Annotated in this window: 108 protein-coding genes; 28 read left to right on the top strand and 80 right to left on the bottom strand. The window is 43.8% G+C overall.

Annotation, left to right across the window (positions count from 1 at the left end):
• Positions 1-175 precede the first annotated feature (175 nt).
• Positions 176-1,216 carry an ArsR/SmtB family transcription factor gene (locus JNG37_RS07885; protein ID WP_158457000.1) on the bottom strand — a complete coding sequence of 347 codons (1,041 nt, stop codon included), beginning with the start codon at positions 1,214-1,216 and terminating at the stop codon, positions 176-178.
• Between the two features lie 10 nt (positions 1,217-1,226).
• Positions 1,227-2,495 carry an MFS transporter gene (locus JNG37_RS07880; RefSeq protein WP_158457002.1) on the bottom strand — a complete coding sequence of 423 codons (1,269 nt, stop codon included), beginning with the start codon at positions 2,493-2,495 and terminating at the stop codon, positions 1,227-1,229.
• Positions 2,496-2,779: 284 nt separating this feature from the next.
• On the opposite strand from JNG37_RS07880, the gene JNG37_RS07875 reads away from it, so the two are divergent.
• Positions 2,780-4,267, top strand: coding sequence for a DUF1846 domain-containing protein (locus JNG37_RS07875; protein WP_158457004.1), 1,488 nt, complete (start codon positions 2,780-2,782; stop codon positions 4,265-4,267).
• A gap of 82 nt (positions 4,268-4,349) precedes the next feature.
• Here JNG37_RS07875 and ptsP read toward each other — a convergent pair whose 3' ends face one another.
• Together ptsP and JNG37_RS07865 are read right to left on the bottom strand one after the other, a co-directional pair.
• The gene (gene ptsP, locus JNG37_RS07870) at positions 4,350-6,083 is read right to left on the bottom strand and encodes a phosphoenolpyruvate--protein phosphotransferase (protein WP_158457006.1); all 1,734 of its coding nucleotides are present in this window, start codon (positions 6,081-6,083) and stop codon (positions 4,350-4,352) included.
• Between the two features lie 4 nt (positions 6,084-6,087).
• Positions 6,088-6,351 carry a phosphocarrier protein HPr gene (locus tag JNG37_RS07865; protein ID WP_018378296.1) on the bottom strand — a complete coding sequence of 88 codons (264 nt, stop codon included), beginning with the start codon at positions 6,349-6,351 and terminating at the stop codon, positions 6,088-6,090.
• Positions 6,352-6,969: 618 nt separating this feature from the next.
• Here JNG37_RS07865 and nrdH point away from each other — a divergent pair.
• The 3 genes from nrdH (at position 6,970) to nrdF (ending at position 11,105) form a co-directional block, all read left to right on the top strand.
• Complete coding sequence (nrdH, locus tag JNG37_RS07860) at positions 6,970-7,188, top strand: glutaredoxin-like protein NrdH (RefSeq protein WP_158457008.1); 219 nt, start codon at positions 6,970-6,972, stop codon at positions 7,186-7,188.
• Between the two features lie 69 nt (positions 7,189-7,257).
• Positions 7,258-9,417, top strand: coding sequence for a class 1b ribonucleoside-diphosphate reductase subunit alpha (gene nrdE, locus JNG37_RS07855; protein ID WP_158457010.1), 2,160 nt, complete (start codon positions 7,258-7,260; stop codon positions 9,415-9,417).
• 728 nt (positions 9,418-10,145) lie between these two features.
• The gene (gene nrdF, locus JNG37_RS07850; RefSeq protein ID WP_004299066.1) at positions 10,146-11,105 is read left to right on the top strand and encodes a class 1b ribonucleoside-diphosphate reductase subunit beta; all 960 of its coding nucleotides are present in this window, start codon (positions 10,146-10,148) and stop codon (positions 11,103-11,105) included.
• Between the two features lie 111 nt (positions 11,106-11,216).
• On the opposite strand, the gene JNG37_RS07845 is transcribed toward nrdF, so the two are convergent.
• From JNG37_RS07845 to JNG37_RS07780, 14 genes are all read right to left on the bottom strand, one after another.
• On the bottom strand, positions 11,217-11,975 hold the full coding sequence (locus JNG37_RS07845) for a DUF3169 family protein (protein ID WP_158457012.1): 759 nt from the start codon (positions 11,973-11,975) through the stop codon (positions 11,217-11,219).
• A 54-nt stretch (positions 11,976-12,029) separates the two neighbouring features.
• A complete protein-coding gene (locus tag JNG37_RS07840) occupies positions 12,030-12,248 on the bottom strand; it encodes a helix-turn-helix transcriptional regulator (RefSeq protein ID WP_158457014.1) in 219 nt (72 codons plus the stop codon).
• Between the two features lie 12 nt (positions 12,249-12,260).
• Positions 12,261-12,827, bottom strand: a complete 567-nt coding sequence (locus tag JNG37_RS07835; RefSeq protein WP_158457016.1) for a DUF3267 domain-containing protein — start codon at positions 12,825-12,827, stop codon at positions 12,261-12,263.
• Between the two features lie 4 nt (positions 12,828-12,831).
• The gene (locus JNG37_RS07830; RefSeq protein ID WP_158457018.1) at positions 12,832-13,029 is read right to left on the bottom strand and encodes a hypothetical protein; all 198 of its coding nucleotides are present in this window, start codon (positions 13,027-13,029) and stop codon (positions 12,832-12,834) included.
• Positions 13,013-13,237: a hypothetical protein gene (locus tag JNG37_RS07825; protein ID WP_158457020.1), complete on the bottom strand. Its 225-nt coding sequence runs from the start codon at positions 13,235-13,237 to the stop codon at positions 13,013-13,015. Before JNG37_RS07825 ends, JNG37_RS07830 begins: the two co-directional genes overlap by 17 nt.
• A 36-nt stretch (positions 13,238-13,273) precedes the next feature.
• Positions 13,274-13,462, bottom strand: a complete 189-nt coding sequence (locus tag JNG37_RS07820) for a hypothetical protein (protein WP_158457022.1) — start codon at positions 13,460-13,462, stop codon at positions 13,274-13,276.
• Between the two features lie 191 nt (positions 13,463-13,653).
• On the bottom strand, positions 13,654-16,272 hold the full coding sequence (alaS, locus tag JNG37_RS07815) for an alanine--tRNA ligase (protein ID WP_158457024.1): 2,619 nt from the start codon (positions 16,270-16,272) through the stop codon (positions 13,654-13,656).
• Positions 16,273-16,661: 389 nt separating this feature from the next.
• Positions 16,662-17,147 carry an LURP-one-related/scramblase family protein gene (locus JNG37_RS07810; protein ID WP_158457026.1) on the bottom strand — a complete coding sequence of 162 codons (486 nt, stop codon included), beginning with the start codon at positions 17,145-17,147 and terminating at the stop codon, positions 16,662-16,664.
• A gap of 193 nt (positions 17,148-17,340) precedes the next feature.
• On the bottom strand, positions 17,341-18,330 hold the full coding sequence (gene prsA, locus JNG37_RS07805; protein WP_158457028.1) for a peptidylprolyl isomerase PrsA: 990 nt from the start codon (positions 18,328-18,330) through the stop codon (positions 17,341-17,343).
• A 60-nt stretch (positions 18,331-18,390) separates the two neighbouring features.
• Positions 18,391-19,110 (bottom strand): O-methyltransferase, encoded by a 720-nt coding sequence (locus tag JNG37_RS07800; RefSeq protein ID WP_158457030.1) that lies wholly within the window; start codon positions 19,108-19,110, stop codon positions 18,391-18,393.
• 76 nt (positions 19,111-19,186) lie between these two features.
• Positions 19,187-19,729: a DUF6630 family protein gene (locus JNG37_RS07795; RefSeq protein WP_158457032.1), complete on the bottom strand. Its 543-nt coding sequence runs from the start codon at positions 19,727-19,729 to the stop codon at positions 19,187-19,189.
• A gap of 49 nt (positions 19,730-19,778) precedes the next feature.
• Positions 19,779-20,255 carry a hypothetical protein gene (locus JNG37_RS07790; protein WP_158457034.1) on the bottom strand — a complete coding sequence of 159 codons (477 nt, stop codon included), beginning with the start codon at positions 20,253-20,255 and terminating at the stop codon, positions 19,779-19,781.
• A gap of 1 nt (position 20,256) precedes the next feature.
• On the bottom strand, positions 20,257-22,059 hold the full coding sequence (gene pepF / locus JNG37_RS07785; protein WP_158457038.1) for an oligoendopeptidase F: 1,803 nt from the start codon (positions 22,057-22,059) through the stop codon (positions 20,257-20,259).
• 74 nt (positions 22,060-22,133) lie between these two features.
• Positions 22,134-23,075, bottom strand: coding sequence for a competence protein CoiA (locus JNG37_RS07780; RefSeq protein WP_158457040.1), 942 nt, complete (start codon positions 23,073-23,075; stop codon positions 22,134-22,136).
• Positions 23,076-23,134: 59 nt separating this feature from the next.
• Here JNG37_RS07780 and JNG37_RS07775 point away from each other — a divergent pair, with 59 nt between their 5' ends.
• Both JNG37_RS07775 and JNG37_RS07770 read left to right on the top strand, forming a co-directional pair.
• Positions 23,135-23,509, top strand: coding sequence for a GNAT family N-acetyltransferase (locus JNG37_RS07775; protein WP_158457042.1), 375 nt, complete (start codon positions 23,135-23,137; stop codon positions 23,507-23,509).
• Positions 23,510-23,524: 15 nt separating this feature from the next.
• Positions 23,525-23,701, top strand: coding sequence for a GNAT family N-acetyltransferase (locus JNG37_RS07770; protein ID WP_158457044.1), 177 nt, complete (start codon positions 23,525-23,527; stop codon positions 23,699-23,701).
• 30 nt (positions 23,702-23,731) lie between these two features.
• On the opposite strand, the gene metG is transcribed toward JNG37_RS07770, so the two are convergent.
• Positions 23,732-25,798, bottom strand: coding sequence for a methionine--tRNA ligase (gene metG / locus JNG37_RS07765; RefSeq protein ID WP_261979907.1), 2,067 nt, complete (start codon positions 25,796-25,798; stop codon positions 23,732-23,734).
• A 91-nt stretch (positions 25,799-25,889) separates the two neighbouring features.
• Between metG and JNG37_RS07760 the strand changes: the two genes are divergently transcribed.
• Complete coding sequence (locus JNG37_RS07760) at positions 25,890-26,483, top strand: DUF1361 domain-containing protein (RefSeq protein WP_158457048.1); 594 nt, start codon at positions 25,890-25,892, stop codon at positions 26,481-26,483.
• A gap of 164 nt (positions 26,484-26,647) precedes the next feature.
• The gene (locus JNG37_RS07755; RefSeq protein WP_158457050.1) at positions 26,648-27,253 is read left to right on the top strand and encodes a DUF1361 domain-containing protein; all 606 of its coding nucleotides are present in this window, start codon (positions 26,648-26,650) and stop codon (positions 27,251-27,253) included.
• 15 nt (positions 27,254-27,268) lie between these two features.
• Here the strand turns inward: JNG37_RS07755 and JNG37_RS07750 are convergent, their stop codons facing one another.
• Entirely contained in the window at positions 27,269-27,901 is a 633-nt protein-coding gene (locus JNG37_RS07750) for a DUF3885 domain-containing protein (protein WP_158457052.1), read from the bottom strand.
• Positions 27,902-28,012: 111 nt separating this feature from the next.
• Here JNG37_RS07750 and JNG37_RS07745 point away from each other — a divergent pair, with 111 nt between their 5' ends.
• Entirely contained in the window at positions 28,013-28,885 is an 873-nt protein-coding gene (locus tag JNG37_RS07745) for a CPBP family intramembrane glutamic endopeptidase (protein WP_158457054.1), read from the top strand.
• A 17-nt stretch (positions 28,886-28,902) separates the two neighbouring features.
• Here the strand turns inward: JNG37_RS07745 and JNG37_RS07740 are convergent, their stop codons facing one another.
• The 3 genes from JNG37_RS07740 to JNG37_RS07730 all read right to left on the bottom strand — a co-directional run bounded on the left by JNG37_RS07740 (position 28,903) and on the right by JNG37_RS07730 (position 33,367).
• Positions 28,903-29,784: a DUF975 family protein gene (locus JNG37_RS07740; RefSeq protein ID WP_158457056.1), complete on the bottom strand. Its 882-nt coding sequence runs from the start codon at positions 29,782-29,784 to the stop codon at positions 28,903-28,905.
• A gap of 114 nt (positions 29,785-29,898) precedes the next feature.
• Positions 29,899-31,296 carry an amino acid permease gene (locus tag JNG37_RS07735; protein WP_158457058.1) on the bottom strand — a complete coding sequence of 466 codons (1,398 nt, stop codon included), beginning with the start codon at positions 31,294-31,296 and terminating at the stop codon, positions 29,899-29,901.
• 415 nt (positions 31,297-31,711) lie between these two features.
• A complete protein-coding gene (locus tag JNG37_RS07730) occupies positions 31,712-33,367 on the bottom strand; it encodes a hypothetical protein (RefSeq protein ID WP_158457060.1) in 1,656 nt (551 codons plus the stop codon).
• Positions 33,368-33,524: 157 nt separating this feature from the next.
• Between JNG37_RS07730 and JNG37_RS07725 the strand changes: the two genes are divergently transcribed.
• Together JNG37_RS07725 and JNG37_RS07720 are read left to right on the top strand one after the other, a co-directional pair.
• Complete coding sequence (locus tag JNG37_RS07725) at positions 33,525-34,355, top strand: exodeoxyribonuclease III (protein ID WP_158457062.1); 831 nt, start codon at positions 33,525-33,527, stop codon at positions 34,353-34,355.
• Between the two features lie 98 nt (positions 34,356-34,453).
• On the top strand, positions 34,454-35,350 hold the full coding sequence (locus tag JNG37_RS07720) for a cation transporter (protein WP_158457064.1): 897 nt from the start codon (positions 34,454-34,456) through the stop codon (positions 35,348-35,350).
• Between the two features lie 15 nt (positions 35,351-35,365).
• Here JNG37_RS07720 and JNG37_RS07715 read toward each other — a convergent pair whose 3' ends face one another.
• The 9 genes from JNG37_RS07715 to tmk form a co-directional block, all read right to left on the bottom strand.
• Complete coding sequence (locus tag JNG37_RS07715; protein WP_158457066.1) at positions 35,366-35,719, bottom strand: arsenate reductase family protein; 354 nt, start codon at positions 35,717-35,719, stop codon at positions 35,366-35,368.
• On the bottom strand, positions 35,716-36,210 hold the full coding sequence (locus tag JNG37_RS07710) for a methylated-DNA--[protein]-cysteine S-methyltransferase (RefSeq protein WP_158457068.1): 495 nt from the start codon (positions 36,208-36,210) through the stop codon (positions 35,716-35,718). Before JNG37_RS07710 ends, JNG37_RS07715 begins: the two co-directional genes overlap by 4 nt.
• Positions 36,211-36,212: 2 nt before the next feature.
• Positions 36,213-37,394 carry a 3-phosphoglycerate dehydrogenase family protein gene (locus tag JNG37_RS07705; protein WP_158457070.1) on the bottom strand — a complete coding sequence of 394 codons (1,182 nt, stop codon included), beginning with the start codon at positions 37,392-37,394 and terminating at the stop codon, positions 36,213-36,215.
• Between the two features lie 46 nt (positions 37,395-37,440).
• On the bottom strand, positions 37,441-37,998 hold the full coding sequence (locus JNG37_RS07700) for a GNAT family N-acetyltransferase (RefSeq protein WP_158457072.1): 558 nt from the start codon (positions 37,996-37,998) through the stop codon (positions 37,441-37,443).
• Positions 37,998-39,089, bottom strand: coding sequence for a 3-phosphoserine/phosphohydroxythreonine transaminase (gene serC, locus JNG37_RS07695; protein WP_158457074.1), 1,092 nt, complete (start codon positions 39,087-39,089; stop codon positions 37,998-38,000). Before serC ends, JNG37_RS07700 begins: the two co-directional genes overlap by 1 nt.
• A 109-nt stretch (positions 39,090-39,198) precedes the next feature.
• On the bottom strand, positions 39,199-40,062 hold the full coding sequence (gene rsmI / locus JNG37_RS07690; RefSeq protein ID WP_158457076.1) for a 16S rRNA (cytidine(1402)-2'-O)-methyltransferase: 864 nt from the start codon (positions 40,060-40,062) through the stop codon (positions 39,199-39,201).
• 1 nt (position 40,063) lies between these two features.
• Positions 40,064-40,381, bottom strand: coding sequence for a DNA replication initiation control protein YabA (gene yabA / locus JNG37_RS07685; protein ID WP_158457078.1), 318 nt, complete (start codon positions 40,379-40,381; stop codon positions 40,064-40,066).
• An 11-nt stretch (positions 40,382-40,392) separates the two neighbouring features.
• On the bottom strand, positions 40,393-41,286 hold the full coding sequence (locus JNG37_RS07680) for a DNA polymerase III subunit delta' (RefSeq protein WP_158457080.1): 894 nt from the start codon (positions 41,284-41,286) through the stop codon (positions 40,393-40,395).
• 1 nt (position 41,287) lies between these two features.
• On the bottom strand, positions 41,288-41,920 hold the full coding sequence (gene tmk / locus JNG37_RS07675; RefSeq protein WP_158457082.1) for a dTMP kinase: 633 nt from the start codon (positions 41,918-41,920) through the stop codon (positions 41,288-41,290).
• 139 nt (positions 41,921-42,059) lie between these two features.
• Here tmk and JNG37_RS07670 point away from each other — a divergent pair, with 139 nt between their 5' ends.
• A complete protein-coding gene (locus tag JNG37_RS07670) occupies positions 42,060-42,941 on the top strand; it encodes a YitT family protein (protein ID WP_238336299.1) in 882 nt (293 codons plus the stop codon).
• A 26-nt stretch (positions 42,942-42,967) separates the two neighbouring features.
• On the opposite strand, the gene JNG37_RS07665 is transcribed toward JNG37_RS07670, so the two are convergent.
• The 18 genes from JNG37_RS07665 to JNG37_RS07580 form a co-directional block, all read right to left on the bottom strand.
• Positions 42,968-44,236, bottom strand: coding sequence for a toxic anion resistance protein (locus JNG37_RS07665; protein WP_158457084.1), 1,269 nt, complete (start codon positions 44,234-44,236; stop codon positions 42,968-42,970).
• Positions 44,223-45,059 carry a hypothetical protein gene (locus tag JNG37_RS07660; protein WP_158457086.1) on the bottom strand — a complete coding sequence of 279 codons (837 nt, stop codon included), beginning with the start codon at positions 45,057-45,059 and terminating at the stop codon, positions 44,223-44,225. The genes JNG37_RS07665 and JNG37_RS07660 overlap by 14 nt, the downstream gene beginning before the upstream one ends.
• Positions 45,060-45,183: 124 nt before the next feature.
• Positions 45,184-45,840 (bottom strand): CBS domain-containing protein, encoded by a 657-nt coding sequence (locus tag JNG37_RS07655; protein WP_158457088.1) that lies wholly within the window; start codon positions 45,838-45,840, stop codon positions 45,184-45,186.
• 129 nt (positions 45,841-45,969) lie between these two features.
• Positions 45,970-46,335, bottom strand: a complete 366-nt coding sequence (locus JNG37_RS07650; RefSeq protein ID WP_158457090.1) for a VOC family protein — start codon at positions 46,333-46,335, stop codon at positions 45,970-45,972.
• 528 nt (positions 46,336-46,863) lie between these two features.
• Complete coding sequence (locus JNG37_RS07645; protein ID WP_158457092.1) at positions 46,864-47,574, bottom strand: ABC transporter ATP-binding protein; 711 nt, start codon at positions 47,572-47,574, stop codon at positions 46,864-46,866.
• The gene (locus JNG37_RS07640; RefSeq protein ID WP_158457094.1) at positions 47,574-48,338 is read right to left on the bottom strand and encodes an ABC transporter ATP-binding protein; all 765 of its coding nucleotides are present in this window, start codon (positions 48,336-48,338) and stop codon (positions 47,574-47,576) included. Before JNG37_RS07640 ends, JNG37_RS07645 begins: the two co-directional genes overlap by 1 nt.
• On the bottom strand, positions 48,338-49,288 hold the full coding sequence (locus tag JNG37_RS07635; RefSeq protein WP_158457096.1) for a branched-chain amino acid ABC transporter permease: 951 nt from the start codon (positions 49,286-49,288) through the stop codon (positions 48,338-48,340). The genes JNG37_RS07640 and JNG37_RS07635 overlap by 1 nt, the downstream gene beginning before the upstream one ends.
• Before the next feature lie 2 nt (positions 49,289-49,290).
• A complete protein-coding gene (locus JNG37_RS07630; protein ID WP_158457098.1) occupies positions 49,291-50,178 on the bottom strand; it encodes a branched-chain amino acid ABC transporter permease in 888 nt (295 codons plus the stop codon).
• 148 nt (positions 50,179-50,326) lie between these two features.
• Positions 50,327-51,499, bottom strand: a complete 1,173-nt coding sequence (locus tag JNG37_RS07625; protein WP_158457100.1) for an ABC transporter substrate-binding protein — start codon at positions 51,497-51,499, stop codon at positions 50,327-50,329.
• An 89-nt stretch (positions 51,500-51,588) separates the two neighbouring features.
• A complete protein-coding gene (locus JNG37_RS07620; RefSeq protein ID WP_158457102.1) occupies positions 51,589-51,861 on the bottom strand; it encodes a DUF2129 domain-containing protein in 273 nt (90 codons plus the stop codon).
• Between the two features lie 85 nt (positions 51,862-51,946).
• Positions 51,947-52,534, bottom strand: coding sequence for an ATP-dependent Clp protease proteolytic subunit (locus tag JNG37_RS07615; protein WP_158457104.1), 588 nt, complete (start codon positions 52,532-52,534; stop codon positions 51,947-51,949).
• Positions 52,535-52,671: 137 nt separating this feature from the next.
• Positions 52,672-53,301, bottom strand: coding sequence for a uracil phosphoribosyltransferase (gene upp, locus JNG37_RS07610; protein WP_158457206.1), 630 nt, complete (start codon positions 53,299-53,301; stop codon positions 52,672-52,674).
• Between the two features lie 78 nt (positions 53,302-53,379).
• Complete coding sequence (locus tag JNG37_RS07605) at positions 53,380-54,987, bottom strand: glycoside hydrolase family 13 protein (RefSeq protein WP_158457106.1); 1,608 nt, start codon at positions 54,985-54,987, stop codon at positions 53,380-53,382.
• A 61-nt stretch (positions 54,988-55,048) separates the two neighbouring features.
• Complete coding sequence (gtfA, locus tag JNG37_RS07600) at positions 55,049-56,497, bottom strand: sucrose phosphorylase (protein ID WP_158457108.1); 1,449 nt, start codon at positions 56,495-56,497, stop codon at positions 55,049-55,051.
• A 75-nt stretch (positions 56,498-56,572) separates the two neighbouring features.
• Entirely contained in the window at positions 56,573-57,403 is an 831-nt protein-coding gene (locus JNG37_RS07595; protein ID WP_158457110.1) for a carbohydrate ABC transporter permease, read from the bottom strand.
• 12 nt (positions 57,404-57,415) lie between these two features.
• The gene (locus JNG37_RS07590; protein ID WP_158457112.1) at positions 57,416-58,288 is read right to left on the bottom strand and encodes a carbohydrate ABC transporter permease; all 873 of its coding nucleotides are present in this window, start codon (positions 58,286-58,288) and stop codon (positions 57,416-57,418) included.
• 153 nt (positions 58,289-58,441) lie between these two features.
• A complete protein-coding gene (locus JNG37_RS07585; RefSeq protein ID WP_158457114.1) occupies positions 58,442-59,674 on the bottom strand; it encodes an extracellular solute-binding protein in 1,233 nt (410 codons plus the stop codon).
• 12 nt (positions 59,675-59,686) lie between these two features.
• Positions 59,687-61,855 carry an alpha-galactosidase gene (locus JNG37_RS07580; protein WP_158457116.1) on the bottom strand — a complete coding sequence of 723 codons (2,169 nt, stop codon included), beginning with the start codon at positions 61,853-61,855 and terminating at the stop codon, positions 59,687-59,689.
• A gap of 109 nt (positions 61,856-61,964) precedes the next feature.
• On the opposite strand from JNG37_RS07580, the gene JNG37_RS07575 reads away from it, so the two are divergent.
• On the top strand, positions 61,965-62,801 hold the full coding sequence (locus tag JNG37_RS07575; RefSeq protein WP_158457118.1) for an AraC family transcriptional regulator: 837 nt from the start codon (positions 61,965-61,967) through the stop codon (positions 62,799-62,801).
• 158 nt (positions 62,802-62,959) lie between these two features.
• Here JNG37_RS07575 and JNG37_RS07570 read toward each other — a convergent pair whose 3' ends face one another.
• Positions 62,960-64,117, bottom strand: a complete 1,158-nt coding sequence (locus JNG37_RS07570; protein ID WP_158457120.1) for a MalY/PatB family protein — start codon at positions 64,115-64,117, stop codon at positions 62,960-62,962.
• Positions 64,107-65,210 carry a cystathionine gamma-synthase gene (locus JNG37_RS07565; protein WP_158457122.1) on the bottom strand — a complete coding sequence of 368 codons (1,104 nt, stop codon included), beginning with the start codon at positions 65,208-65,210 and terminating at the stop codon, positions 64,107-64,109. Before JNG37_RS07565 ends, JNG37_RS07570 begins: the two co-directional genes overlap by 11 nt.
• A 192-nt stretch (positions 65,211-65,402) precedes the next feature.
• Between JNG37_RS07565 and JNG37_RS07560 the strand changes: the two genes are divergently transcribed.
• From JNG37_RS07560 to JNG37_RS07525, 8 genes are all read left to right on the top strand, one after another.
• Positions 65,403-65,684 (top strand): hypothetical protein, encoded by a 282-nt coding sequence (locus tag JNG37_RS07560; RefSeq protein WP_158457125.1) that lies wholly within the window; start codon positions 65,403-65,405, stop codon positions 65,682-65,684.
• Between the two features lie 132 nt (positions 65,685-65,816).
• Complete coding sequence (locus JNG37_RS09920) at positions 65,817-65,963, top strand: hypothetical protein (RefSeq protein WP_238336298.1); 147 nt, start codon at positions 65,817-65,819, stop codon at positions 65,961-65,963.
• 9 nt (positions 65,964-65,972) lie between these two features.
• Positions 65,973-66,224, top strand: coding sequence for a hypothetical protein (locus tag JNG37_RS07550; RefSeq protein WP_158457129.1), 252 nt, complete (start codon positions 65,973-65,975; stop codon positions 66,222-66,224).
• An 81-nt stretch (positions 66,225-66,305) separates the two neighbouring features.
• Positions 66,306-67,751, top strand: a complete 1,446-nt coding sequence (locus JNG37_RS07545) for a UDP-N-acetylmuramoyl-L-alanyl-D-glutamate--L-lysine ligase (protein ID WP_158457131.1) — start codon at positions 66,306-66,308, stop codon at positions 67,749-67,751.
• Between the two features lie 125 nt (positions 67,752-67,876).
• Positions 67,877-68,674, top strand: coding sequence for an ABC transporter ATP-binding protein (locus tag JNG37_RS07540; protein ID WP_158457133.1), 798 nt, complete (start codon positions 67,877-67,879; stop codon positions 68,672-68,674).
• 1 nt (position 68,675) lies between these two features.
• Positions 68,676-69,596 carry an ABC transporter substrate-binding protein gene (locus JNG37_RS07535; RefSeq protein ID WP_158457135.1) on the top strand — a complete coding sequence of 307 codons (921 nt, stop codon included), beginning with the start codon at positions 68,676-68,678 and terminating at the stop codon, positions 69,594-69,596.
• Between the two features lies 1 nt (position 69,597).
• On the top strand, positions 69,598-70,611 hold the full coding sequence (locus JNG37_RS07530) for a FecCD family ABC transporter permease (RefSeq protein ID WP_158457137.1): 1,014 nt from the start codon (positions 69,598-69,600) through the stop codon (positions 70,609-70,611).
• On the top strand, positions 70,608-71,597 hold the full coding sequence (locus JNG37_RS07525) for a FecCD family ABC transporter permease (protein ID WP_158457139.1): 990 nt from the start codon (positions 70,608-70,610) through the stop codon (positions 71,595-71,597). The genes JNG37_RS07530 and JNG37_RS07525 overlap by 4 nt, the downstream gene beginning before the upstream one ends.
• Before the next feature lie 3 nt (positions 71,598-71,600).
• On the opposite strand, the gene JNG37_RS07520 is transcribed toward JNG37_RS07525, so the two are convergent.
• Entirely contained in the window at positions 71,601-72,086 is a 486-nt protein-coding gene (locus JNG37_RS07520; protein ID WP_158457141.1) for a glutathione peroxidase, read from the bottom strand.
• Positions 72,087-72,091: 5 nt separating this feature from the next.
• Complete coding sequence (locus tag JNG37_RS07515; RefSeq protein WP_158457143.1) at positions 72,092-72,811, bottom strand: pseudouridine synthase; 720 nt, start codon at positions 72,809-72,811, stop codon at positions 72,092-72,094.
• A gap of 138 nt (positions 72,812-72,949) precedes the next feature.
• Here JNG37_RS07515 and JNG37_RS07510 point away from each other — a divergent pair, with 138 nt between their 5' ends.
• Complete coding sequence (locus tag JNG37_RS07510; RefSeq protein WP_158457145.1) at positions 72,950-73,912, top strand: glutathione S-transferase family protein; 963 nt, start codon at positions 72,950-72,952, stop codon at positions 73,910-73,912.
• 247 nt (positions 73,913-74,159) lie between these two features.
• Here JNG37_RS07510 and JNG37_RS07505 read toward each other — a convergent pair whose 3' ends face one another.
• Positions 74,160-74,867, bottom strand: a complete 708-nt coding sequence (locus JNG37_RS07505) for a glucosamine-6-phosphate deaminase (RefSeq protein ID WP_158457147.1) — start codon at positions 74,865-74,867, stop codon at positions 74,160-74,162.
• Positions 74,868-74,967: 100 nt separating this feature from the next.
• Between JNG37_RS07505 and JNG37_RS07500 the strand changes: the two genes are divergently transcribed.
• The gene (locus JNG37_RS07500; RefSeq protein WP_187321634.1) at positions 74,968-75,141 is read left to right on the top strand and encodes a hypothetical protein; all 174 of its coding nucleotides are present in this window, start codon (positions 74,968-74,970) and stop codon (positions 75,139-75,141) included.
• Between the two features lie 9 nt (positions 75,142-75,150).
• The gene (gene queA, locus JNG37_RS07495; RefSeq protein ID WP_158457149.1) at positions 75,151-76,179 is read left to right on the top strand and encodes a tRNA preQ1(34) S-adenosylmethionine ribosyltransferase-isomerase QueA; all 1,029 of its coding nucleotides are present in this window, start codon (positions 75,151-75,153) and stop codon (positions 76,177-76,179) included.
• 229 nt (positions 76,180-76,408) lie between these two features.
• Here queA and JNG37_RS07490 read toward each other — a convergent pair whose 3' ends face one another.
• Positions 76,409-77,524: an aminotransferase gene (locus JNG37_RS07490; protein ID WP_158457151.1), complete on the bottom strand. Its 1,116-nt coding sequence runs from the start codon at positions 77,522-77,524 to the stop codon at positions 76,409-76,411.
• Between the two features lie 174 nt (positions 77,525-77,698).
• Between JNG37_RS07490 and JNG37_RS07485 the strand changes: the two genes are divergently transcribed.
• Entirely contained in the window at positions 77,699-82,930 is a 5,232-nt protein-coding gene (locus JNG37_RS07485) for a glycoside hydrolase domain-containing protein (protein WP_158457153.1), read from the top strand.
• Between the two features lie 294 nt (positions 82,931-83,224).
• Here the strand turns inward: JNG37_RS07485 and sodA are convergent, their stop codons facing one another.
• From sodA to JNG37_RS07415, 14 genes are all read right to left on the bottom strand, one after another.
• The gene (sodA, locus tag JNG37_RS07480) at positions 83,225-83,836 is read right to left on the bottom strand and encodes a superoxide dismutase SodA (RefSeq protein WP_158457155.1); all 612 of its coding nucleotides are present in this window, start codon (positions 83,834-83,836) and stop codon (positions 83,225-83,227) included.
• Between the two features lie 77 nt (positions 83,837-83,913).
• Positions 83,914-84,951 carry a DNA polymerase III subunit delta gene (holA, locus tag JNG37_RS07475; protein ID WP_158457157.1) on the bottom strand — a complete coding sequence of 346 codons (1,038 nt, stop codon included), beginning with the start codon at positions 84,949-84,951 and terminating at the stop codon, positions 83,914-83,916.
• Between the two features lie 73 nt (positions 84,952-85,024).
• Entirely contained in the window at positions 85,025-85,957 is a 933-nt protein-coding gene (locus JNG37_RS07470) for an MBL fold metallo-hydrolase (RefSeq protein WP_158457159.1), read from the bottom strand.
• A gap of 20 nt (positions 85,958-85,977) precedes the next feature.
• Positions 85,978-87,093 (bottom strand): acyl-CoA dehydrogenase, encoded by a 1,116-nt coding sequence (locus JNG37_RS07465; protein WP_238336297.1) that lies wholly within the window; start codon positions 87,091-87,093, stop codon positions 85,978-85,980.
• Positions 87,077-88,006, bottom strand: a complete 930-nt coding sequence (locus JNG37_RS07460; RefSeq protein WP_158457208.1) for a LysR family transcriptional regulator — start codon at positions 88,004-88,006, stop codon at positions 87,077-87,079. Before JNG37_RS07460 ends, JNG37_RS07465 begins: the two co-directional genes overlap by 17 nt.
• 328 nt (positions 88,007-88,334) lie before the next feature.
• A complete protein-coding gene (locus tag JNG37_RS07455; RefSeq protein WP_158457163.1) occupies positions 88,335-88,988 on the bottom strand; it encodes a 3-oxoacid CoA-transferase subunit B in 654 nt (217 codons plus the stop codon).
• 4 nt (positions 88,989-88,992) lie between these two features.
• Positions 88,993-89,715 (bottom strand): CoA transferase subunit A, encoded by a 723-nt coding sequence (locus tag JNG37_RS07450; protein ID WP_158457165.1) that lies wholly within the window; start codon positions 89,713-89,715, stop codon positions 88,993-88,995.
• A 22-nt stretch (positions 89,716-89,737) separates the two neighbouring features.
• Positions 89,738-90,517 (bottom strand): enoyl-CoA hydratase/isomerase family protein, encoded by a 780-nt coding sequence (locus JNG37_RS07445; protein ID WP_158457167.1) that lies wholly within the window; start codon positions 90,515-90,517, stop codon positions 89,738-89,740.
• Positions 90,518-90,753: 236 nt separating this feature from the next.
• Positions 90,754-91,944, bottom strand: coding sequence for an L-lactate MFS transporter (locus tag JNG37_RS07440; RefSeq protein ID WP_158457169.1), 1,191 nt, complete (start codon positions 91,942-91,944; stop codon positions 90,754-90,756).
• Positions 91,945-91,966: 22 nt separating this feature from the next.
• Positions 91,967-93,145 carry an acetyl-CoA C-acetyltransferase gene (locus JNG37_RS07435; RefSeq protein WP_158457171.1) on the bottom strand — a complete coding sequence of 393 codons (1,179 nt, stop codon included), beginning with the start codon at positions 93,143-93,145 and terminating at the stop codon, positions 91,967-91,969.
• Between the two features lie 15 nt (positions 93,146-93,160).
• On the bottom strand, positions 93,161-94,009 hold the full coding sequence (locus JNG37_RS07430; RefSeq protein WP_158457173.1) for a 3-hydroxybutyryl-CoA dehydrogenase: 849 nt from the start codon (positions 94,007-94,009) through the stop codon (positions 93,161-93,163).
• Between the two features lie 164 nt (positions 94,010-94,173).
• Positions 94,174-95,379 carry an acyl-CoA dehydrogenase FadE gene (gene fadE, locus JNG37_RS07425; RefSeq protein WP_158457175.1) on the bottom strand — a complete coding sequence of 402 codons (1,206 nt, stop codon included), beginning with the start codon at positions 95,377-95,379 and terminating at the stop codon, positions 94,174-94,176.
• Between the two features lie 262 nt (positions 95,380-95,641).
• On the bottom strand, positions 95,642-96,571 hold the full coding sequence (locus JNG37_RS07420; RefSeq protein WP_158457177.1) for a nitronate monooxygenase: 930 nt from the start codon (positions 96,569-96,571) through the stop codon (positions 95,642-95,644).
• 113 nt (positions 96,572-96,684) lie between these two features.
• Positions 96,685-97,086 carry a MaoC family dehydratase gene (locus tag JNG37_RS07415; RefSeq protein WP_158457179.1) on the bottom strand — a complete coding sequence of 134 codons (402 nt, stop codon included), beginning with the start codon at positions 97,084-97,086 and terminating at the stop codon, positions 96,685-96,687.
• Positions 97,087-97,156: 70 nt separating this feature from the next.
• On the opposite strand from JNG37_RS07415, the gene JNG37_RS07410 reads away from it, so the two are divergent.
• The gene (locus JNG37_RS07410) at positions 97,157-98,077 is read left to right on the top strand and encodes an alpha/beta fold hydrolase (protein WP_187321636.1); all 921 of its coding nucleotides are present in this window, start codon (positions 97,157-97,159) and stop codon (positions 98,075-98,077) included.
• Between the two features lie 80 nt (positions 98,078-98,157).
• Here the strand turns inward: JNG37_RS07410 and phaC are convergent, their stop codons facing one another.
• The 7 genes from phaC to JNG37_RS07375 all read right to left on the bottom strand — a co-directional run bounded on the left by phaC (position 98,158) and on the right by JNG37_RS07375 (position 110,856).
• Positions 98,158-99,228: a class III poly(R)-hydroxyalkanoic acid synthase subunit PhaC gene (phaC, locus tag JNG37_RS07405; RefSeq protein ID WP_158457182.1), complete on the bottom strand. Its 1,071-nt coding sequence runs from the start codon at positions 99,226-99,228 to the stop codon at positions 98,158-98,160.
• Between the two features lie 24 nt (positions 99,229-99,252).
• The gene (locus tag JNG37_RS07400; protein WP_158457184.1) at positions 99,253-100,545 is read right to left on the bottom strand and encodes a poly(R)-hydroxyalkanoic acid synthase subunit PhaE; all 1,293 of its coding nucleotides are present in this window, start codon (positions 100,543-100,545) and stop codon (positions 99,253-99,255) included.
• A gap of 274 nt (positions 100,546-100,819) precedes the next feature.
• The gene (locus JNG37_RS07395; RefSeq protein ID WP_202848246.1) at positions 100,820-106,330 is read right to left on the bottom strand and encodes a ZmpA/ZmpB/ZmpC family metallo-endopeptidase; all 5,511 of its coding nucleotides are present in this window, start codon (positions 106,328-106,330) and stop codon (positions 100,820-100,822) included.
• Between the two features lie 157 nt (positions 106,331-106,487).
• A complete protein-coding gene (locus tag JNG37_RS07390) occupies positions 106,488-107,117 on the bottom strand; it encodes a Maf family protein (protein ID WP_158457190.1) in 630 nt (209 codons plus the stop codon).
• 53 nt (positions 107,118-107,170) lie between these two features.
• The gene (locus tag JNG37_RS07385) at positions 107,171-109,408 is read right to left on the bottom strand and encodes a DNA internalization-related competence protein ComEC/Rec2 (RefSeq protein WP_158457192.1); all 2,238 of its coding nucleotides are present in this window, start codon (positions 109,406-109,408) and stop codon (positions 107,171-107,173) included.
• Positions 109,392-110,048 carry a helix-hairpin-helix domain-containing protein gene (locus JNG37_RS07380; protein WP_158457194.1) on the bottom strand — a complete coding sequence of 219 codons (657 nt, stop codon included), beginning with the start codon at positions 110,046-110,048 and terminating at the stop codon, positions 109,392-109,394. The genes JNG37_RS07385 and JNG37_RS07380 overlap by 17 nt, the downstream gene beginning before the upstream one ends.
• 64 nt (positions 110,049-110,112) lie before the next feature.
• On the bottom strand, positions 110,113-110,856 hold the full coding sequence (locus JNG37_RS07375; RefSeq protein WP_158457210.1) for a lysophospholipid acyltransferase family protein: 744 nt from the start codon (positions 110,854-110,856) through the stop codon (positions 110,113-110,115).
• A gap of 93 nt (positions 110,857-110,949) precedes the next feature.
• Here JNG37_RS07375 and JNG37_RS07370 point away from each other — a divergent pair, with 93 nt between their 5' ends.
• Both JNG37_RS07370 and JNG37_RS07365 read left to right on the top strand, forming a co-directional pair.
• Complete coding sequence (locus tag JNG37_RS07370) at positions 110,950-111,699, top strand: tRNA1(Val) (adenine(37)-N6)-methyltransferase (RefSeq protein WP_158457196.1); 750 nt, start codon at positions 110,950-110,952, stop codon at positions 111,697-111,699.
• Positions 111,689-111,961, top strand: a complete 273-nt coding sequence (locus tag JNG37_RS07365) for a GIY-YIG nuclease family protein (RefSeq protein ID WP_158457212.1) — start codon at positions 111,689-111,691, stop codon at positions 111,959-111,961. The genes JNG37_RS07370 and JNG37_RS07365 overlap by 11 nt, the downstream gene beginning before the upstream one ends.
• A 15-nt stretch (positions 111,962-111,976) precedes the next feature.
• Here JNG37_RS07365 and JNG37_RS07360 read toward each other — a convergent pair whose 3' ends face one another.
• From JNG37_RS07360 to JNG37_RS07350, 3 genes are all read right to left on the bottom strand, one after another.
• Positions 111,977-112,588, bottom strand: a complete 612-nt coding sequence (locus JNG37_RS07360; protein ID WP_158457198.1) for an FMN-dependent NADH-azoreductase — start codon at positions 112,586-112,588, stop codon at positions 111,977-111,979.
• 118 nt (positions 112,589-112,706) lie between these two features.
• Positions 112,707-113,117 (bottom strand): GNAT family N-acetyltransferase, encoded by a 411-nt coding sequence (locus JNG37_RS07355; RefSeq protein WP_158457200.1) that lies wholly within the window; start codon positions 113,115-113,117, stop codon positions 112,707-112,709.
• 472 nt (positions 113,118-113,589) lie between these two features.
• Positions 113,590-115,343: MucBP domain-containing protein (locus JNG37_RS07350; RefSeq protein WP_202848245.1), on the bottom strand; the 1,754-nt coding region annotated here is incomplete at its 5' end.

Raw genomic sequence — 115,343 nt, 5'->3', positions numbered from 1 at the left:
AGCTCCAACAGTCTGGGAATAGACTGTTGGAGGTCGGAAATTAGACGAACTTGGTTCGTGACCGTAAGATGCGGATAGAACTGAGTTCATCAAATCAAGTCAACAACGTCTGATTTTGATTTTCGAAGAGTATAAGCACAAAAGAACCTTGTAAGACTTAACTTACAAGGCTTTTTTACAAATCAAAATCCTCTTTCAACTTGTCAATCACCTGTTGGAGCAGGTCGCGATTAACACTGTATTTGACATTCTTGTCTTTGGCATTAAAGAGAAGCAGGTCGCCGTTAATCAGCTTTTGGGTGTGGAAGGATACCGCTGCCCCTGTAATAGCCAGACGTTCTGCAATATCCTTGCTCTTGGCATGGGGCTTGGTCAGCTCCACCAAGACCTGATAACGCGTGCTATCGCTGATGACTTTAAGAGCCGTTGTCAAATCATCTAGGTCCAACTCGTCATTTGACAACAAAATCTGGTCAATCCGACAGGATGCCAGCAAAGCAACCTTCATAGTGTCAAACTGTTCGTTCCCATAATAAGCAAACCAAAAGCACCATGGACTGAGCACGAAGAATGGGGCGTTTTCCACACCCAGAGTATCCAGGCTGGTCATGGCTAATTGCTTGGACTCTCGATAGAGTTTTTCAATGTCAAACTCTTGTGCAAAGGCTTCACGCTCCGCCCTTGCCTCTTCAAAATAGGACTGGTAGATTGGAAGCATCTTGTCCAAGAGAGCGACAGACCGCTCAACAGTTTCCAAAGGATTGCGGATAGCCAGTGACCAATACCATTTATCAGCTGGCTTTTTACCCGTATTCTCCAAGAGCTCCATGAGGCTGAGTTCCTTCTCTCGATGTCCGTCATTTTCAGACGCCAACATGGTCCGCATAGCCTCTTCGACTTCATCTTGGGACAGCTTTAAAATCAACTGACAAGCTTCTTCAACCGTCTTAGGATCCTGTCCTTGATCCAAGAGGTAGAAATACAAGGTGTGCAAGATTGTAAAGATATGGCCCCAAACAAAGACCTCATTGACTTCCTGACGATAATCCGCCAGCTTTTCCTCTATTTCATCTCGAATTTCCAAAGCATCTTTGAGAATTTCTCTTTCTTTCTGTGACAAATCCGCCTCAAACGGCTCCTCACGTTCCGTGACAATTAAAGGAATAAAGAATTTTTCGACAATCTCGCTTCTATAATCTCGGTAATCTAATTTCATAGTTTTCTTTCTAAGTATTCACTAATGACTTTTCAGGTTTAGATCCTGTAAGAACAGTATAGCCCAAGAGTCCCACAGAAAGCAAGAGGAAGATAAGGGAGATGCTTGTAGCAGACAAAAGTGTCACCATCAGAGCTACCAAGGCTTGACCTGCAAGCATCCCAATATTAAATATGGTCCCCATTCCTGCATTGATTGTCGCCAATTTATCCTCTGGTAGTTCATTCATTATCAGGGCATACAATTTTGGATTGATAATACCAGCCGTCATGGTATTGAGTAAGATAACTACCATTACAATATAGATATTATGAAAGTAAAATCCGACAAACAGCATGACCGACAAACCTGTACAAAATTTGAGCAGGTTGGACAAGCTGATATGTTTGAAGAAAGCCATGCCTAAACTAGAGCCAAGGATGTAACCAACAGAAAAGAGATTAAAGACCAAGGCAAGAGTTATGCCAGAATTGACAATCATGAAGCCTGAAAACTCCTTCATAGCCACGATAACCAAGGGAGGTACGGCACTGCCAACCGTATTGATACCCGCAATGGTCAGAATAGAAGTCTTTAGTACAGGGATATTTTGAATGGCTTGATAAGATTCTTTGAGGCTCTGACCGATTCCTTTGATAAGTCCTGCTTCTTTTTCGGTTTGTTCAACTTCTTGGATAGGATTTTCTTTCAGCAATTTAGCAAAAGCTGGACGCAAACCTGCCATAATCGCAAGGCTGACCAAGAAAGTCCCAGCATTGAAAAAGGCAAGATGCTGGTAAGACATATAACCGATGAGAATGGCACCGCTGGATCGAAAGACAATCATCAAGATACCGCCCACGGTGTTCTTAAAAGCCATGGCTGTTTCACGGTCTTCTGCCTCCAAGACCCGCAGGCTAAGTGGCATATAAAGCCCGTTTTCATACTGACCAGCCAAGTCAGACAGGAAATTCACCATACAAACGACTGCTACAATCCAGAGTGCTGGTGTAAATCCCATTAGTAAACCAACAAGTGCATATAAACCGAAACGTACAACTAAGGTAGCTAGAATGGTATCCAATTTGTTTTTTGTCCGATCAGCCCAGATTCCCATAAAAAGTCCCGACAAGATTGGCAGAGTTTCAGAAACCGTAATCATAGCCAGAGCAAACTTGGTATCTGGTAGAAACAGGACATAGTTCATAAGAGCTAGATAGTAAAGCGTGTCTCCAAAGTTGGAAATTACATCTGCCAGGTAGCTTGATATGAACAATTTATTGTTGAACAGCTTTTTCATAAACATCTCCTTAAATAAAAATTAAATATTTACTTAATAATATTTTATACTTTATTTTAATTATGTCAATACTTAATTCCATAAAAGTTAAATATTTTTTAAACACTTATTTAATTTTGTTCTATCTGACTTTTTCTTGACAAGATTAGCACAGTTTGTTATAGTATTGTTCGGGCACCTCTTTTGAGAGGGCGGAGAAAAGGCTCCCTAGTTTTAGGGAGCTATTTTTGTTTTTTTCAGACAAGCTTGGACCCAATTTAATGATTATATGGAGGAATTTTTGTATGAAGCAGATTGCATTTGATTCAAATAAGTATTTGAACCTACAACGTGATCATATTTTAGAGCGTATTGCCCAGTTTGAAGGCAAGCTCTATATGGAATTTGGCGGAAAAATGTTGGAAGATTTCCACGCAGCCCGTGTTTTACCAGGCTATGAACCAGATAATAAAATCAAACTCCTCCAAGAGTTGAAAGACCAAGTAGAAATTGTCATCGCCATCAATGCCAGCAATATCGAACATTCTAAGGCACGTGGCGACTTGGGTATCTCTTATGACCAAGAAGTCTTCCGTTTGATTGATACTTTCAATGATATTGATATTTATGTTGGTTCTGTCGTCATTACCCAATACCGCAACCAACCAGCCGCAGATGCCTTCCGCAAGCAATTGGAAAAACATGGTATCAAGTCCTATCTCCACTACCCAATCAAGGGTTATCCTTCTGATATCGACCACATCATCTCACCAGAAGGTATGGGCAAGAACGATTATATCGAAACTAGTCGCAATCTCGTCGTTGTCACCGCACCTGGACCTGGTTCAGGTAAATTAGCGACTTGTATCTCCCAACTTTACCACGACCAACTGCACGGCGTAACATCAGGCTATGCTAAGTTTGAAACCTTCCCAGTGTGGAACTTACCACTCCACCATCCCGTTAACTTGGCCTATGAAGCAGCAACTGCCGACCTTGACGACCTCAACATGATTGACCCCTTCCACCTGCAAACCTACGGCAAAACCGCGGTCAACTACAACCGTGACATCGAAGTCTTCCCTGTCCTCAACCGTACCTTTGAACGTATTTTGAACAAATCACCATACGCCTCACCTACGGACATGGGCGTCAACATGGTGGGCTACTCCATCGTAGACGAAGAGGCTGCTATCGAAGCATCTAAGCAAGAAATCATCCGTCGCTACTACCAAACCTTGGTTGATTTCAAGGCAGAGCGGGTTAGCGAGCAAGCAGTTAAAAAGATTGAACTCCTCATGAATGAAGTCGGTGTGACACCAGCAGATCGTAAGGTCGTTATCGCTGCACGCGAAAAAGCAGAGCTGACAACTAGCCCTGCCCTAGCTATTCAGTTGCCAAATGGAGAGATGGTAACAGGTAAGACATCCGACCTCCTCAAACCAACTGCAACTGTTCTTCTCAATGCTATCAAGCAAATCGCTAACATCGATGATGAAACACTTCTTATCGAACCAAACTACATCCGCCCAATTCAAGAATTGAAGGCAGATTATCTGGATAAGACAAATACACGACTCGATGCAAGTGAGATTCTTAACGCCCTTGCCATCACGGCACAAGATAGCCCTCTTGCTGCACGTGCCATGAAAGAATTGGGGCAATTAAATGGTAGCGAAGCCCATTCGACTGTTATCCTATCCGATGAAGATAAGAGCGTCCTCCGTAAATTAGGCATCAATCTTACCTTTGACCCTATCTACCAACACAACAAGTTTTATCAGAAAAACTAAGCACTCAAGAAGACTTGCTCCGACAAGTCTTTTTGTGAACAGTAAAAAAAGCAAGGATTCAATCCCTGCTTTTTTTCAATGATTAGTCGAAATCAACATACTCTTTTTGAAGTTCAAGAACTTCTTCTGCCGTAGCACATTCTGTCAAGGCACGGTGAGCATATTCTTCCATCTTAGCTGTATCAAGCGTCTTCATGAGGCTACGTGTACGAAGTACAGATGTTGCACTCATAGAGAACTCATCCAAGCCCATACCTACAAGAAGTGGAACAGCTTGTTGATCACCAGCCATCTCACCACACATACCAGCCCATTTGCCTTCTGCGTGTGCAGCCTTGATAACGTTGTTGATCAAGCGAAGAATTGATGGGTTATATGGTTGGTAGAGGTATGAAACTTGTTCGTTCATACGGTCTGCTGCCATAGTGTACTGGATAAGGTCGTTTGTACCAATTGAGAAGAAGTCAACTTCTTTAGCGAATTGGTCTGCAATCATTGCTGCTGCAGGGATTTCAATCATGATACCAACTTGGATATCATCTGCAACTGCTACACCTTCAGCCAACAAGTTTGCTTTTTCTTCTTCAAGGATTGCTTTTGCTGCACGGAATTCAGTCAACAAGGCAACCATTGGGAACATGATGCGAAGTTTACCATGTACAGATGAACGAAGAAGGGCACGCAACTGAGTACGGAACATTTGGTTACCAGTCTCAGAGATAGAGATACGAAGGGCACGGAAACCAAGGAATGGGTTCATTTCGTGTGGAAGATCGAAGTAAGGAAGCTCCTTATCACCACCGATATCCATTGTACGAACCACAACAGGCTTGCCGTTCATACCTTCAAGAACAGCCTTGTAAGCTTCGTATTGCTCATCTTCAGTTGGGAAGTCTTGTGAGTCCATGTACAAGAACTCTGTACGGTAAAGACCAACAGCTTCTGCACCGTTATCATTTACACCTTCAACGTCTTTTGGTGTACCGATGTTTGCTGCCAATTCAAAGTGTTTGCCGTCAGCTGTAACTGTTTGAGCATCTTTCAAAAGAGCCCATTCAGCTTTTTGTTTAGCATAGGCTTCACCAGCTGCCTTAAATTCTGCAATCACTTCTTCAGAAGGGTTGATGACTACATCACCAGTAATACCGTTAACAGCGAGGACATCGCCATCTTTAACGATTTCAGTAATGTTATTTGTACCCAAAACAGCAGCAATTTCAAGTGTACGAGCCATGATAGCTGAGTGGCTTGTACGTCCGCCGATGTTGGTTACAAAGGCTTTTACAAACTGTTTGTTCAACTGTGCCGTATCTGAAGGTGTCAAGTCATGCGCAATAACGATTGACTCTTCGTTGATAGCAGATGGGTTTGGAAGGCGAACACCAAGAAGGTTAGCCAAGACACGCTTGGTTACGTCGCGAATGTCTGCCGCACGCTCTTGCATGTATGGGTTGTCATCCATACCTTCAAAGATAGCGATAAACATATCCGTTACTTCTTTCAAACCAGTTTCTGCATTTGTTTTCTTGGCACGGATTGTTTCTTTGATCTGACCAACCATTTCTGGGTCAGCAAGAACCATCAAATGCGCATCAAATACAGCTGCGGCTTCTTCACCAAGGCTTGCTACTGCGTTCTCACGAATAAGAGAAAGCTCGTTTTGTGATGCTTCAAGAGCTGCATCCAAACGAGCTTCTTCTGCATTTGTATCTTCAACTGTAACAGTTTCAAATGACAAATCTGGCTGAACGAGTAGATATGCCTTAGCAACGGCAACACCGTCAGATGCTGCAATTCCTTTAAGCATTTCTGTCATATTCTTATGCCAATCCTTCTTTGTCCATTGTTTCAGTGATTGCTGCGATTGCGTCGTCAGCATCAGCACCTTCAGCAGTGATTGTTACGTCAGCACCTTGGCCAACACCAAGACTCATAACACCCATGATAGACTTAAGGTTTACAGACTTGTCTTTGTAGTTCAAAGTGATGTCTGAAGCGAATTTGCTAGCTGTTTGAACAAGCAAAGTTGCTGGACGAGCGTGAATACCAGTTTCTGCCACAATGTGGAAATCTTTTGAAGCCATATTTGGATTCTCCTTTATTTTATCAAAAATTGTAGGTTACCGAATGATAACCCTTACAAGGAGCATTATACCACTTTTTGAAATCATTTTCAAGATTTTTTTGTCCACTTTCAGATTTTCAACTGATAAAAATTGGGAAAAGTTAATCAAGAAACTCAATCGCTTCAATTAAATAATCTACAAATTCGGATGTGGTTTTTGCCTTCACCTGAGAAGGTTGAGCCAGGTCAATCGTAATGACTTTACTAGAAAATGCACATTCAAGCGCCTGCACAATTTCATCTGCTGCTTCTTTCCAACCGATACTAGAGTTTCAGGAAATCGAATCTTCTCAACTCCCATTTAAGACAATTGTTGATAAAAAGTCGTTTTTCATACCCTACTCCTTTCAGTTTTTCATACTCTAAAAGATAGACAGGCTTGTTTTTGACCATTTTCCCCTCTGCTGAGCGTTTTCTTCCTTGTTTTACACAATATCTTGTATAAGAAAATGTTTGTGAACACAATATTTAGTTATACATTCAAGCTTAGACCTTGACTTTAAACACAAAATCTTGTATCCTAGACTGGTAACAAAATTGGGATTTTTTATTTCCCCAAGAACAAAGGAGAACGTGAATGGTCACTATCTATTCAAAAAATGATTGTGTACAATGCAAAATGAGCAAGAAATTTCTTGACCAACACAATGTAGCCTATACTGAAATCAACCTAGATGAGCAACCAGAATACATCGAACATGTGAAAAGCCTTGGTTTTTCATCTGCTCCTGTCATCGAAACAGAAACAGAAAGTTTTTCAGGTTTCCAACCTACAAAATTAAAAGCATTGGTCTAAGCCTATGTTGATTGGAAGAGGCTTGTTAGCCCTACTTCCTTTTTCATTTTTATAGAAAAGAGATTGTATATGAGTTTGAAAGAATTAGGCGATGTGTCCTACTTCCGTTTGAATAACGAAATCAACCGTCCTGTCAATGGGCAAATCCCTCTCCATAAGGACCAAGAAGCTGTTAAGGCCTTCTTCAAAGAAAATGTTATCCCAAATACCAAGCAATTTGATTCTATCTTGGACAAGATTGCCTTCTTATTAGAAGAAAACTATCTTGAGAAAGAATTTTTGGACCAATACAGTCCAGAATTTATCATCAAAATTAATCAATTCTTGAAAGACCAAAATTTCCGCTTCAAGTCTTTCATGGCTGCCTACAAGTTCTACAATCAGTATGCCCTCAAAACAAACGACGGTGCCTACTATTTGGAGAGCATGGAAGACCGTGTTCTCTTCAACGCCTTGTATTTTGCAGAAGGAAATGAAGAGTTGGCCTTGAACTTGGCTAACGAAATGATCCATTTGCGTTACCAGCCAGCTACTCCTTCTTTCTTGAATGCTGGACGTGCTCGTCGTGGTGAGTTGGTATCGTGTTTCCTCATCCAAGTCACAGACGATATGAACTCGATCGGACGTTCCATCAACTCTGCTCTGCAATTATCCCGTATCGGTGGTGGGGTTGGTATCTCTCTCAGCAACTTGCGTGAGGCAGGTGCTCCAATCAAGGGCTACGAGGGAGCTGCTTCTGGTGTCGTTCCAGTTATGAAACTTTTCGAAGACAGCTTCTCTTACTCTAACCAACTTGGGCAACGTCAAGGGGCTGGGGTAGTGTATCTGGATGTTTTCCACCCAGACATTATCGCCTTCCTTTCAACTAAGAAGGAAAATGCTGACGAGAAAGTGCGTGTGAAGACCTTGTCACTTGGAATCACTGTTCCTGATAAGTTCTATGAGTTGGCACGTAAAAATGAAGACATGTACCTCTTCAGCCCTTACTCTGTTGAGTTGGAATACGGTATGCCTTACAGCTACCTTGATATTACTGAAAAATACGACGAGTTGGTAGCAAACCCACGCATTCGTAAGACAAAAATCAAGGCACGTGATTTAGAAACAGAAATTTCTAAACTCCAACAAGAGTCTGGTTACCCTTATGTCATCAACATCGACACTGCCAACCGCAGCAATCCTGTTGACGGCAAGATTATCATGTCTAACCTCTGTTCAGAAATTCTTCAAGTTCAGACACCGAGTGTTATCAACGACAAGCAAGAATTTTTAACAATGGGTACAGATGTGTCATGTAACCTGGGCTCAACCAACATTGTCAACCTCATGAAGTCACCTGACTTTGGACTTTCTGTCCGTACCATGACACGTGCCCTTACTTACGTAACTGACCATTCGCACATTTCGGCTGTACCGTCTATCGAGGCTGGAAATGAACGTGCTCATTCTATCGGACTCGGTGCTATGGGACTTCACTCTTACCTGGCACAAAATTTGATCGATTACGGATCAAAAACAGCTGTGGAATTTACCAACATCTACTTCATGCTCCTCAACTACTGGACCTTGGTAGAATCAAATAATATTGCTCGCGAACGCAAGACAACCTTCCATAATTTTGACAAATCAAAATACGCAGACGGTACTTATTTCAATAAGTATGTGACTGGGGATTACCAACCACAATCTGACCGTGTCAAAGAACTCTTTGAAGGTATTTTCATTCCAAGCGGACAAGATTGGGCTGACCTCCGTGAGAAAGTCATGGCAGATGGTCTTTACCACCAAAACCGACTTGCTGTTGCTCCAAACGGATCAATCAGCTACATCAACGACGTTTCTGCTTCAATTCACCCAATCACACAACGGATTGAGGAACGCCAAGAGAAGAAAATCGGAAAAATCTACTATCCAGCTTCAGGTTTGACAACTGAGACCATTCCATTCTACAAGTCTGCCTACGATATGGATATGCGTAAGGTTATCGATGTCTATGCTGCTGCAACTGAGCACGTCGACCAAGGTTTGTCACTCACTCTTTTCCTTCGCAGCGAGCTTCCAAAAGAACTCTATGAATGGAAAAAAGAGAACAAACAAACAACGCGTGACCTCTCTATCCTTCGTAACTACGCCTTCAACAAAGGTATCAAGTCTATCTACTACATCCGTACCTTTACCGATGACGGCGAAGAAGTCGGCGCAAACCAATGTGAATCTTGTGTGATCTAACGTAGCAAGATTAGCTGTTGGTAAACCAACTAGCTAATCTACGCTAACCGCTATCGGCGGATTAGCTAGCTACCTCACTAACTCCGAAACTGAAGAAATATCGTCTTCAGTTTCTGCGTGTCGTAAGATGTGAGGGCGTTTCAACAGTCTGGGAGACTGTTGAAAGTTGGAAATGAGAAAATAGGAAATACCGCAGAGATGGCTTGCATCTCGTAGGGATTTATCTTTTTTGCCAAGTCCTTAGCCCGAACTCGATTTCGACGTAGCAAGATTAGCTGTTGGCAAACCAACTAGCTAATCTACGCCAACCGCTATAAGCGGATTGGCTAGCTACCTCACTAACTCCGAAACTGAAGAAATATCGTCTTCAGTTTCTACACGTCGCAATACACTAATACCAAAGCATCTAATGAATGAACGGTACTGACTATATGGTCAGTACCTAAGTGGCTTACTACCTCGAAAAGTCGTTAAGTTCGAGCGACTTTTCTCAGGTCGTAACTTGCAAGGGATTAGCTGTTGATAAATCAACTACCTAATCTACGCTAACCGCTATGAGCGGATTAGCTAGCTACCTTACTAACTCCGAAACTGAAGAAATATCGTCTTCAGTTTCTACGTGTCGTAAGACACTAATGCTAAAGCATCTAAAGAACGTCCTTGGGGCGTTTTTTAGCAAAAAATATGATACAATAGTGTAGATATTTCTAGAAAAGAAAGAGAGAAATATGGAAACCTACTACAAAGCCATAAACTGGAACGCCATTGAGGATGTGATCGACAAGTCAACTTGGGAAAAATTGACCGAGCAATTCTGGCTCGATACACGTATCCCATTATCAAACGACTTGGATGACTGGCGTAAACTGACTGCTGAAGAAAAAGACCTGGTTGGTAAGGTCTTCGGTGGCTTGACCCTCTTGGATACCCTTCAATCTGAAACAGGTGTCCAAGCTCTTCGCAACGATATTCGTACACCGCATGAAGAAGCTGTTTACAACAACATTCAATTCATGGAGTCTGTTCACGCTAAGTCTTACTCTTCTATCTTCTCAACCTTGAACACCAAGTCTGAGATTGAAGACATCTTTGAATGGACCAACAGCAACGAATACTTGCAACGCAAGGCAAAGATTATCAACGAAATCTACGAAACAGGTACACCGCTTGAAAAGAAAGTAGCCAGCGTTTTCCTAGAAACCTTCCTCTTCTACTCTGGTTTCTTCACGCCACTCTACTACCTTGGTAACAACAAGCTGGCCAACGTTGCAGAAATCATCAAGCTGATTATCCGTGACGAGTCTGTGCACGGTACCTACATCGGTTACAAGTTCCAACTTGGTTTCAATGAATTGTCCGAGGAAGAACAGGACAAACTCCGCGACTGGATGTACGACCTGCTCTACCAACTCTATGAAAACGAAGAGGGCTATACACGCTCCCTCTATGATGCAGTTGGATGGACTGAGGAAGTCTTGACTTTCCTTCGTTACAACGCCAACAAGGCCCTCATGAACTTGGGTCAGGATCCACTCTTCCCAGATTCAGCAGATGATGTCAACCCAATCATCATGAACGGTATCTCAACCGGTACATCTAACCACGACTTCTTCTCCCAAGTCGGTAACGGCTATCTTCTTGGTGAAGTGGAAGCTATGCAGGACGATGATTACCTTTACGGTTTGTAATCAAAAAAAGCACATTAAAAGTTTCACTCATTAGAGCGAAACTTTTTTATTTCTTTTAGAAAAGCTAGCGCATTTCTTCTGACTTGGACCTGATGAGTCCATTTGAGCCTGTTAACGGTAATAAGCTTGAACCGACTTAACCTGTAGCAAATTGATATAAATATGCACAATGGCCACCACTAAATACCCCAAGACTTGAGCCTGACCGGTCGCTGCACTAACCGCAAATACCAATACATAGAGCAGAGGCAAGATACGAAAATTCAAATTAAAAACAATTTGATGACTGTTTACATAGTAGGCCTGTCTTTCTCCCTCATCCAGCGAGTTAAGGTAATCCACCATATCCTCATCCGTTGCAAACAAAGATAGCTTGTAATGACGAACCATATTATTCAATTTAACAAAAATAAACTGCAGACCAATCATGACAAGAAACATGCCAATTTCAAAAAATGAAAAGAAAAAACTCAAGCCCTCCTTGTCACTATGGATATCATTTCCAAGTAAGAGACAGACAACAGCTAAACTCGCCAAAATATTGACAAGTACAGACAAATAACCTAATTGCCGATGCGAAAGATTGTACAACCGTTCATACTCCTCCTCATTATCTTCTGAACAAGCTTGAAAGGCTTTCTGAGAAGCTAGAAAGCGATAAACCACATAAGCTGCTGCAATAAGCAGAGCCACTTCAACACAGCGTAAGGCAGTGAGCAGATTGTCCATGGTCAGGAAAGCTGGCAACTGTTCAAATTCTCTAATCGCTCTAAAAATTCCCGCAAATGCACCAATTAAGATTCCACTAATAAAATGAACACTATTTCTACGAATCCTTGCCTTTTTCTTATCTGACTGATTTGATACCATATTACTTCTCCTTTACTGCTACTAAAAAACTAGGTGAGACACAACAAAATCTTGTCATGATTCTTCCCCTCCCACTAATTGAAAAACTGATTCAAGCGGTTCATTAAAAATTTGTGCAATCCGCATAGCGATGACCACCGAGGGTGTGTATTCGCCCCGCTCAATCAAGCTAATGGTCTGCCGTGATACCTCTGCTAACTTTGCTAGCTCTGTCTGATTGAGACCATCTCTGGCTCGCAATTCCTTGAGCCGATTTTTTAAGACATATTCCATGAGTTTTCCTTTCTAGGCTTGGTATATAATCAAGCCTGTTTCTGTGTCTTCGACAGCTATATTTTCCTTGGCAAACTTAACCAATAAAAGATAACTATAGTAGAAATCCCCCGCACAAGATGCAGCGTGCATGGTTGCCAGCATGAAGTAAAGAGTACTATTCATCATCCCCAAACCTGCTAACATTGTCAATCCCAAACTAATCACAACAAAGGGAGCCAGGCTGATTACTAACATTTGCATCCGATTGTAGAGCGAACCTGGACTGGTCGCATAAGCCATCCCTGATCTCCATTTAAACCCGTATTTGACAGGATTTTCAGGACAAAAAACTTTGAAGAAGATGCCGTGGATAGCCTCATGTACAACTATTAAAAGAATATAGATAGGGAAAAGCAACCATACCTTAGATACAGCCAGTTCCGAGTATTGCGAACCATTAGCTATCAACCAACTGCCTATCATTCCAAATACGAAGGCAAATGGAAAGATGAGTGCCACAGCAAGAATATTCAAACCCCAGACAAATTTCTTATTTTCCATGATATTAACTTCAAATAATTTCATTTTCGCTTCCATGTTTCTACTCCTTAGATTTATTTTTATAAAATAGCAGAGCTGTCACCAATGTCGCCAGCAATGGAGGAAATAGATAACTTATCCCAGTTAAACTCATCTCAAAGCCTAGCCAATATAAAACTTTAAACACCAGAATATTGATCAAAAATAAGCTTAGGAAAAGTACCAACACTTTCATTCCGTTTTTAATTGTCTGACTCATTTTTCTTCTCCTTTTTGCTGCTGAGAGAGATTTCCAAAATCCATATAGACCACATCATCATCAACAAGAGCGTCATGTCCATCTCCTGACCAAATACAATGGTTTGAAGCAAACTATAAATCAAATATAGTGCAACTAGAACCTGCACTCCTCGCACAACGCTTGTTCCTGTAATCAACATTCCTTTTTTATTGCTATTGTTTTTCATAACTTTCCACCACTTACTTTCGACAAATTTTTCCTTTTACTCTTTTCTGCCAGCTAGTTTCTTCAAGCGCTCATCTGTCACTGCGATGGTGCAAATAGCAAGAACGACATGGGTTTTATCCAACTGCTGCCATTTCATAATGTCAGCCAGCAAGACAAAAACTAGATAGATGGTAGCGATAAGTTGTACAAAACGTGTAATGTCAATTTGATTTATCTTTTTCATATTTATTTCCTACTTTCTGTTTATTTACCCGATGAATTCGTTTTCATCTCTTTGTCTTGATATCATTGTAACACTTCCTTTTCTTTTTGACAAGCATCTTTGTCAAAAAGTTTATGAAGCTTGTCAAATTGACTAGAATAACGCGCAAAAAACTCTTCTATCCAATGGATAAAAGAGTTTTTCAGTATAGATTACAAGTTGTCAGCTACGCTGTTCAAGAGTGTTTGGATTGCAGAGACATCGCTACCACCTGCCATGGCCATATCTGGCTTACCACCACCACGACCTGCAACGATTGGAGCAAGGACTTTGATGAGGTTTCCTGCATGGACATCGCTTGATTTGCTAGCTACAAGGACATTAACCTTGTCACCGATTGCAGCAACTAGCACCAAGACATCTGAGTAGTCTTTTTGCTTCCAGTTATCTGCAAAGGTACGAAGGGCACCTGCATCAGAAACTTGGACTTGGCTGGCAATGTAGCGAATGCCGTTAGCATCTTTGACATCTTTGAAGACATCACCAGCAGCGGCAGCCGCCGCTTTTTCTTTCAGAGCTGCATTTTCTTTTTGCAGGTCACGAACTTGCTGAGCAAGACTTTCAACCTTGTTTGGTACTTCCTTGATCTGTGGTGACTTGATGGTTGCTGCCACTTCTTTGAGGGCATCTTCTTGGTCACGATAGGCAAGGAAGGCTTCACGGCCTGTTACCGCAATGATACGGCGAGTACCTGAACCGATACCTTCTTCTTTCAAAATCTTAAAGATACCGATTTCAGCGGTGTTACCAACGTGGGTACCACCACAGAGTTCAACAGAATAATCACCAATTGTCACCACACGGACTTCTTTACCGTATTTTTCACCGAAGAGGGCCATGGCACCCATTTCCTTAGCTGTGTCAATATCAGTTTCAACCGTCACAACTGGAATGGCATTCCAAATTTGTTCATTGACTTCTTCTTCAATACGACGAAGTTCTTCCGCAGTAACTGCCTCAAAGTGCGTAAAGTCAAAGCGGAGGAAGTCTTGCTCATTCAAAGAACCAGCCTGCGTTGCGTGCTCACCGATAATATTGTGAAGAGCTGCATGGAGCAAGTGAGTTGCTGTGTGGTTCTTCTCAACACCCTTACGGCGTTTTGTTTCGATTTCAAGTGTGTAGGTTTGACCAACTGAAATGCTTGCAGTCAATTCAACCGTGTGCAATGGTTGACCATTTGGTGCTTTCTGCACATCGATGACAGTCGCAACAATATCTCCAGCAGCATTTTTCACAAAACCATGGTCTGCAACCTGACCACCCATTTCTGCATAGAATGGTGTTTGGTCAAAGACAAGGAGGGCTTGACCTTCTGAAACTGCTTCTGTACGCGCATTATCAGCCACAATGACAGATAAGCTTGCCTCAAGAGCTGTTTGACCATAAACAAAGGTCGACTCTTCTGTGATAGCAGCCAGGGTTTCATTTTGCATGCCCATTGAACCACCTTTGACAACTGAAGCACGGGCACGGTCTTGTTGCTCTTTCATAGCCGCTTCAAAGCCAGCAATGTCAAGGGTCATACCACGGTGCTCAGCCAATTCTTCTGTCAATTCTACTTGGAAACCATAGGTATCATAGAGTTTGAAAATGTCACGACCATCAATCTCAGACTTACCTTCTGCTGCCAATTTGTCCATCAATTGCTCAGCAAATTGTGAACCTGTATGGATAGTACGAGCAAATGACTCTTCTTCGCTCTTAACAATCTTCTCAATGAAGGCACGTTTTTCAAGTACTTCTGGATAGTAGCTTTCCATGATATTGCCAACTGTCTCCACCAATTTGTACAAGAATGGCTCCGTAATGCCCAAACGTTGACCATGCATAGAAGCACGACGAAGGAGACGACGAAGAACATAACCACGGCCCTCATTCCCAGGAAGGGCACCGTCACCGATAGCGAATGACAAAGCACGGATATGGTCTGCGATAACCTTGAAGCTCATGTTGTCGCCATCTTGGTCATAGGTCTTACCAGAAATCTTTTCTACTTCACGAATGATTGGCAAGAAAAGGTCGGTTTCAAAGTTAGTCTTAGCCCCTTGGAAAATAGCCGCCAAACGCTCCAAACCTGCGCCCGTATCGATGTTTTTATTTGGCAATTCCTTGTACTCAGAACGTGGTACCGCTGGATCAGCATTGAATTGTGACAGAACGATATTCCAAATCTCAATGTAACGGTCATTTTCAATATCTTCTTCCAAGAGACGGATACCAATGTTTTCAGGGTCAAAGTCAGTACCACGGTCGAAGAAAATCTCCGTATCTGGACCAGAAGGACCTGCACCAATTTCCCAGAAGTTATCTTCAAGCGGAATCAAGTGGCTTGGCTCAACACCAAGAGCAATCCAACGATTGTATGAATCCACATCATCTGGATAGTAAGTCATGTAGAGCTTGTCTTTTGGAAAGGCAAACCATTCTGGGCTTGTCAAGAGCTCAAAGCCCCACTCAATCGCTTCATCACGGAAATAATCACCGATAGAGAAGTTACCAAGCATTTCAAACATAGTGTGGTGGCGGGCTGTCTTACCAACGTTTTCAATATCGTTGGTACGGATAGATTTTTGAGCGTTTGTAATCCGTGGGTTATCTGGAATGACAGAGCCATCGAAGTATTTCTTAAGGGTTGCCACACCAGAGTTGATCCACAAAAGAGTTGGATCATTTACTGGGACAAGATTTGCTGAAGGCTCAACAGAGTGACCCTTTGATTTCCAGAAATCCAACCACATTTGACGAATTTGAGCAGAAGATAAATTTTTCATAAACTAAGATACCAAGAGCGTTAAGAAAGCGAGAAGAAAATAGGAGACCACCGCTGTGCGCCAGCGCACTAGGCGGTCTATCTTTTTCTCGACGCTTTTAGCTCGGGTTCAATTTAACGAAACTGTTAAATTGAACATTTCCTTTCATATTTGATAATTTAGGGGAAAGTCCGTAGACCGAGTTCAACTAAGATACTAAGGGCGTTAAGCGGACACCGTCAAAATAGGAAACCTGACGAAGATGCTTGCGTCTAGGAAGGGTTTCTCTTTTTGACAAAGTCCGTAGCCCGAGTTCATTTCAGAATAAACTCGATGCCCTTTCCTGTCATAAGTGATAGTTAGGCGGATTCAATTTAACGAAACAGTTAAACTGAACAATTATTTTAAGATTAAGTTGATGCATCTTCCATCATTTCGACGTAGTCAATTGCGACCACCAAGGAAATGACCAAATCTGCATAGGAATCCTCCAATACAGTAACAGAGTAATGAGAAGTTAAATGAAAGAGTTCTTTGGAAATTTCAGCTACGAGCATACCATCTGGCCTTTTCAAGCGAAAATCCAAATCCCAGATATTTCCGTCTAGGATTAAACCTAGATTTTCCACAGTATAGCGATCCTTGAAAAAGGTAAATTCCTTTTGCAAGTAGAAAGAATGACCATCTGCCATATCAATGGTAAACTGGGGCAGGAAGGTCAAAAACTTCTTAGTAATCTGACAAACTTCCCCACCTCTGGAATTGGTCACGATAAATCGTTTTGGAATTTCGAGAAAAGATCCCTCCACTTGATAAGCAAGATTCCCAAAACTATCACGAATATCAAATTTTTCACCACCAAAGGTAAAGCGCTGTTTCACTTGAAATTGCTTCATGATAACCTCCAAAAAAAATAACAAGAAACCAAACGAAGGGCGAAAAACCGCGGTACCACCTTCATTCAATGACTTGTCATTCTCATTTCATAACCTGTATTCAATTGTAGAAATTAAGTAGCAAGAAGGAAGTCTGTCTTGGCTCGCAACAACCGCCAAGTTTCTGAAATCAGAGTATTCCTTCCAATCTTAATTATTCACCTGAAGAACTTGATTCTGTCGTGCTAGAGGCTTCTGTTGAAGAGCTAGACTCTGAAATTGAAGAACTTTCAGTAGTGGATGTGATGTATTGTGAAAGAACGTTTTGGAAGGCTGCATCTTTCACTTTCACGTTTGCATCTTGAAGGGCTTGCGAAACAACACCTGCGATGAAGGTTGAATTAGCCTGTTTTTCTTTCAAAATAACTTCTTTCAAGATGTCTTTGTAATCTTCCCTGTTTGAAGATTTTTCTGTTTTGGTATTCAATTTCACAACATAGTAAGATGTTGTATAGGTTGTCATATCAACAACTGTTACAACTGATGCTCCCACTTGTCCTTCATCCAAGGCAAAGATTGCTGTTTGGACTTCCGTTGGAATATCTGTTGAGGTTGAGTCGAAGGTAACAGTTCCACCATCTTCTTTAGTGGTTGAATCCGTTGAGTTATCTTTTGCCAATTGGGCAAAATCAGCACCATCTTTTTGTGCTTCAGCCAAAATCTCTTTAGCTTTTGTTTCATCATCTAATTTAATGATTTGGGCAGTCACTTCTGGTGTATAAGCTTCATAAGCAGCTTGGTAGTTTTCATCTGTCAATTCTTTTTCTGCGGCTTGTTTTACTGCATACTCAACCAATTTGTTGGTACGGATTTGCTGCTTGTAAGTTTCAGCTGTCAAACCTGCAGATGTCAAGGCTGCTTCAAATGAATCACCGTATTGTGAAGCCATTGTGTCATAAGCTTCATTGACTTCTGCATCTGTGACTTTATCGCCATATTTTTCTTCAAAAACTTCTGTAATAACCATAGACAAGAGAACTTGTTGAGCAGAAGAGTTTGTCTTCACTTGTTCATAGAACTCAGAAACAGTAATCGTTTGACCCTTCATGGTCACGATATCAGTATCCGTTGAACTTGAGCAAGCTGCAAGAGTCACTGTTGCCAACAAGGTAACAGCTCCTGCAATGAGTTTTTTTGTCTTCATGTATGTGTTACTCCTTTTTTCTTTAACTCAATTATTATATCACAAAACCTTAAAATTTGCTTAATTTTCATCAGTCAAGAGGTCAACTTCTTCCACATTTTTACGGATTAAGAGCAAACCATCGCTGATGGAGACTAGGCTGGCTGTCAAATCAGGGTGTTGCAAGGTTGCATCAAACAACTTATGCAGGCCACGATAGATAGTTCGCTGCCCCCGTCTCACTTCTTCAATTGGCAAGGCAACATCTCCACCTTGGAAGATATCATCAATCACAACCATGCCACCTTTTTTCAGTTTTTTCAGAACATCTGGCAAAAAGACGATGTACTTAGATTTGGCAGAATCCATAAATACAAAATCATAAGAGCTATCATGCAAGCCGGGCAAGATATCCTGCGCCTCACCTTCCAAAAGTTGAATCTGTTTTCGCTCATCGAACTGGGCAAAATTGCGCTTGGCCAAGCCAATCATCTCCTCGTTGCGATCAATGGTCGTAATCCGAGCTTCAGGGCAATTTTCAGCCATTAGTAAGGCAGAAAAACCAATCGCTGTCCCAATTTCCAAGATATCCTTGGGCTGGATAGACTGCAAGAGTAGACGGAAAAAAGCAACAGTCTCATGCGGAATCACAGGGATGTTTTCTTCTTGAGCAAATTCCGCTAGTTCCTTCAAAAATCCGATATTTGGCGCCTGTTTTGTACGCATAAAATCCACAATTTCTTCCTTAACAACTGGACGGCGCATATTGTGGTTTGCATTTTTTGAATAAGTTTCAACCATAATCCTCAGTATAGCACAGGAACAGCATAGGGTCAAGGAAGATAAGGAAAAACCACCTCCCATAGGAGGCGGTTACTTAACCCGCAATTTGAATACTAAATCCAAGTCGTTCTGCCAAATAGCTGAGCTTCTGCATTTGATCTAGCTTACTAAGGAAGAAATAATTCTTCTCATCATTGAGATAGATGGCACCTACTACCGCATCTTGTAAAAGCAAAATGTGATTGATATTGGAAATCCACTTCAACTGACTATCTCTCGTGTCCAACTGGAAGAGCTTAGACCAGAGAGTGATTCCTGAACGCTGCATAAAAGGAACTTTGTCAAAACCTTGAATGAAGCTAGACAAGAACTCAGTCTGACCTGTCACAACAATATAGTTGCGTTGAATGAGCAGATAGACCAAAATATACCATAGATTGTTTTTTTCTGAGTCCGTAAATTTCTCCAACAAATCTTGGAAGAACTCAGGCGCAATCAAGGTTTCCAGATGGTCCAATAAGGCTTCTGGATCTTGTGCAAAAACAATTTCTTTGAGTTGACGGTAAACAATCTCGTCACCTTCTGATAGAATATCCGCAATCTCAAAGATATCTTGGAGAGATTCTTCTGTAAACATGCAAACTCCTTTCATTATTTATTTTGTCGCTGTCTCGACATTGCTTTTCTTAATAAAACTGTACATCATCCGCAAATTCCCAAGTGACATGAGGGGCTTGCTCTTGGATGAAATGATAGACATCATTGAAGTCAAATTCTGCTAATTTACCCACAGGCATACTGATTAAAAATTGACGATTCGCTCCATAAAAGAGTAAATCTTTTTTCAAGATGACATACTGCAGCCCCTCGCTCTGACGAACCACATATTGAATGGAAACAATATCTTCCCAACTAAAGTTAGAACTTGGCCCAAACATGGTCGGACGTAGTTCGAAACCCTGTTCTCCAATCACAAGGGCTGGTGCTTGTCTTCTGATAAAAATCCCCCAGCCAGTAAAAACAAGAGCTGATATCAATAAAACTAGAGCCATTAGGAACCGATTCTCCCCAGTCTTGGAGTGAGTCAGTAAACCCAGGGCAATCACAAATAAACAAGCTGCCGTCGCAAATGGAATCAGACTAGAGCGGTTATAGGAAATCATCTTATAGGTGCACACCTTTCTCAACAAGAGCTTCCAACTCTGTCAGGCGGGCTTCAAAGACCTTGAAGGCATCGTTGAGATAGTCTTCCTTGGTCATATCCACGCCAGCTTTTGCAATGACATTGAGTGGATAATCAGAGCTACCAGCCTTGAGGTAGTTGAGATAGTTTTCCTTGTCCTCTGGGCTACCATTGACAATCTTGTCTGCCAAAGCAGACGCTGCCGCAAAGCCCGTTGAATATTGGTAAACATAGAAATTGTAATAGAAATGTGGAATACGAGCCCACTCGTACTGAATCAGTGGATTTTCTTCCGCAGACAAGCCGTAGTACTTCTCGTTGAGCTCACCGTAGAGCTGGTTGAGGAAGTCCGCTGTCAAGACCTGACCTTCTTGGTCTGCTTTATAAATAGCCTGCTCAAACTCTGCAAACTGGGTTTGACGGAAGACAGTGCCACGGAAACCGTCTAGGTAGTGGTTGAGAATAGCAAAGCGGGTCTTGTCGTCTTCGACTTCGGCCAAGAGCTTCTCTGTCAAGAGATTTTCGTTGGTGGTCGAAGCAATCTCCGCCAAGAAAATCGAATAGTGACCATAGACATAAGGCTGATTCTGACGAGTCAACATAGAATGGAGCGAATGCCCTGTTTCATGAATCAGGGTATACATATTGTCCAAGTTGTCCTGCCAGTTGAGAAGCATGAAGGCATTGGTGTCGTAAGCACCACCTGAATAGGCTCCTGAACGCTTGCCTTCGTTGACATGGACATCAATCCAGCGGTTTTCAAAGGCTTCTTTGACAATGGCCGCATACTCATCACCAAAGATATCCAATGTATCGGCACAGGTAGCCAAGGCCTCTTCATAGGTGACTTTTGTATCTGTGCTCGAAAGCGGTGTGTACATATCGTACATCTTGAGATCATCGATTCCCAAGAGTTTCTTACGCAAATTGATGTAGCGGTGCAAGAGCGGGAGGTGCTTGTTGACTGCTGACACTAATGTATCGTAAACGGACTCTGGAATGAAGTTGGCAGAAAGGGCTGCATGGCGGGCAGAGTCGTACTTCCGCAAACGAGCTTTCAGGTTATTGACCTTAACGTTAGACTGGAGGGTCTTGGCGTAGGTATGCTGGAACTGCTCGTAGGTTTCGTAGAGTGCCTCATAGGCCTCTTGACGCACTTCACGGTTTTTGGACTCCATGAAGGAGATGTAGTTGCCGTGAGAGAGAGGCACCAACTTGCCGTCCTCATCTGCGATTTCTGGGAAACGCAGGCTGGCATTGTCCAAAACAGAGAAAGTTTCAGACGGGGCATCGAAAATCTCGCTGGTCGCCGCAAGAACTTCTTCTACTTCCTGTGACAAGATATGATCCTTGGCTGCCAAGAGTTTTTCAAATTGGTGGCTGTACTGACTCAGAGCTGGCTCTTCTGCCTTGAAGGCTTCCAGTTGCTCCTCGGTAATGGCCATAAATTCTGGCTCATAGAAGGCGAAGGCTTGTGAAAAGGCTGAATAAAGGGCCAAAGCCTTGGCTTGAAACTCCTGATACTTGCCTTCACGAGTGTCCTGGTCGTTCTTCATGGACGCATAGACATAGAGCTTTTCAATGCGACGCATGAGGCCAAGTTGGGTTTCACTAATTTCCAAGAGGCTCTTAGCAGAGTCGAGCAAATGCCCTGCAAACTCCTTTGTCTTTTCTGTTTCTACTTGGAGTTCAGCCAACTCAGCTTCCCAAGCCTCATCTGTTGGGAAAATAGTGGCCAAATCCCACTGGTATTTTTCTTCGATTTCATGACGTTGTTGTGACATAAATAAAATCCTCCGTTCCCATTATTTTACCACAAAAAAGCCCCGCTTTCCATTGGAAAGTGAGGGCTTACATACTAGTTTTTCCAATAAACCGCTGGTGGATAAACCGTTTGTATCCGCTTGTCCTTGACTCCTGCATAATACTGGTCAAAGGCTGGGTAGAGGGAGCTTAAGTCTTGGCGGACTTGGGCAAAGCCAATAGCAGAGCGGGGCAGGCGGATTTGGGGATAGAAGTCAGCCAAGGACTGACTGAGTAAGTTTTTCCCTTGCTGGTAGGCCTCCGCCTGCAAGTTCATCCACTTGGGCACGCGATAATAGAGCTGTTTGGCGACATAGTCCAGCAAGCCCTGATCACTCGAACAAGTAAAATAGGACAAAGCTTGCTTAGCAAATGGTGATCGCAGAATGGCTAATAAGTCTCCCTGACCAAATGGAAAGACCTTGGTTAACTTGTGAACCTTACCATACCAGTCCTCGTGAATCAGGTAGTGCAATCGTAGCTCCTGCTTTTCAACATCCAGTTCCCACAGGTGAAAGCCCATATTCATACTAAAATACAGAAATTGCTTGTGGAGATTGGTCAACCGTTCTCCAAGCCAAAGATCCTTACCTAATAGCCACAGAACAACCATACCTGCCTTCTGATAAGCCTTGGTCCGCTCTTGCAAGCGTGAGATGGACAAGCGTGAGCATTGCACTTCCAAGGCTAGATTTCGATTGACAAGGAGGTCTGCAACTTGCTGAATCTGAGGTAGAGGGACCTCAAGTTTCACTGCCTCGTGCTTCCTCAGCCACTCATAAAGGATGGTTTTTAATTCCAGATGCTGGGCGGACTCATTCTCGGACCAGAAATCGCAATCCCGCAAGGTTTGGTGGGCAAAGTGCGAACGCAGAATTTTTCCAGACCGGTAACGGACCTTGCCAGAGCAGGCTGGGCAGAAATACTCCTCTTTTTTCACCTCTGGTTTTTCCAAGAGATTAATCATTTGTCCCTTTTGATCGATGGCTACTAACATAAACTCTCCTTTCTTATCTATTCGGAGTTTGTGGTAGAATGATGGAAAGGAGATGGAACATGACTAAAAAAATTGCCAAATGGGAAAAGGACGGCTTTGTCTTGCAGTCCTTTCAAGCGGGCCTTGCGGAGAAGTATTATGAGGACTGTTTTTCCAAACCTTCTGCCGAAATTGATTACCTGACGGGGAGTTCGGGAACTTATGGAAAAGAAGATGTAGTCAGCTACTACAATCGGATTGTCGCTGACCCTGACCGGTTTGATTTTATGCTGATTGCACCTAACGGGACTTTTATCGGTGAAGCTGTCATCAATGAACTGGATAGGGAGAACAGGTCTGCTAACTTTCGGATTGTCATCTTTAACGAGGATTATCTGGGACAAGGTCTGGACTCTTGGGCAGTTGAGAAAACCAGAGACTTTGCTTTTAAGTAGGTCGGCCTGCATCGCTTGGAACTGGAAGTTTTTTCCTTCAATCCGCGTGCCAAGCGTGCCTATGAAAAAGCTGGCTTTCGTTTGGAAGGCATCAAGCGTGACAGCCAGAAGACAGCAGACGGTTATGCCGATACCCTCATTATGTCCATTCTAGAAGAGGAATGGAAAGCAATCAAAAAACCAGCCGACTAGGGCTGGTTTTTGTGTCTTTTCTAAGCAATTTTACCCAATCTGACTGCCGTTTGGCACAGATGGATCGACTGTTAAGAGTGTCAAGTTGCCGTCGTGTTCGGCTGAGAGGATCATGCCCTGGCTGAGCAAGCCCATCATCTTACGTGGCTTGAGGTTGGCAACGATTTGGACTTTCTTGCCGACCAACTCCTGCTCATTTGGATAGTACTTGGCGATACCCGACAGGATTTGGCGGTCCTGACCGTCACCTGCGTCCAGACGGAACTTGAGTAGCTTGTCAGAGCCCTCTACTTTGGATACTTCTTTGACCTCGGCCACACGGATTTCCACCTTGTCGAAGTCCTCAAACTTGATCGCAGCTTTCTCGTTTTTCAGCTCCACGTCAGCTGGGTTCCATTCTTTTTCTTCCTCTTGGGAAATAGCAGAGCTGCCACCCATTTGGGCTTGGATATAGGCGATTTCCTCTTCCATATCAAGACGTGGGAAGATAGGTGTACCTTTTGCGACCACTGTCAAACCAGCTGGAAGACCTGCAAAGTCAAGGTTTTCAAGGTCAAATGCTGTTCCCAAACCAAGCTGTTCCATAATAGCATTTGACGTCATCATCATAAATGGTTGAATCAGATGAGCCACCACACGAAGACCTGCTGTCAAGTGTGCCATAACCGCTGCCAACTTGTCACGGTCAGCTTCTTCTTTTGCCAAGACCCACGGTGCTGTTTCATCGATGTACTTGTTGGTACGGGAGATGATATTCCAGACCGCTTCCAAGGCACGTGGATAGTCAACAGCTTCCATATACTTGTGGTAGCTTGCCAAGTTATCAGCTACTACTGCCGCCAAGTCCGCATCAAAATCAGTCACGTTGGCAACCAAGGTTGGTACCTGACCACCGAAATACTTGTTAATCATCGCAACCGTACGGTTGAGCAAGTTTCCAAGGTCGTTGGCCAGTTCATAGTTGATACGGCCAACGTAGTCTTCTGGTGTAAAGGTTCCGTCAGAGCCGACTGGCAGACTACGCATGAGGTAGTAACGGAGTGGATCCAGGCCGAAACGCTCGACCAACATTTCTGGATAGACCACATTGCCCTTAGACTTGGACATCTTGCCGTCTTTCATGACAAACCAGCCATGAGCGACCAAGCGGTCTGGCAACTTCATATCCAACATCATAAGCATGATTGGCCAGTAAATGGAGTGGAAGCGAAGAATGTCCTTACCAACCATATGGTAAACTGTGCCATTCCAGAACTTGTCGTAGTTGGCTCTTTCTTCCTGACCATAGCCCAAGGCCGTCGCATAGTTGAGCAGGGCATCAATCCAAACATAGACAACGTGTTTTGGATTGGACGGTACAGGCACGCCCCAGGTAAATGAGGTACGCGATACTGCCAAATCTTCCAAGCCTGGCTCGATGAAGTTTTTCATAATTTCATTGAGGCGGCCGTCTGGCTGGATAAAGTCTGGATGAGCATTGAAAAACTCAACCAATTTATCTTGATACTTGCTGAGGCGGAGGAAGTAAGACTCTTCTGATACCCAGGCAACCTCGTGACCGCTCGGAGCGATACCGCCTGTTACCTTACCATTTTCATCACGGAATACCTCTGCCAATTGGCTTTCAGTGAAGAATTCTTCATCTGATACAGAGTACCAACCAGAATACTCTCCCAAGTAAATGTCGTCCTGCGCCAGCAATTTTTCAAAAACAGCCGCCACCACTTCCTCGTGGTAATCATCAGTCGTGCGGATAAACTTGTCGTAAGAGATATCCAACAAGTTCCAGAGCTCCTTGACCCCAACCGCCATGCCGTCAACGTAGGCTTGCGGTGTCAAACCAGCCTCTTTTGCCTTCTCCTCAATCTTCTGCCCGTGCTCATCAAGCCCTGTCAGATAGAAAACCTCGTGGCCCATGAGCCGCTTGTAGCGAGCCAAGACATCGCAGGCAATGGTCGTATAGGCCGATCCGATGTGGAGCTTGCCAGACGGATAATAAATCGGTGTGGTAATGTAAAACGGTGTTTTTGTCATGTTTTTTCCTTTCAAATTCAGAGCAAATGAAACCCTGTTATTGACAATACCCCATTTTATCATATTTTTGTGTAAAAACAAAGCGACTTCCCGTCCACAATCCTTCTAATATATGATATACTAGAAGAAGTTATGAAAAAGAATGGGGTTATCTATGTTTTCACCTAAAAATCTACTCATCCATCTATTTTTTGCTATCATTGCAGGAGGGATGTTCCTATATGGGGCTGGCAATACTGCCTTGATTTGGAATATGGTCTGGGCCTTGCTAGCCTTGGACTTTGCGATTTTGGTGCGTCAGAACAACCACACCGCAAGCAAGCTTTTGATTACGCCTTTTTGGCTCTTCTTTTATCCTAATACCTTTTATATCTTGACGGAGATTGTGAATTTACAGTTTTCAAGCAATGCTCTCTGGGAGCAATCTAGCTTAATTCTCTTCATGCTCTATGTTCCAGCTATTCTATTTGGTATAATGGCTGGGGTAGAAAGTGTCGAATTGATTTTTAAGGGGTATGGCATTCAATTTTACGGCCTTCGACTCTTATTCATCAGTCTCCTATCTCTGTTTTCAAGCTATGCAATCTACATTGGTCGTTATGCTAATCTGCATAGTTGGGACATTTTTACACGACCACTCGTATTTCTTAATGGCTTAACTTCAGCTATCAACTGGTCATCCTTTCCTTTTATCCTGGGCTTCACACTCATGCAAATCATGGTCTTGGTCTTTGCAGTTGATGAATAAGACAGAAAAACAGTATGTAATCGCTTGTTACATGCTGTTTTCTTTTTGGGTCAATTTTTACAGGTCCTTTTCTATCCAATGACAAACTAACAAATCTGTGACAGCCTCCCATTTTTCCCTTGGGATATGCTATACTAGACACAGATTACTGAAAGAGGTTTCCTATGTTTTCACAATTTTACACTAAAAAAACGCTATTTATTCATCTCTTCTTTCTTATTATTGCAGCTGGGTTGCAACGCTATGGGGTTACCGCTCCTGATTTGACCTGGAACATGTTTTTGGCCCTAGTTGCTCTCGACCTGGCTTTTCTCGTTCAAGGAATCAAACAGCCCTTTATAAAAATCGGGATTGGCTTACTCTGGCTCTTCTTCTACCCCAATACATTTTATATGGTAACAGATATCGTCCACATGCATTTTGCCAGCACCGCCCTTTGGCAACGAGAAAACATGATTCTCTTTATGCTCTATGTCCCAAGTATCTTCTTTGGAGTAATGGCTGGCGTGGAAAGTTTACGGCTAATTTTCGACGGATTTTCAATTAAGTCCTACTGGTTTCGACTGACAATCATTTGCGGTCTATCCCTGTTATCAAGCTTTGCCATTCATATCGGACGCTATGCCCGTCTCAATTCCTGGGACATCTTTACCCGACCAAGCCTAGTCATCAACGAACTACTGGAAGTCATTTCTTGGGAGGCCCTTCCCTTCATCCTCGGCTTTACCTTCCTACAAATCATGGTTCTGTTTTTCGTCGAAAAAGAATAAAAACAAGGACACCAACTATCTGGTGTCCTTGTTTTTCTGTACCTGTACTCTCCTCTCCATCTCCTCCATATCATAGTCAAACAAGAGGTCACGACAGTCAGTAAAGAGCTGGTGTCGTTTATCGTTATCAAGGATGGCAATATCTACTCCCCTATCGTCATAGCAATGGTAGATGATTTTATCCTGGCTTGACAAAAAGTGGACTGAGGCTGAAAGGTAGTGAAAACCATCATGGTCGGCTCGGATAATCTCCCTCAGCAAAGCTTTCAAATCTTGACCGGTAACAGGGAAAAGATAGCGTTCAAAGACCAGCATTTCTCCCGTCCAATCCTCCACTTCTATCCGCTCAGGCACTGGACATTTGTCAAAGTTGTATTTCGATGTAAAATGCCAGAGGTAAGTATCGCCATCTCTTTCTTCCTCATGAAGTAGGGAGAGAACTAGATAATCGTATTCTGAAACTGCCTGCTCCATCAATTCAACCGCACGCGCATAAGCTCGGTCCAGATAAACTTTCTTAGGAAGAGTTTCAGCCTCCTCCGCAGGTCCAATTTCAAATCGAAGCGCCAGAGGTGTGCCATAAAAAAATGGACCCACTAATGGCTTGTTTTGTAACTGAAACTCCTTGAGCCAATCCTTTAGTTGCATAGACATTCTCCCACTCTATTTTTGTATCATTCTACCATACTCATTTCGGTTTGGTCTAGTTTTCCTTTAGAAAATATGATAAACTAGTATAAAACTGTACTGGGAGGTTTCATGAAAACTGCATTTATTTCAGAAAAGGCTAAGTCAGCCTTTAATTTAAATTTTTTCCTCTCTCCTGTGGTCGGTCTCTTCTTGACCGTCGGTGCGGAAATGATCGGCTATTTTACCTTGATGCCCTTTCTATTCGCCTTTGAGGATAATGCATTTATAACACTTTGTTTTGAATTATTTGCCTTTGCCTTTATCAGTTTAGCTGTCATTCTGTGGGCAAGAAAGGTAGAAATCAGCCCCTGGCTTGGAATCGGTCTGACCAAAGCGAGTGCCGTCAAGGATTTTCTTCTGGGATGGGGCTTGGGAGCAGCTATGTTGATTAGCTGTGTGGCCTTGATGTGGGTCTGTGGCGCCATTGAATTTGTGAGCTTCCATTTTTCACCACTATTTTTGGGGCAATTTTTGATTCTAACCTTAGCTTGGTCTATCCAAGGGACAACGGAAGAATTGCTAACCAGAGGTTGGATGTTTTCATCTCTAGCAGCTCGCTACAATCTACCAGTTGGTATCCTCATTTCATCACTCTTTTTCACCGCACTCCACTTGGGAAATGACGCTATCTCCCTCATCCCGCTCTTGGATCTGACACTCTTTGCTATCCTCGCCTGCCTGGTCATGCTAAAGACAGGAACTGTCTGGCTGATTGGTGGCTTACATGCAGCTTGGAACTGTTTCCAAGGCAATGTCTTTGCCTTTCCAGTTAGTGGTTCAGAGGCAGGGCAAGCCTTTATCCAAGTTCGCACTATGGGACCGGAGTGGCTATCCGGTGGAGGCTTCGGGGTCGAAGGTTCCGTCATCAGCCTCTTGGTCCAATCCCTAATTATCTGCTGGTTAACCTACGATTTATTTTTAAAGAAAAAGAAGCCTGCTTAACAGGCTTTTTTTGAGCATTATTTTGTTGCAGTCAGAAAAAATGTTTGATACAAATCAGCAGACTGGCTTTTGCGATCTTCATAGAAAAGGGCTTGACAAGTCCAATAATAGGGCATTACATAAATCGCTAAGAGACCGAATGTCAATAGTATACCAACCCACCAGAAGAAGAAAGAAAAATCCAAAAGAAAGAGTCTCATGCGATTCCCTTTCATCAACTGCCAACTTTGTTTCATCAGTTTGAAGGGATTTTGAAATACACCAGCTTCTAACTGATCATGCAACAAGAAGTACATTGGCTTTAGGCTCAAGTCAACATAGAGAGATAAGAGTAGGCCAAAGACCATCAGACCAAGACTGATGAGACCGACGCTAGTTGTAACTAATGGACTAAAATCGGGCAAAACCCCGTAGGACAGAAAATAGAGATTTGGTGTTAGAATTAGACCGAGTCCCGTGACTAAGCCGACAATCAAAGGAAGGGAAGCTAGATAGAGAATAAACTCCTTCACCATGGTCGCTAAGACAATCGGTACAAAACGTGGTCCAAAGAGAATGCGGAAACTCTCCTTATAAGAAAGCTGACGCGTCACTTCACGAACTCGTTGCAAAACTTGAAACAGGGCAACTAGGAAGAGCAATTCAACAAGGAATTGAAACAAAAAAGTATATTCAATCCCAAAATCAAGCGTCACATGCTGGAAATGAGTGCCGTCATTGTAAATAGGAATCTGCTGATAAAAATAACGAAATTTACTCACCAAAAAGATGGAATTGAGCAAATGATTGACTAGTTCAACTAGTAAACCCAGCAAAACTGGAACTAAAAAGATTCCAACCAGACCATCTGTACTTGACCAAATTGCTCGAGCACGCTCACGAATCGATTGATTTGTCATAGACTTTCCTCCTCTCAATCAGACCTATCTTTTCTATCTTTATTATAGTCAATCCAAGATTTTTTTGCAAGACAATATAGGCAAAAAAATCCCTGTATAGAACAGGGATTTAACTTATTTCAAATGATTGAGTTCTGAATGCTTGTAGCCGTAAAAGAAATAAATACCTGTTCCGATGAGCAAGGCTAGGAAGAATGCTAGCCAAGTTGCTAGTCCATATTGAAACATAAAGGACAAGCAAATCAAGATAGAGATGATTGGCAAAATCGGAACCAATGGAGTAGAGAATTGTCCTTCTTTTGCCGGTCCTTCTTTCTGTCTCAATCGAATAATCCCTGCAGCTAAGAGAATCAGATAAGCCAGGGTGCAGATATTCAGGAAGGAAGCGATGGTTGCAAGAGGAAAAACTCCTGCACAGATTGCGGCAAAAATGCCAACTAAGATGGTTGCATTTTTTGGCACCTTGCTCTTTGTAGTCAATTGACTGAGAGATTTCGGCAAGAGACCATCGCGGCTAATGGAGTAAACCATTCGCGAGAGAGCGTAGGTCATCGAAATACACACTGTAATGAGAGTCAAAATCGCAACAATAGAGACATAAGATGCTGCCCAACCCATACCCACTTGTCGCAGCGCAAAGGCAACCGCATCCGCTACATTCAACTGACTGTAATGAACCATCCCAGTTAGGACCAGGGTCACTAGGATATAAAGGATGGTGACAATGGACAGGGAAATGACAATTCCCTTTGGAACATTTTTTTCAGGCTGCTTTACTTCATCGATCGCCATAGAGATGGACTCAAAACCTAAGAAAGCAAAAAACATTAGCGAGGCACCAGCCATAATTCCCGCCTCACCACCATAGATAGCACCAAAGCCATAGGGGGCAAAATTGGACCAATTCGCTGGTTGAAGATGAAAGATTCCAACGAGCAAAAAGAGCGCCAAGGCAGAAAATTTCAGAATAACCAGGGCAGAATTGAAACGAAGAGCTGCCTTAGAATTTAAGAGAACTACCCCCACTACAAAACCAAGTACCAAGACAGGTAGGATATCGATATAGGTCCCTGCTTGAGGATTAAAAGTGCCATTCAAGGCAGTAGGTAAGGTAACCCCCATATTGGCTAAGAGCCCCTTCAAGTAGGCCCCCCAACCAGAGGCAACACTCGAAACAGCTGTTAAAAATTCCATGATGGTCAACCAGCCCGCTAACCAAGCAGGAAATTCCCCAAAAATGGAATACAAGTACCCATAGGCCCCCCCATTTGCTGGGATGCGAGAGGCATACTCAGCATAAAACAATGCTGTCAAACCAACTGAAACCGCTGCGATCAAGATAGAGACGACCAAGGCAGGGCCTGCATATTCTGCAGCTGCCAACCCCGTTACAGTAAAAATTCCCGTTCCAACCATGGAGCCAATTCCAAGGAGAATCAGGTCAACCAATCTCAAGTGACGGTGCATGGCTGTCTTTGATTTTCTCAAAGATTTCTTTCGAAATAGATTCATGTAATCTCCTTTACACAATTTTTTCAAACTGAATCATTATACCATGAAATAAGCATCTTGGCACGAAAAAATGAGAGTGGGAAAGAACTCGACTAAGTCAAAAAAGAGTTCCCCTCACTTCCAAACATGTAGTTCGGGCTAAAATAGCCCAGTGGACTATTTTACTCCCACCCCCGCATAGCTCCAACGGTCAGCGTAGTGACTGTTGGAGGTTGGAAATGAAGCGAACTCAGTTCGCAACAGTCGTAATGGCCAGAATCGGAGTGCAAAACACGAATTGCTGAGATTTGCTTCGCAAATCTTATCTCCAACCTTTAACAGTCCACTGGACTGTTAAACCCAATCAACCACTGCGCTGAGATGTTGACACGAACTCTGAGAAGTGGTCCTGGGCATTTTGCCCAGCCTCATTGGATTATTTTGTTTCAAGAGTGAATTGATTGAGGTAGTTATTTTTAGCCAATTGACCGGTGAATTGATCGCCAACTTTCATAAATGGTAGCTGGTCTGTCGCATCTTCACTTGCTTTTACTTTATAAATCGTTCCCTGAGATTGTAGGTAATAAACAGTTGTTCCCCCAATCATCTGACTTCCTAAGGCTTCGATAGTTCCTTCAATCACTTGAATATCCTGACTTACAGTCGAACCATCACTAGAGATACCTGCCAGACTGGAAGCATCTGAACCAGACACCTGTGAAATCAAGCTCGCCAAATCGTTATTGACTGTTACTTGCTGGTAATCTTCTGCATCGACCAGAGCATAGGTTTTAACCAGCCCTGCATCATCTTTCAAGGAAACCAGGTAATAGGCTTTGTCAGAGAATTTTACCAGACTAGGTGCAGTTGCCTGATAGCCTTTTTCCTGCACCTCTCCTTCTGCTGATTCTTGGGCTGCAGTTTCTGTTGCAGACGCTAGCTTGTAGTTGGTGATTTGGCGGGTCCGCATATTGACAAGAATAAAGCCTAGGTTAGAAGAATCAGCTGTTGCGGAGGTAATCCCTGTGTAAAGATAAATATCCGACCCAATCGTAATATAGTTGTAGCTGTCCGTCGTATTTTTCACGCCAGTTTGACTGAAAATAGTGTTCCAAAAGCCATTCTGATAGGTATAGTGATCATCCACACGACTGATCACATTTGTGGCAGAATACACTCGGTCCACCCATTCTGGGATGTCTGCAAGATCATAGCGCTTGCTTTCACCTGTCACAGCATCCAAGACAACTGCTCCGACTGGATCATTCGAAGATAGTCCAAACTGTGGCTGATAGATAGTCGCAATGTAATAAGGGTTTCCTTCATCATCTACTTCAAAGGATGGTTTGCCAAAAATGGTCGTTGGGTACTGGAAGCGGAGGTGGCGCATGGTGTCATTCATCAGGTACTCTGAATCGGAGTAATGCATGGCCTTGCTGAGTTTTGCCAACTCTGCCTTACCTGTCGTTTGATTTACCTTAACATAGTATTCAATCCCATCTTGATGATTGCTAATCCACTTCCAAATACTCTTGTACTCAAGCGGTGAAACCCGATAGGGCTGCTGGCCAATGGTAATCTGACGGTAATCATCTGAAATGCCAAACTGAGAAACCTTATCAATAGTCCCTAAATAGGTATCACCGATTTTCTCTGCAGAAGCCCGATCCAAAAGGGCTAGTTTTGAAATATCCGTTTCTGGAAAATCTTCCTTAAAATCCGCATCCTGGACCGTCACCACATTGGCATAATCTTTGGCACGAAAAATCCGTGAATTTGCAAACCCTATCACCATCAAGGCAAGAATAATGAAAATCCAAGCCCGACCTAACCAAACCAAATGGGCAGGCAAAGACTTATTCAACTCATAGGTTTCTACTTGCCGATTTCTACCAGACAATTTACTGGCCTTTTGGACCAATCCCTGTGGACTGGAAAAGAGCAAAATCAACCAAGCAAAGCCCAGAGATTGCAATAGGAAAATCCAAAAACCTAGACTGTAAATACTAAGAGCTGGCAATTGGAACCAATAATAGACAAGCATTTCCAAAACGAGTGCCAGCCAGGCAAAGCCACTAACTATTCTTTTCATCCTAACCTCCGTAAACAAAGATTTACTTGCTACTATTGTATCATACTTTTAATACTGTAACACAAAAAATGAAAAGATTTTTTCCAGTTCCTAGATTCGCTTGGTCAAGGTATTTTTGGTATAATAAAACACGATAAAACTAGAAAAAGGAACCCATATGAAACTCATTTCTTGGAACATTGATTCCCTCAACGCTGCGCTAACTGCAGAATCCCCACGCGCCCTCCTATCCCGCGCCGTGATTGACACGCTAGTTGCGGAAGATGCCGACATTATCGCCATTCAAGAAACCAAACTCTCTGACAAGGGACCAACCAAGAAGCACTTGGAAATCCTCGAAGGCTACTTCCCAGGATACGCCAATACCTGGCGTTCATCCGTTGAACCTGCACGCAAGGGCTATGCAGGAACCCTCTTCCTTTATAAAAATCACCTTACACCAACTATCAGCTTCCCAGAAATTGGTGCCCCGACCACTATGGATTCTGAGGGACGCATCATCACGCTGGAGTTTGACGACTTCTATGTTACCCAGGTTTATACGCCAAATGCTGGAGATGGCTTGAAGCGATTGGCCGACCGCCAAATCTGGGACGTTCAGTATGCCGAATACCTATCACAGCTTGACAGCCAAAAGCCGGTCTTAGCCACAGGTGACTATAACGTTGCCCATAAGGAAATCGACCTTGCAAACCCAGCCAGCAACCGCCAGTCACCAGGATTTACAGATGAAGAGCGTGAAGGCTTTACAAATTTGCTAGCCAAAGGCTTCACAGATACCTTCCGCCACTTGCATGGGGATGTCCTCAATGCTTATACTTGGTGGGCACAACGCAGCCGCACCAGCAAAATCAACAACACAGGCTGGAGAATCGACTACTGGTTGGTTAGCGACCGTATCGCTGACAAGGTGACAAAATCAGCTATGATTGACTCCGGTGCTCGCCAAGACCATACACCGATTGTCATGGAAATTGATTTACCATAGAAGAGGGAATACCCTCTTTTTCTTTCGGACAATATTTTTGAAATCGTTTCCAAAATATAGTATACTAAATTTAGTGAACTAGTTAAGGAGGAGATGAAATGGATCCAAAAAAAATTGAAGCGCGCTCTTTAACCATCTCTGCCCTAGTCAATGGACTCAGTGGTTTGGCAGGTCTCGCAGTCTACATCATGACCGATTTAAACGCTCTTCTCTTGGACAGTGTCTTCTCCCTAATTGCTTTTGTGTCATCTGTTGTTGCCGTCTATATTTCAAAAAATAGCCACCGGAGAACAACAACATTTCCACAAGGCCTTCACTTTCTAGAACCGCTCTATGCCATTATGAAGTCCTTGGCCACCCTACTCTTGCTTGTTTTTGCCGTTTTGGAAACAGCAGCGACAGCCTTTGCCTATTTTGTACATGGCATTGGGCACCAGATGACAACGGGGCCTGTTATCCCATACACCAGTATCATGCTTTTTGTTTGCTTCGGTCTGTATGGCTACAATCGCTATATGAATCAAAAAATCGGCAATATCTCAACCATCATTGCAGCTGAGGCCAAAGGCAACTTGATTGACGGCTTGATTTCAGCCGCCATTGGTATCGCTTTTCTATTTCTTGCCTTTATCCCTGCAGACAGTCCCTTGCAGTTCCTACATTTTACAGGAGATTTCTTTGTAACGGTTGCTCTTGCAGTTATTTCCTTCAAAGACCCGCTCCAGCTGTTGATATCAGCCTTTATGGAACTGGCTCACGGTACCATTCAGGCACCTGATTTGAGGGACAATATCTACGATATTCTCACGCCTTATTTGGAAGAAGAGGAGGACTTGGATATTCTCATCTACAAACAAGGTATGCAGCTCAAGGTCAAAATTCACCTTCACAAGGTCAGTCCTAGTAGCTTTGCGGAACTGCGTGCCAACAAGCAAAATATGCTCTACCAGCTGCGTAAAGACTATGAATACATCTCCATTGAATACGCCTTTTAAGAAAAAATCTCGGCCTTATAAGCCGAGATTTTCATATTTTGTACGATAGCCAATCTGCAATATTTTTCCATCTTGAATCAAGAGAGGACGTTTAATCAACATACCATCATTAGCTAATAAGTCTAATGCTTGATCCACCGTTAAGCTGTCAAATTTATCTTTCAGACCAAGTTCACGGTAACTATTTCCTGAAGTATTGAAATACTTTTTCAGGTCTAAACCTGTTGCTTCCATCCAGGATTTGAGCTGGTCAGCACTTGGAGGAGTTGCCTTGATATCAATAGCTTCAAATTCCAAGCCCAAACTGTTCAGCTCTGCTTTTGCTGCTCGACAGGTCGAACACTTGGGATATTCATAGTATAAAATCATTGTTTCACCTCAAAGTATAGATTTTCGTGTTGCAAGAGCCAGATTTTTTTATCCAGTCCTCCCGCATAGCCTGTCAACTGCCCTTTTTGATTGATAACACGGTGGCAGGGAACGATGACAGAATAGGGATTTCGTCCAACTGCTCCACCGACTGCCTGCCCTGAACAGACTCCCAGTTGCTGGGCAAGTTGTCCATAGCTAGTCGTCTGGCCATGAGGAATTTCTTTCAATAATGTCCAGACTTTTTCCTGAAATTCCGTTCCAATAGCTTCAAGCGTCAGGCTAGAAAAATCCACATCTTGACCTGAAAAATAAGCATCCAGCAAGAGACTGGTCTGATCTAAAATAGGATGTGAGCCTAGAACTGGTTCTTCAGCTAGTCCTCGTTCAAAATACTTCTGGTCCTCAAACCAGGCACCTCGCAAGCCCCTATCACTAGCAACAAGAGACATAGGACCAAGTGGACTTTGATAGATCGTTTTTAAGTACATACTTAGTTTTTATTTTTAATGACGCGGACCTTGACAATGGCTTCCGTTGCTTCAAAGTTGGCAACCAACTGGTCGATTTTTGTCTTGTCTGCTTCATCCAAATCCAACAAGGTATAGGCATAGTCACCCTTTGACTTGTTGATAATATTGTCAATGTTGATGCCTAATTCAGACACGGCTGTGGTGATTTTTGCCACCATGTTTGGAATGTTTTTGTTGATAAGGGTAATCCGATAGGGAGCATCCAAGAACTGTTTGACATTTGGGAAATTGACTGAGTTGATGATTTCACCAGTCTCCATAAAACGCCGAATGGTCTGACCAGCCGCAATAGCACAGTTGAGCTCTGCTTCTTCTGTTGAACCACCAACGTGTGGGAAGACAATAATGTGGTCCTTATTAAGCACTTCTTCTGTTCCAAAGTCAGTAATGTAATTCTTGATAACTCCTGCTTCAATGGCTTCAAACAAGTCGGCATTATTGACCAGCTCACCACGAGCGAAGTTAATCAAAGTCGTCCCTTTTTTCATTTGACCAAAACTAGCTGCATTAAACAAGTCGCGCGTCTTGTCTGTCAAAGGAACATGGACTGTGATATAGTCAGCATTGGTAAAGATTTCTTTCAAATCATCTACCCGTTTAACGTGACTTGAGATACTCCATGCTGTTTCAATCGACACATACGGATCGTAACCAAGCACATTCATACCCAGACGGCGAGCGTCGTTGGCAATACGGGCACCAATAGCACCAAGTCCAATCACACCAAGAGTTTTACCAGAAATTTCTGTCCCTGCAAACTGCTTCTTACCAGCTTCGACTTGTTTTGGTACATCATCTCCTGACAATGTATTTGTCCAAGCTGTCGCTCCGATATAGTCGCGGGCAGACAAAAGGATAGAGGCAAGCACCGCTTCTTTTACAGCATTAGCATTGGCTCCTGGAGTATTGAAAACAACAATTCCCTTTTCAGTCGCTTCCTCAATAGGAATATTGTTGGTCCCTGCTCCTGCACGGGCAATGGCTTTCAGATTTTCTGGAAAATCAAAACCATGCAAGTTTTCAGAACGAATGATAAAGGCATCTGGATTAGCCGCATGGTCACCGTCAATCTGGAAACGATTGCCCAATTCCTTCAAACCAACCTGGTTAATATTGTTAAAAGTTCGTACACTAAATACCATTTTTCTTACCTAAAAAGGCGGAAGAGCTACCGCCTGACTTTCTTTATTAATTATTTCCCAAGAGCCAACGATCATCTTCATCAATCTCCTGATAGAGACTGCGCTCGCTCTTGTGCTTGATTTTTTGGTAGGCTAGGCGTTCTCCGTCCAAGGGAACTTTTCCACAATAGACAAAGCCTAGCTTTTCCAGAATGTGCTGCATGGGCAGGTTTTTCTCATGGGTATCACAGCGGAAATCTGGGCCCTTTTGCCCTTCGATAATCCCTTGCAGGAAGGTCTGAACAACACCTTTACCCTGAAACTCCTTGGCTACTGCCACACGGTGAATAGTCGTGTAAAGGGGATTGTTATGCTGCCACTTGCCCTCATAAATGGCTTCATAAGCAGCCTCTGTCCCACGAAAGACAGCCGCATAAACCGCAACCTTACCATCCACCAGACCAACATAGCCCTTGCCTGTTAAAATATCATCAAAAATCGTATCTTGATTAGGGTAAATTCCTTGCCACTGGCTACTGCCAGAAGCTGCTAGAAAGGCCTTGGCCTGATCAATAATCTGACTAATAACTGCTACTTCATTGGGATGAGCAAGACGGATTTCCATTAAACATTCTCCGCTTCAAATTTCTTCATAAAGTCAATCAAATCAACCACACCTTGGCGAGGAAAGGCATTGTAAAGTGATGCCCGCATTCCACCAACAGAACGGTGGCCCTTGATGTTCTTAAAGCCTGCTGCTGTCGCTTCTTTGACAAATTTAGCATCCAATTCCTCGCTTGGTGACACGAATGGAATGTTGGCTACTGAACGCTCTTCTTTTTTACGGACAGGGTTGCTGTAAAAAGCTGACGCGTCAATATAGTCGTAGAGCAGACCTGCTTTTTCACGGTTGATTTTCTCCATTTCGTCCACACCACCGATTTCCTTGACCCACTCAAAGACAAGTTTGGAAATGTAGATAGAGTAAGCTGGCGGCGTATTATAGAGCGATTCATTTTCTGCTTGAATGCGGTAATCCAACATGCTTGAAAGCATTGGTTGCTCGTTGAGGAAATCCTCTCGGATAATGACAACTGTCACACCCGCTGGACCAATATTCTTCTGTGCACCGGCATAAATCATGGCAAAGTCTTCTACATTGTAACGAGCTGCTAAGATGTTTGAAGACATATCACCAATAACTGGAACACCATTGGTATCTGGAATATCATAGACAGCTGTACCTTCAATAGTATTGTTGGTTGTCAAGTGAACATAGGCTGCACTTGGATCAATGTCATTTTTATCAAAGGTCGGCAATTCTGCATAGGTGATATCTTCTGTTGAGCCCAACAAGATTGGCTCAAAATCAATGGTCTTAGATAGTTTCACAGCCTCTGTATAGGCTTTTTTTCCCCAAGAGCCACCAGCTAGATAGTAGGCTTTCTTTCCTTGAGCAAAGTTGAGCGGAATCATGGTGAATTCCAATGATGCTCCACCTTGCAGGAAAATTACCTTGTAGTTGTCAGGAATAGCCATGAGTTCACGCAGGGTCGCTTCAGCACCTTTTATAATATCATCAAAATCTTTGGAGCGATGGGACATCTCCAAAACACTCATTCCCGAACCATTGTAGTCCAAGAATTCAGCTTGAGCGCGTTCAAGCACTGGTTTTGGCAATACTGCAGGACCTGCAGAAAAGTTGTAGATTGTCATAAAATCCCTCCAAAAATGTAATGTGTTTATTATATCACAAGAATTCAGAAAATTCCATAAAGTTACCTTAATTCTCAGAAAAGATACGGAAAAAGCAAAAGACTAGGCCTTAACCTAGTCCATGATACACATCGTATACCTCTTGTTTTTTGAGCTGGTAGCGTTTGGCAACTTCTTTAATGGCCTGGTTGGGTTTGCGGCCACTTGCGATTTCCTTTTCAACCTCAGCTTTTAAATCCACATCTTCTGCAGATGGCATCTCTTCCTCACCAGCACCAGCGACAATAATAAGACATTCTCCTTTTAGAGGGTTGTCCTTCAAATAGTCTAAAACTTCTGAAATAGTGCCTCGCTGGTATTCTTCATAGAGTTTGGTCAATTCGCGCACGACTGTCACCTGGCGGTCTCCATAAACAGAAAGCATGTTTTCCAAGGTATCTACCACACGATAGGGTGATTCATAGAAAATCTGCGTTTCAGGATAGGCACGCTTTTCTTGGAAAAAATCCTTTTGCTGCCCTGCTTTTCTAGGCAAAAAGCCGTAGAAAATATGCGGTTGCGGAGCCAAGCCGGAGGCAATCAGGGCTGTAATTCCTGCGGACGCCCCAGGCAATGCCACAACAGGAATATTTTCTGCAATAGCTGCCTTTACTAAGTCATGACCAGGATCCGAGATAGAAGGCAAGCCTGCATCAGACACCTGGGCAATAGACTGGCCCGACTTGAGCCAATCAATCAAGACAGGAATCTTTTCATGGGCATTGTGTTCATGAAAAGAGGTTTGCTTTGTGTCAATCTCAAAATGTTTAAGCAAAAGTCCTGTGTTACGGGTGTCCTCCGCCGCAATAAAATCAACATCCTTCAAGGTTTGAATGGCTCTGAAGGTCATATCTTGTAGATTCCCAATCGGGGTAGGCACTAAGTAGAGACTACCAACTGTCTGATTCCCTTTAAATGATTTTTGTAGGTCCATCTTATTCTCGATTCAATAGTTCATCACAAAACATACAGGTTTCGTCATTATCACGACGTTTACCATAATCATAGTTACAGATATGGAATCCATCTTCATAGACATGACGCAGGTTTTCCTTACCAGAACTAGAATTTTTTGCAGAAGCAGTTGTGTCTTTTGCTAGTCGCTCCCGCAGTTTAGAATTTTCCAAACGAAGAGCCGTGTTTTCTTCTATCACTCCTCGTAAGTGGTTTTGAATGGCCTCAACCTCTGCAAGTGTCGTCAAAAGTTGTTGTGAAAAATCCTCTAGAGCATCAAAAAGTTCTCTTTTATCCATTTTCTTCCTTTCTAATTCTGGGTTTTTAAGACTAGGTATTCCAGAGAATTCTGCAAACTGACATTGGCCTGCCACATCTTCTTAACAGACAAGCAAGCTGTCAGTAATTGCCTTGCCTTTTTCTCTGCCATCTGGTCAGCCAACAAACAGATCAGTAGTTCAAACAAACGAGCCTGCTCTGCTTTTTCCACCGCCAAGTTAACCAACTGAGGCACCAAAAGATAGGCCCTGTCTTGGGAATGCAACAAAGTGTCCACAAACTTACGACAAATCGCAAGCAGATCCAAATAAGACTTATTCTTAGCCAAGTCCAAAGCTTGATCGAGTTGGGAAACGAGCTGGGCAGTTAAGACTGCTTGGTTGCGCAAAAGTCCTGCTTCTTCTAGTTTTCGTTCAATGAGTGGTTGATTTTTAGGAAAAGTCACAATTTGCGTGCGACTTTTAATGGTCGGAAGTACCGCTTCTTCCTGGTTGGTAAGCAGAAAGAGGTGTATTTTACTCTGAGGCTCTTCCATGACCTTGAGAAGCGAATTAGCAGCATTGGCATGCATCTTTTCTGCTTCGCGGATGATAAAAACCTGCTGATTGGATTCAAAACCAGAACGTGAAAAATCCTTTACCAAGTCACGAACCATTTCCGTTTTTATCAGATTACCTTGAGGCGACAATGTGGTAACGTCTGAAAACTGTCCCTCTTCAATCAGGCGACAAGTCCGACATTGACCACAGGCAAGGGCATCTTCTTTTTCCTGACAAAAGAGTGACTGGCTGAGAAAGATAGCCATCTCATAGCTGGCAAAGTCACCTGAAAACAAATAGGCATGGGCCAAGCGACCTTGTGTCATCACAGTTTGAAAATAGGAAAATACCTTGGGTTGCAATTCCCTTACTTGTTCTTGTTTCATGCTAGACCTTGAGTTTTTCTTCAATCATAGCCAAGGCTTGCGCTGTTACAGTTGCCAAGTCTTGACTCGCATCAATTCTCACCACTCGGTCACTCTCTTTTTCCAAAATAGACAAGTAACCTTGGCGAACCCGTTGGTGCATATCGATTTTCTCCATGTCCAAACGGTCCACATCTCGACTGGCATTACGAGCGATCCGAGCTAACCCCTCTTCCACGTCAATATCAAAATAGAGCGTCAAATCAGGTTTCAATCCATCCGTCGCATATGCGTTGAGCCAGTTGATATCATCCACATCTAAACCACGACCAAACCCTTGGTAGGCAATTGAGGAATCAATAAAGCGATCAATGATGACTAGGGCTCCTCTTTCCAATGGTGGCAGAATTTTTTCCATCAGGTGCTGACGACGCGCAGCAACAAACAAGAGCAGTTCTGTCTTATCATCCATCTCCGTGTTCTCTGGATTCAAAATAATGGATCGAATCGCTTCTGCAATGGAGACTCCGCCAGGCTCTCGTGTTGTCACAATCTCCCTTCCCAAGGCTTCTAAAGCTGGAAGCATCTGTTGGAGAACGGTGGTTTTTCCAGCCCCATCTGGCCCTTCAATTGATATTAAAAATCCCTTGCTCATCTGGTTTCTTATTCCTACTTTCAAAACTATTTCCATTTATTTTACCAAAAATCCATCAAAAAAGCACCTTGAATTTGCTTGTTAGCGCTTCAAAAATCTGATAGAATGGTCATAAGAACGCAAAAAGGAAGGAAGTATCTTGAAGTTAGCATATCCAATTCAATTGAAAAAAATCTGTCTGATTCTCTTGGGTGCAGGTTTATTTGCCTTCGGACTGAACTACCTGGTCATGCCCAATCACCTCTATGAAGGAGGGGTGACAGGGATTAACTTGATTATTTACTACCTGTTCGGTATTCAACCCTGGGTGATGAACATTGTCATCAATATCCCTCTTTTCATCCTAGGCTGGCGGATTTTAGGCCACAGAACCCTTATCTATTCACTCATCGGTACTTTTGCAGTGACCCTTTGGTTGATCCTCTTTGAAAAGCTCCCACTCCAAGTCAATTTAGAAGGCGATTTGCTCATCGTCAGTATGTTAAGTGGTATCATCGTCGGCCTCGGTCTTGGTATCATCTTTAAGGCTGGCGGCACAACGGGTGGAGCGGACATTCTAGCCCGTATCGGCCACCGTTATAGCCAATTTTCTATTGGAAAGATTATCCTTGCCATCGACCTCTTGGTCTTAACATTGACGGTCTTGGTGTCCCAAAACCTAAGGACCGTACTTTATACCCTCCTCATGGTGACAATTGCATCGCGAGTGATTGACTTTATCAGCGATGGAGGTTACGGAAGCAAGGGTGTGATGATCATCAGCGAAAAATCAGAAGAATTAGCAACAGCTATCGATGAGGAAATTGAACGCGGAATCACCTTTATCAAGGCGCAGGGTTTTTACAGTCGTCGTGATATCCATATGGTCTATTCAGTCATCTATAAAAGCCAACTCCAAGAGATGAAAGACTTGATTCATCGCATCGACCCCCATGCCTTTATTACCATCCTTGATGCACACGAAGTCTTAGGAGAAGGCTTCACCCTCGATAGCAATAAAAATCCTATTCCTAAAGATTAAAAGCAGTTCAAATGAACTGCTCTTTTTTATTCGGATTCTAATTCTTGTTCTGCTTCTGTCTGTGCCTGACGTCCTTGATCCAGTAAAGCAGCAATGATTTTCTCATCCCGTAATTTTACAGAATCATTGATGGTTTCAGCAGAGCGAATAATCGCAGACTCCAATTCACGACGTTTTTGTCTGCCTTCGTCAATCGCAGCGATAATCCCGTTGTTTTGTGCCACCAAGCTTTCAGCTAATTTAGTCACAGAAGTGATGGACAGGGTTGGATTTTGTGCAGTTCTTTCCATCATTGGAATAGCTTCTTTTGAGGTGTCCGCTAGCATCTGCAAAGCAGCATTGTTAGCATTAACAATAGCATCAGCTGTCTGACTGGATTTGATAGACTGCTGCAAAATTCCCAGCTGAGCAATTGACAGTTTCATGGTTGGAATGGTGTTGCGACGGAGCATACCCAAGCGCTGTTTCATGTCAGAAGAAACTTTGACCAAATTGCGCATTTGTGGGGTGGTGGTCCAGGCTACATACAAGCGACTCATGTATTCTGAATGCTGTTGTTCCAAGATATTGGCAACTTCTGTCACACGCGCCAACTTTTCCGATGTAACTTGGTAGTCCACAGAAGTTGGGGCAAGACTCGCCAGACTGATCTGAAGAGCTTGTGCACGCTCTGCCGCTTCCTTGCCAGTCGCCTCAACAAAGGCAATTACTCCCACCAAGTTTTCGATGGACTTGGTGTTGTTCTCGATTAGTAACTCTGCCGATACAATATTGCGTGCCAAGACTTCCTCTTGTTTAACAACACTTGCTGCCATGCTGTCCATACGCTTTTCAATCGATTGTGAATCAAAGTAAAACTCTTGTAAATCGTTCTTTGTCTGCTTAAATAACCGTTGGAAGAAACCAGGTTTCTTCTCCAATTCGGCAGTCGTTGAAACATCCTTGTATTTGGCTACAAAGCCATTCAACTCACGGTTGGTATTGGCAAGCAGCTCATCCACCTGAGGAATTTCGATTTTTTTCTGCTCAGACAAGATATGGTTTACTGTCGCATTAACCTCTTCCACGGCTTCCTTTCCGAAATCCAACAAAGCGTTTTGGTTGGCCAAGAAATTATCTACCAACTGCGGCGCCTTTGCCACAATGCCAGCTTGTTGTTCAGGTGTCAGCTGTGCCAAGAAAGAAACGGTCTTAGTCTCACCAACTGGCGTCGCTTGAATAATCTCAGTTGTTTTATCCCGTTGTCCCAAACTTGTTGCTGCAATCTGGTCGATATCAAAATTAAATCCTGTCATGACTTGTTTGTTCCTCCTTCTTCATCATCCGTAAACTAATTTCAAAATCCCTCAAGTCTGCTTCGTTAAACTGACGAATGGTTTCATCCAATTCCTTGTCAAAACTTTCCATAGCCAACTTGGCCTGGCTCATACGCTCTTCCGCATTAAAGAAATCTTTCGGAGAGGACTTAATCTTCAAATAGCCAGCCAATATATCCTCAAAACGTCGCATATTGGCGTCATGGATAGCTTCTAATTCCTCTCGTTTATCCGTCGTTGCTTCCAACTTTTCACGAATGACCAGGTTGTCCTTTTGAACATTGCAATAGGTTTCCAAAATTTCTGGCGCCTGTTGGGCAATCCAGTCTTTTTCCGATACAATTGGGTCCACTTTTTCTTCCACGACCACTTCTTCCACCTCTTTCGGCGTTTGAAGTCGGTAACGCAGACTCAGTGCAGCTTGTGCCTCCTGACTCCAATAGGCATCCAAATACTTTTTTGTTTTCTGGTAAAGCAAGTCCAACTCGAACAATCGCCCCAGTAAATCGCCCTTAAGCCGTTGGCTAGCCTGGTCTTCCCCTTTCTCAGCTAGCATCACCTGATACTGGTCAAAATGTAGTTTTGAACTGGTTGTCAATTCTTGCAGACGCTTGATATCATTGGAGAGAAAAAAACGATGGATGGCATCTCGTTTATAAAAATAGCCAATTAACAAGCCAAGTGGCAATAAAATATACCAAAAACTCATGACAAATCCAATGGCTAAAACGATCAGTAAGCCAATGACTTCAGAATTTTTCTTGCCAGATTTATAGTATTTTTTATACTTCTTATGTCCCATACTTCCTCCTTGTATAATCCCTTTTATTATACCATATATCTAATTTGACACAGCATTTTCTCGCTAGAAAAAGAAAAAAAGCAGTCCAATTATTCGCTTATGGACTGCCTTTCATTTTTTCAATTTAAATATTTTTTGCGACTGTCGGCATCAAGCTATCCACCCGGATACCTGCCCCTTCAAATAAACTGCGGACTTCTTCCACATCGACCTTGCCATCGATCTGTACTTCAATCACAACCTTACCAGATTTTGTTGCCAATTGAACCGTTGAAACGATATTGTAGTCTTTGTCTGCCACCAAGCGGATAATTTTTTCCAACTCACCTGCCTTATTATCGACAAGGAAACGTGCCCGAACACCTTCTTCACCATAACCGGAAACATGAAGGAAGGCCGCAAAAATATCACGATCCGTAATAACACCATAAAGCTGGCCATTATCTACTACCGGAAGAATACCGACCTTATTTTTGTACATGAGATAGACAGCATCTTCAAGACTGGCATAGCCAGATACAGTAATGACATTTTTAATCATGACATCCTTGACCTTGGTCTTGTTCAACAGATAATTCATCTCATAGATGGAAAGACTGGTTGCCTTCGATGGACTTGCTTCTGCTATCGTTCCCTCTGTCACCAAACCAACCAACTTATCGTTTTCAATAACAGGCAGACGGTGCAAATCCTGTTCACGCATGATATCCGCCGCCTGGGCAATGGTCGTATCTGGTGAAATATAGACAACCTTGCGGGTCATAAAATCTTTAACTGACATAGGTATTCCTCCCTTGGATTTTCATGCTTTATTATACCACAAAACCGAAAACGATTTCAATATCTTATGAAAAAATATGAAAATCAGCGATCGAAAACCGCTGATTGTTCCAAAGCTCAATAATTTTTTTTACCCTTTAACTGCAAAGTAATGACCACTTGGGCTAGCAAAGTTAAAGTTAGGGAAAGGTTCCGCATTGACCGGACTGCAAGTATCCGTCAGACCAGCGATGCGAGCTTGAAGACCATGAATATCCTCTGTTTCAAACAAGACACTTGGCTTCATATCAATCACTTCTGGTGATACTTGGCGGATAAACTCATTTGCATAAACAGTAATGGTCGTTGTCGCTTCTGCATGTGGCTTCATGTCAAAGGTTTCGTAGCCCATCATCTCAGCTTCATTGAAAATAGTAAAACCAGCAGCTGTCCAAAAAGCCTTCTCAGCAGCTACATCATCCACATAAAACATCAAGCCAAATTCTTTTGTAAACATTTTTATTCCTCGATACCGACTTTCTAAAAATACTTCTGATGAGGATACAATACTACCATATTGTCCCGAAATAAGCAAGAATGTGAGAGCAGAGTAGCCCATCAGGGTGGGGGACAAACTAGCAACGTAAGTTGCTAGTTTTCCTATTTCCCGATTAAAACAGCCTATCCCAAAAATAAGAAAGACCGTCTCCCGACGGTCCCTATTTCCGACCTAAACCTTCGCTATTTCATTTCTAGGCTCAGGCTGAAATAGTTCACTGAAAAAGCCTCGCTTTTATATTTTTTAGCTCGGGTTAAAACAGTCACTTCCCTGACTGTTTTAATCCACTCCCCCGGACCTTAATATAAAGAAAACTGCCTGCCGGCAGTTCCTATTTCCGACCTAAAACAACCCAATTTTGATATAAAGAAAACTGCCTGTCGGCAGTTCCCATTTCCAACTTAAAGCGTGGGGTAACCCACTTATAAAGAAAACCGCTTACCAGCGGTTCTCATTTCCAACCTAAAATGAGGCGTCAGCCTCATTTTAGCCACCCAGATATGCTTTTTTGACTTCTTCTGAGGCGAGGAGTTCTTTTCCTGTTCCTGATAGGACGACTTTTCCTGTTTCTAGGACATAGCCGCGGTCTGCGATAGCAAGGGCTTTGTTGGCATTTTGTTCAATCAAGAGAACGGTTGTTCCTTGTTTTTGGATATCTTGGATGATATCAAAAATTTCTTGAATGAAGATTGGGGCCAAACCCATTGATGGCTCATCTAGGAGCAAGAGTTTTGGTTGGCTCATAAGAGCACGTCCCATGGCAAGCATCTGCTGCTCACCACCTGAAAGGGTTGCTGCATCTTGGTTCTTACGCTCTTCCAATCGAGGGAAACGGGAGAAAATCTTTTTCAAATTTGCTTGATTTTCTTCACGGTTATTTCGAAGAAAGGCACCCATTTCTAAGTTTTCCATAACGGTCAAACCTGCAAAAACATGGCGACCTTCTGGAACTTGTGACAAACCGTCTGCCACAATTTTACGGGCAGGAACTTTTTGGATTTCATTTCCAAGGAAGGAAATAGTTCCTGATGATGGACGAACAAGTCCTGAAATCGTACGCAAGATGGAAGTTTTACCAGCACCGTTGGCACCGATAAGGGTAACAACTTCACCTTCATTGACTTCAAAAGATACATTTTTAACCGCCTCGATGACGCCGTAATGTACCGATAGATTTTCAACTTTTAACATTGACATTAGGCTTCACCTCCAAGGTATGCTTCAATCACTCGTTTGTTGGTCCGGATTTCTTCTGGTGTTCCGTGGGCAATCAAACGACCGTATTCCAATACATAGATACGCTCAGTTACTTCCATAACCAAACTCATGTCGTGTTCAATCAACATGATCGTAATGTTGAACTCTTCTTTGATTTTACGGATTAGTTGTGTCAATTCTGCTGTTTCCTGCGGGTTCATACCAGCAGCTGGCTCATCCAAGAAAAGAATTTTTGGTTCGGTCGCAAGGGCACGAACGATTTCCAATCGACGTTGTTGTCCATAAGGCAAGTTTTTAGCCAGCGTATCCGCATCGCCATCCAAATCAAAGATTTTAAGCAATTCGATGGCTCTTTCTTTCAATTCTTCCTCATTTTTATAAAAAGCTGGTAGTCGGAAGAAACTTGCCAACACCTCAGCCTTACCGTGGTTACCAAGTCCAATCAAAACATTTTCCAAAACAGTCATGTTTTTGAACAAACGGATATTTTGGAAGGTCCGTCCCAAGCCCAAAGAAGCAATTTTTGAAGGAGCTTTACCATTCAAAACAGTGCCATCCAAGGTAATCGTTCCCTGACTGGGCTCATAAACACCAGTCAAGAGGTTGAACAAGGTTGTTTTTCCAGCCCCGTTTGGACCAATCAAACCAACCAATTCACCTGCATGGAGTTCCATTGTCACATCACCGACGGCTGTCAAACCACCAAAGTTTTTTGTCAATTTTTTAACATCAAGAAGGGCCATTAGTTAACCTCCTTTTTCTTTTTGAGCAAGTTTGCAAAGCTCAACTCTTTAGTTCCAAGCAATCCACCTGGACGGAAAATCATCAAGAGAATTAATGCCAATGAGTAAATAATCATGGAAATATCTGCATAGCTCTTGAGGAAGACATTCAAAATTCCCAATACGATTGCAGCGACGAAAGAACCTGTAATAGACCCCAAGCCACCCAATACGATAATAATCAAGACGTTCACAGAGTTCATGAAAGCAAAGTCTTTTGGTACAATCGTTCCAACGTATCCTGCATGCAAGCCACCAGCAATTGCTGCAGTCATAGCACCAATCACAAAAGCAGTTACTTTTACAAAGGTTGGGTTGACACCTACAGATTCTGCTGCGATCTCATCTTCTCGCACCGCAATAGTAGAACGGCCCATTGGACTACGAAGGAAGTTAACAGTCAAAATCGTTGTAATCACTACAAACACATAAACCAACTGCCAGTTGGTAAACAATGGAATCGACATAATACCTGCCGCACCATTGGTCAAGCTACCACCGTTGATAATCAAAATACGGATAATCTCAGCAACACCAAGCGTTGCAATTGCTAGGTAGTCTCCCTTTAAACGTAGCGTTGGTAGACCGACCAAGAGGGCAACCAAACCAGCCACAAGCATGCCGACTACAAGGGCAATCCCGAAACCTGCATAAGAAGGCATCATTTTACCGATAATACCAACTGCATAGGCACCAATCGCCATAAAGCCTGCATGGCCGAGTGAGAATTGACCTGAGAAACCGACAATCAAGTTCAAACCAACAGCCAAAATGATATTAATTCCAATTTGTTGGACGATTTGAACATAGTAAAAATTCAATACACCAGCTGCCACAAGACCTTGAAGCAGAGCAAAACCAAGTGCCAAGAAGGCCAGCCAGATTAGATTTACTTTTACATTCTCTTTCATGCTTACACCTTCTCTTTCACGTTTTTACCAAGAATACCGCTTGGTCTTACCAAAAGAATGATAATCAATACAATATATACGATGGCATCACGGAAGGTATCCAAACCAATCACATAAGTAAAGGTTTCGATAATACCGATAACAAATCCACCCAAGGCAGCCCCTGGAATAATACCAATACCACCCAAAACTGCCGCAACAAAGGCTTTCAGACCTGGTGTCATCCCCATCAAAGGCTCGATTTGGTTGTAGTAGAGACCAAGAAGAACACCGGCAGCACCAGCAAGTGCAGATCCAAGTGCGAAGGTAAAGCTGATGGTACGGTTAACATTGATTCCCATGAGCTGAGCTGCATCGCTATCAACTGAGACAGCACGCATGGCTTTCCCCATTTTTGTTTTCTTAACAATCAATTGAAGGGCAACCATCAAGGTCAAGGCAACACCTAGGATAATCAATTGGATGTTGGTAACTGTCACTGGACCAAGGTTAAAATTCACCGCCTCAATCGCTTGTGGGAAGGCCTTTACATCTGCTGTAAAGAAATAAACCATCACATATTCAAGGAAGAAGGAAACACCGATAGCTGTAATCAAGGCTGCAATCCGAGTTGAATTTCTAAGTGGACGATAGGCCAAGAATTCAATGACAACTCCCAAAACAGCCGTTCCGACCATCGAGAGAACCAAGGCAAGGAAAAAGCGCAAACCGCCATCTTGGATAAAAATCATCTTGTTTAAAAGATAATAGCCCATAAAGGCACCCATCATGTAGATATCCCCGTGGGCAAAGTTAATGAGTTTGATGATTCCGTACACCATGGTATAGCCTAGGGCTAGGAGGGCATAGACAGAACCGAGAATCAAACCATTGACAAGTTGTTGAAGCATGAGTTCACCAATCTTTCTATTCAAATAGTTGCTGTTAAGCGTTCGTTCTATTGTATTAAATTTTCAGAATATTTGCAAGTTTTACGGCAAAAAATTTTTTTCAATCAAGTCCTAAACAAGGGAAAAAGAGGGGATAGCCCTCTTTTTATTATTTAGAAACTGAAACAGTATCAACTGATGATTGTTTGCCTTCTGTCAAGCCAACAACGTAAACTGATTTTACAACGTTATGTTCTGCGTCGATAGACATAGTACCTGTCACACCTTCGAAGTCTTTCAAAGCAGCAAGATTATCTTTCAATTCAACTGAAGTTGTTGCACCTTTAGCTGCTTCTGCTGCCATGTAAACTGAGTCATAAGCAAGAGCAGAGAACATAGATGGCTCTTCACCATATTCTGCAACGTATGCATCGTAGAAGGCTTTCGCTTTCTCACTTGCAGATGTTACAAAGGCTGAAAGGTAGTACACGTTTGTTGCAGCTGAAGCTGTTGCCAACTCAGCAAATTGTGGTGAGTCAAAACCGTCTGAACCAAGAACTGGAACATCGATACCAAGACCACGTGCTTGTTTCACGATTGTACCTGTTTCATTGTAGTAACCTGGCATGATGATGGCATCAAATTCAAGGTCTTTCAACTTAGTAAGAGCTGCTTGGAAGTCTTTGTCACCTGAAGCAAATGTGATTTCAGAAACGATTTCACCTGAGTAAGCTTCTTTGAAGGCATCAGCAATACCTTTTCCGTAGTCAGAAGAGTTGTCATAGTAAAGAACAACTTTCGCTGCATTCAAGTTTTCTGTAGCATACTGAGCCATGATTTGACCTTGGTAGCCGTCAGTAAAGGTAGCACGGAAGAAGTAATCTTGTACACCACCGTCACTCTTAACAACCAAGTCTGTTTGCGTACCAGAAGGTGAGATCATTGGGACACCCGCAGAAGTTACGTTAGCGATAGAAGCTGCTGAGGCACCTGAAGTTGCAGGACCAACGATAACATTTGCACCTTCACTTACCAAGCTAGTTGCAACTGTCGCTGCTTCTGCTGTCTCAGACTTGTTGTCTTTTGTGATAACTTCGATTTGCTTGCCGTCAATACCGCCCGCAGCGTTGATTTCTTTCACCGCAAGGTTTGCACCTTTTTCTTCGGTTTGACCATATGAAGAAACGGAACCTGACAATTCCAAGTTATAACCGATTTTGACTGTCTCACCAATTTCAGTTCCAGTTGCTGAAGAGTTTGTTGATGAAACAGTTCCACATGCTGCAAGAAGTGCAGCCGATGCAAAGCTCACAAGAGCCATAGCAAATTTTCTTTTTTTCATGAAAATCCCCTTAAATCTTTCTTAAATTTTTACGATGTATCCAATATACTGAATTATCTGAAAATTGTCAACAAAAAAAGAAAAATATTTTATAAAAGAATATTTTTCTCTCGTTCTTGCTCTAAAGTCCCTACAAAATTCTGGTCTAGATCCTTAATGTAAGATGGTAAAACTTTTTTTACAAATCGTTCTTTTTTTAATTTTTCAAACGTCTCATCAAAACGATCTGCCTCTATATAGAGAACCAAGTAGCGTAATTTTTTTGAATGATAGACCACATCCCCAAAATTGTGCAACTTGCGTGCTTCACGATTGTAGTGGAGATATACAATGAGGCCTTTACGCTCTTTCTTTTCAAACATGACTGGCTCCTTCTCATACTTCTTCTCTTCATTATACCTTTTTATCAGCAAAATGAAAAGGGCTACATCGAGCCCTTCATCTACCTTATTTTGCCATCTTATCCATGATCTGATCGATGAATCCATATGCCAAGGTTTCTTCTGCAGTCATCCAGTAATCACGCTCTGCGTCTTTGTGGATTTGTTTGACAGATTTACCTGAATTATCAGCAAGAATTTGCTCTAACTTGTTACGAGTTTTGAGCAAGTGCTCCGCCGCAATCGCCATATCTGTCTGTTGGGTGCCGCCACCTGTTCCACCCATAGGCTGGTGAATCATGTATTCTGCATTTGGCAACATGAAACGTTTGCCTTTGGCACCGCTCGATGCAATGATAGTTCCCATGCTGGCTGCCGTTCCCATCACGATGGTCTGAACATCTGCTTTAATAAAGTTCATGGTATCCACAATCGCCAGACCTGCTGATACAGAACCACCAGGAGTGTTGACATAGAGATAGATATCCTTGGTTGGGTCTTGGGCATCCAAGAAAAGCAATTGGGCAATGATAGAATTTGCCATGTTATCTTCAACTGGACCTGTCAACATGATGATGCGGTCCTTGAGCAAGCGAGAGTAAATGTCATAAGAACGTTCACCACGGCTGGTTTGTTCAATTACTACTGGAATCATAAGAATTCTCCTTGTCTTTTATTCAATTCTAACAAATCTGAGACCATTATATAGAATTAGTCAAAAATGGTCAAATAAAAAACACAGTTTGCTTGGTCAAAAAAAGAAACCAGTCAGGCTGATTTCTTTATCCTATATTATTTTGTACCAAACAAACGGTCTCCTGCATCTCCCAAACCTGGAACGATGTAGCCTTTTTCATTGAGTTTCTCATCCAAAGCCGCTGTATAGATATCTACATCTGGGTGTGCCTCTTGAAGTGCTTTTACACCTTCAGGTGCAGACACAAGAGCTACAAATTTGATGTTTGATGCACCACGCTTTTTCAAAGAATCAATAGCCAAAATAGCTGAGCCACCTGTCGCCAACATTGGATCAACAACAAAAATCTGGCGTTGGTCAATATCATCTGGCAATTTCACCAAATATTCAACTGGCTGCAAGGTCTCTTCATCACGGTACATACCAATATGACCAACTTTTGCAGCAGGTACAAGGCTCAATAGACCGTCAACCATTCCCACACCTGCACGTAGAATTGGAACGATTGCCAATTTCTTACCTGCGATTTGTTTTTGAACCGTTTTTGTAATCGGTGTTTCGATTTCAACATCTTCCAATGGTAGGTCGCGAAGAACTTCGTAACCCATTAGCATAGCAATTTCATTTACCAACTCACGGAAATCTTTGGTCGAAGTCGAAACGCGACGCAAGATAGACAACTTATGTTGAATGAGTGGATGTGAAATAACTTGGAATTTCCCCATGGTGGTAAAACCTCTCTTTTTTGTTTTTTCCATTTTACCAAAAATTTAGAGAAATTGCTTGGAAAAATAATAGGAATGTTATTTTTTATAGACAAGAGCTTCATATGGACGAAGCTCAGAAGAGTCTACAGATTCCGTTGCATAGTTCTGGATAAGGATAGTTTCTCCTAGCTGTTCTTCAAGTCGATATTCCTGAGCTTGATTGCTAAAGTTGACCAAGACCACAAACTCATCTGTATCATCAAATTTTCGATAAGCTAAAACCAAGGGATTGCCTGTATCTAAGGTCTCATAATTTCCCTCTGCCATGCAAGGATAGAGTTTTCTCAATTCAATCAAACGCTGATAGGTGTAGAAAAGAGAATCTTTATTTTCTAGGGCCTCTTCCACATTGATAGCTGTATAAGTTGGGCTAAGAGACAGCCAGGGCTCACCCTCGGTAAAACCTGCCCCAGCTTTACCAGACCACTGCATCGGTCTGCGGGCATTGTCCCGCCCTTTAGCATTTATGGAAACCAATAGTTCCACTTCCGAATAGCCCTGCTCCAAACGCTCTGCGTACATTCGACGGGTTTCGATATCATCAGCTTCTTCAATACTTGCAATCGGCGTGTTGACCATACCGATTTCTTCTCCTTGGTAAATATAAGGCGTCCCCGACATGAAATGCAGATAAATAGCTAGCATTTTTCCGCTTAGTTCCCTGAATTCAGGACTGTCATCACCAAAACGGGAAATAGCCCGTGGCAAATCATGGTTGTTCCAAAAAAGAGAATTCCAACCTTTTCCTACTAATTCTGTCTGCCATTTTGACAAAACCTGGTGTAACCTGGCAGGATCAAGCGGAGCTAAATCCCATTTTTCTTTGCCTGCTTGCTGGTCCAGACAAACGTGCTCAAATTGGAAAATCATCGAAAATTCATTACGGTCTGGGTGTGAATATAACTGGGCACTCTCAGGGGTGGCGCTCCAAGTTTCTCCAACGGTTACAAGGTCGTAAGCACCAAATGTTTGTCGGTTCAGTTCTTGGATCAAGGGATGGAGACTTGGTCCGTCTGCTGTAATCAAGTTCTCAGGCTCTTTCCCAATCAAATCAATAACATCGAGACGGAAACCTCCAACTCCCTTATCAATCCAGAAGTTAATCATCTGCCAAATTTCTTCCTTGACAGCAGGATTTTGCCAGTTCAAGTCTGGTTGTTTGACCGAAAACTGATGCAAGTAATACTTGTCTAAATGTGGAACATACTCCCAGGCAGATCCTGAGAAAGTAGATGTTAATTCGTTAGGTTTATCCGCCCATACATAGTAATCATGGTAGGGATTTTCTGGACCTTTCAAGGCCTCTTGAAACCAGAAATGTTCATCAGATGTATGGTTGAGGACTAAATCCATTATAATCTTGATGTTTCTTTTCTGCCCCTCTGCTATCAGTTCCTCCATGTCTTCCATGGTTCCAAATTCCGCTGCAATAGCTTGGTAATCACTGATATCATAACCGTTATCGTCCATAGGAGACTGATAGACTGGACTGAGCCAAATAGCATCTATCCCTAAGGTTTGCAAATAATCCAAACGGCTGGTAACCCCTTTAAGGTCTCCAATTCCATCACCATTTGAATCTTGAAAACTCCTCGGATATACCTGATAAATAACCGATTTTTTCCACCAATTTGATTTTTCCATGTTTCTTCCTTTCCAAAGGAAACAAAGGCTAGGAAAGCTATCCCAACCTCTATTTCAAATTCTATAGTTTGATTTCTTGATGTTGACCGTCAACTGTTTCAATAATTTCAAATGATTTTGTCTTCAAGTTAGCTCTTAATGCAGCTACTGTATTGGCATCGTCATTGGTCCAGCTGATATGAATAGTATTGGCATCTACCATCTCAACAGCAAAATCTCCATCAAATGCTGCACTGGTATTGCGGAACTTGAGCAGATTGAACAGGGATTGAACAACTGGGCGTTGGACTTCTCGCTCTATTTCTTCCAAGTCGTAATAGTGGCGGTTGATATTGCGGCCTTCTTTGGTTGATTCGAGCAGTTCAATATCATTTTCACCTGCCAATAGACCAACGTAATAAATCTGTGGAATACCTGGTGCAAAACATTGAAGAACACGTGCCAAGAGATAGGCCTGGTCGTCATTTCCCAAAGCCGAATAGTAGGTACAATTGATCTGGTAAATGTCCAGATTGTTGTAAGCCTCTGTGCTGTAGATCTTCTTGACATTTGCCCCTTGAGCGTAGAGGGCTTCCCTTGTCGCCTCTGTCTCTTCATCTGTCAGCAAGTCTTTGACATCGACCACTCCGATACCATCGTGCGTGTCCAGCGTTGTAAACTGCTTGCGAGGGCAGATTTCCATCCAGTGAACCAGGCGGTTGACATTGCCCGAATAAAGTGCATGAAGGACCAGCATGGGAAGGGCAAAGTCATAGACATAGTAGTCTTGCTCGGCGATTTTTTGCTGAATGGTGTAGTGCTCATGGATTTCTGGAAGAATTTCCACTCCTTTTGGTGCCAATAGCTGACGTGGAAAATGAAGCATTTCCCAAATATCTGGCTCAACAAAGAAACAATTGGTGCCGATTTTCTTATTGGCGTAGGCAAAGGCATCCAGGCGAATAATGGAAGCACCGTGGTCCGCCAGCTGTTCCAGATTTTCTTTGATAAAACGACGAGTCGTTTCTGTTGTCACATCAAGGTCAATCTGTTGCTCATCAAAGGTACACCAAATCTTTTCTTCACTGCCATCTGCGAACTTGGCAATACGATAGGGAGCACGAGGCTTCCGTTTGTAAATGAGGTCAATATCTTCCTGAGTCGGCTCACCATTTGGCCAAAAGTTTTTGTAGCGGATAAATAAATCCGCATAGACAGACCCATCTTTCTTTTCTAGGAAGTCTAGGAAATAAGGCGACTTGGCTGAGATATGGTTGATCATGAAATCAAACATGAGGTAGTAATCCTTACTAAGTGCCTCAATGTCGTCCCAGTCTCCAAAGGCAGCATCTACCTTGGTGTAGTCCATCGGTGCAAAACCACGGTCGCCTGATGAAGGAAAGAATGGAAGGATATGAACACCTCCGACTACATCTTTAAAAGGACCTTCCAAAACCTGCTTCAAGTCTTTCAGATTTTTCCCAAGACTGTCTGAATAGGTAATTAACATTGCTTGATTTTTAACTTTCATTTTCTTCTCCTTTTTTTGAAAGCCTTTTCTAATTGTCTTTTGGTAAAAGGTTGAGTTTCCTCAACCTTTCGAATATTATTTAACAGATCCGCTGGTCATACCTGAAATGATATGCTTTTGGAAAACGAGATAAACCAGTAGAATTGGGATAATCCCTACCACATAGGACGCAAATGACGGTCCATAATCGCTGAAATACATTCCCTGGTAATTATACTGGAAGAGCGGCAAGGTCCACATTTCTTGGTCACGGTTGAGGACCAAGAGTGGCAAGAGAAAGTCGTTCCAGACCCAGAGGGCATTGATAATCAAAATCGTAGCGTGCATCGGTTTCATCAATGGGAAGATAATTCTCCAGTACATCGTGAACTTGTCACAACCATCAATCGCTGCCGCCTCGTCCATCTCTTCAGGAACAATGGTCTTAATGTAGCCAACATAGAGGAAGAGAGCCTGTGGCACTGCATAGGTTAGATAAAGAATAATCAACCCTAAAATATTGTTCAAACCAAGACTAGACATCAACTTGGTCATGGGAAGCATGATTACTTGGAAGGGAACAAAGATTCCGATAATCAAGAAAAAGTAGATAAAGTTAAAAGCTGTTTGTCGCTTCATTTGACGGGCTACTGCAAAGGCTGCCATCGGGATGACCAGTATAATCAAGCCAACTGCAGCGATGGTAATCAGGGCAGAGTTGCCGAAATATTGAACAATTCCGTCTTCAAATAAGCGACTATAGTTGTCTAGTGTGAAATTCTCAGGCAAACCGAAGAAGTTTCCTGTGATTTCTTTGGTTGGTTTGAAGGAACTAATCACCGTCACCAGTAGCGGAATAAACATAAAGAGAATGCCGCTGAATAGAACGAGATATACCCACCAATTGCTTTGTTTGGTCTTATTCATAAACATACCTCCCTATACTTCAAATTTCTTAGAAATCCGCATCTGAATCAAGGAAATAACAATGATAAAGATGAAGAGAACGACTGCCAGAGCATTGGCATATGAGAATTTATTGTCTACAAAAGCGTAGTTATAAACCAGTAAGCCGAGTGACTCAGTCTTACCATCTGGACCACCACTAGTTAAAGCGAATATGAGGTCAAAGGCTGTCAATCCGGATTTCATGGCCAAGATAAAGACCATACTGATAGACGGTAAAAGGAAAGGCAATTCAATATTGAAAAACTGCTGGGATCGTGTTGCACCGTCAATAGCTGCTGCTTCTTTCACATCATCTGGAATACTTTGTAAACCAGATAGGAAAATGATGACCGGCATCGCCAGACCTTGCCAAAGAGCGACAAAGAGGACAGAAGGAATAACGGTATTTTCTTGTACCAATAGGTTTTCCATCAGCCAGTCAATGTGCAGGATTTCGCCAATCTGGGTAAAACCGTAGTTGAAAAGTTGAACAAAGATGAGACCCAAGGTCACCGTTGACAAAACTGCTGGGAAGAAATACCAGGTCCGGAAAAAGCCAACTGCTTTAATTTTCCGGTTAAGCAGAGTTGCCAACCAAATACCAATCACAATCTCCCCAATAACGAGACCGATAGTGAAGATAATGGTGAAGGTAATACTGGTATAGAAGTCCGGATCCTTCAAAATATCAATGTAGTTTTGAATCCCAATCACATCGTAACTACTGGATAAACCATTCCAGTCTGTTAAACTGTAGAACACCCCTGTTATCAAGGGATAGAAGAAAAAGATTAACTGAAGAGCAATTGGCAGAGCTACAAATAAGTAGGGCCAATATTTTGCAACAAATCCTTTTTGACTCATAAAGAACTCCTTTACTAAATTTATCAAGTATAGTTGTTTAATCTCAGCTCCAAAAAAAGTTAGTGGTCTCTTCTTCGAACTGAGGTTAAACAACTATAGGGGGACGGGGTTGGAAGTACCCACTCCTCGTCCCTTAGTTGTTTGTCGTGCTGATTATTTCATCGGATCAAAGAAAGCATTGAGTTTCTTCACAAGTTCTGCTGAATCTGGATTTTTCACCAGTTCGACAGTGATGTTCCAAAACTCATCTTCTGAATCCCACTCGCTCTGCAACCATACTACGTGCTTATCTGTAAAGGCATATTGAGTAACACCTGCTGTTTCTTCAAACTTACCTTCGGTATCCACACCTTCAACAGAGGTTGGTGAGCCGTCTACGTCATAGTATTTCTGCATGACTTCTGGGCGTGAGAGATATTCTAAGAATGTTTTAGCTTCTTCTGGGTGCTCTGATTCAGCAGATACAGAAAGGGCTAGGTCTGCTGCACCAATCGTGTAATCGCCACCTTTTTCATCTCCTGGGAAGGTAAACATACCGTATTCAAATTCTGGCTCTTGCTGGTTGATTGCTGTAGCTGCCCATGTTCCTTGTGGCATCATGAGGGCTTCTCCTGCTGCAAATGACGCAACCGCATCAGCATAGAGGGCACCTGTGAATCCTTTTTGACCATTATCTGTCAACAGTTCCAAACGCTCCAAGACTTCCTTGGTTGTTGCATCGTCTTGGATAGCTCCCTTGGCACTACGAATCAAAATATCTTCTGCACCGTCAAACCCACCTGCAACTGTTACCCAAGCTAATTGGTGGTAACCGTTGAGTGACCAAGAGTCATTTAGAGAAAGGGCAAAAGGTGCTACACTGCCATCAGCCTTGATTTTGTCTACCAAGGCCACAAATTCTGCATAGGTAGTTGGTACTTCCAAACCAAGTTCTTCAAATTTATCTTTGTTGTAGTAGATACCATAGGCATTGGCAGTCAATGGGAGGGTGTAGTTTGTATCATTTACAAGATATGGTGTTACAGCTCCGTCTTTCAAGTGGCTGAGACCTGCATCCTCTCCAATTTCAAGGAAACGACCGTCTGCTGCATATTCTTTGAAGTCTGCATTTTGAGGATAGATATTGATAACATCTGGTGCTTCATCGTTGGCCATGCGTGTTTTCAAGACAGTTCCTGCGTCTGGCACATTTGAAAACTTGACTTCAATATCTGGATTTTCTTTCTCAAAGTCATCAATGATTTCCTGCAAGGTTGCTTGCATTTCAGGTTTTTGTGAGAAAAATTCAATTTCTACCTTGTCACTGCTACTTGAACTGCCACAGGCTACAAGGAAGCTAGCAAAAGCACAAACTGACGCACATTTGAGAAATCTTCTCATTTTCATAATAAAATCCTCCTAGATTTTGTTAAAAATATATTGTACACTAAAATAATCTTGTTGAACATGGGGCATGGTTAAGCCGATGTTCATGAGCTCATCTCCATAGAAACTTGTTTCCAACTGTGGACAGTAATAGCAAGCTTCTGGGTCCAGCCCCTTCAATCTTACCTGCAACAGAGGAGCTTCTGGTTGAGCTAGTATTTTTACGAAGGTGAAAACAGCTTGACTCTTATCTGTATCAACATAGTTGGCTGCCCAGGTATTTGCCGTTTTTTTCAACCGATAGAGGTCACCAAACTGGACTGTTGAACGAATTTGCTTGAAGGTTTCAACCTGTTCAGCAAGTGTTTCTAATTCTTCTTGAGACAGTTGAGTAACATCTAACTCGTAGCCAAAGGCTCCGCCCATCATAGCTACGTTTCCTCGGGTTTGCAACGATGTAATCCGACCGACTTGATGATTGGGAACAGCTGATACGTGGGCTCCCATTGAGGAGGTTGGGTAGAGCAGGGTCGTTCCTTCTTGGATAGAGAGGCGCCCAATCGCATCTGTGTTGTCACTAGCCCATGCCTGTGGCGTATAGTAAAGCAGACCCAAGTCATTTCGACCGCCACCACCTGCACAGGATTCAAAGAGAATATCTGGGAAGCGACTAGTCAAAGTGTCTAATACTCGGTAGAGCCCCAACATATAACGATGGTGGAATTCATAGGACTCCGCATTGGCAAATTCTTGCGACATACTGGTGATATTGCGGTTCATATCCCACTTGACATAATCGATTTTGGCAGATTGGAGTACCTGTGATACTGCCTGGATAATGTAGTCACAAACTTCTGGTTTGGACAAATCCAACACCAGCTGCTCCCTACTGTAAATCGGCTCCCGTCCATCAATATGAATCGCCCAATCTGGATGTTGACGATAGAGGTCACTGTCAATTGAAATCATCTCTGGCTCAAACCAAAGTCCGAATTTCATGCCCAGAGCCTGAATGGAATCTGCCAGACCTGCTAAACCATTGGGAAGCTTGTCTCTATTGACAATCCAATCTCCCAAGGAAGACTCGTCATTATTCCGTTTTCCAAACCAGCCATCATCCAGGACGAATAATTCAATCCCTGCCTGACTGGCCACCTTCGCCATGGAAAGAATTTTCTCCTCTGTAAAATCAAAATAGGTTCCTTCCCAGTTGTTGATGAGAATTGGCCGTTCTTGATTGACAAAGTTTGAACGAATCAGGTGCTTTTTGATGAAGCCATGACTATCTTGGGTCATACCTGTGAAGCCCTTATCTGTAAAGGATAGGAGAACTTCTGGCGTTTGAAAACTTTCACCGGCAGCCAAGTTCCAGCTGAAGCTAGCATCGTTGATTCCCATACCCCAACGGATTGTTTCCAAGGCAGTTGTTTCAATGAAAGCGGTGAAATTTCCGCTATAGACCAGCTGAGCCGAGTAAACATCGCCACTATCTTCCGTGGCAGTCGGGGCCACCAATGCCAAGAAGGGAGTGCGTGAGTGGCTGGAAGCTCCTCGGATACTACCAATCGAGTAGGTTCCGCTCGTAATCGGTGTCTTTGTCCATTCTTTCTCGTAGCCGTACCGTCCTGTTAGACTGTGAACAATAAAGTCTTTTCGAGGAAAATCCAAGCTGAAAGACAAGGCCTTTTCTACCTTGGAAGGATAGCGACCTGTTTGGATACGAGCAGAGCGGGCTAGGTAGTTACTTTCTTCAAAAACCGCATACTGCAAGGTGACTGTCACATCTGCTACAGTATCATAGAGGTCAATCTCTAGACTTTCGACCTCCTCCTCAGAAGCAAAGCTGGCAGGTAGTCCTTCCAAGGACGACTTTCCTTTATAAATCCGATGTTGCTTGTACTTCAAATCCAAGACAAGCCCAAGTTCATTTCTCACATCAATGGAAGCTGTCCGAAAATCTCCCAGACCGTTGCTAGAATATTCTAAGGGTAAAGTATCCAGTGAGTAGGTCCGATTTCCTGTAATTGGACTTGGTGAAAAGGCACGGTCCAAATATGTTATTTTGTTTCCATCGCTAAATTGGTGAATTTTCTTACCAAAATATCGATGAACTAGGTCACCTGTTTCTAACACCTCTATCACGTATGAAAATTCTCTCGTTTTCAAGTGAAATAGGCATCTTTCTTCTGTATATAGAATCATCCTGTTACTCCTATCTGTATTACATGACTCATTCTAACAAATGAAAGCGTTTTACAAAATAGGGTTTTGTTATTTGAATATGGTATAATGTTTCCTAAGGAGGACTGAGATGAATATCCTAAATGTCTACAATGAGTTTGATAACCATCACTTTGACCTTAATATCGACCATTATGGTGCGGAACAATGTGATAAAAACTATTCCTTTGGTCCGACTGTCCGAGATAACTATGTAATCCATTTTATCACTGAGGGCAAGGGAAAAATTTCCATTCTTGGAGAAACGACCGAACTGACCGCAGGCGACTTGTTTGTCCTTCCTAAAAATAAGTCAATCTTTTACCAAGCTGATGGCCAGGAGCCTTGGACGTATATTTGGGTTGGGTTTAGTGGCTCTAAAGCGGAGTCAATATTGGAACACAGTCGATTATTAGAGAAATTCTACCTCCATTCAAACCTACAATCTCCAATTTTACAAAAAATGATGGATATCAATCATACTGTTAGACATCACTTACCCATGGTGACAGAGCATATCCTGGTCGGCCATCTTCATCAATTACTGGCCCATCTTGTTGCCGAATTTCCAAATCAACAGCTGAAGGAGGCTGGAACATTAGCGAAAAGTTATGTACATCATGCGATTAAGTTTATTCACAGCCATTATTCTCATCCTATCAAAGTTGCAGAAATTGCTGACCAATTGGCTTTAAGCCGAAGCTACCTCTATAAAATCTTCAAACAAGAAACTGGCTACGCTATCAAAGACTACATTCTCCAAGTCAAGATGAATCGAAGTTGCCAACTTTTAGAAAATCCTGAACGAACCATTACAGAGATTGCAAACTCCGTCGGTTATTATGATCCGCTAACCTTCAGTACAGCCTTTAAGAATTACTTTCACATGAGTCCTACTGACTATCGAAAACAACAAAAAAAGGAATAGCCTAGCTCTTCCTTTTTCTATTTTTATTGCTATCTGGAAAATTGAAAAAAAATTTCCATTCATGGACTAGACTGGCATTCACGCCAAAAATAATTCTTTTCTTATTTGTTTGGCCAGAAAATGCTCGAACTTCATTGATTTTTTTTCTAGATTCTTAGTTAGCCAAACACTTCCACCAGTCGTCGGCAGGCTTCCTTGATGACAAATTGTGGTGTTGCTGCATTCAATCGGAAATGCTTTTCACCTTCTTTTCCAAAGGTCAATCCATCATTCAAATGCAGTTGTGCTTCTTCCAACAATTTCTCTGCTAGCTCTTGGTGACTGAGTTCATAGGCTGAAAAATCCAGCCAAATCAGGTAGGTTCCTTGTGGTTTAAGCACTTTGATATTCGTCTTTTTACTCAATTCTTCTTGGACCAACAAGATATTTTCTTCCAAAACTGGTTTTAAGGCGGTCAACCAAGGTTTTCCGTGTCGGTAGGCAACTTCTGTTGTAATTAAGCCTAGGCTAGGAATTTCATGTTGGTTATTGGCCAATTGTCTCTTGGTAAAAGCTTTACGCAACTGAGGATTTTCAATAATAGCAAAGCTGTTTTTTGTTCCCGCTATATTAAATGTCTTGGTTGCAGAAGACAAAATGACCGAAAATTCCTTATGGTTTGGGGAAACCGTATTGAAGGAATGGTGCTCATGTCCAAAGAGGGTCAAGTCCTGGTGGATTTCATCAGAGACTAAGATGACTCCATGCTTCTGACAGATAGCACCGAGCTCTTGTAGTTCCTGTTGACTCCAAACTCTGCCACCTGGATTGTGGGGATTGCAAAAGATATAGAGTTTGACCCCCTCCTCAATAATCTTTTGCTCCAAAGCCTGAAAATCAAGAGTAAATTGGTCATTTTCTACACTAAGAGGCTGACTAATTAACCGTCGATGATTGAGTCGAACAGTACGGGCAAATGGGGGATATACTGGAGTATTGATCATAACTGCATCCCCCTCAGCTGTAAAAGCTTGAACTGCGATGGACAAGGCCGGAACAACACCTTCTACCAAAACAAGAGCTTGCCGATCAAAACAATAGCCGTGCTGGTTCTTCTCCCAGTCCATTATGGATTCGAACAGAGACTCACTGGCATAGTTGTAACCGAAAATCTGCCTTTGCCCGTAGTCTACGATAGCTTGGCGCATTTCTGGAAAGGGCTGAAAGTCCATATCTGCCACCCAGAGTTGCAAGAGCTCTGGGTTGTTTTCTGTTAGCCGCCACTTTTCGCTGTGTTGGTCTAAGCGATTTGGTAAGGTTTTAAAATCATAGGTCATAACTTTTCTCCAGACTAGTACGTAAATCCTCAATCAAGTCCGACACATCTTCAATCCCGATTGACAAGCGTAAGAGATCGTCTGTCAAGCCATAGGAATGGCGAATAGCTGCTGGAATATCTGCATGAGTCTGCGTCGAGGGATAGGTAATCAAGCTTTCCACACCACCTAAGCTCTCTGCAAAGGTAAAAACTCGGAGGCTATTGAGCAGGTGGGGAATCATCTCTTGCTTGGCAACCTTCATTGAAACCATCCCTCCTTTCCCCGTGTAAAAGACTTCTTTTACTGCTGGATGTTGCTCAAGAAATTCTACGATTGCTCGAGCGTTTTGGGTAGAACGCTCCATGCGAATAGCTAGTGTTTTCAAGCCACGCATCAAGAGAAAAGCATCAAAGGGTGATAAGGTCGGTCCCGTCGTGTTTTGGTCATAGAACAACTGTTCATAGAGTGCCTGGTCATTGGTCATCAGAGCCCCTGCCAAAACATCATTATGGCCTGAAAGGTACTTGGTCGCCGAATGAAGCACCACATCTGCCCCAAGAGCAAGTGGATTTTGGTAAATCGGACTATAAAAGGTATTATCAACAATAACTTTGGCTCCGACTTCATGCGCCTTTTCTGATATCGCAGCAATATCAAACTCCACCATGAGAGGGTTGGTTGGAGTCTCTAAAAATACATAGTCAATGGTATCATCTAACTGGTCAAACAGTTGGTCAGGCGTTTGAGCGTATTGGAAAACAAAGCGCCCTTGTTCTTCCTGCTGATTAAACCAGCGGAAGGAACCACCGTAAAGGTCACGCACGGCTAGAATCCGACTTCCCTGGGGAAAAGTTTGAAAGAGCAAGACCAAGGCAGCCATTCCAGAGGAGGTCACTAGGGCGTGCTCTGCTCCTTCAATGGCAGCAAGGGTTTCCTCTAAGCTGGAACGGGTTGGATTTTTCGTTCGGGTATAGTCGAATCCTGTGGATTGCCCAAACTCAGGGTGCTGGTATGTTGTCGACAGGTGAATCGGTGAAATCAAGGCCCCTGTTCGTTCATCTTTTCGTATGCCTGCTTGGGCCAAAAGGGTATCGCGTTTTAATCTCGTCATGGCAACCTCCTCAAACGTTTCTTCTTCTATTCTAGCACGGACTTTCTCTCTTGGTGAAAAAATCCCTGTTTTTGCTTATAGAAAATTTCCCAGTCAAGTTATAGACAGGAACTATACAACTCATTTATCCTTGCTATTTTTATCCAAGTAAGCTATACTATGGTTAGAAAATCGAGAGAGGAGCTGACAGTGATGAAAAAGATTCTGGCAGACATTCGTCCCCGCTTTAATAAAGAATGGTATATGAACGAATATTCCTATACCTCTATCCTGTATTCCATCGCAATCTTCTATCCCCAAGGCTTTTGGTCCATTTATTCTGAAACTTGGTTTCGTTGCTTATTTATCCTCTTGATAGTAATCAATGCCTATCTAGGCTGGTTTACCAAAATTGGTCAGAAAAACAGTCTGGCTTCTCTTCTTTTTAATCTGCTCTTCGATGTCCTAATCCTTTTTATGCTGTTGCAGCTCTAAATTTTACTGAAAAAGGAGCATACCATGTCTAAACCATTCAACAAAGTTTTTTATCGTACCTGGGAGTTCTATTTTGCCTTACTTTGCCTAGCAAGGTTCATCCTTTCAACTGTAAATAGAAACCTGTATTTTATGGATTTCATCCAACTGGTGCTTGGTCTCTATGTCGGCTATCTAGCCTTCTTTAAACCACGTAGCTGGATTAAAAAAACATGGCAAATCTACTTGGTGATAGCTTTCATTATCAGCTTGGTCATCCTAAATCTGTTTTTACTATAAGGAGTCACTATGTTCAAGGAGTTTAACAATCAGTTTTACCGTAGCCTGGATTTTTACATTGCCATTTGCCTGATACTATATAGCTTGGGAGCTATTTTGGACAATGAATTTAACTGGTGGATATACTTACAACCGATTTTGATTCCCTTCACTCTCTACCAAGCCTTCTTTTCCAAGAAGGGCAATCTGAAAAAGGATTGGTTAATTTATCTTTGTGTCGGAATCGTCTTCTTGGGATTCTGGTTAGAATTCATTGCATAGTTATTTGCCCTCTCGTGCATTTCCGAGAGGTTTTTTTTGTCCCGACTTGTAAAAACCACTAGATAGGTTTACAATAGAAGCATGATTAAAATTGAACGTGTACTAGACATCTTAAAAGCGGATGACAATTTCCGCCATATCAAACAGAATAACCAGACTGACAGCACGTGGACGAATGTCCAGTTTGATGCCCTCAGCTATGACAGCCGGACTGTTAGCCCAACGACCCTCTTTTTCGCCAAGGGTTTGGCCTTTAAGAAGGAATTTCTGGAAAAAGCTATCGAGGCTGGGCTGGCTTTTTACGTGTCTGAAATCGACTATGAGGTCTGCATTCCTGCTATCATCGTCCATGACATCAAACAGGCCATGAGCCTGATTGCCATGGATTTTCATGGTCATCCCCAGAAACAACTCAAACTCCTGGCCTTCACCGGAACCAAGGGTAAGACAACTGCGGCTTATTTTGCTTTTAACATTCTTAAACAGAGCCAGAAACCTGCCATGCTTTCGACCATGAACACCACGCTGGACGGCAAGACCTTCTTCAAGTCCACCTTGACCACGCCTGAAAGTCTGGACCTCTTTGCCATGATGGCGGAGGCGGTCCAAAACGGCATGACCCACTTGATTATGGAGGTGTCTAGCCAGGCTTACTTGGTCAAGCGGGTTTACGGGCTGACCTTTGATGTCGGCGTCTTCCTCAACATCAGCCCCGACCACATCGGCCCCATTGAGCACCCGACTTTTGAGGACTATTTCTACCACAAGCGGCTTTTGATGGACAATAGCAGAGCGGTTATTGTCAATGCTGGCATGGACCATTTTCAAGTGGTGAAAGATCAAGTTAACTCCAAAGACCATGACTTTTATGGGCCGACTTCTGAAAACCAGATTAGTCAGTCAGCAGGTTTTGACTTCACAGCAACCGGCAAATTAGCTGGCCATTACGACATCCAGCTGATCGGTGGTTTCAACCAAGAAAATGCTATCGCAGCTGGACTGGCCTGTCTTCGCTTGGGTGCAAGTCTGGACGATATTCACACAGGGATTGCTCAAACCAATGTCCCTGGCCGTATGGAAGTCCTGACCCAGCAAAACGGGGCCAAGGTTTTTGTCGATTACGCCCACAACGGCGACAGTGTGAAAAAGCTGATTGACGTCGTCTTGGAGCACCAGACAGGCAAGGTAATTTTGATTCTGGGGGCTCCTGGTAACAAGGGGGAAAGTCGTCGCAAGGACTTCGGTCTGCTGCTCAATGACTATCCGCAGGTTGAGGTGATCCTGACAGCTGATGACCCCAACCGTGAAGATCCAGCTGCTATTGCTGAACAAATCCGTGACCACATGACCCGTCCAAGTGACTTTATCTTGGACCGGGAAAAAGCTATCCAAACAGCCATGAGCCAAACAAACTCTCCGAAAGATGCGGTCATCATCGCAGGCAAGGGAGCTGATGCCTACCAGATTGTAAATGGCAAAAAGGCCGCATATGACGGTGATTTGGAAGTAGCTAAACGTTATTTATAATGAGAATCCTTGTCCTTAGGACAGGGATTTTTTATAACCATTCTTATTAGATTAAAATTTTCAGAAAACTCTTTTTTTGATTGAAAAACCATGCTATAATAGAGACTCAATGAAAAGGAGATGGTATGCCCCAGATTGAAGCAAAGAAGGCGACGCTTGTTTATGACAAGAATCCAGTATTTTCTGACCTGTCCTTGAAGATTCCCGAAGGAAAAATCACGACCATCATAGGACCAAATGGTTGCGGTAAATCCAGTCTTTTAAAAGCCCTCAGCCGTATCCACCCCTTGCAAGCTGGCCAGATTCTGCTGGATGACAAGGACCTTTCAAAACAAGCCAGTAAAGAAGTGGCTCAAAAATTATCCCTACTGCCCCAGTTTCACCAGAGTTTGGATGGAATAAAGGTTTTTGACCTGGTCTCTTATGGTCGCTTCCCCTATCAAAAAGGGTTGGGACGCTTGAGTGAGCAGGATAGGGAAAAGATTAACTGGGCCTTAGAAAAGACCCAAACCAAGCATTTGCAAGATGCCATGGTCCATCACCTGTCTGGAGGTCAAAGTCAACGGGTCTGGATTGCCATGGCCCTGGCTCAGGGCACGCCGATTATCTTTTTGGATGAACCGACTACCTATTTGGATATCAATCATCAACTAGAAATTTTGGAACTGCTCAAAGACCTCAATCATTCGGAAGGTAAGACCATCGTTATGGTCTTGCACGATATCAATCTTGCTGCCCGCTACTCTGACCACATCATCGCTATGAAGGATGGACAGATTGTAGAACAAGGACCTGTTGATAAATTGATCCAACCAGAGATTTTAGAGACTGTCTTTGGCATTACAGCGACCATCCTACCTGCCAGTCACTACGGCTACCCCCTTCTCCTTGACTACAAACTTGTACCATCTGAAAGGAAGTAATATGAAAAAGATTCTATCATTTACCGTTTTATGTTTTGTAAGCATTTTGCTTGTCGCTTGTTCAGGAACCAAGCAAGAAACGAACCAAACCAGCCTCTCTACAATGCCTAGCATTGATGGTGTGGCCTACTATGGGGATATTCCTCAGGCGCCAAAACGGGTTGTCAGCCTCAACTTTGCCAATACAGGCTACCTCTTAAAACTTGGTTTCTCAGTAGTTGGAGCAACTTCTTACGACCTAGCCAATCCTGCCTTTTCAAGTTACTTGGAAGAAACACAAGTCGTAACTAGTGAAGATTTGGAAGCCATTGCTGCTTTGGAACCTGATTTGATTGTGACAGGTTCAACCGATACCAATATCGAACAGTTGTCTGAGATTGCACCTACAATCTCTATTGAATACGGTAAACATTCCTATAAGGATACTTTAGCAGTCTTCGGGCAAATCTTTAATCAAGAAGAACTTGCTACAGAGTGGACCAGTCAATGGGACCAGGCTATTGAAACTGCTGGTAAGGATATGAAGGCCCTTACTGGGGATGCAGCAAGCTTTACCATCATGGGCTATCTTGGTGCGGACCTCTATGTCTTTGGTCAAAACTGGGGCCGTGGTGGGGAAATTATCTACCAAGAATTGGGTTATGCCGCTCCTCAAAGTGTCCAAGATGATGTCTTTGAAGCTGGTTATCTGGCTGTTTCAACTGAAGTACTTAGCCAATATGCGGGAGACTACATCATCATGGCAAATGAAGACAGCAGCGCTGCAAGTAGCTTGTACGAAACGGATGTATGGCAAAATCTAGCAGCGGTTCAGGACGGACACCTCATTCAACTCGATGCCAAAAGCTTCATTTTCAACGACCCTATCTCTTTAGAATACCAGTTGGGTATCCTACATGATGCTATCTTAGCCCTTCAATAATATGACAGAGTACTTTCGATTTCCTAAGCCAAATTTATTTTGGCTTGTTTTTTTAACAGTAGGGCTCATTCTCTTATTCGGAGCCTACCTTTCCCTTCGCTTCGGAGCAATTTCTTTTAGCCATGACCAGCTTCTTGCAACCCTTAAAGAGTTTGGTAAAGACTCAGCTCAACAGGACATTATCGTGGATTTACGGATTCCTCGACTCTTGACAGCCTGTCTGGTCGGAGCTAGTTTAGCAGTTGCAGGCTTGATGATGCAAGCTGTGACCTACAACCGGCTAGCAGATTCTGGGCTCTTGGGCATTCAAGCAGGGGCGGGACTGTCAATCTTACTACTCTTGCTCCTTAATCCCAACTCCCACTACCTCCTGCGATTGATGGTGGGTTTTATGGGAGCGGGATTGGTGGCAGGATTGGTGATTTTTAGCAGCCAACAAAATGGACACGGTAACCCCCCCTTGCGGATCCTTCTAATCGGCAGCATGGCTACTGCTTTTCTATCCGCAGTTGGCCAAGGAATTAGCATCTATCTGAATCAAGCCACTCACTATGTCGGACTACTATCTGGTAGTTTGACCCAGGCAAATTGGTCCAGTCTAGCCTGGTTGGCTGGTCCTATCTTCCTTGCCTTGCTATTTGCTATGTTCTTTTCAAAACACCTGACTATCTTAAGTTTGCAGGAAAGTCTGGCTCAGGGCTTGGGATTACAGACACAGCTCTTCCTCGTCCTCTTCTTGCTACTAGCGGCTGTCCTATCCGCAGCTGCCGTCAGCTTGGCTGGTAGTTTGACATTTATCGGTCTGATCATTCCGAACCTGATTCGGCCATTCTTTAAACGTGATTTTCGTTACCTTTTGCCATTGTCTGCTCTTTGTGGGGCTTGTCTGCTGGTTTGGATGGATGTCTTAGCCCGTACCCTACATCCTCCATATGAACTCCCTTTAAATAGTCTCACGAGCTTGATTGGCTTTCCTATCCTACTCTTCTTGATTCGAAAGGGGGACTGGTCATGATCCGATTTTCTGTTCGGCAAAGCCTTCTAGGAGCCCTTCTTCTACTACTTGTCCTTGCTTTCCTCTCACTTTTTTTAGGTTATAGCCATTTAAGGGCAGAACAAGTCTTAGAAGCGCTGCTTGGTCAGGCGAAATCTTCTATTTCTCTGATTGTGTGGAATCTTCGGCTGCCACGCCTGCTGGTGTCCTGCCTGGCTGGTGCGGCACTTGCAACCAGCGCTAGTCTTCTTCAAACCCTTACACACAACCCCATGGCAGACCCTGGTATTTTGGGGATCAATGCCGGAGCTAGCTTAGCGGCACTTGCCAGTCTTTTCCTTCCATTTTCAGGTCTAGGACTCCAATCCATCTTTGCATGGTTAGGAGGAAGCCTGGCCGCATTAACTGTCTATCTGCTCAGTCAGACTAGAAAAGGCAGTTTCCAATCCAATCAACTCCTACTGGTCGGAATGGGGCTGGCTGGGCTCTTGACAAGTCTGACCCTCAGCTTAACTCAAGTCATCAGTCCCTACCAAATGGAAAATACCCAGTCCTGGTTGTCAGGTGCCTATCTTGGCGACAAATGGTCTAGCTTGATGATCCTGGCTCCCTTGATTCTCATCAGCTTACTAGTAGTCTTTCTTCGGATTCCCAAACTCAATGTCTTGCAGTTAGGTCCAGAAGCTGCCACAGGCTTGGGGATAAATGTCCAGAGGGAAAGCCGCATTATCCTCTTATTAGCTGCTGGTTTGGCAAGTTTTGCCACCTTATTGATCGGCAATACTGCCTTTGTCGGCTTTCTAGCCAGTCATTTGGCTAAAAGATTGGTCGGAAGAAACCACAGCTACTCATTACCGCTTGCCATTTGCTTAGCAGCTAGTCTCATGATCCTTGCAGATACAATAGGCAGACTGCTGTTGGTGGGCACAGGCATTCCAACTGGCATCGTTTTAGCCATCATTGGCGCTCCATATTGTTTCGTTCTGATGCAAAAAGAAACCAGCTAGAATTTAGCTGGTTTTTAGTAACGCTTCAATCCTCTCGGATAATTTATCTGGGCTGCTAGTGGCAGCTAGGCGTTTGACAACCTTGCCTTGTCGGTCCACTAAAAATTTCACGAAATTCCATTCAATGGCCTTGCCAACTGGTCCTCGTGCCTCTTCTTTCAACCATTTGTAGAGGGGATGGGCATCTGCTCCATTGACCTTGATCTTAGCAAAACGGGGAAAGCTGGTTCCATAATTGAGCTGGCAAAATTGATTGATTTCCTGGGCTGTTCCTGGAGCTTGATTCATAAATTGATTGCATGGAATATCTAAGATTTCAAAGCCCAGTGAATGATAACGGTCGTAGAGCGCCTGTAAGGCCTCATATTGCGGAGTCAGTCCACAGCCTGACGCGGTATTGACAATCAGCAAGACCTTGCCCCTATACCTTTCTAGAGATACCTGCTGACCATCTTGGTTTTCGAGTGTAAAATCATAAATAGCTGTCATCTTTCTTACTCCCTAAAATAGGTTTTTAAATCCTGCAGTTCTGCTTCAGTCAAGCTGCGGTAAGTCCCTACTTGCAAATCTCCCAGTTGAAATGAACCAAAACTGGTGCGTTTAAGATAGGTGACCTTGACGCCATAGGCTAAAAACATCTTCTTGACCTGATGAAACTTGCCCTCCCCAATCCGAATAACTGCTCTGCTATGTTCCATAGAAGTCTCCAAAATGGTCAAGTCTGCGGGCTGGCAGCGGGTGCCATCCAAAAAGCGAACACCTTGGGCAAAAAAGGCTGAGGCATCTGGTTCCAAGGGACCGTTGACCTCCACGTAATAGACCTTATCCACATGGTGTTTGGGATGAAGCATGCGAAAGCCCAGTGGGCCGTTGTTAGTGATGAGAAGCAGACCTTCAGTATCTCTGTCCAAGCGACCAACAGGGTAGAGGCCGTCCGCCCTATTCTCTGGCTCAATCAGGTCAATAACGGTCTGATGATCCTTGTCGGACACGGCAGAAACCACACCAGCAGGCTTATGAAGCAGATAATAGCGACTGCCTTCCAGTTCAACCCTCTGGCCTTCAACTGTAATGTTTTGCAGACCTGGGTCCACAATTTGGCTTAGGCTGGTTGCGACCTGTCCGTCAATACAAATCCGCTGGGCTTTGAAAAGTTTTTTTACCTGCTTACGGGAGCCAATCTCCGCCTTTTCCAAACACTTGTCCAATCTCATGGGACTATTGTACCATAAATCGTTTGACTTGACCTTTGAAATAGAAGGGATATAATACTAATTAGTGATATATGTTTTAGAAACACCTAGTCTCTGAGTTTCTAGGCGATTTCTAAATTTTTAAAAAGGAGACATTTTATGGGACTTTTACAAAATGGAAAATGGGTGGACCAATGGTATGACACCCAGTCAACAGGGGGCAAGTTTGTCCGTACTGTCACGCAATTCCGCAACTGGATTACGCCTGATGGACAGGCTGGTCCAACAGGCAAAGGCGGTTTCAAGGCGGAATCTGGTCGTTACCATCTCTACATTTCTCTGTCTTGTCCTTGGGCTAGTCGGACCTTGATTATACGTAAATTGAAAGGCTTGGAAGACCATATTTCCCTGTCTATCGTGCATCCGCTCATGTTGGAAAATGGTTGGACCTTCGCAGACGGTCCTGGTGTTATCAAGGATTCCCTCTTTAACAGCGACTATCTGTATCAAGTTTACTTAAAAGCAGACCCAAATTATACTGGCCGTGTGACCGTCCCTGTCCTTTGGGATAAGAAAACCAATACCATCGTCAGTAACGAATCTGCTGAAATCATGCGCATGTTTAACACTGCTTTTAATGACATTACAGGCAACTACGATGACTTCTATCCAGAACACCTACAAGCTGAGATTGATGCCATGAATGATTTTGTATATCCAAACATCAACAACGGTGTCTACAAGGCTGGTTTTTCAACCAACCAGAAAGTTTATGAAAAAGAGGTCAAGAACCTTTTTGCAGCCTTGGATAAATTGGAAGAGCGTTTGGAAGATAAGAATTATCTGGTGGGCAACCAGTTGACAGAAGCTGATATTCGTCTCTTTACTACCTTGGTGCGGTTTGACCCTGTTTACTTTGGGCATTTTAAGTGCAACATCAAGGCCTTGGTTGACTATCCAAACCTGTGGAACTACACCAAGCGACTTTTCAACCATGCTGGCATTGCAGAAACGGTGGACTTTGACCATATCAAACAGCACTACTATGGTAGCCACAAGACCATTAACCCAACGGGCATCGTTCCTGTGGGACCTGACTTGGACTGGACTCTTGAAAACTAAAGACAGGTGTGTCATACTTGAAGTGCTTAAAAATTCGAGAAACCAAGCATAAGAAAAACATCCGTGGTTTGCCGCCATGGCTGTTTTTTTGTGCTTGTTCAAGGCACTCAGGCTATTGTTTGTATTTGTCGCATTTGTCCGCTTATGGGATTAGCCATTCCGAAATCCCGTTTGCTCATATGGATACTAGCAAGTTGGAAGAAAATAAGAAAACCGACTACCTAAAAAGGTGGCCGGTTTTTAACTCTTATTTTGTCAATTTACTTGCCGCGGCTTGGTCAAGGATAAGAACGACGTCGTCGTGGTTTTGAAGGACACTTGCTGGAACTTCCTCTGTCACGGTACCTTCTACCGTCGCTTTAATAGCGTCAGCTTTTTCAGGACCATAAGCCATGAGGACAATGGTCTTAGCTGCCATAATGTTAGCGATGCCCATTGAAATAGCCTGCTTAGGCACTTCCTCTTGATCCGCAAAGAAGCGAGCGTTGGCTTCGATGGTTGATGGCGCCAAATCCACAACGCGGGCAACTCCGTCAAAGGAAGCCCCTGGCTCATTAAAGCCAATATGACCATTGCGGCCGATACCTAGAATTTGGAAATCAACAGGATGTTCTTCCAAAATAGCATTGTAGCGCACCAACTCTTCATCAAGATCAGCAGCCAAACCGTTTGGCAAATGGTTTTCCTTAAATGGTTTGGCATTAAAAAGATGCTCTTTCATGAAATAGACATAGGATTGGTCACTATCTTCGCCCAAACCAACATACTCATCCAAGTTAACAGATGTCACCTCAGAAAAATCCAAGTCGCTTTCACGAACCTGCTTGTAAAATTCGATTGGACTAGAACCTGTTGCCAAACCCAGAACTTGCGCACCATCCGCCATTTTCTGTTTGAGAATTTCCAAGGCAATGCCTGCACCTTCAACTTGATCTTTTACGACAAAAACTTTCATATTTCCCTCCATTTGGTATAGACCTATTACAAAATCTATTATATGGTATAGACCAATTTTTGTCAAGAGAATCTTTTCTAAACTATGGTATAATATTTTTATGACTGAACAACTATTTATTTTATTCTTTTTCGGGATCCTACTGCTTGTCGGTGGCTACTTTGTTCCAAAACCAATCTGGTTGCGCCGACTGATGATGGCTCTTGGAGGATTGATGGCCGCCCTACCATTTCTGATTTTTCTTTATTTTATGATCCTATTTCTCAGCATGTAAGGAGTTCCGATGAATACAGCAGATTTTGATTTTTACCTACCAGAAGAACTGATTGCGCAAGTCCCTTTGGAAAAACGCGACAGTTCCCGCCTCTTGATTGTGGACAAAACCACAGGTGCCATGACAGATAGCCACTTCGACCACATCATCGATGAGTTGGAGCCTGGCGATGCCCTGGTGATGAACAACACCCGCGTCCTACCAGCTCGACTCTACGGCCAAAAGCCCGATACACAAGGACATGTCGAATTGCTCCTTTTGAAAAATACCCAAGGTGACCAGTGGGAAGTTCTTGCTAAGCCAGCCAAACGCCTGAAAGTCGGCGCCAAAGTCGCCTTTGGTGATGGAAGACTCATGGCTACCATTATAGAAGAACTAGAGCACGGCGGACGGATTGTTGAATTTGACTATCAAGGTATCTTCTTGGAAGTCCTTGAAAGTTTGGGAGAAATGCCCCTACCGCCTTATATCCATGAAAAATTGGACGATCGCGAACGCTACCAGACTGTCTATGCCAAAGAAAATGGCTCTGCTGCTGCACCGACTGCTGGACTGCATTTTACCCAGGACTTGCTAGATAAGATCGAAGCCAAGGGTGTAAAACTGGTCTATCTGACCCTCCATGTGGGCTTAGGGACCTTCCGTCCGGTTTCGGTAGATAATCTCGATGAGCATGAGATGCACTCAGAGTTTTATAGCCTTTCAGCCCAAGCCGCCCAGACCTTAAATGAAGTCAAGGCAAACGGTGGTCGCATCGTTGCAGTTGGAACAACCTCCATTCGCACCCTTGAAACCATTGGAAACAAGTTTGATGGCCATTTGGAAGCTGACTCTGGTTGGACCAATATCTTTATCAAACCAGGCTATACTTTCCAGATTGTCGATGCCTTTTCGACCAACTTCCATCTTCCAAAGTCAACCTTGGTTATGTTGGTCTCTGCTTTTGCCGGGCGAGAACTCACCCTCTCTGCCTACCAACACGCCGTTGAAGAGCGTTACCGATTCTTTAGTTTTGGCGATGCCATGTTTATCAAATAATCCCACTATATAATACAAAAGTCCCCTGCTGACCAGTCCATCCAGGACACAGCAAGGGACTTTTTTAGTCATTTGAGTTAACTTTGATACATGGTCATTCTGGGCTTGCCGTACCCTAGGAAAGTGACTTGCTTCGCATGACTTATGTCCAATCAAGAACAGCCTAGAGGCTGTTCTTGCAATCTGCTCCTCAGTTCCTTATCTGAAAGCTCTTCATTCGACTATACTATTACTTGTTAGAACCTAAAAATCGAGCCAAGCGCTCCAGTCCTTCCACCAGTACCTCTGTTTGGCAGCAATAACCCAGACGGGCATAGCCAGGCATATCAAATCGTTCACCTGGCACCAAGAGGACTCCTTCTTCTTCCAACAAGGCTAGGCAAAATTCCTCAGTCGGTCGGTCAATCCTTAAACGAATAAAGGAGGTTGATACCTGCCGCGGCAAGACCAAGTCTACCTGATCCTGCTCTGCAACCCATTTTTCTAAAATAGCCAAATTTCTACGAACCAATTGACGATTTCGCTCCAAAATATGCTCTCTCTGCTGAAGGGCATAAGTCGCCAAAGCATCATCAATCACACCTGCAGAAATCATAGTGTAGTCACGGTATTTTCTAAAATAATCCGACAATTCACGATTGGATGCAATCCAACCAACCCGAATACCAGGAAGGGAATAGGTTTTGGAGAGACTATTGGTCGAAATCCCTTTTTCATAAAGGTCAACAATGGCCGGAAAAGCTTGGTCTTCAAAGGTTTGATACACCTCGTCTGCCAAAATATAGGCACCTACCTCCTCTGCAATGGAAACCAGTTCTTCAAGATAGGCACGGTCCATAAAGGCCCCTGTTGGGTTATTGGCATTATTGATGCAAATCATCTTGGTCTTCTCGGTTACCATCTGGCGTAAATCTCCTAAATCGGGTAACCAGCCCTTTTCCTCACGAATAGGCCACAATTGAACATGTGCACCCAGTGAGTGTGGAATATCGACCAACTGTTGATAGGTTGGGTACATGGAAATCACGTGATCTCCAGGCTCCAAGAGACTGTATAACACTAGGAAATTGGCCCCCGTAGCGCCGTTGGTTTGCAAGATTTGCTCAGGACAAACCGTCTCATACAATTGACTGACAGCCTCTTTAAAATCAGGAGAACCTTCTATCCAACCGTAGTTGAGCAAGGAGCGGCATAGGTCCTGACTGATTTGCTCATAGGAATCGCCAGCCAGCGTAGCCAATTCTTCTAAGGAAAGAGAGGCAACTGAACTTCCAGCGATATCCCATTTTGCTTGTTTTTCCCATTGATTGAGCCAATCCTCAACACCAAATTCTTTTATCTGCATGTCATACTTCCTTCATATCATTGAAGAACTATTATACCATTTAATGAATAATTTTTCATCAACCATTCTACCGGGAGAAAACCTTTTGTTGGCATTGTGAAATTGCTTGATATTTACCTGTTTTTTGGTATATTAATATTATAAAAATATAAAATATAATAGAAAGGATTTCGTATGAAACGAAGACGCACTGAGCTATTCGACCGTCACTTTCGCTTCTCCATCCGTAGGTTGACAGTTGGTACAGCTTCTATTCTTGTCGGTTCGGTTCTATTTGGCCAACAACCAGTCCTGGCAAATGAACTAGACAGCCAACCTCAGACCAGTGACCTCCTTGCCGAGCCTGTCCCAGAAGAGGAGCTACACCTGGAGGAGGAAGCTACTGATCGGTCCGCAGGGGAATCACTTCCTGTCCTTCAAGCTGAGCCTACAAGCCCTGAAAGCCCCGACTTGACACCTGCCACTCCATCTGAAGAGCCCCCTAGGGAAGAGGCTGTGGAGTCCGTCGTAGATGAGATTAGCCCTGTTGACAATCAAGACGCAGCTTTTAACAAGTTTGTCTTTACAGGCTCCTGGGTAAAAAATGCCAATGAAGCCTACATCAACATTCAAAAGACAGACGACCAAAGCCAACACTATTACACCATCCCTTTCAAGGGAAATGGCATTGCCCTCTATGCCCACAAATCGCCTAACCACGGCATTATCAAGGTGCAGTTAGATGATGGTCAAGAGACTGAAGTGGATCTCTATAATAGCACGCGCCAGCTGGTCAAGATCATCGAGTTCAATGAGTTGCAAGAAGGGGACCACCTCTTAAAAGTCAGCTCAACAGGGCGCAACAACCCAGCCAATACCAGAGCTAACTATGTCAATCAGGTTCATAAGGCAACCATTAGCCACCAGCCCTACCAACCCGAGCAGCTAGCCTTTTCATCCCAAAGTCTCAATCTCAAAGTCGGACAATCACTTGCTAGCCAACTGCAGATTGCTCCTGCCTATGCAGACCCTAGCTTGGTAAGTTACAGTATTGCCAACCCTGAGATTGCTCGAGTGGATGAAACCGGTCGTGTGGAAGGTCTGAAAGAAGGTCGAACGCAACTCATCGCCCACTACAAGCAACTAACCGCCCGTCTGGATATTGAGGTTCAAGCAACCATTGCTCAATTTACAGGCAGTTTTGTAGATAACAATGTCCATCATTACGGAGATGCGTATAGCCGACTATTAAACAACCAAGAAACCAGTCGACAATTGGTTGCCTGGAAAAATGACACGGTGACCAGTCAGCTGGCTATTCTGCCCCAAGATTCTGGTCTAAAAAATCTGCGCTTCCGCACTCATGATTTGGTGAGTGCAACAGGCCAGACCATTTCAAAAGATCATATCACTGGGAACTTTATCAAAGAAATCACTGGCTATCAAGGAAATGCTGGCTACCACAATGCTAACAAACTCAACATCCCAACCACACCAAGTATTTCACGCCCCGACCTCTTACTACATGACCAAACAGTTGATGTCGCCTATAATACCTTACAAAATCTCTGGCTGAGTATTGCCATACCAAAAACAGCTCAAGCTGGTACCTACCAGACACACATTGAGGTCCTGGCTGATGGAATCGAAAATCCGCTCACGTTTAACCTTGAGCTGGAAGTTCAAGATGCCCAACTTGACCACCTAAACGACTTTAGCATTGAACTCTGGCAGTATCCGTACCGTTCAGCCGAATATTACAATGTCACACCGTTTTCACCAGAGCATCTGGCCATTCTACGACCAAGCCTTGAAATCTATAAGAAAATGGGGGGACGTGGTATCACCGCATCCATCGTGGAAGAAGCTTGGGGCGGCCAAACCTATGCTCAAGGTCAGACACGGGTTCCATCCATGATCAAATGGTTTAAGGAAGCTGATGGTCAATTTAGTTTTGATTTTAGTCACTTTGACAAATGGGTAGAATTAGCTGAAGAATATGGTCTAGCAGACAAGATTGTCGGCTACTCGATGATTCCTTGGGGCAACAAGGTAACTTACACCAATAAGGCTACGCAAGCTATCGAAGAAATAACAGTAGAGGTTACAGATCCCCGTTACGCAACTGTCTGGCGCCCCTTCTTAGAAGCCCTAATCACCCATCTGGATGAAAAAGGTTGGTTTGACCGCTTCTACGTCGGAATCGATGAGCGACGCAATATGGAACAGGCTTTTCGACTGATTGATTCTGTCCCAAACAAGGATGGAAAATATCTCAAAATCGCTGCAGCAGCCAACCACTTCTCTGGCTCCTTTGCTAGTACTGCCGCACGCATTGATGACCTCAGTATCGGAACACCTCACATGAAGTCTGAAATGGCTGCCTTTGAACGCTTGGTTGCTGAACGAGATGCGCAAGGGAAAAAGACCACCCTCTATACTGCTACCGAAGAATACCCAAACTCTCTCCTCTTCAACCTACCAGGTGAAAGTTACTTCTCCGTTCTCTATGGCGCCAAATTTAATACCAACGGCTTCCTCCGTTGGGCCTTGGATGCTTGGGTTCGCGACCCTTTAACCGACCTCTCTCACTGGGCCTTCGAAGCAGGGGACACTCAGCTTCTCTATCCAGATAAGGCGGATGCTAGACAACCAAAACCACAGTCTAGTGTGCGACTAGAAAAAATGGCAGAAGCTGTTCGTGATGTCAATAAACTCTATCAGATGAAACGAGAATTTCCAGTCTTAGAGATGGAAATCGAGGGACTCTTGGATAGCCTGGAAGACCGCTACGACCGTACAACCCGCCACAATGGACTAGGGACACAAATCGCTCGTGAGCCAAATGAAACCACAAAGGCACAAATCCCAGCAGATTTAGCAAAATTCAAACAGGCCTTGAAATCCATTACCGAGCGCTACATCCGCTTAAAAAATGGTGAACAAGTTGGCTTGCCAGAAGTAGATCAGGCAGCCCGATTTAGCTATTATCATTTTGACCAAAATACAGATGACCAATGGGGCCAACGCACACCAACTGGTACAAGCCCAACCTATGTCCCAGGAAAAAGCGGTCAAGCATTGGCCGTGACTGCAGATACCCAACTAAACTTTGATGCCAACCATCAACTTGGCAAGGAATGGACTGTCGGTTACTGGCTATTGGATCAATCCTCCACAAGTGGTAACCGAGAAGTCCTCCGCAGCCAGGAAGGCGGACGTGCCCTCACCTCTCAATTAGACGGAACAGGCGGCAAGGTTGGTGTTCGTGTCGGAAATAATCCAGGTGACCGCCTAACCATGCGTTCTGTGAGCAGCCTGACCAACCAATGGCGGCACTATACCTGGACCAACAGCCAAACAGGGGGACTCAAACTCTATGTGGACGGTCGCCTGGTCGAAACCAACCCTTGGACCGCAACAAATGACTTCAAACTTCCAATCGATCGAATTGGAGGCGGAAGCTTTGTCGGAGCCATTGATGAGTTGAAAATTTACAATCGACCACTTGATGCGACCGAAGTCCTTCACTCCATGCGCGTAAATGGAATCTATGCAAAAGATAACTCAATTGCTCTCTTTACCGACCAGCAGCATACCATCAAAGCCTACTTGGTGACAGACAAAGCCAACGCTCAACTATCCTTTGAGGTCCTTGATCCAACTATTGCAAGTATTGATGCAACTGGTACTATCAAGCCGCTATCCAAGGGGCAAACTAGCGTACGCATTACCGCGAGTGGTACTGACTTTGTGACGGACATTCCGCTCAGCATCAGCAAGCGAATCCTGCACCAACCAAGCATTCCTCAATACGACTTGCCAACGGACTACATCAAGGATTTAGAGAAAAAACCTGGAACAAATCGCCAATACCTAGGACAGCCAGACATGGTCCTACTCAATGACAACCAAACGCTGATTGCTGCCTATCCAGTTGGTCACGGCCATGGCCCAATTGTGATGCAGATTTCAAAAGACAATGGCCTAACATGGACTGAAAAGACTGACATCCCAGAATCTTGGGCAAGTTCCTTGGAAACACCTACTCTCTACAAACTCAATTTTGCTGATGGTAGTGAGAAAGTCATCCTTATTACTGCCATGCCAAGTTGGCAAAACAACCCTACGGGTGGCTTCCGCACCTCCATTTCTGAGGACGGTGGCCGAATCTGGTCTGAATACCAACTCTTCCACCCGACTAGAAACGGACGACAGCACTATACTATTGTTGCCATGTCCAGTCTGATCCAACTGCGTGATGAACAAGGGAACTACAAGGATGAATGGATGGGTATTTTCCATGACTACCAATTCGTTAACTACAAGTCCATCTTGAGTTTTGATGAAGATGGAAACCAAGTTTGGTCCCTTCCAGAACCGATTTTGGCAGCCCACCGTGATATTGAACAAGCTGCCCAGATGTGTGAAATCGGTATGTTTCGTGTGCCTAATAGCCAACGGATTATCGGGCTGGTTCGTGCCCAATCCCACCACCATTCTAGCTTGCTGATTTATTCTGATGATGAAGGCAAAACTTGGTCTCGACCGATGGAATTGCAAGGTGCCCTCCAAGGGGAACGCCATAAAATTCTGGTTGACCCAATTTCTGGTAAGTTAGTGGTAACCTTCCGTGAAATCATTCTTGATTACAACCGTAATGGTCAGATTGAAAACAATGACTGGATGGCGGGTGATTGGATTGCCTGGATTGGTAGTGTCGATGATCTCTTGCAACAAAATGAAGGCCAATACCGAATTCGTCTGGCTGAAGATTTCACGACCAACGCCAAGTCAGGCGATACGGGCTATACTGGGGCTACTGTTTCGCCAGATGGGACCTTTAACCTGATTTCTTACGGGCATTTTGACAAGGAATTTTCAGAAAACTGGCGCCAGCAAGGTGGCAGCGTCACAACGGACCTTGCTTACATCAAGCATGCCCGCTTTAGCCTGGCCCAACTGGAAGCTACCTTGGGGATTGCGCAAGCAGAAACTGAAAATCCTAATCCAGTAGAAACGGAACTGCCAGCTGAACCTGCCCTACAAACAGAGAAAGGGGAGGCACTACTCAATCCGGCACCTGAGGCCTTGGACCCTGCTAGTGTACTGATCAGTCAGAAAGGAGAAAGTCTGCTCAATCCTGCAGCTGAAGCTCTGGATCCTGCTAGTGTGCTGATCAGTCAGAAAGGAGAAAGCCTGCTTCAGGCCGCTCCAGAGGCCTTTGATTTAGCTGGATTGCTTTTGACTCACAGAGAGCAAGCACCTCTTCCTCCTGCTCGAACAAAAGAGGCAACTGCAACTACACATCAAGAAAGACTTCCTCAGACCGCCAGCTCTTCTGATACGACCCTTCTGGTCATGGGAACAAGCAGTCTCTTAGCTGGTCTTGGACTGGCCAGTCGAAAACGTCGTAAAGGACAGTAAAAAAGGAAAATTAGATCAACATTACTCTCTTTTGACGAAACTTGTTCACAAACAAAAAAAGCTTAGAACAACCGCTATTGAAGATGTTCTAAGCTTTTTCAATGTTGAAAATGTGAGACTAGGCTCTATTATTTTGCCGCCTTGTAAAGTTCATCAACTTTGTTCCCACTCCTCAGCTACAAGGGCCTTGCTCCTTGTAGCACGGAAAGCCCGATTAACTTTCCTAGAGGACTGACTAGTTTTTTCTCGGAAAAAGATCGTTTCCTCGAAAAAACGTCGCAGTAAGCTAGGATGTTAGTTGCTACGAGCTGCTTTATAAAGTTCATCAACTTTGTTCCAGTTGATAACTTCAAAGAAGGCTTTGATGTAGTTTGGACGAACGTTGCGGTAGTTGAGGTAATAAGCATGCTCCCAAACATCAAGTGCCAAGATTGGTTTCAAACCTTGCATGATTGGTGTGTCTTGGTTGGCAGTTGAGATAACTTCCAACTTGCCTTCTTTATTGACAACTAGGAATGCCCAACCTGAACCGAAACGAGTTGTTGCAGCTGCTGTGAAAGCTTCTTTGAAGGCATCAAATGAACCAAAAGTTGCATCGATATCTGCTGCCAATTCTGCTGAAATTTCTGTTTTTTCTGGTGAAAGCAACTCCCAGAAAAGAGCGTGGTTGAGGTGACCACCACCATTGTTGATAAGGGCTTGGCGGATATCAGCTGGAATGCTCTCTACATCTGACAAAAGTGCCACCAAGTCTTCACCGATTTCAGGGTGTTTTTCAAGGGCAGCATTTGCATTTGCAACGTATGTTGCATGGTGTTTGTCATGGTGTAGGGTCATTGTTTCTGCATCAATATGTGGTTCCAAAGCGTCATATGCATATGGAAGGTCTGGTAAAATAATTGCCATATTCTTGTTCTCCTATACTAATTGATATACCTATTTTACTCCAATGTGAGAGCCTTTTCAATTTATTTGTCCGAATTCTATCGGTCCAGACTGGCTAATTTTAGGAGGGTGATATCAAAAAGGTAGTCCTTGTCGTTCTGTCCCGTTTTGATTTGAAAGTCGGTTTCAATCAACAAGGTCAGCACTTTTTTCAAAAAACCGATGGACAAATTCCGTGAATCTCTGAGAGCAAACTTGACTTGGTAAGGATTAACCTTACGCCCCAATATGTCCGATAAATCCGCCACAATCTGTTGCTCACTCCGTCCTTGAGCCTGTAATAAACGTACTTGAAGAAACATGCGAAATTGGGTAAGAAGAATAGCAATCAACTTAATTTCTTCCTCACCTTGCAACCGCAAATCCTTAACCAAACTAGCAGCTTGATCCATCTCGCCTCTAAGAACTAGCTGACTCAGATCAAAGACATTGTCCTGAAGGGTCTTGGGGATGGCCAAGTCCACATCTTCTTGCCGGATAACTTCCTGTCCCTTATAGGACAGCAAGAAAGCTAGGTTTTTGGTCAATTCTGCAAAGTCAAAATTGGATTTTAGCAAGAGGTGGTCAAATGCCCTCGACTCCATTTGTAAACCCAAACGCCCCACTTCTTGTTGGAAATGTTGCCGAATATCTGCTTCCTTAAGGGGTTGGGCTTCCAAAACAAGACCGTCTCGTTTGAGAAGTTTGACCAAACGGCGCTTACTGTCCAGCTTTCCCCCTGCTAGAATGACCAAACGAGTTGTCTCCACCGGATTTTCCAAATACTGCTCGAACTGTTTCAACTCTTCGTCGCTCAAATAGCGCTTCTTATCCGTTGTCAGATCTGCAAAGTAATCTAAAATCACGACCTTTTCATCTGCAAAAAAGGGCAGGGAAACCAAGTCCATATCTACCTGACTATAGTCTGCCTCTGACATATCAAAATATGCATAAGTCAAATCCGCCACATCAAATCCAATTTGCTCCAGCAAAGCATCTTTGGCTATTTGGTATTGGCCCACATCTTCTCCGGTCAAGACTGTTAAGGGCCCCAGTATTTCTTTTCTAAGTTTTTCAATCTGTTTTAGTACTGTCATAATATCCTCTTCATTGTCTATTATACCACGAAAAATCACCTAGTTGGACACTAGGTGATGAGAAGAGGTTGGATCAACCCAATGTGACAATTGGGAGTTTGACGTGGTCTGGAACTTCTAGACGCTTGTCCTGCTTGTCCGTAAATGGTACCAGGGGCTTTCTAAATCGCTCCAAACATGCGATAACTTCCTGACCTGTCGAATCAAACTTCAACAGAGCATAGAAGGGATCGTGATAGAAAAGGAAGGTATATCCATTCTCGTAGGCTTCTGTCACCCATTTTTGCTTAGCAGCGATCGAATCCATAGGATAGTCATCCACAGCAGCAACCCAGAGCGGATTGCGGTGGACATGGGTCAAGATAGTATCTGCCATATGGATGATAGTCTCTCCAGCTTGCTTGAGCAGAATTATGCAATGACCATTGCTATGTCCTCCAGTTCGATGCATTTCAATACCGTCCGTGACTGTAAAACTTTCTCCAAAAGTTTGCACCTGGTCTTGAATGGCTTCCCAATTTTCCCGCAGATAGGTTGCCCTAGTGCGAGGATTGGGATGACGAACTTCTTCCCATTCGATCTCATTGATATAAATCACCGCATTTGGAAAGGTTGGCACGAGCTGTTCATCTACCAAACGCGTCAAGCCGCCAGCGTGATCATTGTGCATATGGGTCATCATAACAACATCAATTTGCTCAGGACCCAAGCCGAGACAGGCTAGGCTCTCAAGTACCCGATTCTCGGACAGGACTCCCAAATTTCTCCGCAGTTTGGCATCTAGTTTCTCCGTTCCCAAACTGGTGTCAATCAGATAGTGCTTGCCCCTATATGCAATCAAAATAGGATCTGTCACATCTGCCATCAAGCCATCTTCTGTCGTCGGATAAAAACGCGACCAGACAGCTTTCGGAACAGGGCCGAACAAGGTTCCTGCATCAGTATATTTATCAGCTCCCCTCAACCAGGTGAGCCGCATTTCTCCAAAAGTATAGGTTTGTAACATAGTGATTTTCCCTTCGACTATCACAGCCATTTTTGGGCAATCTTGCGCCGCATTCCATCATTGGTCCCCCCATAGGTACTGGCAACTTCGGCATCCCTAACATAACGCTCGATGTCATTTTCAGCCAAAAAATGATAGGAACCTGTAATGCGAATGACTTCTTCCGACAGGGATCTTGCTGTTTCAGAAGTCAGGACTTTCAGAATCAAAATGGCTCGTTTTTCCTGCATGTCACTGCGGAGGTATTCTTGATAGTAGGCCTTACAGGCTGCTAGCTTAGTCTCAATTTCTGCAAACTTGATCTGGTTGATAGTAACATCAATAGGGCGTTTGCCAAAATTGCGCTTGAGTTGACTACAGGTGATCCCCTTTTGGTGGACTCCTTCTGCAATCCCAAGGGATTGGGCTGCAATCGCCCCCCACATGTCCATCAGGGTCGCCTGCCATTGTTGCAGACCTGCTTCCACTCCCCCTAACAAGCTATTGGAAGGAAGACGGACTCCTTCAAAAGACATGGGTGCCAAAGGCATAGCTCGTAAGCCTATCTTTTCTACTGACTCACCAACTGTGACCCCTTTTTGTTGCCTGTCAACAATAAAAATCCCAGTCCCTTTTTTACCATAGGTATCTATGGTTTTTGCAAGAACAAAGACCACATCTGCAAGACTGGCATTGGCAATCTTGTGCTTGACTCCTGAAATCACCCAGCCATCGTCCACTTGTCGGGCGATAGTGGAAGGTAATTCCCGCTCCAAATCTATGTCTTTTTCAGAAAAAGCAAAGACACCCATTTTTTGACAGCTGACCAAATCAGCTAAATAGGTTTGCTTTTGCTCAGGACTTCCAAAACGGTTGAGCAAAGAAATCCCGTAAATTCCCTGTGTATAGGCAATGCTTGCTAAGGAAGCAAACTCTAAAGAGAGTTGGCGGATGATTTCCAAAAAAGTCCGAAAACCAACTGCCCGATCAGGATAGGTCACCAAGAGGTCAAAAATACCAAGTTCTTGGCTCAGATAGGCCCATAAGCGCTCTGGGAAACGTTCGTTGATATCGTAGTAGCGAGCCTTTCCGATAACCTGCTCTTGGATGAATTCTTGAATCTTGTCAATGCGTTCTTGATCAAACAACATAGTCATCCCCATTCTTTTCGGTTACAGGCGAGTAATAGAGTTTCAAAAACTCTTCATAAACGAAGGATTCAACTTCTCCTAACTTGTGTTTATAAGGCCGACAGAGCCAAATATTAAATGGAATATAGTCCCTAAAATGCACAACGGTGAATCGGTCTCTATCAATCAATTCAGCCACTGGTCGTGGTAGGATGCTGATGATTTCATTGCCATAGGTTGCTTCTACAAGATAGTCCCAAGAAGATGACAGGTAGGTCAACTTCAACTTGGTCTTTTCCTTTTTCATCTTTTCAGTAATGGCATGATAGGTTGTAAAACTTTTATTAAAGGTTGCAATAGGGTATGGCTGAATATCCTTCCACTCGAGAAGGTCTTTCTGGGCCAACTCATGGTCCTTGTCCATAAATGCTACATATTCATCCATTTGAATGATATGCTGTTCATACTTTTTCGGATCCAACTTGGTTGGCTCAATCAAGAGGGCAAAATTGAGTTCTCCTTCAACAAATTTTCGGAGCAATTCAATGCCCCCTCCCTCGCTAATTTGAATATTGATGTCCGGATGCTTGAGCAAGAAGTCTGGTAAAATCGTGGAAAAATAGACACGTAAAATGAGGGAAGGAACCCCTAAACGGATAGTCCCGTGCTGCTTAGCAGATTCGCGTGAAATCATCGCCAGCATCTCATCATAGCGAGAAAGAATTTCGGTAGAATACTGAAAAACCAGCTCCCCCGCCTCGGTCAAGCGTTCCAATCGGCCATTCTTTCGATGAAAAAGTTGGATGCCCTCGTTGGTCTCAAATTGAGTGATAAACTGACTCAAGGCAGACTGACTGATATGAATTTTCTTGGCAGCCAAAGACAGGTTGCACCGACACTCAACTATGGTAATAAAATAGCCCATCTGTACAATATCCATGCCCATAAGGTCCTCCTTCACTAACAAATCCATTCATTTTCAGACAAACACTATCCAACAAAAACCTATATTAATCTATTATGTTTCCGCTTTCATTTTACCATTTTTTTAAAACACAATAAACCATTTTGACTTTTCAGCCATTTGCAAAACAACTTACAATAGCTGCTTTTTTATTGCTTAAAAGACAGAGTGGAGCCCAGTTTTTTTCTTCCAAGCTCCCCCCTCTGTATGCTGTATTTCCGTTTGGTCTGCAATCTGATAGCAGTACTGTCCCCATTGCACTTTCTTCAAAAACAGATTGCGGACTGGTTGGCCACTCTAGTAGTTAGATTGGCATGGTTTTTACATCTTTGTCAACGATAACATCGCCGGCTGTTTTAGCGATAACTTCTTCTACTGTCACACCTGGTGCAACTTCTTTCAAAAGGTATTTACCGTCTTGGAATTCAAAGACAGCTAGGTCAGTAATGACCATCGATACCACACCCTTGGCTGAAAGTGGAAGAGAGCATTCTTTCAAAATTTTTGATTCGCCAGTTTTATCGGTATGTTGGAGAGCAACGATTACTCGTTTTGCCCCGACTAAGAGGTCCATGGCTCCACCCATACCTGGAGCAAACTTGCCTGGTATAATCCAGTTGGCAATGCTAGCATCCTGGCTAACTTCTAAAGCACCCAATACGGTTGCATCAACGTGACCTCCGCGAATAATCGCAAATGAGGTTTGAATATCGAATGTTGAAGCCCCCGGCATCAAGGTAATTGGTGCACCACCGGAGTTGGCTGTATTTGGATGGTAGTTATGCTTGCCTGGTGTTGGTCCAAAGCGGAGCGCACCATTTTCAGCTTGCAAGACTACATTCACGCCATCTGGAATAAAGTCTGCAGATGCGTTTGGAATCCCAAAGCCAAGATTGACAACATCGCCATCGTGAAATTCTAAGGCAACACGGCGTGCAATTATTTCTTTAGCTTTCATCTTATTACACCTCTGCTAATTTCTTCGTTTCTGTCCAAAGAGCTCCCATCATTTCATGGTGCTCTTGGGCAGACAAGCCTTGTACAACATAATCAACCAAAATTCCAGGAATGTAAATATCATCTGGTCTGATATCTCCAACTTCTACAATTTCATTGGTTTCAACAATGACAGTATCTGCTGCAAGTGCTAGCTGAAGGGAGATATTTTTAGTTGTTCCATCGATGTACAGGTTGCCATAGGCATCAGCCTTGGTCGCTTTAATCAAGGCTACATCAATTTTCAAAGGATCATAAACCAGGTACTCACGGCCATTGCGGACAACTTTTTCTTGGTTTTCTTCTAAGATTGTTCCTACACCTGTTGGAGTCAAGACGGCTCCCAGTCCGGCACCAGCAGCGTGCAGGCGTTCCACAACCGTTCCCATCGGTGTGAATTCTACTTCCATTTCACCACTGAAGTAAGCTTTTTGAGCGCCAGGTGAGGTTCCAACATGGGCTGCGATATATTTTTTAACTTGGTGATTTTCACATAAGCGACCAACTCCAACTTCCTTACCTGGGTGTGAGGTCACAACAGAGGTTAAGGTTAAGTCTTTGGTCCCTTGGGCAACCAATCCTTCAATCAATTCAAACGGTTCACCAACTCCCAAGAATCCTGAGATTCCCACGATTTGACCTGGTTGAATCAAGGATACGGCTTCTTTAAGCGTTACAATTTTTGCCATTTTCTTCTCCTCGTCAGTCGGTTTATTTCTTGTTAAAGACAGCTTTTCTTTTTTCGACAAAGGCCCGCATGCCTTCCACCTTATCCTCAGTAGAGAACAAGAGTGCTTCTGCTTCCGTTTCTAAACGAATGGCATGTTGCAACGGAAGTTCCACACCAACTGTGATGACATGTTTAGCTTTTTCGACAGCAAGTGGCGCATTTTTTAAAATACTCTTCGCCAACTTTTCAGCTTCTTCTAGTAACTGATCAACGGGCACCAAATGGTTGATAATTCCCAAAGAAAGTGCTTCATCCGCCTTCACGTTTCGTGCTGTTAAAATCAGTTCTTTTGCCTTGCTTGCACCAATCAAGCGTGACATCCGTTGGGTACCTGCAAATCCTGGAATGATGCCAAGTGTCACCTCAGGAAATCCAAGCAAGATTTTCTCATGCCCTAGGCGAATATCAGTTGAAAGTGCCAGTTCCATTCCCCCACCCAAGGCATAGCCATTGATAGCAGCGATAGATGGTTGACGGAGATTGGCGAGTTTGGAGAAGGTATCATTGGCATAGGTCATGTATTCAAAAGCTTCAGTTGGTGTCATTGTATCCATTTCCTTGATATCTGCACCAGCAACAAATGATTTTTCACCTGCACCTGTGACGATAACAACCTGGATTTCCTGACTTGCTTCGACAGTATCCAATACCTCATTCAAGTCCTTGAGAACTTGTGAGCTGAGTGCATTTAGAGCTTCTGGACGATTGATAGTAATATAACCAATCTTGTCCTTCACCTCTAACAATACAGTTTTGTTCATAGACTTTCTCCTAGTTTGTTAGTTGAACGATTGCTCAGGTGTCAACAATGCAATCATTCAGATGACAAAATGTTAAACGCTTACATTTTCAGTATAATAATATTTTGTTGTCTCGTCTACTTAAGAATTTTTAATAGAAATATAAGACTAGCTTATAGATAAACTAGTCAATTCCCTAAAAAAAAGAGGTATCAGAAGAAAATCTGATACCTCCAGAAGAGGTTTACCAAAGGACATTATTTCTTGGTTTTAGAAATATAGAATAGCTGCAACACAATACCCAGCAAGGCCATTCCAATAACAATATAGAAGGCCATTGAATAATCACCATTATTGGCTTGAGCCAGGCGGGCACCTAGTTGTGGACCAGCAATGGCTGCAACACCGTAGGCTGTAAACATCCAGCCATAGTTGGTACCGACATTCGCAACTCCCCAGTTTTCTGCCGTGATACCTGGGAAGGATCCCAGGAAACCACCGAAGGACAGGGCAACCAACATGACACCTACAATGGCTAGGACACTGCCTTCACCTTTAAAGGTTGCTGTCAAAAAGAGGCCTCCCGCTACTGCCGCAAACATGGCAACAACTGTTGGGTAGCGACCAATTTTATCTGAAACAGCTCCCCAAAAAATTCGACCAAAGGTGTTGGCAATGGATACCAACATGACAAAGAAAGTCGCCTCTCCGACCAACTTGTATTGGTCAGAAATAGAAGCTGCAGATCCGATAATCATCATACCTCCAGTTGCTCCTAAGATGTAAATAACCCAGAGCAACCAGAAGTTTCCTTCACGTAGCATTTCCTTGTGGGTCTTACCTGTCGGTGCTGGTGCACCCTCTACTGGTGCAGCCGCTGGTGCTTTTTCCATGACCAAGGAGGAAGCGCAGATAATCACGAGCAAGGCAATTCCCAGAACATTAAAGGTCCGGTACACACCCATTGCTGCAATCATACTTTTTGCTACAGGACCGATAATGAGGGGGCCAAGACCAAAGCCTGCTGCTGTCAAACCACCAGCCAGACCTTTTTTATCTGGGAACCATTTGGTCGCCACAGATGTTGCGGCACCATAAGCGGCACCGATACCTAAACCAAGTACCAGACCATAGGTCAGATAAAGGACTGGTAAGGATGTTGCGAAACCAGTCGCAAACATCCCAAGTCCAAAGAGAATTCCTCCGAGGAAGACAAACTTTTTAGGGCCTAGGGCATCTACCTTTGGTCCAAAGATAATCATACCAATTGGTACCATGGCAAAGGAGATACTAAAGGCTAGAGAGGTTTGGGCTTGGACCCATCCCTGGTCAACATTGGCTTCCAAAAGAGCTTTTTGGAATACCGACCAGGCATAGCCAGCACCAAGGGATAGGTTGGTTAAAATAGCTGCTGCCAAAATCAACCAACGGTTTGGTGTTTTTTTCATTCTACCATCTCCTTTTCTTGACTCAACGTGTGACAATGACTGCTGTTCCCATACCTCCACCGATACAGAGGGTCGCAAGTCCACATTTGGCATCACGTTTTTGCATTTCATGGAGAAGGGTTACAAAGATGCGGGCACCTGATGCTCCGATTGGATGGCCTAGGGCAATGGCACCTCCATTTACATTGACAATATCCGTATTGAGGTCTAGGTCTTTGTTAACTGCACATGCTTGTGCCGCAAAGGCTTCATTGGATTCCACCAAGTCTAAATCGGCAACAGTCAGACCAGCTTTTTCCAAGGCTTTTCGGCTGGCATAAATTGGACCGCAGCCCATCAGCTCTGGTTCCAAACCTGCGCTAGCATAGGACTTAATCGTTGCTAGGACTGGTAAACCAAGCTCTTCAGCCTTTTCACTACTCATCACAACGACAGCTGCTGCTCCATCATTGATACCAGAAGCATTTCCGGCTGTAACCGTTCCATCCTTCTTGAAAGCTGGACGAAGTTTGGCCATGCCTTCTATGCTGGCATTTTCACGTGGGTATTCATCAGTGTCAAATAGGATTGGATCGCCTTTGCGCTGCGGAATGCTCACTGGCACAATCTCATCTTTGAATTTTCCTGCTTTGATCGCTGCCATGGCTTTTTCTTGGGATGCAACTGCAAAGGCATCTTGTTGTTCACGGCTGATGCCATATTTGGCAGCTACATTTTCAGCAGTAATGCCCATATGAATCGGTTCAAAGGCATCAGTCAATCCATCCACAAGCATGGTATCTAAAACCTTACTATGCCCCATCCGAGAACCCCAACGTTGATTTTGTAAAACATAGGCTGCCTGGCTCATGTTTTCAGCACCACCGGCAATGACAACATCTGCATCTCCAAGGAGAACAGCCTGGGCAGCCAATTGGATGGTTTTTAGACCAGAACCACAGACCTTATTGATGGTGTAAGAAGGGGTTGATATTGGAATACCTGCCTTCACACTGATTTGACGGGCGACGTTTTGCCCCAAACCAGCACTCAAGACATTCCCAAAAATCAGTTCATCTACCATATCTGGTGAGAGTTGAATTTTTTCTAAGGCAGCTTTGACTACTGTCACACCTAAATCAACAGCTGGAACATCTTTTAAAGAGCCTCCATAACTGCCAATCGGTGTCCGAACAGCCGCAACAATAACAGCTTCTTTCATCTTCTCTCCTCCTTCTTAATACTTAAAGAATCCTTCGCCTGTCTTACGACCAAGCTTACCAGATTCTACCATCTTTTTAAGGAGCGGTGCAGGACGATATTTTGGATCATTGAAGCCTGTACTGAGGACATTCATGATAGCAAGAACCACATCCAAACCAATCAAATCAGCCAAGGCAAGCGGACCAATTGGATGGTTGGCCCCTAATTTCATAGCCGTATCAATTTCTTCTGCTGTTGCCACACCTTCTCCCAAGACAAAGACTGCTTCGTTGACCATTGGAATCAAGATACGGTTGACAACAAATCCATAAGAATCGGCCACTCGAACTGCTGTTTTATTGATTTTTGCAGTCACTTCCTCCACCACAGCCGCTGTTTCTGGTGAGGTTTGAATGGCACGGATGACTTCAACTAGTTTCATCAAAGGTGCTGGGTTGAAGAAATGCATCCCCAAAACCTTATCAGGACGACCAGTTGCTGCTGCAATATCCGTTATAGACAAGGAAGAGGTGTTGGATGCCAAGATAGTTTCTGGAGGAGTTAGCTCATCCAACTGCTTAAAGATGCTGAGTTTGATATCCCGATTTTCAGTTGCTGCTTCAATCACCAACTGCACACCTTTTGCATCTGCATAATCAACTGAAGGAATCAAGCGTGCCATCGCTTGATCTGCTTCATCCTGGGTCATTCTTTCCTTGTCAACTGCTCGATCAAATTGCTTTTTAATACCAGCTAAGCCGCGTTCAACAAATTCCATTTTAATGTCATTGAGGTAAACGGTGAAGCCTGATTGTGCAAAAACTTGCGCAATACCGCTTCCCATTTGTCCTGAACCAATGACCATAACATTTGTAATTTCCATTTTTTCTCCTTATCTCATTCATCAGATCACCATGGATCTTGCTGTTTGAAAGCAGGAAACTGGTCCCTACTTCCTGTTGCTTACAAAATCAGAACCCCAGATAGTTCTCGGTTCAGCCTATTGCAATGAACCATCTGGGATTTCTGAGGATTGAAGAGCAAGGGTTAGATGAAAGCACCGATGCCAGTGAGTTCACGGGCAACAATCATGGCATTGATTTCGTGTGTGCCTTCGTAAGTGTAAATAGCTTCCGCATCTGTGAAGAAACGAGCTACTTCGGTTTCATAGGTAATACCATTACCACCACAGACTTCACGCGCCAAAGCAACAGTTTCTCTCATGCGGAGAGAATTGTGCAGTTTCGCCAATGATGAGTTGAGCATCTCTTCTGTACCAGACTCTTGGATTTCAGCAATGCGAGCTGAGTAGGCAATGGCTGCCTGTACATTTGCCTGCATGCGAGCCAGTTTTTCTTGTACCAATTGGAAGCCACCTAATTTGCGACCAAATTGTTCACGAGTTGTAGTCAAACGAAGGGCTGCATTGAAGGCACCTGCTGCGGTTCCCATTGCAATATAAGCAACGTCAGCCCGAGTGCGAACGAAGATTTTCGCCACATCACCATAGCCATTGATGTTAACCAAACGGTCATCTTCATGAACTTCCACATCCTTCAAGGTAATATGGCCATTGTTGACCAAACGAAGGGAAATCTTATGTTCTACGTTTTCAACTGACAAGCCAGGGCTACCTTTTTTCACCATGAAGCACTTGATTTTCTTGCTTTCTACATCGCGAGCAAAGACTGGAATGAAGTCAGCTGTCTTGGCACCACCAATCCAACGTTTTTCACCGTTCAATACCCAAACATCACCTTTACGCTCAGCTGTTGTTGCAAGACCACCTGCAATATCTGAACCATGGTCAGGCTCTGTCAAGGCGAAACAGGTCTGTGCTTCAAAGTTACGAACTGGTGTACCAAAGCGTTCAATCTGCTCAGGACTACCACCGATCAGAATAGTGTTGTAGCCCAAGCCACCGTGTACAGTATAGAAGGTTGCCACTGATGGATCAAAACGTGCCATTTCCAAATAAAGGAAAGCATTATAGAGCTCACCAGCTTTCCAAGATCCTTCACGACCAACGAAGAGGTCAGGATGGGTCATGATTTTCGCTGCAGCGAAAGCTCCAAGTATTTCTTCACGTGGTAACAATGCTTTTTCATAGCTATCAATCAAGACTGGACGGATGCGTGTTTCCATCTCTTGACGTAAGTGTTTCAAGACCTTTAATTCGCCTTCGGTTAATTTTTCTGCATAACCAAACAAATCTTCTGGATACAACTCTTTAGCTAATTCTTTTACTGACATTGTAAGACTCCTTTTAAAAAATATTTGTGAAGCGTTTACATTTTGTTGACACTACCATCATATATCGAAATTACATAAAAATCTACTTAATAAAAATTGATAGAACTATTAGTTTGTCTAATAATATTTCACAAACTATCTCAAACGGTATATTCCTTTTATTTTAGGTCTATTTCTCCAAATTTTGAAATGGATTTTTCATCTTTGTGAAATTAAAAAGAACAGGGACAAACCCTGTTCGGTAGATAAAATTGGTGGCTTCTTAGATAGATAAACCTGCTAAGACTTGTTTTGCTTCAGTAAACAGGTCTTCGATAATGGCTTTTGCCGGTTTGATTTCTTTGACCAAGCCAGCAATCTGGCCTGCCATAAGGGATCCATTTTTCACATCACCCTCTTTGACTGCCTTGGACAAGGCTCCCATGGTAATTTTCTCTAACTCATGACGTGAAATATCCTGGCTTTCTAGCTCCAAATACTTGGTTGTCAAATCATTTCGAATACAGCGTACAGGCGCACCAAACTTGCGGCCAGTCACAACTGTCGATGTGTCCACCGCATCCAGAACTGCTTGTTTGTAGCTATCTGGAATTGGGCACTCTTCGGCTGCTAAGAAGATAGTCCCCATTTGCACACCTTCAGCTCCAAGAGCATAAGCGGCTACTAGTCCATGGCCATCGGCAACACCGCCTGCACAAATAACAGGAATATCGACATTGGCAACCACCTGACGGGTCAAAGGCATACTGGTCATCTCCCCAATGTGGCCCCCTGCTTCCATCCCTTCGGCAACGACAGCGTCGCAACCCAACTCTTGCATTTTTTGCGCTAGTTTGACTGATGGAATGACGGGGATGACAATGACACCCGCTTCCTTTAACCGTGGCATATAGGGTTTAGGAGTCCCTGCTCCTGTGGTGACAACCTTAACACCTTCTTCGATCAACACTTCGACAATTTCTGCTACATTATCCATCATGAGCATCAAGTTGACAGCAAAGGGTTTGTCAGTTAAGGCCTTGGTTAAACGAATCTCTTCACGTACTTCCTCAGCAGTCAGACCGCCTGAGGCAAGAATCCCCAGACCACCTGCATTGGAAACGGCACTCACCAATTGATGGCGTGAAATTTGGGCCATAGCCCCTTGAAATACTGGGTACTGAATGCCCAACAATTCTGTTACACGATTCATGTGTATTCCTCCTCGAATGTAAAATATATCACAAGCTTATCATAGCTAGGGGGTGATTTCAATACTTGGTCTATTAGAACTTATTATAGTAAGTCTTATAAACTATTAGAGCCTTATTTAGGAGGGATAACTTGGGCGACTCCAGTAATGACTTTTTGCCCGTCTTGGTTGGTGACAAGGGTGTCTAAAGTCAGCCATCCTTTTTCATCAATGGCGCTAATACGAGCAGTCGCCGTAAGAGTATCACCAATCGCAACTGGCTTCAGGAAACGGAGGTCTTGGCCCAGATAGATAGTGCCAGGACCCGGTAAATACATCCCCAATACTGTCGAAATAAAGGATGCTCCTAACATACCATGAGCAATTCGCTTCTTAAACATCCCTTGTGATGCTTCAACCTCGTTGGTGTGAGCAGGGTTTAAATCCCCCGAAATCCCTGCAAATAAGACCACATCTGTCTCTGTAACTGTCTTAGAAAAACTAGCTGATTGTCCAATTTCAAATACTTTTGACATCTTCTTACTCCTTTTTCTTTGGTTTGATTTTCGACTATCTTTGTGTATAATGTGTGGGAAAGGTACAATTATGAAGCACTATCCATATCACTATCATGATCTATCAAATGGCGAAAGAATCGCCTATCGTACAGCCGGATCCACAGGTCCCTACCTCCTTCTTATCCATGGCAATCTTAGTTCATCTACCCATTTCCAACACTTGATGGAAGCTCTCGAGCAGGAATGCCAATTGATTGCCGTCGATATGCGGGGGTTTGGACGATCTAGTTATCACAAGTCCCTCCATGCCCTACAGGACTTGGCAGAAGACTTGCTCGAATTGATGGATGCCTTGTCCATTTCAGCCTACTCCATTCTCGGCTGGTCCACAGGTGGAGGAGTTGCACTTGAAATGGCTGCCAGCCGTCCAACTGCCATTCAGCGTCTGTTCTTATTATCTTCAGTTGGTGTACAAGGCTACCTGCCACCTAGCAAATCCAGGCTTGTGTCGTTTAATATTTTACCGATTTTGGCCAACACAAACCCAGCCTTAGCCAAGTGGAATCCTGTCTTACAACGGATTGAATATGCCTTAAAATCAGGTCAAGAATCCTTGATGAGAAAGATCCTTTCCCCCTTGTATCAAAACACTCCCATTTCGGATGAAGATTTTAGACTCTACATGGAAGCTGCCTGTCAACAGCGCAATTATTCGGATATTTGCCTCTTGCTATTCACCTTTAACATGACCAATCGGCACAATGGATTTGTGGCTGGTAACAACAGGATTCAGCAGGTTACCTGTCCTGTCCATATCTTGCACGGCACATCAGACGATGTCGTCAGTCTGGAATCTGCCTACCTAACTGCCCACTATCTTTCTCAGGCTACTTTGCAGTTTTTTGATGCAGGGCATTCCATCTTAACAGACCAGCCACAAGCGTTACTGGCTAGCATCCGCCAAGCACTTTTTGACAACTCCGGCAGACAAATCACACTTAAGCTTTGAGAATAGAGCAACTTCGCGCTCTGCCTTTTCCCAAACACTGAAAAATACCTACCTATCCCAGGATAGATAGGTATTTTTTTTTAATCATCATGGGTTTTATAAAAATCCATGAGTTTTGGTATGACTTGCTCACGTGAACGCTTGCTGACAAACAGGCCGATATGCCCGGATTCGTAGTAAACAGTCTCCGTATCTTTTGAACCGACGAGTTTTGGAAGTGGCTCAGAAGCCAGGGTCGGAACCTGGTCATCTCGTTTGGCAATAATATTGAGCAGGGGTTGTGTGATGTTCTTCAAATTCACGGTTTCATCCCCAATTTTCAACTCACCCTTGACTAGCTTGTTGTCATGGTACATATCGTTGGTAAACTGGCGAATAGTGGCCCCTGCTTGATCTGGACTGTCAAAAATCCAACTTTCAAGTGCCAAGAAGTTTGTCATGGCTTTTTCATTATCTAATTTATCGACCAGATCTAGATATTTATTGGTAGTTAATTTGATCGGTGACAAGAGCAGGAAACCATTGTTCATGATTTCGCCAGAAACATTGCCATATGCCTCCACCATGCTGTCTGCATCCAGGTATTTTCCCCATTGGAAGAGCAATTTATCACATGGAGAAAAATCAATCGGTGCAACAACGGTTACCAGGTTTTTAACCAAATCTGGATTGAGGGCTGTGAAGATGGTCGCAAAATTCGCCCCCTGACAGATACCAAAGAAATTAATCTTATCTGCGCCAGAATGTTCCAAAACAGCTTCCACACAGTTACGCATATAACCTTGGATATAGTCTTCCATGGTGATAAACATATCATCTTTAGTCGGGTATCCCCAGTCAATCACATAGAGGTCCGCACCAGCATTGAGCAAGTCTTCCACAAAACTATTGCCTTCCTGCAGGTCTAACATATAATACTTGTTGACTAAAGCATAGGAAATCAGGGTTGGGGTCTTTAGTGGACGCTTAACCTTTGGAACAAAGTGATACAAGACCAGCTTATCTTCTGTATAAATCATTTCTTTTTCAGATACACCGCCTCTAGGTCTTTCCAACTTTGTCAAGGTCTCAATCCCTTTTAACAAGCGTTGCTGAGACTCCAAGGCATCTTGAAAATTCTTTCGGGGAACTGTAAACAAATCGTCAAACATCGTCATTCTCCTTTCTCTCTAGTTTTATTTGTCCGTTTTTTTGCTCGTTTTTGGCTTGGTCACCTTTGCATCTTCTTTTGGCTCTTTGAGTTCCTTGAGCTCACGTTTGAGTTTATTGACCTCGCGTTTCAAATCCTGTACTTTCTTGTAAAGGCTGCGGGCATCACTCTCTAGTACGACTGGAAGATTTTTCAGAGACAGTTCTAATAGTTTATTGCGAGCAATGACAAATTGAGCATTAGCAGTTCCAAATTTGGCTAAGAGTTGAGAAAATTCATCGGAGTAGAAATACTCTTGCAAGGTTTTTTCGACTTCGTTGGACCAATGTTGGTAAAATTCTTTATAGGTTTGCGGTTGCTCCCCTTTTTTAACCAGCTCTGCGTATTCTTCCAATAAGCCCTTGGCACGTTTACGAGTTACTTGGGCTAATTTCTGTTGAAATTCAACACTGGTCAGCAAAAGTTGGATACTATTGTCAATAAAGGCATTGTGGCGCTCAATTTTCTCTGTATTGTTACCCATGCCTGGAACCCGTAAGAGCGGTGCTACAGTTTCCTCGTACTGTTTTTTCCAAACCTCAAAATACTCCGCTAATTTGTCCGTATCCCCATGTGCCCCTTCGACATAAAGGCGCGCTAAATCAAAGAAGGATTCCGACCAAGGTCCTAGGAATTTTACCCAATTATCTTTCATGGTTTGGCTCAGTTGGTATGGAGCATCAACTAGCTGCCTCAATTGGGCTGGGATAAAAGGCTGGACAAAGTCTGTATAAAATTGCTGTCCATCTGCCAACCATTTTTCCATCATCTCTTTCCCATCTGCTTCCAATGGCTTAGAATAAAGGTCTCTCAGATTATCAAAGTATCGATAGAATGACAAAAAATGCTGGTTGGCATCCATCATTTTCAAAAAGACACTATAGGACTCCGAATCCATAGCATCGAATAATCGACTAGGGTTAAATTGCTGGCGGTAGAAATCCAAATAGGTGTTCATATCCGGAAATTGTGCCATATAATTCCCCAAAGGTCCTTCTTTCACTGCTTTTTCCATCTGCTCTGTCCAGCTGGATTGAAATTTATTCCACGATTCAAAGGCTGGATGGGAAAAAGGAAGTGGGTAAGCTGGTGTGAAACCTGCAGGCTGAAACGCCTTCATATAGTCATTGAAAAATTGTTGTTGGGCAGTCCACAAATCCTGTAAATTGGAAGAACTGCTACTTGTTGACGTTTGGTTGAGCGGAAACATGGACTGCCATTGTTCAGCCAGTTTCTTCTGGGCCTCAAACCACTGGTTCATAGAATTGAAATCCACCATTCATTTCCTCCTTCTGAATGACCAATCACTTGGTGAGTTAATAAGACAATTAGGGACAGTCTGTCTATGATTTTATTCTAGTCTATCTATATAATGATTTCAATCATAGGAGGCTCATTAGGGACTTAGACTTATTAATAGGCGCTACAAGTCTGACTAATAATTTTATAGGACTTGCTCTCTAAGCCATAACAAAAGCCTAGCTTGAGGTTCCAATCCCCTTGCTAGGCTTGTTTTTTATTTTAAAAGAGTTAGATGCTTCAAGCTCCTTCTTCTACTCCTCCTGTTTTTTCGCCTTTTTCCATAAAATAAATTGGAAAAGAAAGAGCAAAACACCAATTGGTGTTAGGAGTCCAGTTTGGCCAGTCACTGGCAAGCTAGCCTCCTTCTCCTTTTGAGATGAATCTTTCTGGCTTACTGCAACTGGATTGGAAGAAGCTGGAGGAAGAACGCCTATCGGCAGTTCATGAGTGACTCCTGCTCCCTTAGCAGTCTCAAGCACTGGAAGAACGCCTACTGGCAGTTCATGGGTGACTCCTGCTCCCTTGGCAGTCTCAAGCACTGGAAGAACGCCTACTGGCAGCTCATGGGTGACTCCTGCTCCCTTAGCTGTTTCAAGCGGCGGGAGAACACCTATCGGCAGTTCATGAGTGACTCCTGCTCCCTTAGCTGTTTCAAGCGGCGGAAGAACGCCTACCGGCAGTTCATGGGTGACTCCTGCTCCCTTGGCAGTCTCAAGCACTGGCAGTTCGTGGGTGACTCCTGCTCCCTTAGCTGTTTCAAGTGGCGGAAGAACGCCTACTGGCAGTTCGTGAGTGATTCCTTCTCCCTTGGCAGTCTCAAGCGGCGGAAGAACGCCTACTGGCAGTTCGTGGGTGACTCCTGCTCCCTTAGCTGTTTCAAGTGGCGGAAGAACACCTACTGGCAGTTCGTGAGTGACTCCTTCTCCCTTAGCTGTTTCAAGCGGCGGAAGAACGCCTACTGGCAGTTCGTGAGTGACTCCTTCTCCCTTGGCAGTCTCAAGCGGCGGAAGAACGCCTACTGGCAGTTCGTGAGTGACTCCTTCTCCCTTGGCAGTCTCAAGCGGCGGAAGAACGCCTACTGGCAGTTCGTGAGTGACTCCTTCTCCCTTGGCAGTCTCAAGCGGCGGAAGAACGCCTACTGGCAGTTCGTGAGTGACTCCACTTCCATTCTCACGTTTGGCAATATGGAAAGGAAGCGAGAGGTCTGCGTAGCTCTGATCATCGTAATGAACACGAACCGTCAGCATGTAATCCCCACTTGTCTGTGGAAGATTATCCACCATGATGACCTGAACTCGTCCTGCTTCACTTGGTACATTAAGGACGGTAAGCAAATTCTCTTCAAGTAGCTGGCTACTATCACCCGGCCAAACAAGCACCTCGCCAGACACTTCCGGCTGGAAGCGTGTAGCCTTTGGCATAGCCTGAACCTGAATTGGGAGAGACAGACTCTGACTACCTACTGTCACCTCAAGTTGATGATGGCTAGTCAACAGAGGCGTTTGTACTGGACTGGTTCGTACGCCAAACTCTGCAAATCGGCTGGAATCAATCACCACGGAAATTCCCTGCTGATCCATCAAACGCAACTGCAACCCTGATAAATCAAGACTTTCGCCTTCTTGATAAACTGACTTGTTCAAGCCCTGCACCAGGCTCACTTCCTGAATCCTAGCTGGATCAAAAGCCACAATCGGTGTCATCGGGCGCACCAAAATCACTGGAATTTTAATCAATTGGCTACTATCAATCGCTTCAAGTAAGCCAAAATCAAAATCTGGTGCCAACTGGTAGCTCCCTTCTGTCGAGCTAGGCATTAAGTTTTCCAAACCAGAAACAGACTGGCCATCTTCCACTTGCACCTGCTCTGACTTCAGCACTTGCCCTGCATGTAGAAACTCTAAGGTGACCGTATGGAGTTGAGGAGGCTGATTTTGAAGGACCAGACGATAGGTTTGATTTTCTTTGGAAATAGCAAAGCGGTCATAATGATTGGACAGTTGAACCGAGCTAGTCGGGTCTAGCAAACCCTCAACCGTCAAAAAGACCTGATCAACATTGTTGGCAAATTGATTCTCGAAACCTGTCAGCACAATTTTCACAGATCCTGAAACATCTGCCAAAACATTCAAATAAGAACCGGCTGGAATCAGGACCTTCCCTTGACCAGACAGAGCTCCAAATTCTACTGAACGGTCACTTGCCAACTGCAGCTGGCTACCAGAGGAAAGTTCGACACTGCTTGAAATACGTGTCACCTGATTACCCAAAGTCACATCCGCATTTTCAACCAAGCTTAATTCCTGAATGTCCAAGAAATTCGCCCCATAAATCCGCGCAGCTTTGACCGTCACTTTATTGTCCATACTATTGGCAGCCGATACTTGTTTTACCTTGTTCGAACGAGTCTCTAGCTCAACCCGACCATAGGTCACCTGGTCATTTGGACCACCTAGGTCAATTCCTTCATCCACACCAGCAAATTCAGAATCAATGATGATGTCAATTGGGATGTAGCTAGAGCTTGCTGCATTTCCTGCAAAAATCTGTCTAAAACGGGTATTGGAATCACCGTTGACAACCAAGAGACGCGCATGAGTCCCCGTCGGCTCCCCCAGACGGGAACCAGCTACAACCGTAGGACGAAGGCTATCTTGCTGTTGACTGATAGTTGTTGAAACTGCATCAAATATCGCTTGATGCCCATTCAGATAGATTGTTGGTTGCTGATTACCAGATGGAATCATATTAAGTGTCATCTTGGTAAAGATAACTGCATCCCCCAACTCTACATCAGCCCCACGAAATGTCAAACCATGTCCCTGACCATCAATCGTCACAGCCTTATCAATAACAAAAGGCTGATCTTGGCGATGGGTGATACTTTGTACCAACTTAATCACATCCCCATCACTTGCCTGTCGAAGAGCATAAGACAGGCTTTGATAAGGATTAGCTTCTGTTCCTGCTCCATCTGTTGAAGTCTCTGGACCATTGGTCACGTAAAAAGTACGACTGGTCTCTTTTTCTTTGTAGATGCTAGTTCGGAAATCGTTTGTCATCGTCAGGTATTCTTGGAAAATCTGCGTCTTCAAGTCTCGAACAGCTGTCACACCTGTTGTCACGAATGTATTGTTGGTTTGATTCATCTTCATTCGTTCCAAATCTTGTTCAACCGCCTGACGCATCTTGATTTCCAGGTCTGCCAGATTTGCAAACTGACTAGTCGCTTTCAAGTCTTGTAGTCGAGCAGCACGTCTTGCAAACATGGCTTTTTTAAAGGTAGCCAAATTCCCATTGTGCTCGGGCATAATCGCAGCAAGTGCCTCTTTGTCATTGGCATATTGGTTAGACAGATAGGCTACCATCCCATTTTTATAACCGTACTCTCCTAATAACTCATAGGCATAACGACGAGTTGTGAAATCACCCACAAAACTAGTATCATTTTGCAAACCTGCAAAAACTGGTTCAAACAAGGGGACAACAAAATAGTCGTTATGGTTGGCAAAACCACGCGTGTCAAATCCTTTAAAGGCCAAACGTCCTGACACAATTGCCTGGTCAACCAAGTCATCCACAGTCGTCAAATTTGCAGCCAGTTGCTCATCAATTGCTTTAAATTCATCTCTGATTTTTACAGGATTGGACGGTAAAGGTGAGACTGCCAATTGATTGAAGAGAATGGTCTTATCCGCTGCAGATTGCTCTAGGCTAACCTTGGCTTCCAAATAATCCAAACTATAAATCACATCCAGCAAGCCTTGCATATATTCTTTCAGGTCTGCTTCTGTTTCAAAACGAGTCGGCGATTGGTTTTGTGTTCGCCCCGTTCCTAATTCATAAGCCGTATTAAGGTTAAAAATCGGAAGGTAAGAGGATTGCCCCTGGGTATTATTGTGGGAATCAAAGAGTCCTGTCGCGTACAATTCCGCATCCTTGTTGGTCCTACGTCCGAAACCATTGAACCAAACTTTCTGATCAAAAATATGCGTCATTTCATGGGTATAGACCGACAAACCATTGTCTGTCAAGGACTTACCTAGAAAGAAGGTAATCCGTGTATCGCTGTCTTTCTGACCACCTGCCTGCAAGAAATTCGAGTAAAGCCCTAAAGGTGTAATAAATTCACGCACTCCCTCAAGTGCCTTACTGCCTGTCTTTGCGGACCAGAGATTTCGAGCTAATTCATGAGGCTGACCCAGAGCTTGCAAGCTATCAACTACTACAACCGTAGGATGATTTCGGAGCACCTCTCCTTTCTCACTCACACGGTACCAAAAATCGATAAATGCCTGTTGGCCTTGAACCGCTTTTTCCATGCTTGTTGTCAACGATTCCGTCCCACTAGCTGCCGAAACGTAGGTATCTCTGAGTCCGTAAGTGATGGTATTTGTCGTTGATAAAACAATGACAGAATCTGAACTCAAAGTCAACAATGGCAGGATGTGGCTGGCTAATCGAGGAGAGTCTGACTTTAATTTTTGGTAAAGAGAGCTACTTCCGTTTGGACTTATGGAAGTAGCAATGGCAGCTCTTGTCGTTTCATTAAACCAGCTTTCCACATCTGGAGCTTCTGTCCAACGAGGCACCTGACTTTCGATAAAGGCAATCAGATTAGGCTGATTAGTAATGGGAGCCAGTTTCTTTTGATAGGTTAGCAGGTTGTTTTTCAATTCCAAATCAGCATAATTCACAGAACCAATCTGAATCAGATTTGTCAGAAGATCTGACTGATTTCCAAAAACCTCTGGATAGTAAAGAATCAAATCCTTAGCTGCAAAGTTTCCAAGAGCAAACTTGTATTGGCGCTCTAGATAGGTCAAACCTAGTAGAATCTTTTCCTTGTTGGCCTTTACAGTTTCTGGATTTACGGCAGTGGATTTTTCAAAAACCCCTGCCAAAATAGTGTCCAAACGATTTTGAACACTTGTAAAACTTGTTCGCATATCCAACTGATCCATATAGACCTGACGTTTGCGAGCCGCTAGTTCTTCACTAGTGGGTACCTGACCATTTTTCTCTTTCTTCAGTTCCTGTTCGATGGCAAAATTATCTAAAAAGCGCTCATTGTTTTTCAGACCATCGTACAAACTCTCATAGGTAACGGCCTTTAGTTCAGCTGAAACAGCCCGAACCTGCTCCAAGACTTGTTTGGCGTTGGCAACTACTGGCGTATTGTCAGCTGTTGCAGGGACAATTTGTCTACTACCATCCGCATAGACCTCCTGCACTTGGTCCACAGTCTGATGAGCCTGACTGGTCACCAACTGCCCTTGAGCATCCAAGGGCAGGTTGGCAATACTAGTTTGGTCTGCTACACTCCGAGCCATCCGACTACGTGGCTGACTTGAGGTGGTTGTGGCCTCTTCAGCGATAAGCGGTTGAACAGCAGGTGTTTCAGCGTTTTCTCCTGATTCAGATACAACTGACGTCACCTCAGCTACCGTCTGAGGAGCAGAAACTGTAGAACTCTTCCCATCTGCTGCTTGTTCAGATAGTGGCATAACCATAGCAGCACCATCACTCGAATCGGAAAGAGGCTGGCTAACTGTTTCGGTAGGCATTTGATTTTCTCTAACCGTACTTTCAGTCTCTGTACTAGCCTGACCAACCTGCTGGCTAGTCACAAGATTAGCCGAGACTTCCTCGGCTTGAACACTGACAGAAGTCGTTACGATAAAACCGATGGAAAGCGCAACCGAAACCACACCGACCGCATACTTTCGAATTCCAAAATGTATCTTCTTTTCTCCTCGCATATAACCTCCATTAGGAAAATTGTGCTTATTTTTTAATGGCAATCTCCATAAATCATTTTATCATAGCTACTAGGACTTCTCCTAAAAATAAGCCCTAGTCTCAGACAAATTTTAAGAGCAGGGCTTCGTTTTTAATCAATTGAAGTCATAGCAACTGTTAGGTTGCAATTCGACGGCTAGTTTCTGACACAGGAAGACCGATAATGGTATGGACATCGCCTGCTACATGCTTGATAAAACGAGGATCTAATTCCTGAAAACCATAGGCACCAGCCTTGTCCATGGGTGATCCTGAATCCAGATAATTATCAACTACCTCTTGCAAGTCCGGATACCAATCAACAAATTCAATCTCTGCAATGGTGTAGAAAACTTCTAGATAATCCTTTGCCCGCAAGCAAACGGAAGTCACTACCTCGTGCTTCTTACCGAAGTAGGACAAAAACATGGCACGCGCTTCTGCCTCGTCGACGGGCTTGTTGTAAACCTGATTTTCAAAAACCACAATGGTATCTGCAGAAATGTAGAGAACACCTTCTTCCAAATCACAATCCGACTTGGCCTTGGAGACCTCGCAACAGGTCTTGGCTGCTCGTGTCAGAAAATCATCCTTGACAAAAATCTCCATAAACCGCTCTTCAATTCCCCGCTCATCTACCTCAACTGCCTTAATCTCCGGTTTCAAAAATTCCAGTAACTGCCTGCGACGAGGCGAAGTGCTCAAGAGAACAACCTTCTCAACTGCAGGCTTTGTTCCTGCTTTCTCATAGTCAACAATGTATTTCATAGTCACTCCTCATCTGTTTGTTCCATTATAACAGAATTTCCAAGCAGCGACTATCATTCCCTCACCGTCTCAATCGTCCACTCCTTATAACCTCGGAAACGAATAGCTCCTTGCTGGTCAGTGCGATAGACTTGGATATTCCGACTGTCAAAACGGTCCAAGGTTTCTTGGTGAGGATGCTTGTAGCGGTTGTTTTCTCCTGCTGATACCAGGGCAATCTTGACTCCGATATGGTCTAGAAACTCAGGATAGGATGAGCCTTTGGAGCCATGGTGACCTGCCTTGAGGATATCGACAGGCAGGTTGGGATAGGCTTTCATCAAGTCCAATTCCCCCTGCTCCAAGTCCCCTGTAAAGAGGAAATTGGTTTCCAACAAGCGACCGTAAAGGACAACAGAGTCATTATTGCCACCGTCACCTGTCCCGTCTGGATAGAGGACCTCCAGATAGGAGTCAAAAATCGGCAAGCGGTCGCCCACCGCCACCACATGAACAGGGACATTGATTTCTTTCAAGGTGGCTACAAAGTCAGGCACCGTCAGGCTTCCCGGCGACACGTAAATCCGACCAATCTGGACCTGCTTCGCCACCTCCAGCACATCGCCCACATGGTCAGCGTCGGTATGGGTCAGGACCAAACTATCAATCCTATCCACACCCCGACTATGCAGATAAGGAATCAAGGTCCGCTCTGCATTTGCCTGCGAAGACCGCTCCTGCCAAGCTTCTTTAGCCACAAAATCGACCCGTCCGCCCACATCGATCAGGACCGTCCGCCCCCGCATATCCCGCAAAAAGATGCTGTCCCCCTGCCCGATGTCCACCACCGTCACCTCATTTTCCAGCGGGTGTTTGGTCGTGAAAAATAGCAGAGCGAGGACCAGGCTCAGTCCTAAGAGCCATTTTTTCTTCCTGTGAAAATCGTAAAGCATGGAGAGGCAGACCAGCAAAAGCAAGAGAACCAGCCCAGACGGCTTGCCCAGTATCCAAGGTCGCAATCCCAAATCTGCCACCCAGACAATGATTTTCTCCATAAAGACGAAAAATCCATTGACCCAAGTTATCTTGACAACTGGCGACAGGAGAAAAATGACTGACAAACCTGGCAAAAGCAGGACATCAAAGATAAAGGAAAAAACAAAGGTCAAGAGGATAGACAAGGGCTGGAAGGCATAGAAATAGGTCATGAGCACCGGCAAAATCCCCAGCGAAATACTGAGACTCTCCACCGCAGTCTTTTTGACCTGCCCCAAGTCCTCAAAATCAAAGACCGTCAGCAAGAAAGCATAGGTAAAAGTCAGCACTCCTCCTGCCGTCAGTAAAAATCGGGGCAGCACCAGCAAGCAGATAAAGACCGTCACCGCAAAATTATCCAGCTTCTGCAAGCCCATATTGCCCAGAATTTTTTGGACCAAGGACCGCACCACTGACACCGAAAAGCCTGTCAAACCAGCATAGACAAGGGAAAAGGGTATCTGCAATTTATCCACCGTTTCCTTGGTCAAGCCCAGACGCAGCAAAATCCAACGAAACTTGTCGATGAAAAAGCCCACCTGCATACCAGACAGGGCAAAGAGATGAATGATACCTAGACTGGAATAGAGGTCACTCATCTGGTCAAACTCACTATCCAAGTCCCCAAACAAGAGCCCTGTCATGTAGTGACTCATAGGTGCTGGAAAATTGGTTTTGATATAGACCAAGGCCTGCCTCCGCCAGCTTGATAGCCAGTCAAAAACATTCCAAGACTGGATAGGAACAATCTTCTTAATCGCCGTTAGCTTGACAGTCCGATAGATGCCCTGTGTTTTCAGATAGGCCTGATAGTCAAAGCCCTTGAAATTCCGCTGACCAGCTGGTAGGCTGACCTCTGCTTCCACTTCTAGCTGGACTAGATCTGTTAGTTGTTGAAAATAAATCTGCTCCTCCTGACTGGCTAATTTGTAGAAAACCTGATAGGTTTGTCCGTCAGCCCGACCCCGAAAGGACAAGCTGTCCCCGTTAATGTCAATGGTATCGGGAATGACCTGCACTATCGTCACTTGCTCTGGGGCTGACTGGGCTGCCCGCTCCCATTGGACCTTCTGGCATCCAAAAAACAGACCGCACAGGGCTAGAAGCGGCAGCGTTCTGATGAAAACTGCCTTACCTTGCCGAACCCCAAAGACAGCTAGCAACAAACTCAGCAGGCCCATTGTCAAGAGGGAAAAAGAGTGGACTACAAAGTAGGCCGCCACCGCTAAAACTGCCAGGTGAATGGGCTGGAAGGGGAGCTTACTCAACTGTGACATAAGGTCGGATGCTTTCCATGGTCTTGTCGCCTATGCCCGATACATTGTTGAGGTCGTCCACCGACTTGAATCCACCGTTTGCCTCACGATAGGCGATAATGTCTGTCGCTCGCTTGGCACCGATGCCCGAAATGGTCTGCAGGTCCGCCTCGGTCGCCGTATTCAAATTGACTAGACTTGTATTTTTTTCTTCTTGGGACATGGCAGAGCTGGCAGTCGTGCTGGTCACCACCGAGATATTTTCATCCTTGCTGGCCACATAGACCACCGCTTCGTCGCTGAGCTTCTGAGCCAGATTGATAGACTTGGGGTCTGCCTGACTGGTCAAACCGCCAGCTGCTTCAACTGCATCATTGACCCGACTTCCTGCATCAAGATAGTAAATGCCGGGCTCTGTCACCGCCCCTTTGACATCAACGACCAGCTGGCTAGGCTCCTCACTTACTTCTGTACTAGTTTCCTCGACCAGCTCAGAGCTACTAGAAGTTTGTTCGGTCTGTGGAAAATCTGTCAGTCCTGTTTGATCAGCCAATTGTGCTGGCTGACTAAAGATCAAAAAAGTCCCCACAAGTAAAATAGCTACTGTTGGAAGAGCCAGTTGCCATTTGTAATCTTTGATAGTTTCAATTACTTTTTCCATATGCTACCTCCACTTGTTTTATTCGAAAAAAACGAAAAAACTCGCAATAGCGAGTTTAAAAATTTTACTTATCGAGTTGAGTACTTGGTTGCCAGAAGAAGCTAGCAATATAGCTAAAGGCATAGGTCAATCCCAAGATAAGAGCAACCAGCAAAAGAACTGGGATACGATAGATATAAGTCAAGATATTTGGCTTTTTCTTGGTTTGGAAGGATGCCGCATGGTCATCTAAGCGTTTGAACTCAGCCTCGATTCGGCTAGTTACTTCTGCTGTACCTGCATCATCCATACGCTTGATATCCGAAACATCGATAGGATTTCCAAAAGCCACATCGATTCGCTCACCAGCTAAGAGCCCCTTGATAGTCATGGGACCCACATAGGTAGCTGGCATGAGTTTGACCTTGGCTGACTTGGCAATGACTGCTACACCACCTTTTAGTTCAGATGAATGACGGCTACCAGATGGGAACATGACCAGCGACCGGTCACTTTTTTTCAACATGTTTACTGGATATTTAATGGCTGCCATGCTTGGATTTTCACGGTCAATCGGAAAGGCTCCACATTTTGAAATCCACCAGCCAAACCCACGGTCCTTGAAGAGTTCTTTTTTAGCCATAAAGATGAACTGCTTAGGAGCAGCTGCGTAGCCAAGAAAGACTGGATCCCAGAAGGTTTTGTGCGGAGCGATAAGAATATAATTTTCCTCCTGTGGCAAGATATTCTCCCTGTCATGGTAGTGAATGTTGCCATTGATTGCCCAAAGTAAAAATGTCAGTAGAGTTCGTAGATAGGAATAAAACATCATCTTCTCCTTTTTCAGTCTTGACTATTATACCACACTTTTACCGAGAGAAAAATATACAACTCCATCTCCAGGTTATGCTATAATAATCTCATGCACAATCCAGTTTTATTAGACGGAGAGCGGATTGACCAGCTCTTCTCGACAGATGTTCAGATTATTCAAAACCGGGAGGTTTTTAGCTACTCGATTGACAGTGTCCTCCTTTCGCGTTTTCCAAAAATGCCTGCTCAGAAGGGGCTGATTGTTGACCTTTGTAGTGGAAATGGGGCGGTGGGCCTCTTTGCCTCCACACGTACTAAGGCTCAGATTATTCAGGTCGAGTTGCAGGAACGGCTTGCTGACATGAACCGCCGCTCCATCGCCCTCAATGGTCTGGAGGAACAGGTTTCGGTCATCAATGACGACTTGGCAAACTTGCCTCAATATGATTTGCGGTCCAAGGTGGATTTGATGCTCTGCAATCCTCCCTACTTCAAGGTGGACGAGGGTTCAAACCTCAATGAAAGCGAGCATTATCTCCTGGCCAGACACGAAATCGCAACCAACCTAGACAGCATTTGTCAGGTGGCCCAACAGGTGCTCAAATCCAATGGTCGCTTGGCCATGGTCCACAGACCCGACCGATTTTTAGATATTTTGGACACGCTGAGGACCTACAAACTGGCTCCCAAACGTATCCAGTTTGTCTATCCCAAGGCCAGCAAGGAGGCCAATATGTTGCTGATTGAGGCTATCAAGGACGGCTCGGTGGACGGGCTGCACATCCTGCCACCTCTGGTTGTCCATGAGGAAAACGGCGACTATACTCCGGCTATTCATGAGATTTATTATGGAAAATAAGGCCTACTTTTATGTGCTGGAATGTGCCGACGGGAGTCTTTATACTGGTTATACGACTGATGTGGAGAAGCGGCTTGCTACCCATAATCGTGGGAAAGGGGCCAAGTACACCCGCGGACGCTTGCCTGTCAGCTTGCTCTATCAAGAAGCCTTTGCTAGTAAACAAGAAGCCATGTCCGCCGAGGCACTCTTTAAGAAACGCAACCGACAGAGCAAGTTAGACTATATCGCAGAAATGACAAAAAAACCTCGTACAAAATAGTACGAGGCTTTTTATTTAAAAGACTTCCAAAATTGTATCAATTTTCCCCATAGCCTCTTCAAAAATAGTCTGAGCCTGGCTTGGATCAGCTGATTGCCCTTCGATGAAGACCTGATGGATGTCTTCAAAGCCCAGAAACTCAAAGATAGACTTGATGTATTGGGCTGCTGGATCTTGACCTGCGTAAACTCCACCATTGGACTGGATATGTAACAATTTTTTGCCCTTGACTAGACCGATAGAGCCTTCTGGTCCATACTTGAAGGTCAGACCTGCAACGTTAATGGTATTAATCCATGACACTAATTGACTTGGCACATTGAGGTTCCAAAGGGGATTGACCACGACAATCTTATCTGCTGCAAGAAATTGATGAGTTAGTACATTATAGCGGTCCAAGCGTTCTGCTTGTTCAGGACTGACTTCTATACCTTTTTTTGCTGCTCCCATAGCCTCTAACAAGGACTTGTCTAAGGCGGGAATCTGGTCCTCGAAGACATCGACTATTTCTATCTCATCCTCTGGATGCAAACTGGCGTACCGAGTTTGAAACTCTTCCAAAGACCGCAAGGCATAGGACTTTTGTGCTTCGAGGGGGTGGGCCTTTACAATTAATATAGTTGCCATTGTTTCTTTCCTTATCACTAATTATTGATAGTTATATTCTACTCTTTTTGATTTGAAATTCAAATCATCTGCTCATGGCAAGAGGCTGGTTCCCCAGCCTCTGCATTCAAAACTGTTATCAGTTTTTTAAATAGGTGTAAGCGACACAATCCAGGCTATCAACGGCTGTAAAACCAATTGCCTCATAGTAAGACCGTGTTTTCTCAGTATTATCCGTCAAGAGATGGAGTTGATAAATACCTGGAAAGTAGGCAATGGCCTGCTCCAAAAGCTGACGACCAATCCCTTGTCGCTGATAGGTTGGCAGGACCAAGATGTCCTGAATAAAAACGATTGAATGGCCATCACCAACAGCTCGCAAGAGACCCACTAGACAGTCACCGTCATAGGCCGCAAGAACAAACAGGCTATGTTTCAAGGCCTTCTGTAACATGGTAGGCCGGTCAGTATAATTTGTCCAACCAACAGAAACATAGAGGTCAAGGACAGCTTGAAAATCAAGTTGAGGATGTTGTTTGTAAGTAATCATGTTCTTCTCCTTTGTATTATTTTTTAGAATACAAAGGCTTTGTCCATTGTCAAAATGCCCATGGTCTTTCCTCCTGTTTAATTACTCCTAGTATATCAAAAAAATGTGCAAAATTCTTCTTAAATAGTAACATTTGTCTTGAAATTACACTGATTGCCATTCTGTTATTATTTTGTTACTCCAGTGAACAAGGAGGCTTCATTTCTCGGCTTCCAACTTCAAATAAACCCTACACTTGTACGAGCTACCGTACATTACCTCCTGCCCTAACCGTATAGGTCATCTTTTATTACACCATTAATTCCCCTGCTCTACCCCAGCACCGTCTGTCGATTGTTACATATTTCTAAAAACAAACTAAAAGACTCTATTTTGGGAACATAATCATTACCACAGGGAGACAACCTAAAAAAGACACCCTCGTAAATGAGGATGTCTCGTATTTAGTCATTTAAACTGTTACCATATGGTATCAATCTTCACGACGTTTTTTCAAGCCAATTTTTGTAGCTGTCAACATACTCAAACCTAGCAGGCTTAATACACTGGAATCTATTTCTCCAGTATTTGGCAGAGCCTCAGACTTAGTAGCAGGCTGAACTACGGACGGCACAATTGGACTAGCCTTTGGAGGACTTGGTTTCGCTATGACTTTAGGTGCCTCTGGAACGTAGGTAATCGGCGTGTCAACTCCTGGATCCGTTGGAATTGGCGGAAGCTCATAACCCTTGCTTGGATCATCTGGATCAACTTGTGGCAACGGGGTCACTCCATCTGGACCAACTGGGATAAAGCCTGGGACATGTGGAAGGGTTGGAACTTCATCGCCTGGCTTGGTCGGATCCGTTGGATGATTTGGATATGGGATTGGAGTCACTGGTTGACCTGGAATGTTTGGTACCCAAGAGCCGATTGGAACATAGACATAAGTGACAACTGTTCCACCCTCAACCATGGTACCCGTTGCGTTGGTTGGAATTTCCTTAAGAAGATAACCTTCAATAACCTTGCCTTCGCTAGTGTAACTATCACCAACCTTGCCTTCAGTGATAATTGGTGGAAGGAGGTCCTTGCCAGATTCGTCCACATATTTCACAGTGACTGTCGATGACTTAGGTGCCTCTGGAACGTAGGTAATCGGTGTATCAACTCCTGGATCCGTTGGAATTGGTGGAAGCTCATAACCCTTGCTTGGATCATCTGGATCAACTGGTGGCAACGGGGTCACTCCATCTGGACCAACTGGGATAAAGCCTGGGACATGTGGAAGGGTTGGAACTGTGTCGCCTGGCTTGGTTGGATCCGTTGGATGATTTGGATATGGGATTGGAGTCACTGGCTGACCTGGAATATTTGGTACCCAAGAGCCGATTGGAACATAGACATAAGTGACAACTGTTCCACCCTCAACCATGGTACCCGTTGCGTTGGTTGGAATTTCCTTAAGAAGATAACCTTCAATAACCTTGCCTTCGCTAGTGTAACTATCACCAACCTTGCCTTCAGTGATAATTGGTGGAAGGAGGTCCTTGCCAGATTCGTCCACATATTTCACAGTGACTGTCGATGACTTCGGTGCCTCTGGAACGTAGGTAATCGGTGTATCAACTCCTGGATCCGTTGGAATTGGTGGAAGCTCATAACCCTTGCTTGGATCATCTGGATCAACTGGTGGCAACGGGGTCACTCCATCTGGACCAACTGGGATAAAGCCTGGGACATGTGGAAGGGTTGGAACTGCGTCGCCCGGCTTGGTTGGATCCGTCGGATGGTTCGGATACGGAATCGGTGGCACTGGATCTGTACCTGGCGGTGGAGTGATGGTCCAAGAGCCGAGCGCCTTGTAGACTACGATTTCATCTACATTATCTGTCGTAGCTGTCGCCTCAATAACTTCTGCCGTTGCGCCTGGGGTGACTGGCTGACCATTTCTAGTCGCTGTAGTAGCCACATAACCTGTCACCAATGGTAGAGCCTGACCTTCCAGAGTGCTATCGCCATCTTTAGCTGTCCATTCGGTGTAGGTCACCTGCTTGGTCACATGGTTGTAGCTACCCGTCCGCTCGAAGGTGACAGAATTGGTCTTGCTTTCGGTATTTGGAACTGGCTGACCGTCGACAGTATCCAGTTTGTAAGCCACTGTACGAGCGATGGTCTTGGTCACTTCTTCCCAACGTGGTCCATTTGGATTAGTCGGATCGACTGGTGTACCTGGGGTCTGTGGAT

The organism is Streptococcus suis (assembly GCF_016775005.1).
GTDB classification, from domain to species: Bacteria; Bacillota; Bacilli; order Lactobacillales; family Streptococcaceae; genus Streptococcus; species Streptococcus suivaginalis.
The sequence above is the reverse complement of the archived record's forward strand: the minus strand, read 5'-3'. Positions and strand labels throughout refer to the sequence as shown.

Coding starts and splice junctions, on each gene's coding strand:
- nrdF (WP_004299066.1), top strand. CDS start 10,146: ATGGAAACCTACTACAAAGCCATAAACTGGAACGCCATTGAGGATGTG.
- JNG37_RS07800 (WP_158457030.1), bottom strand. CDS start 19,110: ATGGTTGAAACTTATTCAAAAAATGCAAACCACAATATGCGCCGTCCA.
- JNG37_RS07410 (WP_187321636.1), top strand. CDS start 97,157: ATGAAGCACTATCCATATCACTATCATGATCTATCAAATGGCGAAAGA.
- JNG37_RS07450 (WP_158457165.1), bottom strand. CDS start 89,715: ATGGCAAAAATTGTAACGCTTAAAGAAGCCGTATCCTTGATTCAACCA.
- JNG37_RS07360 (WP_158457198.1), bottom strand. CDS start 112,588: ATGGCAACTATATTAATTGTAAAGGCCCACCCCCTCGAAGCACAAAAG.
- JNG37_RS07700 (WP_158457072.1), bottom strand. CDS start 37,998: ATGGAAATCCGTCTTGCTCATCCCAATGAAGTAGCAGTTATTAGTCAG.
- JNG37_RS07515 (WP_158457143.1), bottom strand. CDS start 72,811: ATGAGATTGGACAAGTGTTTGGAAAAGGCGGAGATTGGCTCCCGTAAG.
- JNG37_RS07505 (WP_158457147.1), bottom strand. CDS start 74,867: ATGAAAGTTTTTGTCGTAAAAGATCAAGTTGAAGGTGCAGGCATTGCC.
- JNG37_RS07625 (WP_158457100.1), bottom strand. CDS start 51,499: ATGAAAAAAAGAAAATTTGCTATGGCTCTTGTGAGCTTTGCATCGGCT.
- JNG37_RS07615 (WP_158457104.1), bottom strand. CDS start 52,534: ATGATTCCAGTAGTAATTGAACAAACCAGCCGTGGTGAACGTTCTTAT.
- JNG37_RS07710 (WP_158457068.1), bottom strand. CDS start 36,210: ATGTACTTAAAAACGATCTATCAAAGTCCACTTGGTCCTATGTCTCTT.
- JNG37_RS07875 (WP_158457004.1), top strand. CDS start 2,780: ATGAAGCAGATTGCATTTGATTCAAATAAGTATTTGAACCTACAACGT.
- JNG37_RS07500 (WP_187321634.1), top strand. CDS start 74,968: ATGACTGAACAACTATTTATTTTATTCTTTTTCGGGATCCTACTGCTT.
- JNG37_RS09920 (WP_238336298.1), top strand. CDS start 65,817: ATGGATTTCATCCAACTGGTGCTTGGTCTCTATGTCGGCTATCTAGCC.
- JNG37_RS07575 (WP_158457118.1), top strand. CDS start 61,965: ATGAATATCCTAAATGTCTACAATGAGTTTGATAACCATCACTTTGAC.
- JNG37_RS07795 (WP_158457032.1), bottom strand. CDS start 19,729: ATGTTTACAGAAGAATCTCTCCAAGATATCTTTGAGATTGCGGATATT.
- JNG37_RS07430 (WP_158457173.1), bottom strand. CDS start 94,009: ATGGAAATTACAAATGTTATGGTCATTGGTTCAGGACAAATGGGAAGC.
- rsmI (WP_158457076.1), bottom strand. CDS start 40,062: ATGGACCTACAAAAATCATTTAAAGGGAATCAGACAGTTGGTAGTCTC.
- JNG37_RS07375 (WP_158457210.1), bottom strand. CDS start 110,856: ATGTTTTATTCCTATCTACGAACTCTACTGACATTTTTACTTTGGGCA.
- JNG37_RS07560 (WP_158457125.1), top strand. CDS start 65,403: ATGAAAAAGATTCTGGCAGACATTCGTCCCCGCTTTAATAAAGAATGG.
- JNG37_RS07385 (WP_158457192.1), bottom strand. CDS start 109,408: ATGTCACAGTTGAGTAAGCTCCCCTTCCAGCCCATTCACCTGGCAGTT.
- JNG37_RS07485 (WP_158457153.1), top strand. CDS start 77,699: ATGAAACGAAGACGCACTGAGCTATTCGACCGTCACTTTCGCTTCTCC.
- JNG37_RS07400 (WP_158457184.1), bottom strand. CDS start 100,545: ATGGTGGATTTCAATTCTATGAACCAGTGGTTTGAGGCCCAGAAGAAA.
- JNG37_RS07605 (WP_158457106.1), bottom strand. CDS start 54,987: ATGGAAAAATCAAATTGGTGGAAAAAATCGGTTATTTATCAGGTATAT.
- JNG37_RS07755 (WP_158457050.1), top strand. CDS start 26,648: ATGTTTTCACAATTTTACACTAAAAAAACGCTATTTATTCATCTCTTC.
- JNG37_RS07580 (WP_158457116.1), bottom strand. CDS start 61,855: ATGATTCTATATACAGAAGAAAGATGCCTATTTCACTTGAAAACGAGA.
- JNG37_RS07760 (WP_158457048.1), top strand. CDS start 25,890: ATGTTTTCACCTAAAAATCTACTCATCCATCTATTTTTTGCTATCATT.
- sodA (WP_158457155.1), bottom strand. CDS start 83,836: ATGGCAATTATTTTACCAGACCTTCCATATGCATATGACGCTTTGGAA.
- JNG37_RS07885 (WP_158457000.1), bottom strand. CDS start 1,216: ATGAAATTAGATTACCGAGATTATAGAAGCGAGATTGTCGAAAAATTC.
- JNG37_RS07470 (WP_158457159.1), bottom strand. CDS start 85,957: ATGTTACAAACCTATACTTTTGGAGAAATGCGGCTCACCTGGTTGAGG.
- JNG37_RS07780 (WP_158457040.1), bottom strand. CDS start 23,075: ATGTTAGTAGCCATCGATCAAAAGGGACAAATGATTAATCTCTTGGAA.
- JNG37_RS07680 (WP_158457080.1), bottom strand. CDS start 41,286: ATGAAACAAGAACAAGTAAGGGAATTGCAACCCAAGGTATTTTCCTAT.
- JNG37_RS07650 (WP_158457090.1), bottom strand. CDS start 46,335: ATGTTTACAAAAGAATTTGGCTTGATGTTTTATGTGGATGATGTAGCT.
- JNG37_RS07620 (WP_158457102.1), bottom strand. CDS start 51,861: ATGTTTGAAAAGAAAGAGCGTAAAGGCCTCATTGTATATCTCCACTAC.
- JNG37_RS07655 (WP_158457088.1), bottom strand. CDS start 45,840: ATGTCAGTTAAAGATTTTATGACCCGCAAGGTTGTCTATATTTCACCA.
- JNG37_RS07740 (WP_158457056.1), bottom strand. CDS start 29,784: ATGACAAATCAATCGATTCGTGAGCGTGCTCGAGCAATTTGGTCAAGT.
- fadE (WP_158457175.1), bottom strand. CDS start 95,379: ATGTCAGTAAAAGAATTAGCTAAAGAGTTGTATCCAGAAGATTTGTTT.
- JNG37_RS07370 (WP_158457196.1), top strand. CDS start 110,950: ATGCACAATCCAGTTTTATTAGACGGAGAGCGGATTGACCAGCTCTTC.
- JNG37_RS07420 (WP_158457177.1), bottom strand. CDS start 96,571: ATGAATCGTGTAACAGAATTGTTGGGCATTCAGTACCCAGTATTTCAA.
- JNG37_RS07440 (WP_158457169.1), bottom strand. CDS start 91,944: ATGAAAAAAACACCAAACCGTTGGTTGATTTTGGCAGCAGCTATTTTA.
- JNG37_RS07645 (WP_158457092.1), bottom strand. CDS start 47,574: ATGTCAATGTTAAAAGTTGAAAATCTATCGGTACATTACGGCGTCATC.
- JNG37_RS07545 (WP_158457131.1), top strand. CDS start 66,306: ATGATTAAAATTGAACGTGTACTAGACATCTTAAAAGCGGATGACAAT.
- alaS (WP_158457024.1), bottom strand. CDS start 16,272: ATGAAAAATTTATCTTCTGCTCAAATTCGTCAAATGTGGTTGGATTTC.
- JNG37_RS07640 (WP_158457094.1), bottom strand. CDS start 48,338: ATGGCCCTTCTTGATGTTAAAAAATTGACAAAAAACTTTGGTGGTTTG.
- phaC (WP_158457182.1), bottom strand. CDS start 99,228: ATGTTTGACGATTTGTTTACAGTTCCCCGAAAGAATTTTCAAGATGCC.
- yabA (WP_158457078.1), bottom strand. CDS start 40,381: ATGGATAAAAGAGAACTTTTTGATGCTCTAGAGGATTTTTCACAACAA.
- holA (WP_158457157.1), bottom strand. CDS start 84,951: ATGACAGTACTAAAACAGATTGAAAAACTTAGAAAAGAAATACTGGGG.
- JNG37_RS07880 (WP_158457002.1), bottom strand. CDS start 2,495: ATGAAAAAGCTGTTCAACAATAAATTGTTCATATCAAGCTACCTGGCA.
- gtfA (WP_158457108.1), bottom strand. CDS start 56,497: ATGAAAGTTAAAAATCAAGCAATGTTAATTACCTATTCAGACAGTCTT.
- JNG37_RS07565 (WP_158457122.1), bottom strand. CDS start 65,210: ATGACGAGATTAAAACGCGATACCCTTTTGGCCCAAGCAGGCATACGA.
- JNG37_RS07435 (WP_158457171.1), bottom strand. CDS start 93,145: ATGAAAGAAGCTGTTATTGTTGCGGCTGTTCGGACACCGATTGGCAGT.
- JNG37_RS07355 (WP_158457200.1), bottom strand. CDS start 113,117: ATGATTACTTACAAACAACATCCTCAACTTGATTTTCAAGCTGTCCTT.
- JNG37_RS07510 (WP_158457145.1), top strand. CDS start 72,950: ATGGGACTTTTACAAAATGGAAAATGGGTGGACCAATGGTATGACACC.
- JNG37_RS07865 (WP_018378296.1), bottom strand. CDS start 6,351: ATGGCTTCAAAAGATTTCCACATTGTGGCAGAAACTGGTATTCACGCT.
- JNG37_RS07365 (WP_158457212.1), top strand. CDS start 111,689: ATGGAAAATAAGGCCTACTTTTATGTGCTGGAATGTGCCGACGGGAGT.
- JNG37_RS07465 (WP_238336297.1), bottom strand. CDS start 87,093: ATGACTATGTTGTTTGATCAAGAACGCATTGACAAGATTCAAGAATTC.
- JNG37_RS07810 (WP_158457026.1), bottom strand. CDS start 17,147: ATGAAGCAATTTCAAGTGAAACAGCGCTTTACCTTTGGTGGTGAAAAA.
- JNG37_RS07595 (WP_158457110.1), bottom strand. CDS start 57,403: ATGAATAAGACCAAACAAAGCAATTGGTGGGTATATCTCGTTCTATTC.
- JNG37_RS07530 (WP_158457137.1), top strand. CDS start 69,598: ATGACAGAGTACTTTCGATTTCCTAAGCCAAATTTATTTTGGCTTGTT.
- JNG37_RS07585 (WP_158457114.1), bottom strand. CDS start 59,674: ATGAAAATGAGAAGATTTCTCAAATGTGCGTCAGTTTGTGCTTTTGCT.
- JNG37_RS07455 (WP_158457163.1), bottom strand. CDS start 88,988: ATGAAAGCTAAAGAAATAATTGCACGCCGTGTTGCCTTAGAATTTCAC.
- JNG37_RS07745 (WP_158457054.1), top strand. CDS start 28,013: ATGAAAACTGCATTTATTTCAGAAAAGGCTAAGTCAGCCTTTAATTTA.
- JNG37_RS07705 (WP_158457070.1), bottom strand. CDS start 37,394: ATGGTATTTAGTGTACGAACTTTTAACAATATTAACCAGGTTGGTTTG.
- JNG37_RS07490 (WP_158457151.1), bottom strand. CDS start 77,524: ATGCAGATAAAAGAATTTGGTGTTGAGGATTGGCTCAATCAATGGGAA.
- JNG37_RS07735 (WP_158457058.1), bottom strand. CDS start 31,296: ATGAATCTATTTCGAAAGAAATCTTTGAGAAAATCAAAGACAGCCATG.
- JNG37_RS07845 (WP_158457012.1), bottom strand. CDS start 11,975: ATGGTATCAAATCAGTCAGATAAGAAAAAGGCAAGGATTCGTAGAAAT.
- JNG37_RS07790 (WP_158457034.1), bottom strand. CDS start 20,255: ATGATTTCCTATAACCGCTCTAGTCTGATTCCATTTGCGACGGCAGCT.
- JNG37_RS07415 (WP_158457179.1), bottom strand. CDS start 97,086: ATGTCAAAAGTATTTGAAATTGGACAATCAGCTAGTTTTTCTAAGACA.
- JNG37_RS07535 (WP_158457135.1), top strand. CDS start 68,676: ATGAAAAAGATTCTATCATTTACCGTTTTATGTTTTGTAAGCATTTTG.
- JNG37_RS07525 (WP_158457139.1), top strand. CDS start 70,608: ATGATCCGATTTTCTGTTCGGCAAAGCCTTCTAGGAGCCCTTCTTCTA.
- nrdH (WP_158457008.1), top strand. CDS start 6,970: ATGGTCACTATCTATTCAAAAAATGATTGTGTACAATGCAAAATGAGC.
- JNG37_RS07775 (WP_158457042.1), top strand. CDS start 23,135: ATGACTAAAAAAATTGCCAAATGGGAAAAGGACGGCTTTGTCTTGCAG.
- prsA (WP_158457028.1), bottom strand. CDS start 18,330: ATGAAGACAAAAAAACTCATTGCAGGAGCTGTTACCTTGTTGGCAACA.
- JNG37_RS07380 (WP_158457194.1), bottom strand. CDS start 110,048: ATGGAAAAAGTAATTGAAACTATCAAAGATTACAAATGGCAACTGGCT.
- JNG37_RS07590 (WP_158457112.1), bottom strand. CDS start 58,288: ATGAGTCAAAAAGGATTTGTTGCAAAATATTGGCCCTACTTATTTGTA.
- JNG37_RS07665 (WP_158457084.1), bottom strand. CDS start 44,236: ATGACAGGATTTAATTTTGATATCGACCAGATTGCAGCAACAAGTTTG.
- JNG37_RS07720 (WP_158457064.1), top strand. CDS start 34,454: ATGGATCCAAAAAAAATTGAAGCGCGCTCTTTAACCATCTCTGCCCTA.
- tmk (WP_158457082.1), bottom strand. CDS start 41,920: ATGAGCAAGGGATTTTTAATATCAATTGAAGGGCCAGATGGGGCTGGA.
- metG (WP_261979907.1), bottom strand. CDS start 25,798: ATGATAAAATGGGGTATTGTCAATAACAGGGTTTCATTTGCTCTGAAT.
- JNG37_RS07840 (WP_158457014.1), bottom strand. CDS start 12,248: ATGGAATATGTCTTAAAAAATCGGCTCAAGGAATTGCGAGCCAGAGAT.
- JNG37_RS07835 (WP_158457016.1), bottom strand. CDS start 12,827: ATGGAAGCGAAAATGAAATTATTTGAAGTTAATATCATGGAAAATAAG.
- queA (WP_158457149.1), top strand. CDS start 75,151: ATGAATACAGCAGATTTTGATTTTTACCTACCAGAAGAACTGATTGCG.
- JNG37_RS07390 (WP_158457190.1), bottom strand. CDS start 107,117: ATGAAATACATTGTTGACTATGAGAAAGCAGGAACAAAGCCTGCAGTT.
- upp (WP_158457206.1), bottom strand. CDS start 53,301: ATGGGGAAATTCCAAGTTATTTCACATCCACTCATTCAACATAAGTTG.
- ptsP (WP_158457006.1), bottom strand. CDS start 6,083: ATGACAGAAATGCTTAAAGGAATTGCAGCATCTGACGGTGTTGCCGTT.
- JNG37_RS07635 (WP_158457096.1), bottom strand. CDS start 49,288: ATGAAAGAGAATGTAAAAGTAAATCTAATCTGGCTGGCCTTCTTGGCA.
- JNG37_RS07445 (WP_158457167.1), bottom strand. CDS start 90,517: ATGAACAAAACTGTATTGTTAGAGGTGAAGGACAAGATTGGTTATATT.
- JNG37_RS07750 (WP_158457052.1), bottom strand. CDS start 27,901: ATGCAACTAAAGGATTGGCTCAAGGAGTTTCAGTTACAAAACAAGCCA.
- JNG37_RS07825 (WP_158457020.1), bottom strand. CDS start 13,237: ATGAAAAACAATAGCAATAAAAAAGGAATGTTGATTACAGGAACAAGC.
- JNG37_RS07830 (WP_158457018.1), bottom strand. CDS start 13,029: ATGAGTCAGACAATTAAAAACGGAATGAAAGTGTTGGTACTTTTCCTA.
- JNG37_RS07725 (WP_158457062.1), top strand. CDS start 33,525: ATGAAACTCATTTCTTGGAACATTGATTCCCTCAACGCTGCGCTAACT.
- JNG37_RS07395 (WP_202848246.1), bottom strand. CDS start 106,330: ATGCGAGGAGAAAAGAAGATACATTTTGGAATTCGAAAGTATGCGGTC.
- JNG37_RS07715 (WP_158457066.1), bottom strand. CDS start 35,719: ATGATTTTATACTATGAATATCCCAAGTGTTCGACCTGTCGAGCAGCA.
- serC (WP_158457074.1), bottom strand. CDS start 39,089: ATGACAATCTACAACTTTTCTGCAGGTCCTGCAGTATTGCCAAAACCA.
- nrdE (WP_158457010.1), top strand. CDS start 7,258: ATGAGTTTGAAAGAATTAGGCGATGTGTCCTACTTCCGTTTGAATAAC.
- JNG37_RS07460 (WP_158457208.1), bottom strand. CDS start 88,006: ATGGATATTGTACAGATGGGCTATTTTATTACCATAGTTGAGTGTCGG.
- JNG37_RS07550 (WP_158457129.1), top strand. CDS start 65,973: ATGTTCAAGGAGTTTAACAATCAGTTTTACCGTAGCCTGGATTTTTAC.
- JNG37_RS07520 (WP_158457141.1), bottom strand. CDS start 72,086: ATGACAGCTATTTATGATTTTACACTCGAAAACCAAGATGGTCAGCAG.
- pepF (WP_158457038.1), bottom strand. CDS start 22,059: ATGTCACAACAACGTCATGAAATCGAAGAAAAATACCAGTGGGATTTG.
- JNG37_RS07820 (WP_158457022.1), bottom strand. CDS start 13,462: ATGAAAAAGATAAATCAAATTGACATTACACGTTTTGTACAACTTATC.
- JNG37_RS07570 (WP_158457120.1), bottom strand. CDS start 64,117: ATGACCTATGATTTTAAAACCTTACCAAATCGCTTAGACCAACACAGC.
- JNG37_RS07730 (WP_158457060.1), bottom strand. CDS start 33,367: ATGAAAAGAATAGTTAGTGGCTTTGCCTGGCTGGCACTCGTTTTGGAA.
- JNG37_RS07660 (WP_158457086.1), bottom strand. CDS start 45,059: ATGGGACATAAGAAGTATAAAAAATACTATAAATCTGGCAAGAAAAAT.
- JNG37_RS07630 (WP_158457098.1), bottom strand. CDS start 50,178: ATGCTTCAACAACTTGTCAATGGTTTGATTCTCGGTTCTGTCTATGCC.
- JNG37_RS07540 (WP_158457133.1), top strand. CDS start 67,877: ATGCCCCAGATTGAAGCAAAGAAGGCGACGCTTGTTTATGACAAGAAT.